Here is a 111,950-nt window from a genome sequence, read left to right as displayed (position 1 = left end):
TCGGACGCCCGAGCACTCACCCTGTGAACAGCTGCGTCGCCTTCTGCACGAGTTCGTACACCCCGTAGCCGAGGGGCACCCCCACCCACAGCCAGGCGAGGGCGATCAGGCCCCGCCGGCTAGGCGGGCTGCTGTCGCTGGGCATCTGGGGCCTCCCTCTGTGCGGGGATGTGGTGGCGGGTGTGGACGGGACGGACGAGTTCGTTGGCGACGAAGCCGACGACGAGCAGGCCGATCATGATGCCGAACGACAGCCCGTACAGCGCCGGGCCGTGCTTCCCGGCCTCCTTCTGCCGGTCCGCGATCCAGTTGACGATCAGCGGCCCGAGCACGCCCGCGGTGGACCAGGCGGTGAGCAGCCGGCCATGGATGGCGCCGACCTGACAGGTGCCGAAGAGGTCCTTCAGATAGGCGGGGACCGTCGCGAAGCCGCCGCCGTAGAAGGACAGGATCACGAGGGCGCACAGGACGAACAGGGGTTTCGCCGAGTCCCCGAACAGCGCGATGAGCAGGTACATCAGCGCGCCGACGCCGAGGTAGCAGCGGTAGATGTTCTTGCGGCCGATGCGGTCGGAGGCGGACGACCAGCCGATGCGGCCGGCCATGTTGGCCGCCGACAGCAGCGCGACGAAACCGGCCGCCGCGGAGGCCGACACCGGGGTGGAGCTGTCCGCGAAGAAGTCCGTGATCATCGGGGCGGCCTTCTCCAGGATGCCGATGCCGGCGGTCACGTTGGTGCAGAGCACGATCCACAGCAACCAGAACTGCGGGGTGCGCAGCGCACTGTTGGCGGACACCTGCACGCCGGCGACGGAGCTCGGTCCGCTCGCTTCCGCGCCTGGCGTGTCCCCGCGGGGCACACGCACGAGGAGTACGCCGAGCGTCATGAAGACCGCGTACGCCAGACCGTGCACCAGGAACGCGAGCGCGATCCCGGAGTGGCCGGTGCCGAAGGAGGAGAGCATCTGCGCCGACCAGGGCGAGGCGATCAGGGCGCCGCCGCCGAAGCCCATGATGGCGATGCCGGTGGCCATGCCGGGCCGGTCCGGGAACCACTTGATCAGGGTGGAGACGGGCGAGATGTAGCCGATGCCGAGGCCGATCCCGCCGACGAAGCCGTAGCCGAGGACGATCAGCCAGTACTGCTTCGTCTGGGCGCCGAGCGCGGAGATCAGGAAGCCGGAGGAGAAGCAGACGAGGGCCACGGTCATGGCCCAGCGCGGCCCGTTGCGTTCGACGAGCGTGCCGCCGAACGCGGCGGACAGACCGAGCATCACAATCGCCAGCTGGAACGGCAACGCGCTCTGGGTGCCGTCGAGATGGAGCGCGGATTCGAGCGGCGGCTTGAACACGCTCCAGGCGTAGGCCTGTCCGATCGACAGATGGACGGAGAGGGCGGCGGGCGGGACGAGCCAGCGGCTCCAGCCCGGGGGTGCGAGAGGGGGGCTCATGCCCGCGGACGGTAGGGCCGGGAGCGGGAGTTGGGAAGGACGCGGTCGACCGTATGCGGTGAACGGTATCCGGGAGGCGCTCAACGGTCGCCGCGCGAACCCTTGCCGAGGGCTATTCCATACTGTAGACAATATTTCGTCGACAGCAATCAGCCGCATTCAGGAGCCGACGAGCGTCCCGCGTCGGCCCTTCCCCCGACACCTCCGCGGTATCCCTCAAACCGAACGGAGTGATCCCGTGAAAGTGGCAGTTCTCGGCGCCGGCGCCATCGGTGCCTACGTCGGAGCCGCGCTCCACCGCGCCGGCGCCGATGTGCATCTGATCGCCCGTGGACCGCATCTGGCGGCCATGAGGCAGCACGGAGTACGTGTGCTCAGCCCGCGCGGGGACTTCACCGCGCACCCCCACGCGACCGACGATCCCGGCGAGGTCGGCCCGGCGGACTACGTCTTCCTCGGCCTGAAGGCCAACGCGTACGCGGCGTGCGGGCCGCCGATCGCACCACTGCTCACGAGCGCACCGCGGTGGTGGCCGCGCTGAACGGCATCCCCTGGTGGTACTTCCACCGGCACGGCGGCCCCTACGACGGCCACCGCCTCGAAAGCGTCGACCCGGACGGCGCGGTCAGCCGCGTCCTCGCCCCCGAGCGCGCCGTCGGCTGTGTCGTCTACGCCGCCACCGAACTCCAAGGTCCCGGTGTCGTAAGGCACTTGGAAGGCACCCGGTTCTCCGTCGGCGAGCCCGACCGCAGCATCTCCCCGCGCTGCCTCGACTTCAGCGAGGCCATGCGGACCGGCGGACTCAAGTGCCCGGTGGAGCCCGACCTGCGCGGGGACATCTGGGTGAAGCTGCTCGGGAACATCTCCTTCAACCCGATCAGCGCCCTGGCCGGCGCCACCATGCGGCAGATGTGTCTGCACGGCGGCACCCGCCGGGTCATCGAGACGATGATGCGCGAGACGCTCTCGGTCGCCGAGGCCCTCGGCTGCACAGTCGGCGTCTCCGTCGAACGCCGGCTCGCCGGCGCCGAACGCGTCGGCGACCACCGCGCCTCCACCCTCCAGGTCCTGGAGCGCGGCAAGCCGCTGGAACTGGACGTGCTGCTCGCGGCCGTCGTCGAACTCGCGGAGATCACCGGCGTCGAGGTGCCCACCCTGCGCACCGTGCACGCCATCTCGGACCTGCTCGCGCTGAGGAGCGCCGCATGAGGAAACGGCAACCGATGTGCCAGGAGGACGCCGAGCGGTACGGGGTCGTGGTCGGCGAGGAGGTGCGGGTCACCTCGCGGCGCGGGTCGGTGACGGCACCGGTGTGGGTCGACACCGCGCTGCGGCCGGGGCTGGCCTTCATGACCATGCACTTTCCCGACGAGGTGGACACCAACCAGCTGACGATCGAGGCGAACTGCCCGATCACGGGGACGGCGGAGTTCAAGGCGTCGGCGATCCGGATCGAGAAGCTCGCGTCGCGACCATCGTGAGGTGACCTGGTGGATCTGCACTTCGGCGACAGCAAGCCGACGGACGAGGAACGGGCCGCCGTGGACGCCCTGCTGGGCCCGCCGGAATCTTCCTGGGAGGGCGCCGACCGCAGCGACGCCGACCTGAGGTGGGCGCGTGGCGGCCGGGCGGCCCGCAACCGGCGCGATCTGCTGCTGCCGGGGCTGCACGCCCTGAACGACCGGGTCGGCTGGATCAGAGGGCGGCCTCGGCTATCTGTGCCGCCGGCTGACCGTGCCGCCGGCCGAGGCCTACGGGGTCGCCACGCTTCGACGCGATGTTCTCCGTACGGCCCCGCCCGGCGACCGTGCTGCACGTGTGCACCGACCTGGCCTGCACGGCCGCCGGAGCCGACGCGCTCCGCACCGGCCTGGAGGAACGTCTCGGCAGCGGGGTGAGCGTCGAACGCAGCCCCTGCCTGGGCCTGTGCTAGCGCGCTCCGGCCGCCCGCGCCGTGAGGGCGGGTGATCCGGTGCGTACCGCGGTGGCGGCGCCGGCGAGCGTGGACGAGGCCGTTCGTGCGGCCGGCGCGCCGGACTCGGCGCCGGAGGAGCCGCCGGCGGCGACGGCCGTACCCCAGGCGGGGCAGGAGGGCCTCGTCCTGCTGCGGCGGGTGGGTGTCGTACGGCAGAGGCGGACGTCCACGGTGTGCGCGTACTGCGGAGTGGGCTGCACCCTCACGCTCCATGTGCAGGACAATGAGATCGTGAAGGTCACCTCGCCGCACGACAACCCGGTGACCCACGGCAATCTCTGCATCAAGGGCCGTTTCGGCTGCCAGCACGTACAGAACCGGGGCTGATCAGGACATGGGACGAGTCACGGAACGACGCAAGGTCCTCCGCATCCGGGACGGGGCGCTGTCCACCCGGCCGGACACACTCGTCGCCGAGGAACCCCTGGAGATCCGGCTCAACGGAAAACCGCTCGCGATCACCATGCGCACACCGGGCGACGACTTCGCGCTGGCGGCGGGGTTCCTGGTCAGCGAGGGTGTGCTGGCGACCGCGGACGATCTGCAGAACATCGTCTACTGCGCGGGTGCGACGGCGGACGGCTCGAACACCTACAACGTGGTCGACGTGAAGACCACGCCCGGAGTCGCCCTGCCGGACTTCACCCTGGAGCGGAACGTCTACACGTCCTCCTCGTGCGGTCTGTGCGGCAAGGCCAGCCTGGACGCCGTACGGACGACGGCCCGCTTCCCGATCGCCGACACTCCCCCGGTCCGGCTCACCCCGGAGCTGCTGGCGAGCCTCCCCGACCGGCTGCGGGCGGCCCAGCGAGTGTTCGACCGGACCGGGGGCCTGCACGCGGCGGCGCTGTTCACCGAGGACGGCGAGCTGCTGGACGTACGGGAGGACGTGGGCCGGCACAACGCGGTCGACAAACTGGTCGGGCGGGCGCTGCAGAGCGGCGATCTGCCGCTGTCGAGGGCGATCCTGCTGGTCTCCGGGCGGGCCTCGTTCGAGCTGGCGCAGAAGGCGGTGATGGCGGGCATCCCGGTGCTGGCGGCCGTGTCGGCGCCGTCGTCACTGGCGGTGGACCTGGCCGCGGAGACGGGTCTGACCCTGGTGGGCTTCCTGCGGGGCAGCTCGATGAACGTGTACGCGGGCGAGGACCGCATCGCCCTGCGGGAGGCGGCCGCCCGGGGCTGAGGGTCCTCCTCGCGGCACGGCGGCGGGGCCCGGGCCGACGGGGAGCGCCCCCTGCGCCGCCGGGCCCCGCCTCAGCCGAGGGACTGCGCCGCTGCGACGAACGCCGTGATCAGGGGTGAGCGGCGGCCCGACGCCCAGGCCGATGGCCGGGAGCATCACCAGGCGGACTCGTGGTACAGGGCCGCAGCTCCAAGCCCTCCTCGCGCAGCGGGGTGCGTACATGGCTGGGTGGTGGTCGTGGACGGGGGCGGGACGCTGGTGTGAGGTCAGGCGGGGGTGAGGCGTACGCCGGCGGCGGTCACCACCGTGCCGAGCCGGGGGAAGTCGAGGCGTACGGACGCCTCGTGCTCGGCGGCGGTGAAGGCGGCCATGGCGTCCTCGACGAAGACGAGCTCGTAACCGAGGTCGGCGGCGGCGCGGGCGGTGGACTCGACGCCGAGGTTGGTGGCGATGCCGCCGAACACCAGGGTGGTGACGCCGCGTTCGCGCAAGTGCTCGTCCAGACCGGTGCCCTGGAAGGCGCCGATGGTCCGCTTGACCACCTCCAGGTCGCCGGGTCCGGCGAGACCGGGCACGAGTCCGCTGCCGGGCGGCTGTTCGGCGACGGAGGGGCGTTCGACCCGGACGAGGACGACGGGTGCTCCGGCGGTGCGGAAGGTGTGTGCCAACTCCTGTGCGCTGGCCAGCACTTCGGTGCCCTTGCGGGGTTCCAGGGGCAGCGCGACGATGCGTTCCATCAGGTCGACGAGGACCAGGGCGGTGCGCTGCGGGTCGAGGACGGGGGCTGCGGTCATGACGGAACGTTAGCCGCCGTCAGCCGTCCGTGCCGGAAATCCGGATCAACAGGCCCATGAACTGATCGCGTTCGGCGGCCGACAGCGGGGCGAGCAGCTCGTCGTTGGCCTCGCGGGCGGCCTTCTCGCAGCGCGCGAGGAGGCGGGCGCCGTCGTCGGTGAGGGACACGGCGTTCTTGCGCCGGTCCTTGGGGTCGGGGGCGCGCAGGACATGGCCGGCGGACTGCAGGTCGTTGAGCACGCCGACCAGGTCCTTGGGGTCCAGGCCCACGCTGCGGCCGAGGTCGGCCTGGGCGACGGGCTGGAGGTCGCGGACGGCGGAGAGGACCACGTGGTGCCACATCTTCTGCCCCTCGGCCGCGAGGGCGTCGGCGACCAGGTAACGGCCCCGGGCAGCGGCGCGGCCGAGGAGCCAGCTGGGCAGGGAGCGGATCGCGGGCAGGGGTGCTTCGGCCATGTCGGCAGCCTAACGGAGAAATCGTTGGAGCTCCCAATGAATCTTCGCTATCGTTGGGACTCCCAACGAGTTCGTAGATCCCCGACGATCGAGACGCCGGCGTGCCCGGTGTGTGGAGGTGTGTGCGATGCGTCGCGTCCGATATGAATCCACCGGCGGCCCGCTGTTCCTGGAGGAGGCGCCCGTCCCCGAGCCCGGCCCCGGGGAGCTGCTGGTGCGCTGCGCGGCCATCGGGGTCACCCTGCCCGTGGTCCGCAAGGTCACCGAGGCCGCCGAGCCGATCGCGCTCGGCGGCGAGATCGCCGGTGAGGTGGTGGGGGTCGGCGAGGGCGTGACCCGCTTCCGGCCGGGCGAGCAGGTGACCGGGCTGTGCTTCGGGCACGGGTACGCCGACTTCGCCCTGCTGCCCGAGGCCACGGCCTCCCCGATGCCGGACGGCGCCGACGCCGTGGACGCGGTCGCGCTGGTGCGCAGCGGCCTGGTGGCGCTCGGTGCGCTGGCGGCGGCGCGCCCGGTGCCGGGCGAGGCGGTGCTGGTCACCGCGGCGGCGAGCGGGGTCGGCCACCTGGCGGTGCAGCTGGCGCGGGCGCGGGGGGCGGGGCGCGTGGTGGGGGCAGTGTCGGACCCGGGCAAGGCGGAGTTCGTCCGCTCGCTCGGCGCCGACGACTGTGTTCGGTACGGCGACGACGACTGGGGAGACCCCGTCGACTGCGTCCTGGACGCCGTCGGCGGTGACCTGCTCACCCCCGCCCTCGCCGCCCTGGCCCCGCACGGCCGCCTCGTCGCCTACAGCTCGGGCGGCGGCACCATCCGGGCGTACGACCTGCTGGTGGGCGCCAAGTCGGTGATCGGATTCCAGATGGCCCTGATCGCCCGCGGCCGGCCGGATCTGTACGAGCAGTGGCGCCAGGAGCTGTGGCGGCTGTTCACCGAAGGCACCCTGAAGCCCGCCGTGCACGCCGGGTTCGCGCTGGAGGACGCGGCGAGGGCACATGACGTGATCGAGCGGCGGGCCAATCTGGGCAAGGTCGTGCTGTGCCCGTAGGCCCTCCGCGGGCTCCATGTGCTGCACGCTCCTTGTGAGGCGACCTGGCCCGAACTACCTTCGATGGGGTGCACGTTGGACGTGGGATGTCCGGATGTCCAGATGTCCGGCCGACGAAGGGCAAGGTCGCACCATGCCGTCAGGTCTACGCGCCCGCCTCAGAGCCGTATTCGCCACCGCCCTCACCACGGCGGCGCTGCTCCTGGTGCAGCTCGCACCCCCCCACCCCGCACATGCCCAATCCTCCGCAGGCGACCCCGAGTTCGAGCAGCAGATCCTCTTCAAGGCGTCCCAGGACCCCGGCTACGCCTGCTTCCGCATACCGGCGATCGTGAGGACGACCGACGGCACCCTGCTGGCGTTCGCCGAGGGCCGGGTCCTCAACTGCGGGGACGCCGCCGACATCGACATCGTGCTCAAGCGCTCCACCGACGGCGGCCGCACCTGGGGCCCGTTGCAGGGGGTCAACGAGGGCGCCGGTGACACACACGGCAACCCGGCGCCGATCGTGGACCGGGAGACGGGCCGGGTCTGGCTCGCGGAGACGTACAACACCGGCCGTACCGACAGCGCCAGTTGCTCGGTCCCCTGCGACCGCACCCCGCACCTCCAGTACAGCGACGACGACGGCCGGACCTGGTCCGTGCCGCGCGATCTGAGTCCGGAGATCCTGCCCGCCGGCTGGAACTCCTGGTACGCGACCGGGCCGGTGCACGGCATCCAGCTCACCAAGGGCCGGTACGCGGGCCGGCTGGTCTTCGGGGTCAACACCGAGACCTGGGACGGCAGCCGGGTCACCGCCAACCACGCGGCGCTGATCGTGAGCGACGACCACGGCGGCCACTGGCGGATCGGCGCCACCGACACCTGGTCCATCGCGGACGACGGCACCTTCCGGCAGAAGCCGTCCGAGCTGACCCTCGCCGAGCGCGGCGACGGCTCGATCCTGGTCAGCGGCCGGGAGCAGGACGGCACCGACCTCGGCCACCGCACCCAGGCGGTCAGCCGCGACGGCGGAGGCAGCTTCACCGCGCCCTTCCACGACCTGCCCGACCTGTACGCCCCACAGGTCCAGGGTTCGATGCTGCGCCTCGGCGACCGCATCCTGCTCGCCTGCCCCGCCGACCCCGACCGGCGGCGCACGATGATGATCCGCTCCTCCTACGACGGCGGCCGCACCTGGGACAGCGTGGACCGCGGCACGGTTGTCACGACGGACTGGTCCGGCTACTCCGACCTGGTCCGCGCCGACACGGACACGGTGGGCCTGATCTACGAGGGCGGCGCGGTCGACGCGCGCGAAGAGATCCGCTTCGCCCGCTTCACCGAGAACTGGCTCGTCCCGCGCCGCGGCCCCGACCCGCTCACCGCCGACCTGGCCCCGCACGCCCGCCCGGCCGCGGTGCTCGGCGGCGCCGAGGAGACGGACGGGGTCTTCGGCGGCGCGTTGCGGTTCGACGGCACCGACGACGCCGTACGCCTGCCCTTCCGCAGCGAGCTGCCGCTGGGGACGAAGGACTTCACGGCGTCCCTGTGGTTCCGGTACACGGCCACGACCGGGGAGCAGCCACTGCTGTGGATGGGCGGGATCGGCACCACCCAGCCGCAGGTGTGGGTGCGGGGGGAGCCGGCGAACAACCGGATCCAGGGCCTGATCACGGTCCGGAACGGGGCGGTCGCGCCGCAGACCACCTATGTGCGCACGGACACCGCGTACAACGACGGGCAGTGGCATCACCTGGTGCTGCGCCGGGGCGGGGGCCGGCTGTCGTTGTTCGTCGACGGTACCGAGAAGTCCGTCGCCGACATCCCGGGGTCGGTCAGCCGTAACTCCCCCTTCGGCGTGCACATCGGTCAGCGCATGGACAGCCGGGCCTTCTTCACCGGCGCCATCGACGAGGTGCACGTCTGGGACCGGGCGCTCACCGACGCGGAACTGGCGGACCCGAAGGCGCTCAGGTCATCGAAGGACACGGTCCTGTGGCTGCCCCTGGACCGGGTGAGGGGCTGACGCGTCGGCGCCGGCGCCCGGGGCCTCCTGCGGGTCCCGGGCCCGGCGCTTGGCGATGACCGCGCACACCATCAGCTGCATCTGGTGGAACAGCATCAGCGGCAGCACGGCGAGCGAGGCGTGGGCACCGAACAGGACACTGGCCATCGGGAGCCCGGAGGCGAGGGACTTCTTCGACCCGGCGAACTGGATGGCGATCCGGTCCTCCCGGCCGAAGCCGAGCGCCTTGCCGCCGTACCAGCTCAGCAGGAGCATCACGGCGAGCAGGGCGGCCTCGACGACGAGCAGCCCGCCGAGCCGGGCGGGGCTGACCTGGTGCCAGATGCCCCGGGTCATGCCCTCGCTGAAGGCGGTGTAGACGACCAGCAGGATCGAGCCGCGGTCGACCAGCCCGAGCACCTTTCTGTGCCGGGCGACGAAGCTCCCGATCCAGCGCCGCAGCACCTGCCCCGCGAGGAACGGCACCAGCAGCTGGAGCACGATCTTGACCAGCGAGTCGGCGGAGAACCCGCCGCCGCTGTTGCCCAGCAGGCCCGCCGCCAGCAGCGGGGTGACGACGATGCCGATGAGAGAGGAGAAGGAGCCCGCACAGATCGCCGCAGGCACGTTTCCGCGGGCGATCGAGGTGAACGCGATCGACGACTGGATCGTGGACGGCACCAGCGTCAGGAACAGCAGGCCCTGGTAGAGCGGCTGGGTCAGCAGCACCGGAACCAGACCGCGCGCCGCCAGCCCGAACACCGGGAACAGGACGAACGTGCAGACCAGCACGGTCACATGGAGCCGCCAGTGGCGCAGCCCGTCCAGCGCCTCCCGGGTGGAGAGCCGGGCGCCATAGAGGAAGAAGAGGAAGGCGATCGCGGCGGTCGACGCGCCCGAGGCCACGTCGGAGGCGGTGCCCCGGGCCGGCAGCAGCGCGGCCAGGCCGACGGTCCCGAGCAGCAGGACGATGTACGGGTCGATCGGCATCCAACTCGGCCAGCGCAGGCGTTTCACGGTGCTCCGATTCATGTGCGTTCGTTCGCGGGCCCGTAGGGCCCCCGTCCATCCTCCTCCTCGAACCGCTGATCGGGAATCCCATACACCACTTTGACTGTCATCATGATCCGCGATATCCGGCTAGGCTGCCTGTCGTGTACGACCCCACGCAGTTGCGCACCTTCCTCGCCGTGGCCCAGACGCTGAGCTTCACGCAGGCCGCGCGCCGGCTGGGGCTGCGCCAGTCCACGGTCAGCCAGCATGTGCGCCGGCTGGAGGACGCGACCGGGCGGCAGCTGTTCAGCCGGGACACCCATTCGGTGGAGCTGACCGAGGACGGCGAGGCGATGCTGGGCTTCGCTCGCCGGATCCTTCAGGTCCACGAGCAGGCGACGGCGTTCTTCACCGGCACCCGGGTGCGCGGCCGGCTGCGCTTCGGCGCGTCCGAGGACTTCGTGCTCACCCGGCTGCCGGAGATCCTGGAGGCCTTCCGCTACGACCATCCGGAGGTCGACCTGGAGCTGACCGTGGAGCTGTCCGGCACCCTGCACGAACGACTGGCCGCCGGGAAGCTGGACCTGGTGCTGGCCAAGCGGCGCCCGGAGGATCCGCGGGGCGAACTGGTCTGGCGCGACGACCTGGTGTGGATCGGCGCCGAGCGGCTGCGCCTGGACGCGGACCGGCCGGTCCCGCTGATCGTGTATCCGCCGCCCGGCATCACCCGGGCCCGCGCGCTGGAGGCGCTGGAGCGCGAGGGCCGCGACTGGCGGATCGTGTGCACCAGCGGCAGCCTCAACGGACTGATCGCGGCGGCCCGCGCCGGGCTCGGCGTGATGGCCCACTCCCGGCGCCTGATCCCGCCCGGCCTGTTCCGCCTGCCGGACCGGGCCGGGCTGCCCGGGCTGGGCAAGGTCGACTTCGTCCTCGTCCACGGCCGACGCCGGGGCGCGGCGGAGGAAGCGGCGAACGCGCTGGCCACCGCCGTCCTCGCGGGCGGGGAGCGGCTGCGGCGACGGGTCGGCTGAGGCCGGTCGCCCTTGCACCGGATCCGTCAGCTGCTCGACCCGGCGCGGAAACGGCGTGGCCGGCCCCCCGCCACCCTCCCGCTTCCGGCTCGGACCGTGCCTCGTATGCGCCGATCGTTACGGTGTGCGCCGTAATCCCCGCGTACAGATTCGGTGGAGATTACGGCACCGAAACTTACTGACCCGTCAGTATCATGTCCGGCCCTTCCCCATGTGCGGGCATTTTCCGGTCACCGCCGGGGGGAAACGTGAGGTTTGCTGGGTTTCCTACCCCCTCCCGCGCGGTGACGGCGTGGGGTAGCTTTCACCGCGCTGTGCCGAGCGTCACGGGCATGACCAAGCAGCGAGGATCGGGGAGCGAGGTTTGCGCGAGTTCACCAACCCGCCGCTCACGACGGCGCCGCCGGTGGGCGGTCTGGCCGACGTGGTCTTCGAGCATGCCCGGACGGACCCGACACACGTCGCTCTCGGCCGCAAGGACGCCGCCGGGCAGTGGCGGGACGTGACCTCCACCGAGTTCCGCGACGAGGTCATGGCCCTCGCCAAGGGCCTCCTCGCGCGCGGTATCCGCTTCGGCGACCGCGTCGCCATCATGTCCCGCACCCGCTACGAGTGGACCCTGTTCGACTTCGCCCTGTGGTCGATCGGCGCCCAGGTGGTGCCCGTCTACCCCACCTCCTCGGCCGAGCAGTGCTTCTGGATGCTGTACGACGCCGAGGTGTCCGCGGCGATCGTGGAGCACGAGGACCACGCGATGACCATCGCCACGGTCATCGACCGGCTCCCGCAGCTGCGCCAGCTCTGGCAGCTGGACTCGGGCTGTGTGCAGGAGCTGTACGACGCCGGGGCGCATCTGGACGACGAGCTGGTGCACCGGCACCGGCAGGCGGTCACCCCGGACTCGGTCGCCACGATCATCTACACCTCGGGCACCACCGGCCGCCCCAAGGGCTGTGTCCTCTCACACGCCAACTTCATGTACGAGGCGGACACGATGATCCAGCGGTGGCAGCCGGTGTTCCAGACCAAGAAGGACGACGAGGCCTCCACCCTGCTGTTCCTGCCGCTCGCGCACGTCTTCGGGCGGATGGTGGAGGTCGCCGCGATCCGCGGCGGGGTCCGCTTCGGGCACCAGCCGCAGCTGAACGCCGCCGCGCTGCTGCCCGATCTGCAGGCGTTCAAGCCGACGTTCATCCTCGCGGTGCCGTACATCTTCGAGAAGGTGTTCAACTCGGCCCGCCGGAAGGCGGAGAAGGAAGGCAAGTCCGGGCCGTTCGAGAAGGCGGTCGACATCGCGGTGAAGTACGCGGAGGCCGTGGAGGCCAAGGCGTGGGGCACCGGGCCCGGCCCGTCGGCGGGGCTGCGCATGCAGCACCAGTTCTTCGACAAGGTCGTGTACTCCAAGGTCCGAGCGGCGATGGGCGGCCGGATCCGCAACGCGATGTCCGGCGGTTCCGCGATGGACCGCCGGCTGGGCCTGTTCTTCGCGGGCGCCGGTGTGCAGATCTACGAGGGCTACGGCCTGACCGAGTCGACGGCCGCGGCGACCGCCAACCCGCCCGAGCGCACCCGCTACGGCACCGTCGGCCAGGCCATCCCCGGCGTGACCGTGCACATCGCCGACGACGGGGAGATCTGGCTCTACGGCGGAAACGTCTTCCAGGGCTATCTGAACAACCCGAAGGCCAGCGACCAGACCCTGCACGACGGCTGGCTGGCCACCGGCGACCTCGGTGCGCTCGACGACGACGGCTATCTGACCATCACCGGCCGCAAGAAGGAGATCCTGGTGACCTCCGGCGGCAAGAGCGTCTCCCCCGGGGTGCTGGAGGAGCGGGTCCGCGAGCATCCGCTGGTCAACCAGTGCATCGTCGTCGGCAACGACCGCCCCTACATCGCCGCCCTGGTCACCCTGGACCAGGAGGCCGTCGAGCACTGGCTGCAGATGCGCGGAAAGCCGCGGATGACCCCGGTCCAGTTGGTGCGCGACCCCGACCTGGAGACGGAGGTGCGGCGGGCGGTGGTCGCCGCCAACACCCTCGTCTCCCAGGCCGAGTCGATCCGTACCTTCCGCATACTGGCGCAGCCGTTCACCGAGGAACACGGCCTGCTGACACCGTCGTTGAAGCTGAAGCGGAAGGCGATCGAAAAGGCGTACGACAACGAGGTCGAGGCTCTCTACCGGACGTGATCCTCCTGATGGTGCGTCAGCCGATCGTCACCTTGAAGATCTTGTCCGAGCCGTCGGCGGCACCCCCGTTGTTGTCGCAGTTGGTGGTGGACAGCCACAGCTGGTCGGCGCCCGGGACCTTGGTGACCGTACGCAGGCGGCCGTAGGTGCCGACGTAGTAAGCGCTCGGGGTGCCCACACTCTCGGTGTCGCCGTTGATGGGGATCCGCCACAGGCGTTCGCCGCGCAGGGACGCCATGTAGATCACGTTGCGGACGATGGCGATGCCGCTCGGTGAGGCCTCGGAGACGTTCCAGGTGGCCTTGGGGTTGGTCATGCCGGCGACGTTGCAGCTGCCCTCGCAGGTGGGCCAGCCGTAGTTGGCGCCGGGATTGATGAGGTTGAGTTCGTCCTTGGAGCTGTTGCCGAACTCCGCCTCCCAGAGCCTGCCGTTGCGGTCGAAGGCGAGGCCCTGCGGGTTGCGGTGGCCCAAGGAGTAGACGTAGTTGCCGAAGGGGTTGCCGGGGGCCGGCTTGCCGTCGGTGGTCATGCGCAGGATCTTCCCGTTGAGGGAGTTCTTGTCCTGCGCGAGGTCGGGCTGCTGGGCCTCGCCGGTGGAGACGTACAGGTAGCCGTCGGGGCCGAAGGCGAGGCGTCCGCCGTTGTGGTAGCGGTTCTTCTTGATGCCCTGGAGCAGCACCTTGTAGTCGCTGAGCGTCGTGCCGTCGTAGGTCATGCGGACGACCCGGTTGCCCTCGGCGGCGGTGTGCATGAAGTACACGTAGTGGTCGGTCTCCCACTTGGGGTCGACGGCGACACCGAGCAGACCGCCCTCGCCGTTGGTGGTGACGGCGTTGGGGACCGTGCCCACCTGCGTCCTTGTGCCACTCTTGGTCAGCTTCCAGACCCGGAAGTCGTCCCGCTCGGTGACCAGGGCGGACTGTCCGTCGGGCAGCCAGTAGGTGCCCCAGGGGATGGTCCAGCCGGTGGAGAGGGTGGCGATGGAGGAGGGGACACCGCCGTCGGTGGCGCAGGCCCTGGTGGTGAAGGTGACCGTGTTGCTCGGCGCGGAGACATTGCCGGCGGCGTCCCGGGCGACGACGTTCAGGCTGTACGGGCTGTCGCAGGCGAGCCCGGTGAGGGTGGTGGACGTACCGCTGGTGACGGTCTTGTAGACGGTGGTGTCGCTGCGCACGTCGTAGGCGGTGACCGCGTGGTCGTCGGTCGAGGCGCCCCAGGTGAGGTCGACCGTGTTCGATGTGACATCGGCCGTGTGCAGGGTGCCGGGCGCGGTCGGCGGTGTGGTGTCGGAGCTGGGCTGGGTGGTGCAGTCGACGACCGGGCTGGCGGGCGAGGTGTTGCCGGCCGCGTCACGGGCGATGACCGTGAGGTCGTAGGTGGTGTTCGGGGCGAGTCCGGTCAGTGTCTTCGAGGTCGCGTCGCCCGCCGCCTCGCCGATCTTGTTGCCGTGCTCGTAGAGGTCGTACGCCGCGACGCCCACGTCGTCCGTCGACGCGCCCCAGGCCAGGGTCAGGCGGTCCTCGCCGATGTCCGAGCAGGAGGGCTGCCCGGGGCGGGTGGGCGCCTGGGTGTCGGACGGCGTGCCGAGGCTCATGCGGTCGAGGTTGGGGCCGCCGTTCACGGTGGTGGCCGTCGCCCGGATCTTGTTGCTGCCCGCCTTCAGGGTGACGTTGACGGATTCGGCCGCCCAGGTGTTCCAGTCGGCCGTGCCCGGGAAGGAGACGGCGGGCGCGACGACGGTGCCGTTGACGGACAGGTCCATCGGCCGGTCGGCGGTGGTGCCGTTGGCGTACCGCAGGGTGACCGACGCGGGCCCGGCGGCGGCCGCGCTGACCGTGAACTCCACGTAGGAGCCCTTGACGTTGGTGTAGTCGACGAATCCGGTGCCCGTGTAGCCGGTGTGGTTGGTGGCGACGGCACCCTGGGAGATCAGGGCGTCCTCGGCCTGGTAGTCGGTGGCGGCGAGGGCAGTGCCCTGGCTGAGCCCGGCGAGGGGCAGTGCGAGGGCCGCCGCGAGGCCGTACGGCAGAACTCTTCTGAGACGCATGGGTGTTTCCCCTTGTTTTCCCTCAGCCCGTGTACTGGGTGAAGACCTTGAGGTAGTCGTACGGCTGCTGCGACACGCCGCTGCAGGAGTCGCCGTCGGTACCGGCGCCGCAGGGGCGGTCGCGGTTGGCGGACCAGTAGGTGAGGCGTGCGATGTGGTGCTGCCGGGCGTAGGCGAGCATGGTCCGGAAGTCGGCGACGCGGACGCGCTCACCGGAGTCGTCCGTCCTGCCGTTCATCGACGACAGGCCGATGTGGGCGTAGGCGGTGGCGTCGTCGTAGCCGTAGGCCGCCTTGACCCGGGCCTCGAGGCCGTCCATGGCCTGGCTGGTGAAGGTGCCCATGGTCGTGGTGCCGCCGCCGAAGTCGAACGGCATGACGCACCAGACGTCGTTCGCCAGGCCGGACCTTGCCGCGCGCTTGATCATGTCGACGCCGGTCGCGTCGGGGCCGCTGGTGGTGGTGCCGAAGGTGATGACCGTCTTCAGGCCGGGGTTGTTCGCCTTCACGGTCTTCAGGGCGTCGACGACACGCTGGCGGACGGCGGCGTTCGACCATTCGGTGTTCTCGATGTCGATGTCGAGCGCCTTCAGCCGGTAGGCGTTGATCACCTTCTGATAGGCGCCGGCCAGTGCGGAGGCACTGGAGCACTTCTCCCCCAGCTTGGCGCCGCTCCAGCCGCCGACGGAGACGATCACATCGCCGCCGACGGATCGGATGCGGTCGATCGCCGACCGGTCGCTGCCGCCGGTCAGCGGCCGGCTGCCGTCCCACTTGGGGTTGCAGGTGCCGTCGGACAGCACGAAGGCGAGGGTGAACCACTTGACGCCGGTCGCCGCCATCACCTGTGTCGGGTCCGGCGGATCGCCCCAGCCGAGGTACTCGTACGGGGCGACGGCCATGCCGGGGGACGCCGCGAGCGTCTGCGCGGAGGCGGTGGGCCTGACCCGGATGAGCCGGGTCTCGCCGGGGCGGAGGGTCGCGCGGTAGGAGCCGGCGACCGTGCCCTTGTGGGAGCCGGACCACAGGTCGGTGACGTCACCGGAGCCGGTGAAGCCGACCTGGGACCAGTTCACGGTGACCGTGGCGCTGCCGGAGGTTCCGGTGTCGAACAGGGCCACCACATAGTCGCCGTCGCTCTCCCGCTTGCTCCAGACCTGCTGGACACCGCTGTTCACGATCCGTTTCGCCGCGACCCCGTCCTGGTCGACGCCGATCAGCCGGTCGTTGGTGAGCATCGCCTTGTCGACGGGATCAAGGTGGGTGAGGTCGGTGCCGAGCAGCAGCGGGGCCGCCGCCATCGACCACAGCGTGAGGTGCGAGCGGCGCTGGTCGGCCGTGAGACCCACCTGGTCGCCGTTGCCGATCTCCAGGGAGTCCAGGTCGTTCCAGCCGCCGGGGCCTGCGTACGGCTGCCAGGACGCGGCCGAGTCGAACCGCTTGGCGACATGGGACCAGTCGGTGATCGGATAGCCGCTGCCGTTGGAGCCGGGGCCGCAGTAGCACTCCACGTCGCCCTGGGTGCGCCAGCTGTTGGCGAGTGTGCGCCAGGTGGACGCGTCGGCGATCGGAAGGTTGTTGGACAGCGCGAAGTTGATGGGCCGTCCGGTGGCGCGGAGCGCCCTGTCCCAGGCCCGGACGTCGGGGACGTCCTGGCTGCCCACGCCGTCGATCTTCAGGTAGTCGACTCCCCAGGAGGCGAACTGCCTGGCCCAGGAGTTCACGAACTCCTGGGCGCCCGGCTTGGAGTAGTCGATGGAGTACATGTTCTTGCAGTTGTAGTTCTTCTCGGCCTTCGAGGTGTCCGCGATGTCCTTCGCGTGGTACGAGGTTCCCTCGATCGGCGTGTTCTTGAGGACGGCGTTCTTCGCGATGCCGGGCGTCACGTAGAAGCCGAACTCCAGGCCCTTGGCGTGGATGTGGTCGGCGAGGGCCTTGATGCCGTCCGGGAACTTGGCCGTATCGACGGCCCAGCGGCCGAAGTCGTCCACGACGAAGCCGTTGTCGTCGCACTTCTGCCAGAAGTCGTCGAGGTTGACGTAGACGAAGCCGTGCTTCCTCAGACCGCCGGAGACCAGCGCGTCGGCCTGTGCCTCGATCTTGGCCTCGGTCGGCTGCCGGCGTACGAAGCTCCAGCTGCTCCAGCCCATGGCGGGCCGCGGGGACTGGCCGTTGTCGGAGGCGGCCGCGGGGTGGGCGGCGCCGGTGAGGGGCACCGCGGCGGCGACGAGCAGTCCGGCCGCCGCCGTCGTCAGGGTTCTGAGCCGGGTCATGGACGTCCCTTCGGGGCGGGGGTGGCGTAGGAGGTGCCGATCCAGGCCTCGTCGATCCGCAGCCGCTGGTAGCGGGTGCTGTCGGTGGCGGCGGCCCAGGTGGTGTCGATCTCCAGGCGGACGTAGCGGGCCGTGGCGGCGGTCAGGTCGATGCCCTGGATCCCGCGTGCGCTGGGAAGTTGGCCGGTCTTCACCGGGCTGCCCCAGTTCTTGCCGTCGTCGCTGAGGTAGACCTTGTAGTCCTTGATCCGTGCGGACTGTTCGGTGGCGGAACGGGCGTAGGCGACGGAGTCCTCGCGCTGGTTGAGCCCGAGGTACTGCACCTTCTTCGCCGTGCCGAGGTCGAAGGTGAGGTTCACCGGGAGCGTCTTGTCGTTGTCCCAGTAGGTGAGGTGGTCGCCGTCGCCGGCGGCGGAGCCGGGATGGCCGCTCGCGGACGCGCCGGCGGTGACCTTGACGCCGGTCGCGATGCCCTGGCGACCCGCGGTGATCACCTTGAAGACGGTGTCGTACGGGTCCCAGCCGCCGAGGCCGCTGAGGGTGAGCACCCCGCCGGACTGCGACCACGAAACGGGCGCGCCGGTGCGGAGGTTGGTGACCGAGGCGATGCGGTAACCGTTGTCGCGGATGCGCAGGGTGCTGGTGCTCGGCGGGGTCAGGACGTGGATGTACTGCCGGTTCGGGTCGTCCTTGGCGATGGTGGTGACGCCGTGGGCCCCGTCGTTCCAGAAGCCGGGTTTGAGGCCGCCGTACATGTAGCCGCCGCCCTCGGTGCCGTGCAGGGACTCCCAGATCTTGTCGAGGTAGGAGTTCGCGAAGTTGTTGAAGTCCGCCTGGTTCGCCGGGAACTTCCCGTTGACCTCGGCGGTCTCCGCCATGAGCGCCTTCACCGAGGAGCCGGCGTTGGTGATCAGCCGGCCGAGCGTGAGCATCTTGTCGACGGTCGGGTTCGAGCCGTCGTACCACCAGGCGCCGGTCGAGGGCAGCTTGAAGTCCGCTTCCGTCAGGCGGGGTTGGGCGGTGTAGATGGCCTGCGGATAGTCGTAGGCGGGCGTCATCCCCGCCTTCTGCTCATTGCTGATCATGTCCATGATCGGCGTGTCTTCGTTGTTGTTGCTGAGCGTGTAGTTCGGGCGCTTCTGATAGATCTGCGCGTAGAGGTTGTGGCTCTCCCAGTACGCGTTGTCGTTGTCGATCCAGAAGCCGCCGAGGTCGGGGTAGCGGTCCATGACCTCGAAGAAGTTGTCGTAGGAGAACTGCCCGAAGCCGTCGCGGGTGGTCAGGTCGATGTTCTTGCCCGTGTATGCGGAGTAGGCGGCCGAGTCGAGCCACTCGTGGCCGCCGTCGTCGTGCCACTGGGGGTCGTCGGTCATGTAGAGGATGACCTTCATGCCCTTGGCCTTGGCGGCGTTGATCAGCTCACCGAGGAAGTCCCGCTTGGTGGAGCAGGAACCGGGGATCTTCGACGGCCAGGGGCGGGCGTAGCCGAGCCGGCTGTGGAAGGTGGCCAGCACGATGTACTGCGTGTGCAGTTTCCGCGCCTCGTTCACCCAGTAGTCCGGCGTCCAGCCGCCGCTGGTGACGTCCTTCTCCCAGGCGGTGCAGCTGGTGTGGGCGGGGGCGGTGCGCAGGCCCCAGTGCAGGAAGAGGCCGCCGACGGAGGCGCGGAGGAAGGCCTGGCGGGGGTTCTCGACGTCGCGCGGGCGGACCGGGGCGGCGCAGTTCTGGCTGGATCCGGTGGCCGAGACGCGGAGGGCGCCGCCGGTGGTGGTGCGGCTGTCGCTGACGCAGTAGCCTGTGACGGACTGGAACCCGAGGTCGTGCGGCGAGCTGCTGCCCTTCTGCGCGGCGAACCGGGTCAGCCGGATGCCGTTCGCCCCGTTGGCAACGAGGGCGGGGCGGCCGTCGTCCGCCGCGAACCTCACGGAGCTGTCGGTGAAGGTAACGCCGTCGGCATTGTGCAGATACCAGCCGTACGCCGGCCGGGTCCCGATGCTGTTCGGGTTGTAGTCCTTCGGGTCGTTGCCCGGCACACCGGTGGACACGGTGCCGTTGCCGCCGGGGACGGTGATGTCGACGTTGTTGAAGGTGACGTCGCTGATGCGGTGGCCGTCCTCGCCCCACAGGGTCGGGCTGAAGGACGGGCTGTTTCCGGTGGCCGTGATGTTGTCGTACGTGATGTCGCTGATCGATCCGACACCCGGACTGTTTCCGCACCGTTTGCGCGTGCCGATCTTCTCCATGATCGGCGAGTGCACGTTGGTCATGGTGATGTCGCGGTAGTGGACGTCGGAGATCTTCGCGCCGTCCATGGAGACCATGCCGAGCCCGGACTTGTCGGCGCCCTCGACACGGATCTTCTCGAACTGGTAGTCGCTGAAGTCGCCGCAGGTCTCGGAGCCGAACATCAGGGCGTTGCAGCAGCGTGCCGACAGCACCGAATCGCTCACGCGGACATGGCCGTTGGGGAGCTTGGCGCCGAGGGCGTAGTCGCTCTTGAAGACCAGGGCGTCGTCGTTGGCCGCGATGTGCGCGTTGGTGATCGTCGCGTTGGTCGTGGAGATGACGTTCCAGCCGTCGCGGTCGCTCGCGGTGTCGATGGTCAGATGGTCGGAGACGACGTTCGTGCAGCCGTTGATCAGGGCGGCGAAGTGGCCGCCGCGGCGCAGGGTGAGCCCGTCGCCGAGCCGGAGTCCGTCGCAGCGGGTCAGCGACAGGATCTTGTCGGCCTGGCCGGACTTGGGGTTGCCAGTGATCAGGTTGCCGGCGCCGTCGATGACCCCGCCGCCGGTGAAGCCGATGTCGGTCAGCCGGTCGCCGTAGATCATCGCGTTGTGGAAGTGGCTGTGCCCGTAGTCCTGGTACCTGTCGTTCGGGTTGGACTCGGGCGGGTCGTAGGTGCCGGCGGAGGAGCCCTGGAGGGTGGCGCCCTTGTCGAGCTGGAGCGTCACATGGCTTTTCATGTGGATGGTGTTCTTGGACTTGTAGGTGCCGGCCGGGAAGTGGACGGTGCCGCCGCCCGCCGCGTTGGCCGCGGTGATGGCCTTGTCGATGGCGGGGGTGTCATTGGTCGAGCCGTCGCCCTTGGCGCCGTAGTCGCGCACGTCGTACACGGTTGCCCGGGGTGGCGTGGCGGGGTGCGGGGCCGCGAGGGCGGCAGGCTGGGTGAGGCCGAGGACGACGGCGAGGACGAACAGCACGATCGCCGCCGCCCGTCTCGGGTCGGCGATGAGGGGTCTCATGAGACCGGCTCCTCTAGGCGAGTTGGTAGCCGCGCAGGTTGGTGAGCAGCAGGTAGGTGTCCTGCAGGGATCCGGAGGTGTCGCCGAGGGAGCGGTAGATGCCCCACTTCGGGCGCACCCGGTCGGCGAGGAAGGTGTCGACACCGGACTTCGACTTGTCGATGACGGTCGTGGAGCCGCTCTTGAGGATCCAGCGGACGGAACCGGCCGTGCCGTTGCCGACCTTGATCTGGAAGTCGACGTCGGTCCATGTGTCGTGCAGCGGGCCGAGATTCGTACGGCCGACGAGGATGTCGTCGATGGCGAGCCGCAGTTCGATGGTCTGCACTCCGTTCACCCGCCTCAGCGACTGCACGACGATCGGGGAGGTGCCGGTGCCGGGCTGCTTCATCTGCATGATGTGCGTGAAGGTCGTCGTCGCCTTCAGGGTGCTCGGGATGTACATCGAGTACGTGACCCGCCAGGTCTGGCCCTCGGTCCACTTCAGGTAGGTGGCGGCGCCCGTGCGCAGACCGGTGACCTCCTGGCGCTGGCGGTCGGTGGAGGTGTCCCGGTCGACCGTGTGGATGTTGAAGCGCCAGTTGTCGCCGGTGGCGTAGATGTGCGGATGGCCGGCGGGGTGGGAGTGCGCGCGGTCGTCCTCGACGGTCTCGAAGGCGCCGAGCCCGTCGGTGCGCGCGGACGGTGACCACTTCAGCTGCCAGGAGGCGGCGTGGGCCTCGGTGGCCGGCAGGCCGGTCACGGCCACGGCGGCGCCGCCGAGCGCGGCACCGAGTACGGCCCTTCTGGACGTGCTCATGACACTCAATCACCTCGCAGTTGCTCGTTCATGATCAGGAAGGCTCCGAGCCCGTGGAAGTCGTTGGTGGCCCGGGTGCGGCCGACGTAGTACGCGTAGTCGCCGACGTTGGTGCCGACGGAGATGTCGGCCAGGTTCGTACGGCCGTCCGCGCCGACCGACAGCCGGGCGAGCACGCCTTGGTGGCCACGCCGGGCGACCGCGTTGAAGTGCGGGTCCAGATAGCCCTGTTGGACGCCGCGGGAGAGGGCGTAGGTGAGCATGCTGGAGCAGGAGGTCTCGGTCCAGTTGTCCGGCCGGGAGCCCTTGTCCATCACCTGGAACCAGCGCCCGGACGCCGGGTCCTGGTACTTCTCCAGCGCGGTGGCCAACTTGCCCAATGTCTGGAGGAGTTGCGGACGCCGAGTCTGGTCGGCGGGGATCGCGTCGAGGACGTCGACCAGCGCCATTGCGTACCAGCCGACGGCACGGCACCAGTGCTCCGGGGCGAGTCCGGTGGCCGGGTCGGCCCAGCTCGCCGACCTGGACTCGTCGTAGGCGTGCCGCAACAGGCCGTTCGCCGCCTGGAGATGACCGCCGTAGACGGACAGCTGCCTGGCGGCCTCGTCGTTCGTGTACGCGCTGTCGCCGAACTCCCTGCCGTACTCGACCAGGAACGGGTTCACCATGTAGGCGCCGTCCGCCCACAGTTGGTGCGCCCGGCTGCTGGTGTCGGCGTGCCAGAAGCCGCCGTCGGAGGTGCGCGGATAGCTGTTCAGGCGGTCGCGGATCCGCTGCGCGGCCTTGCGGTAGCGGTCCTGGCCCGTCTCGTGGTGCAGGATCACCAGCAGCCGGCCCGCCTGCATGCTGTCGAGGCTGTTGAAGGACTGGTCGATCGTGCCGTCGCTGCGCACGAACCGGTCGACGTAGGCCTTGATGTACGACAGCAGGCGCGGGTCGTGGGTGCGCCGGTAGACGAGGTACTGGCCATAGAGGTACAGGCCCACGGGGTACGACCAGCCACCGATGGTGACCGGCGTGTAGCGCGCCATGGTGGAGTCGACGACGGCCGCGGACCAGTCACGGGCGGCGGCGGGGTCCGGACGGGTGAGGGCGGCAGACGGGACTGGACGGGTCAGGGCGGGCGCGCCGGTGGGAACCGGACGGGTAAGGGCGGGGTCGCTGGTGGGAACCGGATGGGTGGAGGCGGGGGCGGCGTTCGCCGGGGGTACGGCGGCGGGCAGCGCGGCCAGGGTGACGATGGTGAGTGCGGCGGCGGTCAGCGCCGCCCGCAGGCGTCGGCGTCTCACGGTGCTCCTTCTCGGTAGGCGTACGCGGGCGGATCCGGGGCGAGGGCGACGCCGCGCACCGCGGCATCGGCGAGGTGGCCGGCGGTTCCGTGCGTGCCGGCAGACTGAGTCCGTGCGGGTTACGTCGCCGGTCGGCGCGGCCCGCGGGCGTCGGCGTCTCAACGGCTTCCCCCTCGGCAGGCGTACGCAGGTGGGTGCGGGGGCGCGGGCGACGCCGAACACCGCCGCGTCCACGAGCTGGCTGTCCCGGGCGTGCCGACAGGCTGAGTCCGGGCGGGTGACGCCGCCGGACGGCGCCGCCCGCGGGCGTCGGCGTCCTCACCGTGGTCCTTCTCGGTAGGCGTACGCGGGCGAGTGCGAGGCGCGGGCGACGCCGAACACCGCCGCGTCCACGAGGTGACTGTCCCGGGCGTGCCGACAGGCTGAGTCCGGGCGGGTGACGCCGCCGGACGGCGCCGCCCGCGGGCGTCGGCGTCATCACGGTGCTCCTTCTCGGTAGGCGTACGCGGGCGAGTGCGAGGCGCGGGCGACGCCGCACACCGCCGCGTCGACGAGGTGGCGGTCCGGGGCGTGCCGGCAGGCGGGGTCGGTGCGGGTGGCGTCGCCGGTCAGGGCGTATGCCTGGCAGCGGCAGCCGCCGTGGTCGGCCGTGCGCAGGGCGCAGCCGCGGCACGGTTCGGGCATCCAGGACTCGCCCCGGAAGGCGTTGAAGGCTTTCGACTCCCGCCAGGCCCAGGCCAGTTCGCGGTTCGTCACGTTCGGCGGGTCCAGGCCGGGCAGGGTGCCGGCCGCGGGGCATGGCAGCACCGTGCCGTCCGGGGCCACGGTGAGCGAGACGGCGCCCCAGCCGCCCATGCAGGGTTTCGCGGTGGCGTCCAGCAGGTCGGCTGCCACCCACACCAACTCCAGCGACTGGCCCAGGCGTTCGCGCCAGTGGGCCACTCGGGCGCGGGCGCGTTCGATCTGGGCGGGTGTGGGCAGCAGCGCGGCGCGGTTGCGGGCCGCCCAGCCGTGGTACTGGGTGTTCGCCAGCTCGATCCGGTCGGCGCCCCAGTCGAGCGCGAGCCGGATCAGGCCGTCGAGGTCGTCCAGGTTGCCGCGGTGCAGCACGGCGTTCAGCCCCAGAGGCAGTCCGGCCTCGCGGATCAGCCGGGCGGCGCGCTCCTTCGCCGTGAACGACCTTGCTCCCGCGATGCGTTCGGCGGCAGCACGGTCCGCATGCTGCACCGACAGCTGCACACTGCGCAGCCCGGCCCCGGTCAGCTCGGCCAGCCGCCGCGCACCGAGACCCACCCCACTGGTGACGAGCTGGGTGTACAGACCCGCGCCGTCGGCGGCGGCCACCAGGTCGGGCAGGTCCCGCCGCAGCAGCGGCTCGCCGCCGGACAGATGGGTGTGGACGACGCCGAGGGCGCCCGCCTGCTGGAAGACCTCCGACCACTGGTCCGTGGACAACTCGGCTGACCGGCCGACCAGTTCGAGTGGGTTGGAGCAGTAGCCGCAGCGCAGTGGGCAGGCGTGGGTGAGTTCGGCGAGCAGGGCCCAGGGAGGATCGGGAGGCGCGGTCATCTGAGCCAGCCCTCCTTGCGTAACCGGCCGAGGAACTCCGCGACTTCGGCGGCGACGGGCGCGGCGGGATGTCGTACGGCCAGCTCGGCGACGACGGCGGCCACGTCCCGCACCCCGTCGCACAGCCGGAGCACACCGCCCGCACTGCCGTCGAGCACCACCACCCGCTCCGGCAGCAGCAACAGGTCGGCGTCCCGCACCGGGTCGCGGCGCAGCACCACCCCTCGGGCGAGGACGGGCCGCCATGACATGGCGAGTGAGGCCGACGGCGCCGCTGTCATGGCTCGCTCCGGTCCACCGCGTCCAGCAGGGCCCACAGCACCTCGCACTTGAACTCCAGTGCCGCGACAGCCCGTTCCTGCTCCTCACGGGTGCGGGCCCGGGCGAGGACCAGGGCCAGGGCCTGTTCGGCGTCCCGGGCGCCCTGGGTGACGCGGGTGCGGAAGTAGGCGAGGCCCGCCGGGTCGATCCACGGGTAGTGGCGTTCGAAGGCGGCGATGCGAGTGCGCATCAGATCCGGGGCGGACAGCTCGGTCAGCGAGGCCGCGACCGCGTCCAGCAGCGGGCGCCGCCGGCAGAAGGTGACGTACCCCTCCACCGCGAACCGCACCCCGGGCGGCACCCGGGCGGTGTCCCACAGCTCCTCGCGGGCGAGGCCGGCCGCCTCGCCCAGCCGCAGCCAGCGCTCGATACCGCCGCCCTCCAGGGAGTCGGTGTCGGTACCGTCCTGGTCGTGGATGCGGCGCAGCCAGGCGCGGCGCTCCTCGGGCCGGTCGAGCTTGGCGAGGATCAGCGCGTCCTTGACGGGGATATGCCGCTGGTAGTGGAAGCGGGCGGCGATCCAGCGGCGCAGTTCCGCGGGGGTCAGTTCGCCGCGGTGCATCCGCTGGTTGAAGGGGTGCCGGTCGTGGTAGCGCGTCGCGGTGACCGCGCGCAGCCGCTCGGTGAACTCGGCGGCCGGCCAGGCGGCGCGGCCGTCGAGCTCCGGTGGTGCCGCGGTCATGCGGCCGGGGGCGGCTCGGGCGGACGCCGGTCGGCCAGCGCGTACGCGGTCACCTCCAGCGCGGTCTCCACGATGTGGTAACCAGGGCTTTTCCAGACCTTTTCATCGGATGTCTGGGGGGCGGTGTGGTGCGTCGGGACAGACTGCGAAGGGGTCTCGTTCATGGGTGCGTACCCGCTTTCCTGAGGGTGGGGAGTCTCAGAAGGGAGCCGGAGTGAAGACAGGGCCTGGTCAGGGCGCGTTCACATGCATGCACCGGGTTCAGTGACACGTCCGGTGGCGCGATACAGAGTCGCGGGACGAAGGGCTCCGGTCAATGGTCCGGACCGAAAACGTCGGATGTGTTTCCGGCCAATCTCCGCTCCGGGAACTGACTGACCGGTCAGTCGAGGCGGTTCGTGCCGTCAGGAATGCGCCGCGGCGCGTGATCGTTGACCATGGAGTACCACTTGTCGACAACCTAAGGATCACGAGGCTCGTGAGCAGCAAGGTCCCCCCGATCATCCTCAACAACGGCGTCGAGATGCCCCAGCTGGGCTACGGCGTGTGGCAGGTGCCGGACGACGAGGCCGAGCGGGCCGTCGCCACGGCGCTGGAGGCCGGGTACCGCAGCATCGACACCGCGGCCATCTACGGCAACGAAGAGGGCACCGGCAAGGCGATCGCCGCCTCCGGACTGCCCCGCGAGGACATCTTCGTCACCACCAAGCTCTGGAACAGCGACCATGGGTACGACGCCACGCTGCGCGCCTTCGACGCGTCGCTACGGAAGCTGGGTCTCGACTACCTCGACCTGTACCTGATCCACTGGCCGCTGCCGGCCCGCGGCACGTCCACCGACAGCTACAAGGCGTTCGAGAAGCTGCTCGCCGACAAGCGGGTCCGCGCCATCGGCGTGTCCAACTTCCTTCCGGAGCACCTGGAGCGGCTGATCGCCGAGACCTCCGTCATCCCGGCGGTCAACCAGATCGAGCTGCATCCGCATCTGCAGCAGCACGCCGCCCGCGAGTTCCACGCCGAGCAGGGCATCGCGACCGAGGCCTGGTCGCCGCTCGGCCAGGGCAAGGGCCTGCTGGAGGTGCCGGCGATCGTCGCCATCGCGCAGAAGCACGGCCGCACTCCGGCCCAGGTGGTGCTGCGCTGGCACATCCAGCTCGGCAACATCGCGATCCCGAAGTCCGTGACCCCGTCCCGGATCAAGGAGAACATCGAGGTCTTCGGCTTCAGCCTGGACGACGAGGACCTCGCGGCGATCAGCGCGCTCAACGAGGACCGGCGCCTGGGCCCCGACCCGGCCACCTTCGGCATGGGCTGACACCCATCACTTCCGGCATGGGTTGACCCCCGTCGCCCTGGGTACGAGCTGCCCCCGTCACCTTGGGAAGGGACCGGCACGGCACCCACCGCGCACCACACGGCCGCGCGTCCCGTCCGGGCGGCGGGGCGGGCGGCCGTGCGCGGTCCGGGGGCGCCGCCCGGCGCGCCATGCGCGTGACCTGCGGCGCCTCAGCCCCAGTACGGCTCGCGACCCATGCGCGCCGACCCCAACCCGGCGCCTTGCGCCCACGCCGTTCCGGACTGCGGCCCCGCACAGATCCGACCGCACTCAACCCGACACTCGGGCCCCCTGTCGGCCATGCACCCGCACCACCGCACCCCGCACCCCGCACCCCGCACCCCGCACCCCGCACCCCGCACCCCGCACCCCGCACCAGCCCATACCCCGGCCCACGCAGAACCGCCCGCGCCCACCCCGGCGCCCCGGCCGGCTACGCGCCCACGCGTAGTCGGGCTCAGCCACCCCACGCACCGGCGCGCCCAGCCACCCCCCACCGGCCCGCTCAGTCGCCCCGCACGTCCGCGTGAAGGACCTCGAACTCCTCCAGGGCGACCACCGACACATGCGCCTTGGCCGCGCCCTCGCGCCGGATCGCCGCCTGTGCGGACCGGGACAGGGCGAGTGACGCGCGGTCGGCGAAGAGGACGCCCGCCATGCCGCGGCCGCGCTCGCGGTCCAGGAAGAGCGCCGCGCCGGCGAATCCGGGCAGGACCTCCAACCGGGGCAGCGCGCCGGCGTGAAAGGTGTCGGCGGCGAGGTCCGTGTCCGCCGGGTCGAACTCCAGCCGGGTGACCCGCAGCCTGCCGCCGGTGACGGGCCGGTGCGCGCGGTGGAAGACGGCGGCCTCGTAGTTCTCGACCGCGACGGTACCGGCGAAGGGCTGCAGCAGCTCCGGCCTCCGGGCGCTCATCACCTCGTCGCTGTTGCGGCGCGCCTCCGCGGACTCCCACCAGCTGACCGTGAGCAGTTTGCCGAGGTCACGGTCGACGAAGACACCCGCGCCCCGATAGCCGGGCCGTTCCTCCAGCAGGTCGTGCCCCCGCGTGTTCAGGGCCCCCACGGCCGTGCCCAGCTGCGCCGGATCGCCGGTCGCGTACACCGTGCGTACGAACATGCGCCTCGCCTCCCGGAGCGGCGACCCTGCCGACCAACGCGGCAGACATATCCGGAAAAGTCGTCCCCTTCAGTTTTGCCACGGTCTCAAATCACCGCAATACGCACAGCTTTCGGGAGCCCGCAACTGGAGACTTGACGAGGACATGCAGACGGGTCCACCGTGTACGGCACCTGGTAAGGAAACTTTCCTAACAGAAGGGCCCCACAGTGCGCCTTCGAACCCTGACCCTTGCCGCGGCCTCCGGGGCCGCCCTGCTCGCCGCCGGAGTGCTGCCCGCGCACGCGTCCGCCGGCTCGGCGACGCGGACCGCTCCGGCCTCCGCCCAGGAGGGCTCGGTCAGTGCGGCAGATCTGCTCGCCAAGGTGAAGTCCTGTTCGCAGATATCGAACGGCAAGTACAAGACCGACGACGAGACGTCGGCCACGGTCCCCGTGTGCGGCAAGAACGGCGCGGTGTTCTGGAAAGCCGACATGGACATCGACTGCGACGGCCAGCGCACCACCAACTGCAACGAGAACCGCGACCCCTGGTACCAGGACGACACCGCCTTCCACCAGTCCGACGGCAAGCCGCTGAAGGCGGAATCGCTCCCGTACATCGTCGTCCCCAGCTCCAGCGGCATCTGGAACTACTCCAGCGCCGGCATCAAGGGCGGTGGCGTGGTCGCCGTCATCTACAACAACAAGGTCGAGTACGCCGTCGTCGGCGACACCGGCCCCACGAAGATCATCGGCGAGGCGTCGTACGCCACCGCCAAGGCACTCGGCATCGATCCGGACCCGAAGACCGGCGGCGCCGACTCGGGCGTGACCTACATCCTGTTCAAGAACTCCAAGGTCTCCCCCATCGAGAGCCACAGCGCCGCGGTCTCTCTCGGGGACCAGTTGGCCAAGCAGTTCCTCGCGAACAACTGACCGGCGTGTTACGTCAGTTGGGCTGACCCAGCGGGCGTACGACCACGGTGTTGACGTCGACCCCGGCCGGCTGCCGGATCGCCCAGACCACCGAGTCGGCGATCTGGTCGGCGGTCAGCAGGTGTCCCGGCGGCAGGCTGCCGAGCCCGTCCCAGAACGGGGTCTCCACCCGGCCGGGGGCGACCAGCGTCACACCGATCCCGAACTCCGTGACCTGACGCCGGGTGTTCTCGGCGAGCCCGGTGACCGCCCACTTGGTGGCGCCGTAGATGTTGCCCGGGGTGTTCACGAACCCGGCGACGCTGCCGACGAGGACGATCCGGCCGCGCGACTCCTTCAGCGCCTCCACTGAGGCCCGGATGAGCAGGGCCGGACCGAGGACGTTGGTCAGCACCATCTCGGTCCAGCCGGCCGGGTCGCCCTCGGCGACGGTGTCATGGGTGGCGAAGCCGGCGTTGGCGACGACGGTGTCCAGTCGGCCGTATGCCTTGAGCGTACGGTCGACGGCATCCTGTATGTCGTCGAACACCGCCGCGTTACCAGCGACCGTCAGCAGCTCCTCGGGATTGCCGAGGCCCTCGGCGAAGTCCCGCAGCCGGGCCTCCGTACGGCCGGTGACCGTGACCCGGTGGCCGGCGGCCAGCAACTGCCGGGCGACGGCGGCGCCGATGCCGGTGGCGCCGCCGGTGACGAGTGCGACCGGAGAGTCGTTCATGTGCGGTCCCCCTGTGTGTCGGTGAGACCGGGATTCCATCACTTGGAGAACTCTCGAAGTCAAGCGCCGTCGGCCGCAGCGGCCCCGCGCCCGGTCACACCGGCCGTACCGCCCGGTGCACCGTATGGGCCGCCAGTACGAAGACGTCGGGGCGCCGGTGGAGGCTGCCGGGGTCGGTGGGGTCGAGGAGGCGGTCGAGGGTGGTCCGGTCCTCGGCGTCCAGGGCGTCGGCGTGGATGTCCCGGGTGCGGGTCAGCACGCCGACGACGAAGGCACGGACCTGGTCCGGTACCGGGGCGGGGATGTCGAGGAGGAAGCTGCGGGTGCCCGTGTGCTTCAGGCCGGCCGCGGCCAGGAGGGCGGGCCAGTCCTCGGTCTCGGCGACCGCGCCGGGCAGCTCGGCGCGCATCCGCGCGAAGCGGTCCTCCTGGGCCACGTCGAGACGGGCCTGCAGTCCAGGGCGGCCGAAGCCGATCTCGCGGGGCAGATAGCGGGCGTGCAGGCCGCCCTCCAGGATGGCCAGGGTGCCGCCGGGGGCGAGCCGGGCGCCCAACGCGGCGAGCGCGGCCCTCTGGTCGCCGAGGTGGTGCAGGCTGCGGCTGGCCCACAGCAGGTCCGCCGGATACTCCAACCCGGCCAGGGATTGCGGCAGTTCGCCGACGAGGGTGTCGAAGCGGTCGGCGAAGCCCAGGCGGGCGGCCCGGTCCCGGGCGCGCTCCAGAAGCGGTTCGGAGGCGTCGGCGGCGACCACCCGCGCGCCGGGGAACGTCTCCGCCATCAGGCAGGCGATCACTCCGGGCCCGCTGCCCGCGTCCACGATCAGTCCCGGCTCGGTCACTTCCTTGCCCAGCCAGGCCAGGGCACGCGCGTACCCGGGGGCGGACACCTCGGCCTCCGCCTCCAGCAGCGCCGCCAACGCGGCCCAGTCGACGTCGCCGCCGTGGGCGTGACCGTGGCCGTGCTGTGTGGGGTGCCCGTGGTGGTGGGCCTGGGGGTCGTGTGCCATGTCGCTCAGCCTCTCGCTCGGATGCGGCCAGAGTGCGACGGCGCACGAGGAGACGCCAGTTTCGTTGCCGGTGCCGCAAAAAGAAGACGATCCCGGCACCTGGAAGGATCCGGAGCGGCCCCCGGCTGAGGACTTGGACGGACCGCCGCCCGGGAGGCGGCGGTCCCACCGAGGTCAGTTCCAGATGCCGCTGATGTCGGAGGCGTTGGCCGCGGCTCCGGCATGGGTGGTCAGCCCGGCCAGGTCTTCGAGGGTGCGCAGCGTGTCGTAGTGGTTGTAGTGCGTCGAGGTGGAGCTGCCCGGCGCGACGTGCGCACCGTAGAACACGGTGGCGATGTGGTTGCTGTGCGAACTGTCGTCCTCGTCGAAGGTGACGGCGAGGATGCTGTTGTGTGTCTTGGCCCAGCTGGCATAGGCGCCGAGGTTGTTCTGCAGCCAGGTGTCACCTGTGTTGATGGAGCAGTCGTGCATGTCGTTGCACAGGTTCGGGACGACGAACGACTCCTTGGGCAGGGTCGTGTAGTCCGTCGGGAACTGCGTGAAGGTGTGCGCCGTGGTCAGCGGGACGTTGGTGAAGGCGAACCACGGGTTGTGCTTGCGGGCGTACTTGGTGGCGGAGTTGGTGCACACCGTGGAGCCCTGGGAGGGAAGACCCTCGTTGTAGCTGCCCCACGTCTTGCCGGCGGCGATGAGCTCGGAGCCGAGGTTCGCGGCGCTGCTGAACTGCGGGGTGTAGCAGTTGTCGTTGGTGATGCCCTGGTTGTTCCCGGAGAACAGGTCCAGGTAGTTCGGCTGGCTGGGGTGGGTGATGGCGAACGAGTTGGTGAGGTTGCCGCCGCCGGCCTTCAGGGTGTTGTTCAGGTACGGGGCGCTGGAACTACCGATGACCTGCTCGTAGGAGTGGTTCTCGAAGACCACGACGACCACGTGATCGGGGGCGGGGAGAGTGGCGGCCTGGGCGGCCGGGGCGGCGGCCCAGACTCCGAACAGGGCGGCGGGGAGGGCGGTGACGAGGGGGAGCGCCCGGCGCGAACGCTTGATGCGGGACAGCAAGGACATGGTGGACCTCCTGTGGGAGCGGTCAGGACAGCGCGGGGGGTTGTCTACTGCTCAGGCGGTCGTCTTTGCTCGGGCAGGTAGGAGCGTAGGGGGCCGCCCCGAGGTCTTCAGGTCCGCTGAAGTGAAGGGCCGTCAAACAGTCGTGAACCGCTCGGAGTTGCGGTCCTCAGTGGCCTGTGGGCTTGGTGAAGGCCCGCACCTGGAAGACGGGGTCCGGGCGGGGGCGGTCCTGGTCCGGGAGGCGGGACAGGCGCGCGGCGAACTCCTCGGTGTGCGGCTCGCCCGGTGGCAGCTGGGTGAACCAGCCGCGGCGCAGGTCGGCGATGGTGGCGCGGGGGCTGCGGCCCTGGCCGACGCCGGGGAACGTGGTCTCGCCGGCCGGCCGGAGCCCGTGCCGTACGGCGTGCGCGGTGACGGTGGCGGCGGCGTCCTGCGCGGGGCGGCGCGGACGGGCGGCGAGGACGGCGTCGATGTCGCTGCCGACGTCGTGCGCCGCGGCCTTGTCGACGGTGGTGACGAAGACCCCGCCGGGCCGCAGCACCCGGGCGCACTCGGCGACGATCGCACGGACGTCCGCGGCGTCCTGGAGCAGGTGCAGCAGCCAGATGCTGGTGACCGCCTGGAAGGTGCCGGTACGGAACGGCAGGCGGCGGCTGTCGGCCCGGACGACCGCACCCGGCAGCCGGCCCCCCGCCATGCGGACCATGGCGGGGGTGAGGTCCACGCCCGTCACCCGCAGCGCGGGACGGCCGGCGGCCAGCCGGCGGGTGACTATGCCGGTGCCGCAGGCGACGTCGAGGAGACGGCTCGGACCGTCGGGGATCAGGCCGAGGATCGCCTCGGTGGCCGCTGCGGCGCGGGCCTCGCCGCCCCGGGACGCGTCGTAGGCGTCCGCTTCTTTGTCGTAGTCGAGCACGCCCCTCAGTGTGTGCCGTGGCCTGGGGCGATGTCCTCCACCCTGCGGGCGAGATCGAAGTCCTTCTCGGTGACGGCGCCGCCCGCACTGTGGGTGTTCACGCTGAGGGAGACGGTGTTGTAGCCGAGGGTGAGGTCGGAGTGGTGGTCCAGTTCGTCCTGGACTGCGGCGATGTGCATGACCAGCGCCGCCGCCGCGACATGCGAGCCGAGGCGGTAGGAGCGGGTGAGCCGGCCGTCGTCGACCGACCAGCCGGGCAGCTCGGCGAGCCGGTCCTCGATCTCCTTCTGCGACAGCGGTTCGACGGCCATGGCCGGGTCTCCCTTCGAGGCGGCGGGAAGGCGGGGTACGTGTTCAGCCTGCCACGTCGGCCGGGCGCTCACTCCACCACAGGGCCGGGCGCGTCAGCCGTGTGCGCACTCCGCCGCGAGGTCGTCGGCCAGCGCGGCGATCCGGTCCCGGCCCTCCACCCGGGCCACCCAGACGTGCGGCAGGCCGGTGTCGCCGTACCGTGTGCCGAGCAGGTTGCCGCAGATCGAGCCTGTGGAGTCGCTGTCGCCCGAGTGGTTGACGGCCAGCAGCAGGGCCTGCTCGGCAGCGGGCTCGGCGAGCGCGCAGTAGACGCCGATGGCGAGGGCCTCCTCGGCGACCCAGCCGGCGCCGAGGGACTCCACCCGCTCGGCCGTCGGCGCCCCGTCGGCCGCGAGGTCCAGGGCGGCGCGCAGCGCGTCCGTGGTCTCCGCGTGGCCGGGGTGCCGCTCCAGCAGCCGCAGCGTGCGCAGTACGGCACCCTCCAGGGACTCCCCGGAGACCAGGTGCGCCACGATCGCGGCGAGCGCGCCGGCCGCGTAGTAGCCGGTGGGGTGGCCGTGGGTGATCTGCGCGCCGCGCGCGGCCATGGCGAAGGCCTCCTCGGCGGGGGCCACCAGGCCGAAGGGGGCCGAGCGCATGACGGTGCCGCAGCCCTTGGAGTCGGGGTTGACCTCGCCCGGTGTGCCGTCCAGCGGGAGCGCCGGGTCGGGCGCGTACATCTGGGCCACGCCGGACAGGCAGGCGTTGCCGGGGGCGCGGCGCGCGTACAGCCAGGCCTCGGTGACCAGGCCGCCGGCCGGTGCGCCGGGCTGCGGTTCCGGCTGCTCGGGGCCGGGCTTCGACTGGGTTTCCAGCCAGCGCTCGTACGCCTGACGCAGCAGCAGGGGCCAGGCGCCGCCGATGCCCTTCTCGCGCTGCCGCGCGTGCGCCTGAATCAGGGCCTCGACGGTGAACAGGGTCATCTGGGTGTCGTCGCTGATCAGACCGATCGCGCCGTACGCGCCGGGGACGAGACCGGTGACGCCGCGCGCGCCGTGGGCGGCGCGGATCCGGTCCAGGGAGGAGAACTCCACGGGGTAGCCGAGCGCGTCACCGAGCGCGCCGCCGAGGAGACAGCCGCGCACCCTGGCCCGGTACACGGCCGCGGTCTGAAGGGACGCCTGGGGGGACGAGATCCGTTGCCATGGCTTCGACCAGAGCTCGTTCATGCGCAACTGAAGCAACTCCTCGACTACGGTCGGACGTATGGCCATTGTCGCTTCCGGTCCCTCCGCGTCCGCCACCGCCCCCGCCGTCGACAAGGGCGTCGGCCCGCTGCTGCGCGCCTGGCGGGAGCGGCGCCGCACCTCCCAGCTGGAGCTGGCGCTGCGCGCCGACTCCTCGGCCCGGCACATCAGCTTCATCGAGACCGGCCGGTCCCGGCCGAGCGAGGAGATGGTGCTGCGGCTCGCCGAACATCTCGACGTGCCGGTGCGCGAGCGCAACGCGCTGCTGCTGGCCGCCGGTTACGCCCCGCGCTATCCGGAGACCCCGCTGGGCGACCCGGCGCTGGACGCGCTGCGCGACGGCATGGAGCGCCTCATCCAGGGCTACGAGCCCTATCCGGCGCTGGTGGTCGACGCCGCTTACACGGTCGTGGCCGCGAACCGGGGCATCAGGATGCTGCTGGACGGCGTGCCGGAGACACTGCTGTCGCCGCCGAACTCGATGCGGCTGACCCTGCATCCGGAGGGTCTCGCGCCGCGCATCCGCAATCTGCGCGAGTGGCGGGGGCATCTGCTGGCGCAGATGGAGCGGCAGATCGCCCTGCAGCGCTCGGACCAACTGCGCTCCCTGTACGAGGAGGTGGCCGCCTACCCGGTGCCCGAAGACGCGCCGGGTGACGATCCCGCCGAGCCCGTCCCGTACTTCGCGCTGCCGCTGCTCGTCGAGCACGACGGCCGGGTCCTGTCGTTCGTGTCGTCGATCTCCACGTTCAACACGCCGATGGACGTCACGGTCGCCGAGCTCGCCATCGAGACGTTCCTACCGGCGGACCCGGCGACCGCCAAGTACCTGCAGACTCTGGCGGTTTGACGGCTCCCGCCGCAGGAATCCCCTCGGACCCGTGTGCGAGAGGAGATCACGTGGCAGACTGCGCGGGTACTTCGGCGCGTAGGGGAGGGCGTGGCGTGAGTGAGCGGCGGGCTGCGCCCACCGTGGGCCAGGTGGTGCTCGGTAAACGGTTGCAGGAACTGCGCGAGGCGTCGGGCCTGAGCCGGGAGGAGGCCGCCAAGGTCCTCAGGGTGGCGTCGGCGACCGTACGGCGGATGGAGATGGCCGAGGTCGCCCTGAAGATCCCGTACGTGCAGGTGCTGCTGGACACCTACGGGGTGGCCGAGGAGGAGGCGGGCGCGTTCGTGCGGCTGGCCGAGGAGGCGAACCAGCCGGGCTGGTGGCAGCGCTTCCACGACGTGCTCCCGGACTGGTTCAGCCTCTACGTCAGCCTGGAGGGCGCCGCCCGGATCATCCGCTCCTACGAGCCGCACTTCATACCCGGTCTGCTGCAGACCGAGGACTACGCGCGCGCGGTGCTGGAGGCCGGGACGATCGGGCAGACCTCGCCCGAGAGCGTGGAACGGCATGTGTCGCTGCGCATGGAACGACAGCGGCTGCTGGAGGGCGACGACCCGCCCCACCTATGGGTGATCATGGACGAGACGGTGCTCAGGCGCCCGGTGAGCACGCGCGCCGAGGTGATGCGCGAACAGGTGGACCGGCTGCTGGAGTTCGCCGGGCGGGACCGGGTCACCCTCCAGCTCGCCGAGTTCGCGGCGGGCCCGCATCCGGGGACGTACGCGCCGTTCACGCTGTTCCGGTTCGCGGAGCCGGAGCTGCCGGACATGGTGTTCACCGAGTATCTGACCGGCGCCCTGTACCTGGACTCCCGCCGCGAGGTGGCCGCGCACCTGGAGGTGCTGGACCACATGACGGCCCGCGCCGCCTCGGCACAGCGCACACGGATCCTGCTGCGGGAACTCCGCACGACCTTGTGACGCCCTGACCGGACCGATCCCTGGGGGAACAGCCGTATGACCGCACGCGATGCCATGCCCATGCCCGTCGACACCAGCCGTCCGCATCCCGCCCGGGTGTACGACTGGTGGCTGGGCGGCAAGGACAACTACCCGGTGGACGAGGAACTGGCGCGGAAGATCCTCGCCGTGGACGGCACGGTCGTGCGCGGGGCGCGCGCCAACCGCCGGTTCATGCACCGGGCCGTCCGCACGGCGGCCGAGGCGGGGGTGCGGCAGTTCCTCGACATCGGGACCGGCATCCCGACCGAGCCCAATCTGCACCAGATCGCCCAGGGCGTGGCACCGGAGTCCAGGGTGGTGTACGCGGACAACGACCCGATCGTGCTGCGGCACGCGGAGGCCCTGCTGCGCGGCTCCGCCCAGGGCGGCACGGACTACATCCACGCCGACGTCCGTGACCCGGACACCATCCTGCGGCTGGCGGGTGAGTCCCTGGACTTCGGCCGCCCGGTCTCGCTGTCCCTGGTGGCACTCACCCACTACCTGGGTGACCAGGAGGACGGCGTGTTCGGGCTGGTCGAGCGGTACGTCGACGAGCTCGCCCCGGGCAGCTTCCTGATCCTGTCCCAGGTCACCCAGGACCTCAGCCCCGAGGGAGTGGCGAAAGCGGCCGAGCTGTTCCGCCGCAGCGGCACGCCGTTCCACCCCCGCACACTGCCCGAGTTCTCCCGCTTCTTCGACGGCCTGGAGCTGCTCGGCCCCGGCGTCATCCCGGTGTACGGCTGGCGCCCGGAGCCGGTGGACGTGGCGGCCCAGGCGGAGGGGGTCGTGCCGGTGTATGCGGGGGTGGCGGTCAAGCGCTGATCTTCGCAAGCCGCGCCGTCGGTCCGGGACGACCCGTACGGGCGGCCGGGCGGCTGCGGCGAGCCGTGGCCGGTCGGCCGGATGACCCGCACGGGTCCGTGGGCAGGTGCGTTCCCGAGTTCGCCATGGTCTGCGAGCAGACGCTCCCCCCGCCGCTCGGCCGTCCAGCACTGCGGGCCGGTCCTCCACACCTCGGTCGCGCCCGCGGGCGCGACCTGCCGGCAGGCGTCAGGCGGCTCCGTCCTTGCCGCCGGGTTCGTCGTCCACGATCTCCGCGTCGACCACGCCCTCGGTGTCGGCCGGGGTCTCGTTCTCCTGTGTGGCCCGGCCGCCCGCGGAGGCGGACGCGTACATGGCCTGCCCCATCTTCTGGCTGACGGTGGCGAGTTTCTCCACGCCGGTGCGCAGGGCGCTGGTGTCCGCGTTCTGTTCCAGCAGGGTCTTCAGTTCCGCGGCGGCCGTCTCCACCTCGCCGCGCGTGTCGGCGGGAACGCGGTCGTGGTTGTCGCGCAGGAACCTCTCGGTCTGGTAGACGAGTTGCTCGGCCTGGTTGCGGGTCTCGGCGGCCTCGCGGCGTTTGCGGTCCTCCTCGGCGTACTGTTCGGCCTCCCGCATCATGCGGTCGATGTCGTCCTTGGGGAGCGCCGAACCGCCGGTCACCGTCATCTTCTGCTCGCGGCCCGTCGCCAGGTCCTTCGCGGAGACGTGCATGATCCCGTTGGCGTCGATGTCGAACGCCACCTCGATCTGCGGGACGCCACGCGGCGCGGGCGGCAGCCCGGTGAGGTCGAAGACGCCGAGCTTCTTGTTGTAGGCGGCGATCTCGCGTTCGCCCTGGTAGACCTGGATACCGACCGAGGGCTGGTTGTCGGTGGCGGTGGTGAAGATCTCCGAACGGCGGGTCGGGATCGTGGTGTTGCGTTCGATCAGCTTGGTCATGATGCCGCCCTTGGTCTCGATGCCGAGGGACAGCGGGGTGACGTCGAGCAGCAGCACGTCCTTGACGTCGCCGCGCAGGACCCCGGCCTGGAGGGCGGCACCGACGGCGACGACCTCGTCGGGGTTGACGCCCTTGTGCGGGTCCTTGCCGGTGAGGTCGCGGACCAGGTCGGTGACGGCGGGCATCCGGGTGGAGCCGCCGACGAGGATGACGTGGTCGATCGCGGACAGCTGGATCCCGGCGTCCTGGACGGCCTGGTGGAAGGGCTTCTTGCAGCGGTCGAGCAGGTCGGCGGTCAGCTCCTGGAGCTGAGCACGCGTCAGCTTCTCCTCCAGGTGCAGCGGGCCCTCGGCGGAGGCGGTGATGTAGGGCAGGTTGATCGTCGTCTCCGAGGACGACGACAGCTCGATCTTGGCCTTCTCGGCGGCCTCGCGCAGCCGCTGCACCGCCATCTTGTCGGCGCCGAGATCGATGCCGTAACTCCCCTTGAACCGCTTCACCAGGTACTCGACGATCCGCTGGTCCCAGTCGTCGCCGCCGAGGTGGGTGTCGCCGTTGGTGGCCTTCACCTCGATGACGCCGTCGCCGATCTCCAGCAGGGACACGTCGAAGGTGCCGCCGCCGAGGTCGAACACCAGGACCGTCTGCTCCTCGCCCCGGTCCAGGCCGTAGGCGAGGGCGGCGGCGGTCGGCTCGTTGATGATCCTGAGCACCTTCAGGCCCGCGATCTCGCCGGCCTCCTTGGTGGCCTGCCGCTGGGCGTCGTCGAAGTACGCCGGTACGGTGATCACCGCGTCCGTGACGTCCTCGCCGAGGTAGGCCTCCGCGTCCCGCTTCAGCTTCTGCAGCACCCGCGCGGACAGCTCCTGCGCACGCAGGCGGCCGCCGTCGATGGAACCCTGCTCCGGAAAACGCCAGGAAGCGTCTCCCATGTGCCGTTTCACCGAGCGGGCGGTGCGCTCCACATTGGTCACGGCCTGCCGTTTGGCGACCTCGCCGACCAGCACCTCTCCGTTCTTCGCGAACGCCACCACGGACGGTGTGGTGCGCGCACCCTCCGCGTTGCTGACGACGGTGGGCTCGCCGCCCTCCAGGACGGCCACCACCGAGTTCGTCGTCCCGAGATCGATCCCGACCGCACGTGCCATGGTCCGTCCCCTTCCGCCCGGGCGCCTGCCGCACTCCCAGCACAGGACGTGCCCGCGACGCTGTCAATGGCCGGGTACCCGTACACGGCGATGCCGCGCCCCTGGGGCGGGACGCGGCATCCGGGGCCGTACGGGCCTCAGGCCAGCTCGGCCGTGAGGGTGATGGTCGTACCGGCCAGGGCCTGGCTGACCGGGCAGTTCTTCTTGGCCTCCTCGGCGGCCGAGGCGAAGCCCTCCGCGTCCAGGCCGGGTACCTGGCCGCGCACGGTGAGGTGGATGCCGGTGATGCCCTCACCGGGCTGGAAGGTCACGTCGGCCCTGGTGTCGAGCCGGGTGGGCGGGGTGCCGGCGCCGGCCAGGGCGTGCGAGAGGGCCATGGAGAAGCAGCTGGAGTGGGCGCCGGCGATCAGCTCCTCGGGGCTGGTCTTGCCGTTCGCGTCCTGGGAGCGCGAGGCCCACGTGACCGGCTGGTCGGCGATGCCGGAGGAATCGAAGGTGACGACGCCGTTGCCCTGGAGCAGGTTGCCTTCCCAGACGGTGTGCGCGGTGCGCGTGGTGGCCACGATGGTTCCTTTCGCGTCGGGTCCCGTGACGTGAGATCCCGTTACGGGGGTTTTCCGTTCTCCTATCCGATCACATCCGGGCCCGCCGCACTCTGAAGACCGGCCCACGCGGCGTGAACGGGAGGTGAGGCTCACGAAGGAACGGGAAGGAGTCGTCCCGGCTTCAGGCGGCCCGCTCGTCCTCCGTGTCGTCGGTCAGCGGGATCTGGGGGCCGTTCAGCTCGTCCAGCCAGCGGCGCAGCACCTGGTGCACCTGCTCGGCGCCGGTCAGTTCCGCCTCGCCGTCCACCGGTGCGGACAACTCCAGCGGCGAGAGCAGGAACGGGTGGGACTGGGCGCCGCCGAGGCCGCCGTGGGAGCCGATCTGCTCCTCGAAGGCGAGGACCTCGCCGCCGGCGGGGTCGAGGGCGGAGTTCACCATGATGTCGGCGGTGTGCGGGAAGGAGTGGGTACGGCGGACCGCCTCGGCTGCGCCGGGACCGAACCGGGCCAGCGGGCCGGGCTGGTCGTCGAGCTTGCTCAGCGGGATCTCGGCGCCGTGGGCCCCCAGCACCACGCCGTCGTGCTCCTCGCTGCGCACCAGGAGGAAGCCGATGCCGGGGTGGTTGGCGAGGGTGGTGAGCAGGGCGGGGTGGCGGGCGTCGATCTCCTCCTTGGTCATGCGGTGGGGCACGTCCGGGAAGGAGACCAGGCCGAGATTGCCGGAGGCCAGCACGATCGGTTCGGAACCGGGGGCGGGGCGGAGCTGCTCGCTCCTCTCCTCCACCGGCCGGCGCAGCGCCGCGCGTACCGCGGCGCGGGCCTCGGTTCCGCTGTGCGTGCTCCCCCGCTGCCGAACGCGTGGGGGGACCCCCGTCGCCCGGCGCGGCACGGGCAGCCCGCAGCCGACCCGGACCAGGCCCCCGAGCGTGCGGCCGTAGCGGGAGCGGAAGGTCTCGCCGGGGCTCTGCCCGTGGTCGGAGAGCACGATGACGCGGTACGGGCGGGGCGCGTGTTCGGCGACCCGCTGGAGGAGGGCGAGGGAGCGGTCGAGGCGCTGCAGGACCTTCTCGGCGTCCCGGCTGCGCGGACCCGAGTGGTGGGCGACCTCGTCGTAGGCGACGAGATCGGCGTAGACGGCGGTGCGCCCGGCGAGCATGTCGCCCATCACCGCCGCGACGACGACGTCCCGTTCGACGACGGTGGCGAAGGCGCGGACGAGCGGGTAGAGCCCGCCGCGGCTCACCCGGGGGCGCTGCCCGCACATCCGGGCGCGGGTGGACTGGCCGATCTCGCGGACCACCTCGGCGACGAAGGACAGGGCGGTGCGGACGGCGCCCGCGGGGTCGGAGAAGTAGGCGAAGTAGCCGGCGCGGGAACGGTTCTCCCGCCCCCGTCGGCGGGCCGCGATGGACAGCACGAGGGCCTGTTCACCGGCGCCGCCGCTGAAGAGGTTGCCCCTGCTGGCGCCGTCCACGGTGAGCAGTCCGCCGTCACCGGTGCGCAGTACGGCGCGGCGCTGCAACTCGGCGGCGCTCGTCGGGCGGTTGCACACCATCACCTCCCCGCGCTCCTTCTCGTACCAGCGGAAGGCCGGCACGTCGAAGGTGCTGCCGTGGAGGATGCCGAGCTGACTGGCACCGGTCTGGCTGGACCAGTCGGTGCGCCAGGGGGTGATGCGGTGGGTCGGGGGCGGGCCGTCGCCGGTCGACCGTGGGCCGTCGCCGGTCGGTGGTGCACCGTGGCCCGTGCCCAGCCAGCGTGCGACCGTGGGCATCAGCCCCGTCCGGACCGCGTCGACGAGGACGTCGTGGCCGACTCCGTCGAGCTGGACGAAGACCAGGCCGGGGGCGGTGGGGCAGGGCGGGTCCGTTCTGCGGCGGCGGGCGGCGAGGCGGTGCAGGCGGCGCCGGTAGGTCTCGTCGTCGCGGACGGCGAGGGCCGCGCCGGTGGCCGAGGCGACGGCGGACATCACCGCGGCCACGATGACGGCGGTCTCGGGAGCGGCCTCGCCGCGGCCGGAGGGGTTGATGCGCAGGGCGAGCAGCAGCAGCGAACCGTTGAGGAAGAAGACCAGCAGGCCGAGCACAAGGGCGGGTACGAGCAGCAGGAGCCGGACCAGGAGCGGCCAGACCACGGCCGAGAGCACACCGAAGGCGCCGGCGCCGCAGGCGGCGGTGACGGCGATGCGGGTGGCGCTGTCGCCGTCGGCGGACTGGAGTTGGAAGTCGGGCAGGAGCGCGGCGAGGACCAGCATGGTGAGGGTGGAGACCGCCCATACGGCGACACTCCGTCCGATTTGACTGGCGACCCGTCGCCACCGCACGCCACGCACGCCTCGCCCACCCCACGTCCCGGCCCGCTCGACGCGAGGGCCCCGCTCCACCTTGTCACACGGGTCGCCGGGCACGTGAGCGGCCGGACTCTCCGGCCGATCGGCAAGATGTGCGGCCCCCTTCACAAGGTGTCAGGCCGCCCGCGGAGTCGACCTGATCGCGTTGTCAGTCCCCCCTGCCATCATCCCGGCATGCTCTACGAAGCCTTGGCGACCGAATCCCGCAGGACCGACGCGCTGGACGACGTACGGTCCGCCGCGCTCGACCGCGTCCGCTGGCTCGTCGACCTGCTGGAGCGTCAGCGGACCGAGTTCCGGCAGGCCATGGGACACGAGCGCAGGCGGTCCAGGGCGGCGGGCGCGGCGACCCAGGCCGAGATCGACGCGCGGCTCGCGGCCTGCGCGGACGAGGAGGGCAGGGCCGCGGTCCTGTGTCTCATGCTGGCCGCCCGCTTCGACGACTTGAGCCTGTGGCAGTACGACACCGAGATCGGGTCCCTGATCGCGCGGGTGCGCGGCTGGACGCCCGAGGAGGTCGCGGTGATGCTGCTGCGCGCCACCGAGTACGGCATGGCCTTCTGGTTCGCCGATGCGCTGGGTCTGGTGCTGAACGCCGCCGAGCAGCTCGACGCCGACGGCCACCGCGCGGTCCTGCCCTGGCTGCGGCACGCGCACACGGAACTGATGGACGCCTCGGTGGACGCGGGCCGGCGCACCTCGCTCGGCCGCCGCCTGCGCGCGCTGCTCGCGAGCGCGGACGAGGCGTACATCCCCGAGGGACTGATCCCCGCCCACGCTCCCTGGGCCGCCCCGCTGAGCGACCGTGCGAAGACCTCGCCGAGTCGGGAACTGGCCGACCTCCTACGGCACTTGGCGAACCCGTCGGGGCCGCGTCCCACTGGGAAGTGGCGGCGCACATGCATCGAACTCGCCGACGCGGCGTCGGCGTGGGACCTCGTGGCCGACGTCCTGCACGCGCTGGCCGAGGGCGATCCGCTGTGCAGCAAGGGAAGCGGCCCGCACGCCGGCTGGCTCCCCGGCGGTTACCACTACCACTACCTCGTCCATCAGAACCACGGGGACCTGGCGCGCGGCGTCGTCTGGGCGGCCGCGCTGACCGCCGGCCCGGCCGCGGTGCCGTACCTCGCCGCGCTCGCCCTGCGCACCGGCGGCCCCGGCAGAGACGTGACCGAGGACGTCAAACTCGCGAGCGCCGCGATCAACGCGCTGGCCGAGGTCGACGATCCGGATGCCCTGGAGGCACTGTGGCGGCTGCACTCCCGGATCCGGCACCGGGCCCTGCGCAAGCAGCTCGACACCGCCCTGGTGACGGCCGCCGCGCGGCAGGGCATCACCCCGGCGCAGTTCGTCGAACGCAGCGTGCCCGCCCACGGCCTGGCGCCGGACGGCTCACTGGAACGGGAACTGGGCGGATACCGGGCGCGGGTCGCGATCGAGGACGCGCTGACGGTACGGCTCACCTTCACCGGTCCCGACGGGCGCACGTCCCGTACCGCCCCCGCTGCCGTGAAGGACACATTTCCGGACGCGCTCGTGGAGTTGAAGGCCCTGGCCAAGTCGGTGCGGGACACGCTGTCGGGTGAGCGGGCCCGCGTGGAAGCACTGATGTCGGCGGGGCGCGAGTGGCCGTACGACGCATGGCGCCGTCACTACCGCGACCATCCGGTCACCGGCCTCCTGGTCCGCGGGTTGATCTGGGAGTTCCAGGGAGCGGACGGTGTGTGGCGCGCGGCGGCGCCGGCGGCCGAACCCTCCGGTGCGCCCCGGCGCGTCCGGTTGTGGCATCCGGTCCGGGCGTCGCAGGACGAGGTCGGCGCCTGGCGGGCGCGGGTCCTAGCGGAGGGGCTGCGGCAGCCGTTCAAACAGGCCTTCCGCGAGATATACCTGCTCACCGCGGCGGAGGAGGAGACCGGCGTCTACTCCAACCGGTTCGCCGCCCACATCGTCCACTACCGGCGCCTGTACGCGCTGTTCAAGGAGCGCGGCTGGCAGGCCAACTTCCTCGGCCGCTACGACGGCGGCTACGACGGGCTGGCGCGCGCCGAGTTCGGCGACGGCGAGTGGCGGGCCTGCTTTCATCACGAGCCCGCCGAGGGCGACGACCGGCACTACGCGCCCGAGTACGCCGCGACCGACCAGGTCCGCTTCGAGCGGCGGGACGGTCGGCGCTGGCAGGAGGTCCGGCTGGACGAGGTGCCCCCGCTGGTGTTCAGCGAGGCGATGCGGGACGTGGACCTGTTCGTCGGCGTGACCTCGATCGCCGCCGACCCCGACTGGACGGACCGGGGCGAGGACCGCCACGCCGCGTACTGGCGCACGGCCACCTTCGGCGAACTCACGACGAGCGCGCAGATCCGCCGCGACGCCCTGGAACGGATCCTGCCCCGCCTGAAGATCGCCGACCGGTGCACGCTCGACGGCCGCTTCCTGGTCGTCCGCGGCGAACTGCGCACGTACCGGATCCACCTGGGCTCGGCCAACATCCTGATGGAACCGGACGACAGCTACCTGTGCATCGTCCCGGCACGCGGACGGGGCGACGGCAAGGTGTTCCTGCCGTTCGAGGACGACCGGCTCTCCCTCGTCCTCAGCAAGGCGTTCCTGCTCGCCGCCGACACGAAGATCACCGACGAGACCATCCTCATGCAGATCAAGCGAGGTGCCTGATGGCCACCGTGACGTTCCGGGACGAGACCGCGACGGGCAGGCCGGTCGCCGAGTGGGCGGTCGCCGGGCTGCCGGAACGGATGACCGTACGGGAGCTGATCGGACTCCGGGTCCAGGAGGAGGTCGCCCGGCACAACGCCTGTCCCGGCGACCGGTTCAACGGCCTCGTGCGCCCCGACGGCGCCGAGACGGAGCTGAACGGCTACCGGCTGCGCGAGCCCCGCCGCATCGACTGGGAACGCCAGGCCGAGATCGCCGAACGCGCCTTCCTGGCCAACGGGTTCTTCGTGCTGGCCGGTGACCGCCAGGCCGAGGACCTGGACGAGGTCGTGGATCTCACCGCTGATCCCGACCTGGTCTTCATCAAGCTCGTCGCCCTCGTCGGCGGCTGAAAGGCCGGCAGGGCGCGGAACCCAGGGGAACCTAGCGGCCGTCGTAGCCGGCCGTCGGCATGGACAGGCGGCGGTGGACACGCGCCTTCATCTGGGCGTCGTACGACGGCTCGGCCCGCCCGACCGTCTCCACGCGCACGCCCCGGCGCGCGCACTCGGCGGTGAACGCCTCGACCGAGGACAGGGCCCGCTGGAGCACGCGCAGGCTGGGCGCGACGAACACGTCCACTCCCGGCCGGACGCCGTCCCACAGCGCGCCGTGGTCGAAGCGCAGTCCGCCGACGAGGAGTTCCCGGGCGATGACGTATCCGCGTTCGGCGGCCCAGCGGGCGCACATGGCGTGCTGGCTGCGGGAGTCGACGAGGAAGGGGTCCGCCTCCAGTTCCTCCAGGGGGGTCAGGCTGGCGATCGCGATGACCCGCACCGGCGCGGGCGTGTCGGAGGTACCCCGCAACTGTCCCATGGCGTCCCCCTCACCTCCGGGTTTCGCCGCAGACCCTACTCCTGCCCGTAGGCTTCGGGGAGTCGCGTGAAGGAGGCGAAAAGGGTGCCGGTGGAGATCACCTGGTGGGGTCACGCCACCTGCACGGTCCAGGACGCGAACATACGGGTGCTCACCGATCCTCTGTTCGCCCGCCGGCTGGCGCACCTGCGGCGGCGCCGGGGCGCCCTGCCGCCGGCCGAGGCCCGTCGCGCGGACGTGGTGCTCGTCTCGCATCTGCACGCCGACCATCTGCATCCGCCCTCGCTGGCGGGCCTCGCCCCGGGCACGCGCCTGCTCGTGCCCCGGGGCGCACCACGGGCGGTGCCCGGTCTGCGCCGGCTGCGGGTGACGGAGGTGGTGCCCGGAGACGTGGTGCGGATCGGTGAGCTGCTGGTACGGGTGGTGCCGGCCCTGCACGACGGGCGGCGGCTGCCGGTGGGCCCGCATCGCTCGCCCGCGCTCGGATATGTCGTGGAGGGCGAGGCCCGGACGTACTTCGCCGGGGACACCGGACTGTTCGGCGCGATGGCCGAGCGGGTGGGGCCGGTGGACGTGGCGCTGCTGCCGGTGGGCGGCTGGGGGCCGTATCTCGGTGCTGGGCATCTGGACCCGGGACGGGCGGCGCGGGCGCTGGCGCGGCTGGCACCGCGGGCGGCGGTGCCGGTGCACTACGGGACGTACTGGCCGATCGGGATGGACGCGGTGCGCCCGCACGAGTTCCATGCGCCGGGGGACGAGTTCGTGCGGTTGGCGGCCCTGGCGGCGCCGGGGGTGGCGGTGCACAAGCTGGGGCACGGTGAGAGTGTGCGGCTGGTGGTCGCGCGGTGAGGTGGGCGGCCTCCGTGGCGGTGCTGGCCGCCGCGTCCACCACGTCGACCGTACCGCCGGAGTCGACGCAGCAGGCGATCGGCTATCCGTCGTTGTTTCTGCTGGTGCTGATCGGGGCGCTGGTGCCCGTGGTGCCGACCGGGGCGCTGGTGAGTTCGGCGGCGGTGGTGGCGTTCCATCAGACGGCGCCGTTCTCGCTGGCTCTGGTGTTCGTGACGGCGTCTCTGGCGGCGTTCCTGGGGGACGTGGCGCTGTACCGGCTGGGGCGGCGCGGGATGCGGTCGCGGAACGGGTCGCGGTGGCTGGAGGCGATACGGTCGCGGGCGCCGGACGCGCGGCTGGCGTCGGCGAGGGAGAGGCTGGCCGAACACGGGGTCGCCGTGCTGGTGTTGTCCCGGCTCGTCCCTGCGGGGCGGATACCGGTGATGCTGGCCTGCCTGATGGCGGAGTGGCCGCTCAGGCGGTTCGCTCGGGGGAACCTGCCCGCGTGTCTGGCCTGGGCGGCCACCTACCAGGTGATCGGGATTCTGGGGGGTTCGCTGTTCAAGGAGCCGTGGGAGGGGATTGTGGTGGCGGTCGCGCTGACCGTTGTGATCAGCGCGATGCCGAGTGTGGTGCGGCGGTTTCGGTAGCGTGGTGCGGCGGTTTCGGTAGCGCGGTGCGGCGGTTTCGGTAGCGCGGGTCGCCTTACTCAAGCACCTTTGAAGCGCCGACCGGTAGATCCCACAGGTCTTCCCTCTCCAGTCCCGCCTTCTCCCAGGCCGTCCGCACCCGTGTGAGCGGTTCCAGGACCGGCTCGGCCGAGAGGATGAACGTACCCCAGTGCATGGGGGCCATGCGGCGGGCGCCCAGATCCAAGGTGGCCTGTACGGCCTCCTCGGGGTTGCAGTGGACGTCGCTGAGCCACCAGCGGGGGTCGTAGGCGCCGATGGGCATGAGGGCGAGGTCGATGCCGGGGTAGCGGCGGCCGATGCGGGAGAACCAGTGGCCGTAGCCGGTGTCGCCGGCGAAGTAGAGGCGCTGTCCCTCGGCGTCGGTGAGCACCCAGCCGCCCCAGAGGCTGTGGCAGGTGTCGGTGAGGGTGCGCTTGGACCAGTGGTGGGCGGGGACGAAGTCGAAGCGGACGCCGGACAGTTCGGCACCCTCCCACCAGTCCAGCTCGGTGACGCGGGTGAAGCGGCGCCGGCGGAACCAGCGGCCGAGGCCGGCCGGTGCGAACACCGGGGTGTCCCGCGGAAGTTGGCGCAGGGTGGGGGCGTCGAGGTGGTCGTAGTGGTTGTGGCTGATGACGACGGCGTCGACGCGGGGCAGGGTGTCCCAGGGGACGCCGACGGGGGTGATGCGGGCCGGGGTGCCGAGGATGCGGCGGGACCAGACGGGGTCGGTGAGCACGGTGAGACCGCCGATCCGCACGACCCAGCTGGCGTGTCCGGCCCAGGTGACGGCGAGGGTGCGGGTGTCGACGCGGGGCAGCGGGGCGGGAGCGCAGGGGAGCCGGTGGATGTCCGCGAGGCCTTCGGCGCCGGGGCGCACGGCGCCTTCACGGGCGAAGCGGGCGAGGGCCTTGAGGCCCGGCAGCGGGGCGGTGAGCCGGTCGTGGAAGGTGCGTGGCCACACGCGGTGTTCGGCGAGAGGGCGGGGCTCGGCCAGCGGCGGGAAAGGGGGCGCCAGGGGGGTCGGAGTGCCGGTGGAGCGAGTCGGTGCGGTGGGTACGGTCGGTGCGGTCGCCATGGTCGTCGTACTCGTCGGGGCCGATGCGGGCTCGTGCGTCTCGGGCTCATGCGTCTGCTGCGTCATCGAGGAGGCTCCCATCGCTGAGCGTCGTCGCGGAGATCGTCGAGGACCGACGTCAAGAAGATCAACGCGCGTTGCACATGTGGCAGTTCCAACGGCAGGGGTGAGGTGAGGCATTCCGCGCGTTCCTCGTCGGTGCCGCCCAGGAGGGGGCCCGTGGCGAGCCTTACCCGCAGCGCCCCGAGGTCGTCGCCGAAACGGTGGCCGCCGGGCGCGGGCATGCCGAGCCGGGCGGTGAGCAGGTCCTCCAACTCCTGTGCGTCGCCGACGCCTCGTTCGGCGAGGGGTTCGCGCAGCGGGCCGAGGTCGGCGTACAGGTGACGGCCGGCCTGCGGGGGGCGGGCGAGCCCGCCGCCCGCGACGACCGCGGCGTGCGCGGCGGCGGCCACGCGCGCGTGCAGCCGTACGGCGGCCTCGCGGCGCTCGGTGACGGGTGGGGGTTCGTCGAGGGCGTAGCCGGCCGCGGCGGCGACGGGTGCGGCGATGCGGGCGCCGAGCCCGGTGAGGATGTCGAGCACGCGCGCGTGGAGCTCCCGGCCGGATTCGGTGGCCGGGAAGCGGGCGACGGCGGCGGGCCAGCCGGCCGGCAGCAGGGATCCGGCGAGGTCGGTCACGACGGTGACCCGGTCGGGCTGCATCTCGGCGGGGCTGAGCAGCACGGTGTCGTGGGGGTGGTGCAGGGTGTCGCGCCAGGTCTCGTCGCTGACCAGGTGCAGTCCTTCGGAGGTGGCGGCCTCGACGGTCTCGTGCAGCAGTTCCGGCGGGGCGACGGTGGCGGTCGGATCGTCGGCGACGGACAACACGAGCAGCCGTGGGTCACCGCCCTCGGCGCGGACCCGGCGGACGGTCTCCAGCAGGGCGTAGGGATCGGGGACGCCGCCGCTCTCGGCGGGGGTGGGCACATGGTAGGCGGGCCTGCCGAGCACCCGGGCGTACGGCGCCCACCAGGCCGCGCAGGGGCGCGGGACGAGGACGTCGGCGCCGTCGCCGGCGAGTGCGGCGGTCAGGGCGAGCAGCAGCGCCGGGGCGCCGGGGCCGGCGGCCGCCTGGTCGGGAAGGGTGGGCAGTCCGCGCCGGGTCCAGTAGCCGCAGGCCGCTTCGAGGAGGGCGGGGGCGCCGCCGACGGGCTGGGCGTCGGCGCGGCTCGCCGCCGCGGCGAGTACGGCGGTGAGTTCGGGGAGCACGGGGAGGCCGTCGCCGGGCAGGGGCGGGCCGTAGCGGACCGGGCCGTGGCCCTCGGGGTCCGTCCGCCGCATGTCCGCCTCCGCGCGGTCGTGGTGCCGTGTGCCGCCCGGTCCGGGCCGGGGCCGGACCGGGCGGGGGGTGTGTCCGTGGCCTGTGGTGTCCGTTGATGTGGGGGCCGCCCGCTGGTGCCCTCGGGAGGGTGTGTACCCGCCGGACGGCACTCCATGGGGGCGGGCGTCGCCCCGGTCATCCGTCCGTGGGCCGGGCTCCCGCGGTGCGCCATCTGCCGTACAGCCGGTAGCCGGCTCCGCCGCAGGCCGCGGCGATGAGGGCGGCGCCGGCGGCGAGGGCCGGGACCGAGTCGGTGTAGCTGCCTCCCGTCCCTGCCTCGGCTCCGTGCTGCACGGTGGGCGGGTCACAGCCGTCGGTGCCGTGAGCCCGCCGGCCGTCGGGGGCGCCGCAGGGGCGACCGTCCAGACAGGGCTCGTCGTGGCCCGGCGCGCACCGGTGGCCGTCGTCGGGGCACGCCTCGCCGGGCCTGCACCCCGAACCCGGACCGCTCGGGCACGCCTCTCCCGGCCTGCACCCCGCACCCGCACCGCCCGGGCACGCCTCCCCCGGCCTGCACCCCGCACCCGCACCGCCCGGGCACGCCTCCCCCGGCCTGCACCCCGCACCGTCCTGGCATGGCTCGCCGGGCCGGCACGTGGCGGCGGGGCCGACGCGGGAGTCGCCGCACTGCTGTGGCGCGGCGCACGGTTCCGGGACGGCCATCGGAGCGGTGGCGAGGGGCGGGGACGGAATGCCCGGGCCCGCGTCGGCGGAGGCGGCGGGTCCGGCCAGGGCGAGCACGGCCCCGGCGACGGAGGCGACGGACAGGGCACGAGCGGTGCGGCGCATGGGACGGGCTCCTCGGCGGACGCGGCGTCACGGTACGGGGCACGGGCGTGCCCTCGCTGCCATGACAGCCCGCGCGGCGCCGCGGCGCGCGCGGCCGGACCCCATTCGCGGGACGGGCACGCCCGGCCGGGTGACGGAACGGGCCCCGGTTTCGGCCCCGCCGGCCGCGGCGGCCACCTCGGCGGGTATCGCGTCCGCACCACCAGGGAGGTTTTCCGTCCCCGGTGCAGGTGACTCGGCAGGTGCTGACCGGATCGTCCGCTTCGCACCCCACCGGGGAGGTCCCTCCATGAGCACCAAGGTCTCCGACCACATCCTCGAGCGCCTGCGCGCCTGGGGCGTGGAACAGGTCTTCGGTTATCCGGGCGACGGCATCAACGGGCTGCTCGCCGCATGGGGCCGGGCCGAGGACCGGCCGCGGTTCATCCAGTCCCGGCACGAGGAGATGTCCGCGTTCGAGGCGGTCGGATACGCGAAGTTCAGCGGCCGTATCGGGGTGTGCGCGGCGACGTCGGGACCGGGCGCCATCCATCTGCTCAACGGCCTGTACGACGCCAAGCTCGACCATGTGCCGGTGCTGGCGATCGTCGGCCAGACCGACCGGTCCGCGATGGGCGGCTCCTACCAGCAGGAAGTCGATCTGCACACGCTGTTCAAGGACGTCGCCTCGGACTTCCTGGAGACGGTGACGGTGCCCGAGCAACTGCCGAACGTGCTGGACCGGGCCATGCGCACCGCCCACGCCCGGCGCTGCCCGACCGCCCTGATCATCCCCGGTGACGTGCAGGAACTGGACTACTCGCCGCCGACGCACGAGTTCAAGATGGTGCCCTCCAGCATGGGCATGAGCGACTACACGGCGACCCCGACGGACGAGGCGCTGCGCCGCGCGGCGGACGTGCTGAACGCGGGCGACAAGGTGGCGATCCTGGTGGGCCAGGGCGCGGCCGCTGCGGTCGCGGAGGTGCAGGAGATCGCCGAGCTGCTCGGCGCCGGGGTCGCCAAGGCGCTGCTCGGCAAGGACGTCCTCAGCGACGAACTGCCGTACGTGACCGGGCCGATCGGCCTGCTGGGCAGTCGGCCGTCGTACGAGCTGATGCGGGACTGCGACACCCTGCTGACGATCGGGTCGTCGTTCCCGTACACGCAGTTCATGCCGGACTTCGGCAAGGCGCGGGGGGTGCAGATCGACATCGACCCGCACATGATCGGGATGCGCTTCCCCTACGAGGTGAATCTCGTCGGTGATGCGAGGGCGACGCTGCGCCGGCTGATCCCGCTGCTGACCAGCGACCGGGGCGGGCGCGAGTGGTACGACACGGTGTGCGCGAACGTGCGGCGCTGGCACGAGACGATGGAGCGGCGGGCCGGTCTGTCGGCCGATCCGATCAATCCCGAGTACGTGGCCCGGGCGCTGGATCCGCTGCTGCCGGAGAACGCGATCCTGACCTCCGACTCCGGTTCGGTGGCCAACTGGTACGCGCGGCACATCACGATGCGGCCGGGCATGCGCGGTTCGCTGTCCGGGACGCTGGCCACGATGGGGCCGGGCGTGCCGTACGCGATCGGCGCGAAGTTCGCGCATCCGGACCGGCCGGTGTTCGCGCTGGTCGGCGATGGCGCGATGCAGATGAACGGCCTGGCGGAGATGATCACGGCGGCGAAGTACCGGGACCGCTGGTCGGATCCGCGGCTGGTGGTCGGCGTGTGGAACAACCAGGACCTGAACCAGGTGACCTGGGAGATGCGCGCCATGGAGGGCGCCCCGTCGTTCCTGCCGTCGCAGTCGATCCCGGACGTGCAGTACGCGGCGTTCGCCCGCTCGCTGGGTCTGACCGGCGTCCGGGTGGAGAAGCCGGAGGACGTGGAGGCGGGCTGGCGGGCGGCTCTTGAGGCCGACGGGCCGTGCGTGATCGAGTTCCTCACCGATCCCGCCGTGCCGCCGATCCCGCCGCACGCGACCTGGGAGCAGATGGAGGCGACAGCGGCGTCGATCCTGAAGGGGGACACCGACCGCAGGTCGGTGGTCAAGCAGGGCTTCAAGGCCAAGGTGCAGGAGTTCCTGCCCGGCAAGGACAAGGGCTAGCCCCCTGTGGAGGTTGACATGCAGCGAGGCAGTGACCGGCTGAACGTCCACCGGGACGATGAGATGAAACACGAGCTGAAGGGTCTGCTGAGGTCCGGCCACCCGACACGGGTGGAGGAGTGGCACGATCCGGAACCGGCCGCGGACGACGACCCCGAGGTGTGGAGCGGGCCCGTGGGCGGCCTGGGCTCACCGGCGTCGCTGGAGCGGGTGCGGTCTGAGCTGGCCCGCACCCTGAGCCGTGGCTCGTTCCCGGCGACCGCCCGTGACCTGGCCCGGATGCTGCGCCGGCACAACGCGCCGACCGCACTGGTCGACGCGGTGGCCGGGCTGCCCCACTCGGCGCGCTACGAGAACGTGCAGCAGCTGGCCGAGGCGCTGGCGAGCGGCGCATGAGCCGGGACCGGGTGAGCCGGGGCCGGGCGACCGATGTCGCGAGGGGTGCCGGCGAGAAGAACACGGAAGGAGAGTGAGCAGTCATGCGCATCGCGTTTCTCGTGGCGCCCCAGGGTGTGGAGCAGGTCGAGCTGACCGAGCCGTGGAAGGCGGTCTCCGACGCCGGGCACGAGCCGGTGCTGGTGTCCACGAAGCCGGGGAAGATCCAGGCGTTCGAACATCTCGACAAGGGCGACACGTTCGACGTGGACGAGGTGGTGGGCGAGTCCTCCGCGGGGTCGTTCGGCGGTCTCGTCCTGCCCGGCGGGGTGGCCAATCCCGACTTCCTGCGGATGGACGACAAGGCCGTGGCGTTCGTGAAGGACTTCTTCGAGCAGGGCCGCCCGGTCGCCGCGATCTGCCACGCGCCGTGGACGCTGGTGGAGGCGGACGTCGTACGGGGCCGGGTGCTGACGTCCTGGCCGAGTCTGCGGACGGACATCCGCAACGCGGGCGGCACCTGGGTGGACGAGCAGGTGAAGATCTGCGACCACGGCTCCAACCTGCTGGTGACCAGCCGCAAGCCGGATGATCTGAAGGCGTTCTGCGACGCGTTCCTGCATGTGTTCGCCGGTGAGGCCGGCTGAGCCGCCCGACCGTGAGGGCCGGCCCGCTGGGGCCGGCCCTCTTCGTGTGCCGGCCCCAGCGGGCCGGTCCGGCCGCTCAGGTGCCGGACGACTCCGGAGTCGCCGCCCCGCCGCACCGCCGTTCCCTGGCGCCCTCACGGGTGCGGCCCGCGCTGATCAGACGGCGCGGGTTGCGGCGCAGATACTCGCCCTCCAGCTGCGCCATACGCTCGTTGTGGGTCCGCAGCGCGTCGTTCGAGCCGTACAGGAGGGTGTCGTGGCGCGTGCGGTGGATCGTCTCCAGCTCCTTCATGAGCTGCTGGTCGTCCAGTCGGCTGGGCTCGACTCCGGTCATGTGGTGCCCCGCTCGTCGTATCCGTGTCCTTGGGTCCTGGCCCGGGTACCCGCCCGGCAGGCACTGCCCCCGAGGAGTCTCCGGGAGGAATCCATGGAGCTCGCGTTCCTGAATCCACTGTACGAACATCCGGGGTCCTGGGCCTCCGCATACATCGACACCTCTTTGCACGCCGAGGACCAGCAGCAACGGCGTCATCTGATCGCGGAAGCGGTCACCCGGGAGCTGGCCCGGCAGGGGCGGACGAGCCCACCTGCCGGGCGGTACACGACGCCCTGGAGGCTCTGCGGCACGCGCCGGAGCCGTACGGCCGGGCCGTGTTCGCCCGGGACGGCGAGGTGGTCCTGGAGGTGCCGCTGACGCGAGGTCCCCAGGACGGCGAGGCGTACTGGGGTGCGCTGCCGCGGGTGACACCGCTGCTCGACCTCGCCGGTGAGGACCCGCTGTCGCTGGTGGCCTACATCGACCGGACCGGAGCCCGCATCGAACTGCGCAGCGCGCTGCTGCACGAGGAGGCCGGGCAGGTGACGGGCAGGCGGCAGTGGCCGATGCACCGGTCGATGGCGTCCGACTGGTCCGAGCGGCACTTCCAGCTGAAGGTGGAGGACACCTGGGAACACAACGCGCGTGAAGTCGCCGAGGCGCTGGCCGCGTGCCAGGAGGAGACCGGCGCCGACCTGCTGATCCTGTGCGGGGACGACCGGGGGCGCAGGTCGGTGCACGAGCAGCTGCCGAAGGCACTGCGGGGCCGTGCGGTGGAGACGTCGCGCGGCAAGGACAGCGAGCTGCTGCCGCAGGAAGTGGAGGAGATACGCGCCGAGCACGTACGGCAGCGCATCCTGGCGGAGGTGGACCGGTTCCGTGCGGCGCGTTCGCCGGACGAGGAGCGGCGGTCGGCGGCCGTCGAGGGGGTGCCGCAGCTGATCGAGGCGGCGCGCGAGCACCGGCTCGCCGAGCTGCTGATCCGCCCGGACGCGCCCGACACCCGCCGCGAGGTGTGGATCGGCGAGGACCCGGACCAGCTGGCGGCCCGCCGCGACGAGCTGCGGACCGTCGGCGAGCAGCAGGCGTGGCCGGCCCGGGCCGACGACGCGCTGGTACGGGCGGCCGTGGTGACCGACGCACCGGTGGTGTCGCTGACCCCCGTGCTCCAGGAGACCGGGGAGGAGATCGCCCCGGGCGGCATGGGCGCACTGCTGCGCTGGAGGTGACGGCGAGAAGCCCTTGAGGGGCGCGGGCACACGCAGGACGACCCGGACCCCCACGGCGGGACGCGCCTGATCCGGCGCCCCTAGCGGACGCGCTCCACCCGGCGCTCGTCCCAGACCGGCGCCGGCGTCTCGCGGACGCGGCCGTCGGCGCCGAAGACCAGGTAGCGGTCGAAGGAACGGGCGAACCAGCGGTCGTGGGTGACCGCGAGGACCGTGCCCGCGAAGGCTTCCAGGCCCTCCTGCAGGGCCTCGGCCGACTCCAGGTCGAGGTTGTCGGTCGGCTCGTCCAGCAGCAGCGCGGTCGCGCCCGCCAGCTCCAGCAGCAGGATCTGGAAGCGGGCCTGCTGGCCGCCGGAGAGCCGGTCGAAGGACTGTTCGGCCTGCTGGGTCAGCTCGTAGCGGCGCAGCCGGGACATCGCGGCGCCGCGGTCCTGGGAGTGCTCCTTCCACAGGATGTCGAGGAGGGTACGGCCTTGGAGTTCGGGGTGCGCGTGGGTCTGTGCGAAGTGGCCGGGGACGACACGTGCGCCGAGCTTCCACTCCCCGGCGTGCGCGACGTCCTCGCCGGCCAGCAGGCGCAGGAAGTGCGACTTGCCGGAGCCGTTGGAGCCGAGGACGGCGACCCGTTCGCCGTAGAACACCTCCAGGTCGAACGGGCGCATGAGGCCGGTCAGTTCGAGTTGCTTGCAGGTGACGGCCCGTACGCCGGTACGACCGCCCTTCAGCCGCATGGTGATGTCCTGCTCGCGCGGCGGCTCCGGCGGCGGGCCGGCCTCCTCGAACTTGCGCAGCCGGGTCTGCGCGGCGCGGTAGCGGGAGGCCATGTCGGCGCTGTTCTCAGCTGCCTGACGCAGCGTCAGTACGAGCTTCTTCAGCTGGGCGTGCTTCTCGTCCCAGCGGCGGCGCAATTCCTCGAAGCGGGCGAAGCGTTCCCGGCGGGCCTCGTGGTAGGTGGCGAAGCCACCGCCGTGCACCCAGGCGTCGGCGCCCGCCGGGCCCGGCTCCACGGAGACGATCTTCTCGGCGGCGCGGGCGAGGAGTTCACGGTCGTGGGAGACGAACAGGACCGTCTTGCGGGTCTCCTTGAGCTGTTCCTCCAGCCAGCGTTTGCCGGGCACGTCGAGGTAGTTGTCCGGCTCGTCGAGCAGCAGCACCTCGTCGGTGCCGCGCAGCAGCGCCTCCAGCACGAGGCGTTTCTGCTCGCCGCCGGAGAGGGTGCGTACCTGGCGCCACTGGGCGCGCTCGTAGGGAGTGCCGAGGGCCGCGGTGGTGCAGATGTCCCACAGCGTCTCGGCCTCGTAGCCGCGCGCCTCGGCCCAGTCGGCGAGGGCCTGGGCGTAGGCCAGCTGGGCGGCCTCGTCGTCGACGGTCATGATGGCGTGCTCGGCCTCGTCGACCGCCCTGGCCGCCTCCCGGATGCGGGGCGGGGCGACGGACACGAGCAGGTCCCGTACGGTCGTCTCGTCCCGTACGGAGCCCACGAACTGGCGCATCACACCGAGGCCGCCGCTGACGGTGACGGTACCGGCGTGCGGCTTCAGCTCGCCGGAGATCAGCCGGAGGAGAGTCGTCTTGCCGGCGCCGTTCGGGCCGACCAGGGCGACGGCGGCGCCCTCGCCGACCCGGAAGGACACGTCCCCGAGCAGGGTCCTCCCGTCGGGGAGGTGGTACTCGAGGTGCGCGGCTTCCAGATGTCCCATGGGCAGGCATTCTCCGGGGCGGCCCACGGCGGCGGCAAACGCTTATCCGGGCACTACCCCGCCGTGTCCACCGGCTCCCCCGCCGGGCCCGCCTCTCCCGCCGGCTCCACCGTGGCGCCCTCCCAGGACAGCGCCTTCCAGCCGTCGGACGGGGAGCCCTCCAGGACGACCACGCCGGTGTTGCCCAGGGGGCGGGCGGCGGCGAACGCGACGTCGACGTTGTGGGCGCGGGCGGAGGTCCACAGGCGGATCGCGGCGCCGTGGCTGACCAGGGCGACCGTGCCGGCACCGCTCGCGGCGGCCTCGGCCACCACGGCGTCGTACCGGGCCAGGGCCTCCTCGCCGCTCTCCCCGCCGGGGATGCGCGGCGCGGTGTCGCCGGCCGCCCAGGCGAAGATCGTGCGCATGTACTCCCGGCCCTCGGCGGACTCGCCGGGCAGCATCTCCAGGTCGCCGGCGGACACCTCGCGGATGCCGTCGCGGACGATCACCTGAAGGCCCCGGGCGGCGGCCAGCGGGGCCGCGGTGAGCCGACTGCGCAGCAGTGTGGAGGCGTAGACGGCCTCGATGTCCTCGTCGGCGAGCGCCTCGGGCAGTGCGGCGGCCTGCGCCTCGCCGAGCGGCGTCAGCCCCGGTCCGGGCACGGCGGTGTCCAGCAGGTGGTCCATGTTGGACGGGGTCTCACCGTGACGGACGAGGAGCAGGCGCATCCGGGGGACTCCTTACGCGCGGGCCGGCGCCCGGCGCGGACCGGCACAAGAAACGGGCACTTCAGGGTAACCGGACCCCATGAGCCCAGACCTGGACCTGACCGACCTGGACCTGACCGACCTGGACCCGGCCGCCCGCTCGGCCGCCCGGAGCGTGCTGTGCCGGCTGCTGGATCTCGACGGCCGGCTGTTCGAGGCGGCGGCCGCCTGGCACTGGCCCGGCGCCGAGCGGGTGCTGCCGCGCCTCAGCCACAGCGCGAACCACGGGGTGCTGTGGTTCGCGACGGCCGCCGCGATGGCCGCGAGCCGCACCCCGAGGGCCCGCCGGGCGGCCGCCCGGGGCCTGGCCTCCCTCAGCGTGGCCTCCCTGACCATCAACACGATCGGCAAGCGCTCGGTGCGCCGGGCCCGCCCGGTACTGGACCCGGTGCCGCTGGTGCGGCAGCTCAAGCGGCAGCCGATCACCACGTCGTTCCCGTCCGGGCACTCCGCGTCGGCCGCCGCGTTCGCGACCGGGGTCGCGCTGGAGTCCCCGGCCTGGGGCGCGGCGCTGGCGCCGCTGGCGTTCTCGGTGGCGGCGTCCCGGGTGTACACGGGCGTGCACTTCCCGAGCGATGTGCTGGCCGGGGCGGCCCTCGGCGCGAGTGCGGCCTTCCTGGTACGGCGGCTGATGCCGACCCGCGCCCAGATGCGGCGGCGGCCCCGGCCGCGCGCGCAGGCGCCGGCGCTGCCGGAGGGCGAGGGTCTGGTGGTGGTCGCCAACCGGGGCTCGGGGACGGCCGACCGGGTCCGTGCGCTGCACGCCGCGCTGCCGCGGGCGGAGATCGTCGAGTGCACGCCGGCGGAGATCGGCGACGAACTGGAGAAGGCGGCGGCCCGTGCCCGGGCGCTCGGCGTGTGCGGCGGCGACGGCACCGTGAACGCGGCCGCGAGGATCGCGCTCGGCCACGGGCTGCCGCTCGCGGTGCTGCCGGGAGGCACCCTCAACCACTTCGCCCTCGACCTTGGCGTGGAGGACGAGCGCGACCTGGCCCGCGCGGTCCGGCACGGCGAGGCGGTGCGGGTGGACGCGGTCCGCTATGTCGCCGGCGAGCGCGAGGGCCTGTTCCTGAACACGCTGAGCCTGGGTGTCTACCCGGAGCTGGTGCGCGTGCGGGACCGCTGGGCGCCCCGGATCGGCGGGTGGCCGGCCGGGCTGCTGGGCGCGCTGCGGGTGTTGCGCGCGGACCGGCATCCGCTGGAGGTGGAGCTGGGCGGTGAACGGCGGCCGCTGTGGCTGCTGTTCGTCGGCAACGGCGTCTACCACCGCATGGGGCTCGCGCCCGGCCGCCGTACCGATCTCGCCGACGGGCTGCTGGACGTGCGCGTGGTGCACGGCAGCCGCCGGCCCGCCCTGCGCCTGCTGGCCGCTGCCGCCGCGGGCCCCCTCACCCGCTCCCCCGCCCACTCGGCGGTGCAGGTGAACCGGCTCCGGCTGACCGGTGTCACGCCGGGCACCCCGATGGCGTACGACGGCGAGGTGACAGCCGTGTCGGGCGAGGTGACCCTGCAGAAGCTGCCGGAGGCCCTGACTGTCTACCGCCCGCTGACCGCAGCTCCTTGACGAGCGGTCAGGACGGCATGCCCGGATCCCAGGTATCCAATATATGAAACGCCAGTCTCATCATTCGGCATGCGCGCGTATCGTGACGCGTACCAGCGGTGACGAGGGTGAAGGGGAACAGCCATGCCGAAAGCGCAGGAGACCGCTGTCTACACGCACGGGCACCACGAGTCGGTGCTGCGGTCGCACATCTGGCGGACCGCCGAGAACTCCGCGGCCTATCTGCTCGGTTCACTGAAGCCCCACATGAAGATCCTGGACATCGGCTGCGGGCCGGGCACCATCACGGCCGACCTGGCGGAACGGGTCCCCGACGGCCAGGTCACCGGCGTCGACCACGCACCGGGCATCCTGGAGCAGGCCCGGGCCACCGCCGCCGGGCGCGGCCTGACCAACGTGGACTTCGCGGTCGCCGACGTCCACGCCCTGGACTACCCGGACGACACCTTCTGCGTGGTCCACGCCCACCAGGTGCTGCAGCACGTCGGCGACCCGGTGCAGGCACTGCGCGAGATGCGGCGCGTGACGAGGCCGGGCGGGTTCATCGCCGTACGCGACGCGGACTACGCGGCGATGACCTGGTACCCGGCGGTGCCCGGCCTGGAGGACTGGCTGGACCTGTACGAGCGGGTGGCCCGCGCCAACGGCGGGGAGCCCGACGCCGGTCGCCGGCTGAAGACGTGGGCGCTGGCCGCCGGGCTGACCGACATCACCGCCACGTCCAGCACCTGGACCTTCGCCACACCCGAGGAGCGGGCCTGGTGGTGCGGCCTGTGGGCGGACCGCACCCTGGCCTCCGCCTACGCGGAACGGGCCACGCAGGGCGGCCACGCGACGGAGGACCAGCTGCGGGCGGTGTCCGAGGCCTGGCGGGAATGGGGCCGACGGGACGACGGCTGGTTCGCGGTCCTGCACGGGGAAATTCTGTGCCGTAAAGAAGCCTGATCCGCCGATTTCGAGAAGCCCGAATCCTCTGGCACTGATACTGTTCGGCGCCGGATTCGCGGTGAAAGTTCTCTGGTGGATTGCCCTGGCAGTTCTGGTCGTCTGGCTGCTGGGCTTTCTGGTGCGCAGCACGACTGCCGCCGGCGGCAGGGGGCGCTGGTACCGGTGGTGAGCTAATCCCGGGGGAGCAGCGGTCCGAGCGGCCCGAGGTCCAGATTGAGGTCCTCGGGCCGCAGTCCGTAGCGCTCGCGCAGCTCGGCCATGCGCTCCTCCAGGAGCATCAGGGTGAGCCCGATGCGCTCCTCCTGCTCCTCGGTGAGCTCACCGGTGTCGAAGCGGCGCACGGCCTGGCGTTCCATCAGCTGCCGGAGCAGTTCCACCACCGTGAGCACCAGTTTCACCAGGTCACGCTCGACCGTGTCGGGTTCCAGGTCGAGCCGGTTGCGCGGGGTCACAGGATCTCCTCGAAGGGCGAGGGAACCGACTCGTTCACGGAGCTGATCAGCGCGTTCAGATCGATGCGGACGAGGTCGACGTCCGCGATCCGCAGGGTGATGTCTCCGGTGACGACGACTCCGCCGGCCAGCAGTCGGTCGAGCAGATCGACGAGGGCGACCTCGCGCCGTTCGACGACGGTCACGGCGTCGCCTCCCCCGTGAACGAATAGGCGGCCCAGGGGCCGGTGAGTTCCACCCGGATTCCGGAAGTCTCGTCTTTCGTACGGTCCACTAGTTCCACGAATTCCTCGGAATGCGCACGGGGCACGAGATAAGCGGCGTTGAGAACGTTCCGGCCGGGTTCGGCGGAAAGTGCGGAAGTCTGCGGGGCATGCAGCCGGGAGTCCTCGGCGAGCCGGGAAAGACGCTCGTGCAGCGACCGGGCGAACGCCTCGGCCCGCTGCCACCGCTCCTCGCTCGCGTGGGTGCTCTCACGCCGCCGGCGCAGATAGTCCCTGCCACTCGCGGGCTGCGCGGCGGGGGCGGGCTCGGCGGGCTCGGCCTCGAGGTACACCTTCACTCCCCATTCCACCCGGCCCTCCAGCCGGTCCAGGACGCGCCCGAAGTCCTCCTCACGGGCCTCGATCATCACCCGCACCCCGGAGTCGTCCCGGAAGACGGTCGCGAGCCTCAGCGGCAGCGGGGTGGTGACCGTGGTGAGCGCGTCGATCACGCCCTGGTGCGCTCGGGCGGTAGCGGCCAGCCAGTCCAGGTCCTCCAGGTGCGCCTTGAGGGCCTCCTCGCTGAAGTCCGCCGCCGGGACCTGACTGACGACCGCGACCAGCCCGTGGTGGCGCAGCAGCGCCGGCGGGGCACCCCCGACGCCGGTGAGCTGCGATTGCAGGGGTGTCCCGAAGGGGCGGCAGACGGCGTAGACGTAGCGCAGTCCTGTCACGGTGCCTCCTTCGGCACGCGGCCCGGCTCCAGCTCCTCCAGCCGGGCCAGCCGCTCTCTGAGCTCGACGTTCTCCCGGGTCAGCGCGTCGCGACGGGCCCGGGAGGAGAGCGCCGGGTCGCTCTCCCACCAGTCGATGCCCATCTCCTTGGCCTTGTCGACCGAGGCGACGATGAGCCGCAGCTTGACGGTCAGCAGTTCGATGTCGAGCAGATTGATCCGGATGTCACCCGCGATCACCACACCCTTGTCGAGCACGCGCTCCAGGATGTCGGCGAGGTTGGCCCCACTGCCCGAACCGTAGGGCTCGGGGAACCGGCCGGGCGTCGTCATCGACGGCTCCCGCGCTCGGCGTAGTCGGGCTCCTCTTCCTCGTACTCCTCGTCACCCTCGGCTTCGTCCTCGTAACGCCCTTCCTCCTGGTCCTCGTACTCCTCCTCAGGCTCCTCCTCGCCTTCTTCCTCCTCCTCATCCTCGTACTCCTCCGGCTCCCCCTCGTCCTCCTCGGGCTTCTCGCCCTCGTCCTCGCCGCGGGGCTCTTCGGACTCCTCCTCCGCCACCGCATCCTCGTGGCTGCGGGCCACCTCGCCGTCGCGGATCTCGCCGCGCCAGCCGTCCTCGGCCTCTCCCTTCAGGGTGATGAACCGGACGTAGTTCTTCAGATCCAGCCTCACCCGCCGGCCCTGTGCGCGCCACAGATTGCCGGTCTTCTCGAACAGGCCGCTCGGGTAGTACTCGATGACCAGCAGGATCCGGGTGAGACTCTCGCCCAGGGGGTGGAAGGTCACGACCCCCTTCGTGGTGCCCTTGGCGCCCTCCGAGGTCCACTGGATGCGCTGGTCGGGAAGCTGCTCGGTGGTGTGCGCCTTCCAGCTGCGGTTGGACCAGAAGATCTTCGCCTGCCAGTCACTGTGGGTGTCGTCGGCGCGGTTCGCGCTCTTGACGCCCTTGGCGAAGGTGGAGAAGTCCTGGTACTGCGTCCACTGGTCGTAGGCGGTGCGCAGCGGCACGCCGACGTCGACCGACTCCATGATGACCGTGGGCTTGTTGCCGCCCTTGCTCTTCTTCCTGCCCTTGCCGCCTCCGAGGTTCTTGACCGCTTGCGTGACGTTGTCCTTGACTCGCGAGGCGCCCAGCTCCAGGGCGGAGCGCAGCGGTCCCTTACCCTCGGCGATCTTGCGGCCTGCGTCGAGCGCCAGCTTGGCGAAGCCGGGGCTGTTGCCCTCCGCGATGTCGTTGAGCTTGACGGTCGTCTCGCCGAGCTTGTGCCCGAGACCGCTGAGCAGCCGTTCGGCCTGGGCGGCCAGGTATTCCTGTGCCTCTGCCTTCAGCCGGTCGGCGGCCTCGCTGTGGGCGAGTTCGGTGAGCGGGTTGTCCTGCGCGGCCTTCGTGGCCCGGCCGGCCGTGGACGCTGCGGATCCGAGTGTGTCGGTCATCGGTCATCGCCGCCCTTCGACGGTCCGGCGCCACGGGCGTCGGCCGCCTTCTTCCCGGCCGTGCCGGGCTTCCTGGCCACCGCCTTCTTCGCGGGTGCCGTCTTCTTCGCCATGGTCTTCCGGCCGGCGGAGGCCTTCGTCGCGGCCTTCCCGGCTGCCTTCTTGCCGGAGGACTGCCGCCGGCGGGCCTGGCGGTCGTCGTCCTCCCGCTCCTTGCCGCCGCCCCGCCGCGCTTCGAGGTCCTGGTCGTCGTCCTCGGGCTCCTCGTCCGAGCCCACCGCGGGCAGCGCCCCGGACAGCTCGTCGCGGACGTGGGCGGTACGGTCGTGCAGCCGGTCGGCGAGCGCGCCCATCTGCCGCTCGACCATGGCCCCGGAAGCTGCCTTGCCGACGCCCCGCAGGTCCTCGCGCAGCTGGTCGCCGATCTCCTTGAACTGCGGGTTGTCACGCAGCTGCTGCCGCGCCATGGTGGCGAGCGCGCCGGGGCCGAGGTTCAGCTTCTTTCCCGCGACCAGGGAGCCGACCGCGACCGCCATCTTCAGCTTCTTCGTGCGCCCCAAGAGGTATCCGGCCCCTATAGCGAGGCCCAGTGCCGTTCGGTTCATCATCCCGTCCCCTCGCCTGTGGTACGGCCGGACTGCATTCCTGTCTCCAGCCGGTCGAGCAGCTCGTCCTCACACCGGTCGAACTCCTCCTCAGTGATCTCGCCCGCCTCCAGCCGCTCTTCCAGTCGCGCCAGTTCGGCCCGTACGGTGGCGGGGTCGTAGTAGATCCGCTCCGCCTCGCGGAGCACCTGGCCGATCGCCCACCCGGCACCACGCACCGGTGCGAACGGCAGCAGCAGCACCTCGCCGATCAGTCCCATGGCCTCCTCCTTCCGGGCCGCCCCGTCAGTGCGCCTCGCTGTCCGTGCCGGCCGGCTCGGCCGCCGGCTGGGCGGGACCGGGCTCGACGAAGCTGTACGGGGGCAGCGGGCCGTTGACGCGCAGTTCGAGGTGGGGGCGGTCGGCGCGGACCCGGTCGGCGGCCGCCAGGAAGTCGGTGGCAGCGTCCCGGGCGACCAGGAACGACACGTTGAGCAGCCAGCCCGTGGACTGCGGGCCGGCGCTGACCGCGGCGGCGACCGGCTCCAGCACGGCCTGCACCGAGGCGGCGTCCTCGGCCTCCTTGGCCTTGACGGCGCTGGCGACCAGCTCGCCGAGGCGCAGTTTGTCGTCGTAGCTGCCGCCGCCCGCGCGCCGGTTCGCCTCGGCGAGGCTGCGCAGATCCGGGTTCTCGGCCATGACGAGATGCAGCACGGCCTCTTCGGCATGGTTGGCCTTGACGTTGTACTCGATCTTGCCGTCGAGGGCCTTGAGCCGCTCCAGGTAGTGATCGGCGCGCTCGTCGAGCACATGGGCGACGGCATCGTCGTCGGAGGCCACGTTTCCGAACCGCATGGGGAGCACACAGCCGGCCGCGCCGACCTCGGCGAGGACGTTCTGGTGTGCGAGCAGGTCCCGGCGCTTGGCCCGCAGATCCTCAGGGGCGTCGCTGACCACGGCGGCCAGCTCGCCGACCGTGAGGACCCGCACCGGGCGCGGTGGCTCCCCCACACCGGTCATGCCCTCAGGCAGGGCCTGGTGCGTCCGGGCGGTGATCCCGTAGACGTAGGTGCTCACTCCCGCTCCTCCTTCCGGTGGGCCGTGGCCTTACGGGGCCGGGTCCGTTCCTCGCCCTCCTCGCGGGCCTGCTTGAAGGCTTCGGAGATGGTCTCCGCGGCGCCGGTCAGGGCGCCCTTGGACTTGCCGCGCGCGCCGGACTCGGTGACCTCGCCGACGAGGTCGGGCAGCCCCGGGGCCTTGTGGGGTCCTGCCTCCAGGTCGAGACGGTTGCACGCCTCGGCGAAGCGCAGGTATGTGTCGACGCTGGCCACGACGACCCGCACGTCGATCTTCAGAATCTCGATGCCGACCAGGGAGACCCGCACGAACGCGTCGATCACGAGCCCCCTGTCCAGAACGAGTTCGAGTACGTCGTAGAGGCCGCTGGTGCCGCCTCCGCTTCCGGTCTGTGCCGGGACAACGGTCATGCCGGCCGTTCCTCCTCGTGATGGGTCGGTGTCACGGTGGTTCCGCGAGCGCGGCAGTAAGGCGACCTAGCGGCCGCCGGGTCGGCGCGTGTCGGACCGCCCCCGTTCGTACCGGTGAACGCGCCGGTAGCCGGTGAGCCGGCCCTCCTGGTCGAGATCGACCTGGTAGCTCGCCATCAGGCTCATGGTGTCCGGGACCCGTGCGAGTTCAAGGACCTCCATCTCGAGCACCCATCCGTCCTCGGTCTGCTCGAAAGAGGTCACCGATTCGGGAGCGAGCCCCGTGAGTTCCGCGAGCTGGGCACGCGCCTCGCGCAGCACCTCCACGGGTGCCGGCCGACGCTCCTCCGCATTGCTCCGCTTCTCTTGGTCGTGCGACTCCTGTGAGTTCTGAGGTTTCTGTGAGCTCTGTGAACGGGATGTGTTGCTTGTGTTCGACATGGTCACCTCTTCCTGCGGGTGGCCGTTCATCTCATGGCCAAACCTTCAGGAGCGAATCTCCGCGAGACGCCGCCGGGCCGGCCCCAGGGCGCGGCCCCGGCCCGGCAGTCCGGACCAGGGGTCGGTGCCGGCCTGGTCGACCGCGTCCGCGATCGTCCAGCGGCGCGCGTCGAGCCCGGGGTCGTCCAGCTGCTCCCAGGCGAGGGGTACGGCGACCGGGGCGCCGGGGCGGGCGCGGACGGTGTAGGGGGCGACGGCGGTCTGCGCGTAGGCGTTGCGCTGCACATCGAGGTAGAGACGGTCGCCGCGGTCCTCCTTGCGGGCGGCGGTGGTGAGCCGGTCCGGATGCCGCAAGGCCAGCAACTCGGCCACGCCACGGGCGAATTCGCGGACCTCGTCGAAGTCGCTGCGGCCGTCGAGATGGACGACGAGATGGACTCCGCGCGATCCGGTGGTCATGGGGGCGGCGGGCAGCTCCAGTTCGTCCAGCAGCTCCCGCAGCAGGCCGGCCGCCTCGCGCACGGGGGCGAAGTCGTCGCCGGGAGGGTCGAGGTCGAAGACGAGCTGGTCGGGGTGGTCGGGGCCGCCGGAGCGGTCGGTGCGGGAGAGCCAGCGGTGCAGGGTGAGGCAGGCCTGGTCGGCGAGGTAGAGAAGGGTGGCGGTGTCGTCGCAGACGGCATGCGTGACCGTGCCGCCCTCCTTGGGGACCTCCACGCGGGTGATCCAGTCCGGATAGTGCTTCGGGACGTTCTTCTGCATGAACCGCTCCCCGTCGACGCCGTCCGGATACCGCTCCAGCATCAGCGGACGGCCCCGCAGGTGCGGCAGCATGTACGGCGCCACGGACCGGTAGTAGTCGGCGAGATCGCCCTTGGTGTACTCCTCGGCGCCGGTGCCGCCCGGAAAGAGCACCTTCCCGGGCCGCTGGATGTCCACCGTGCGGCGGCCCGCCCGTACGGTCCGGGCGTCCGTGTCGTTCATCGCACGACCGCCTCCTCCACCAGCAGCTTGGCCGCCGCCGCGATGCCCACGGCATCGATGCCGGCCGCGTTCAACTGCTCGTCGGGCGCGGCCGAGCCCGGCATGGTGCGCACCGCGAGCCGGACCAGCCGGGGCACGGGCCGGCCGTCGGCGAAGGCCTCCGCGACGGCGTCGCCGAGGCCGCCCTCGGCGTGGTGGTCCTCCACGGTGAGCAGACAGCCGGTCTCCTCGGCGGCCCGGTGCAGCGTCTGGGTGTCGACGGGCTTGACGGAGTACAGGTCGATCACCCGCACCCGGATGCCGTCCGCGGCGAGCCGGTCGGCCGCGGCGAGCGCCTCGGGCACGGTGACCCCGGCGGCGACGACCGTCAGCCGGTCCTCCTCGCTGGAGACGAGCGTCTTGCTGCCGCCCACCGGGAACTCCTCGTCGGGGCCGTAGATCACCGGCGTCTTGCCGCGCGAGGTGCGCAGATAGCGGATCCCTTCGAGGCCGGCCATGGCCGCCACCAGCCGGGCGGTCTGGTTGCCGTCGCACGGGTACAGCACGGTCGAGCCGTGCGCCGCGCGGAACATCGCGAGGTCCTCCAGGCCCATCTGCGAGGGCCCGTCCTGGCCGATGGCGACACCGGCGTGCGAGCCGACCAGGTTGATGCCGGAGCCGCTGATGGACGCCATCCGCACGAAATCGTGGGCACGGGTGAAGAACGCGGCGAACGTCGAGGCGTACGGCAGCCAGCCCCGCGCGGCCATGCCGACGGCCGCGGCGACCATCTGCTGCTCGGCGATGTAGCACTCGAAGAACCGGTCCGGGTGGGCCTTGGCGAACTCCTCGGTGCGGGTGGAGTCGCCGACCTCGCCGTCCAGGGCGACGACATCGCCCCGGGCGCTGCCGAGCGCGGCGAGGGCGGCGCCGAAGGCGTCCCGGGTCGCGACCTCGTCGCCCTCGTCGTAGCGCGGCAGTTGCAGCACCTCGGTCGTCAGGTTGCGCAGCGCGGCGGCGGCCGGCGGCTCGTGGACCCGGACGTGCAGCGAGCGCGGCCCGCCGAGCTCGGCGACGGCCTCCCTCGCGTCCGGCACCGGCTTTCCATGATGGCCCTCCAGGTCCTCGACGGCGGCGACGCCCTTGCCCTTGAGGGTGCGGGCGAGGATCGCCACGGGCTGCCCGGTCGTGGACAGCGCCTCGCCGTAGGCCCGGTCGATCTTGTCGACGTCGTGGCCGTCGATCTCGACCGTGTGCCAGTCGAAGGCCTGGAAGCGGCGGGCGTAGGCGTCCAGGTCGTGGCCATGCCGGGTGGGGCCGCGCTGGCCGAGCCGGTTGACGTCCACGATCACGATCAGGTTGTCCAGGTGCTCGTGTCCGGCGTGTTCGGCCGCCTCCCACACCGAGCCCTCCGCCAGCTCGCTGTCCCCGCACAGCACCCACACCCGGTAACCGGTGCGCTCAAGGCGCTTGCCGGCGAGGGCGATTCCGACCCCGACCGGCAGGCCCTGGCCGAGGGATCCGGTGGCCGTCTCCACCCAGGGCAGCCGCCGGGGCGTCGGATGTCCTTCGAGCCGGCTGCCGAGCTTGCGGAAGGTGAGCAGTTCGCCGTCCTCGATGGCACCGGCCGCCTTGTAGGCGGCGTACAGCAGGGGCGAGGCGTGTCCCTTGGACAGCACGAAGCGGTCGTTGGCGGGGTGCTCGGGACGTTCGAAGTCGTAGCGCAGATGGTTGGCGAGCAGCACGGCCATCAGATCGGCGGCGGACATCGAGGACGTGGGGTGCCCGGATCCCGCGGCGTCGGACGCCCGCACGCTGTCCACGCGCAACTGCTGTCCCAATTCGGCGAGTTCGGCGGTGTTCATGAGTCTCCTTGCAGTGAGTCGAGGGGTACGGCCCGCGGGGTCACCCGGCGGCGGGGTCCGGGGGGTCGGTGCGCCTGACCGGGCCGGGGGCGGGGTGGTCCGGGGCGTCGGTGCGCTTGACGGGGCCGGGGGCGGGGTGGTCCCCGCGCCCGCGGGCCGGCGGTGCGCCGCCGGGTTCCGCTGCTCCGGCCTGCTTGGCTGCTTCGGCCCGATCCGGCCCGCCCGCCCGTTCCGATCCAGGCGTCTGTTCCGGTCCGTCCGGCCGTTCCGGTGCACCCACCCGCTCCGGCCCGCCCGGTACGCGTGCCAGCTCCGGGGAGGCCGTGTCCAGGGGGACCGACCAGGACCGTACGAGGCCCAACTGGACGCCCTGGCGTGGCAGAACGGCGTCCAGCAGCCAGTCGGCGGCCACCCGCACGCGGTTGCCGGGCAGCGCCGCCAGGTGGTAGCCGCGGGTGACCGCACCGGCCGCCGGCCCGGACAGCGGGATGCCGAACGGGTTGGCGGCGGCCTGGATCCCGCCGAGGTCGACGGCGAAACCCAGGTCACGATGGCGGTAGGCCCGCCGGCGCCGACCGAGGCCGAGCGAGGCCGCCACGTTCTCCGCGGCCACCCGGCCCTGCCGCCACGCGTGCTGGGCCGTCATCGGCGTGAACTTCCCCGGTTGCTCCAGGTCCGGTACGGCGGCCGCGTCCCCGCAGCCGAACACCTCCGGCCGGCCCGGCACCTGCAGATACGGGTCGACGATCAGCCGGCCCTTCTCCAGCGGCTGCCCGACCGCCTCCACCAGCGGGTCGGGCCGTACCCCGACACACCACACCAGCGACCGGGACGCGACGAACTCGCCATCGGTGAGCAGCACCCCGTCATGGGTGGCCTCCTTCACCGACGTGCCCATCCGTACGTCGACACCGCGCGCCCGCAGCACCCGGTCGGCCGTGCGGGACAGCCGCTCGTCCATCTCCGGCAGCACGCGCGGCGCCACGTCCAGCAGCATCCAGCGCGGCCGGAACCCGGCGGGCAGCGGATGCCGGCGGGCCAGCCGGTCGGTGAGCAACTGCATCTGCGCGGCCACCTCGGTGCCGGTGTAGCCGGCGCCGACCACGACGAAGGTGCAGCGGGCCGCGCAGGCCTTCGGGTCGTCCTCGCCGGCGGCCAGCTCCACCTGCCGGGTCACGTGGTCGCGCAGGTACAGCGCCTCGGGCAGCCCGCGGAAGCCGTGCGCGTGCTCGGCGACCCCGGGGATGGGCAGCAGCTTGTTCACGCTGCCGACACACAGCACCAGCCGGTCGTAGTTGAGGGTGCCGATGCCGCCCTCGGGGTCGGAGTAGTGGACCGTACGGCCGTCGAGGTCGACATGGTCCGCCTCGCCGAGCACCATCCGGACCCCGTGCAGGGTGCCCGGCAGCGACACGGTGACCCTGCGGGCCTCAAGGATGCCTGCGGCGACCTGGGGCAGCAGCGGCAGATACAGGAAGTAGTCGGTCGGGTTCAGCAAGGTGACGTCGGCCCGGTTCCGGGTCAGCCGGGCCACTGTGCGGGCAGCCCGGTACCCGGCGAAACCGGCGCCGACGATCACTACGTGAGGTCGGCTCACGGTGCGCCTCCGGCGGTGTGGCTCGTCCGAGGTTTTCCGCGTAACCGGGGCGGCGGCACCCAAACGCAGGGCGGGTCACCCGTACGCCGGTCGGAGCACCCGAACGCCGCGCCGCGGGCCCGGCGTTTCGCGCGCCCGGCGCCGGTTAACCGGCCCCGGACCGGATCACACGGCATCAGCGCCGCCCGCGCGGAGGTTTCCCATGCCCGAGTACGGCTATTTCCTGGCGAGCGAGGAGCACAGCCCCGCCGACCTCGTCGAACAGGCCCGGATGGCCGAGCAGGCCGGGTTCCGGGCGCTGTGGATCTCCGACCACTTCCACCCGTGGAACGACGCGCAGGGGCAGAGCGCCTTCGTGTGGTCGGTGATCGGCGCCCTGTCGGAGGCGGTCTCGCTGCCCATCGAGACGGCGGTGACCTGTCCGACCGTGCGGATGCACCCGGCGGTGACGGCACAGGCCGCGGCGACGAGCGCGGTGATGACCGAGGGCCGTTTCCGGCTGGGCGTCGGCACGGGTGAGGCGCTCAACGAGCACATCCTGGGCGACCGCTGGCCGCCGGTGCATGTGCGCCTGGAGATGCTGGAGGAGGCCATCCAGGTGATGCGCCGGCTGTTCACCGGCGAGGAGGTCAACCACCGGGGCACGCACTACACCGTGGAGAACGCCCGCCTCTACACCGTGCCCGACGAGCCCGTCCCGATCGACATCTCCGGCTTCGGGCCGAAGGCCACGTCGCTCGCCGCCCGGGTGGGCGACGGGTACATCACGATGATGCCGGAGGAGGAGATGGTCACGCAGTTCCGCAAGGGCGGGGGTGGGACGAAGCTGGTCAGCGGCGGTACGAAGGTCTGTTACGGCACCGATCGCGAGGAGTGCGTCCGTACGGTGCGCCGGCTCTGGTACAACGAGCTGCTGCCCGGCGAGATGGGGCAGGTGCTGCCGTCGCCGCGGCACTTCGAACAGCTGCGGGAGCTGGTCACCGAGGACATGGTGCGGGAGAAGGTCGTGTGCGGGGACGATGCCGACCAGTATGTGTCCACGCTGAGGGCGTTCGCCGACGCCGGGTTCGACCGGGTGTACGTGAACCAGATCGGGACCGAGCAGAAGGGGTTCTTCGACTTCTACCGGACCAAGGTGCTGCCGCGGCTCGGCGGGTGGGGTCAGGGCTGGTTCGGTGGGTTGCCGGGTGCCTGGTGGCCGGTGCCCGGGGGCTCCTTCGGGACAGGGGGGTACGGCACGCCCAGGCCGCTCGGCGGGCCGGCCGGCGGGGTGCCGCCGATGACGCGGGACGGAGGCGCGGGGTGGCTGTGCCTCGGGTGGGCGGCGCCGCGCAGGGCGTAGGCCACCACGCCCAGGATCGCCGCCGTGATCAGGGCGGCGCCCCAGCCGGGCAGGGCGGTTGCCAGGGCCAGGCCCACCGCGAGGGCCAGCGCGGCCCCCGCGTACAGGGCGGCGGCGCCGGAAGCGGCGTAGAGCATGGCGGTGCGGCGCCGCTTGCGGGTCTGCTCCCGCAGTTCGTCGCGTACCGTCTCGCGTGCCACCTGTGCCAGCTCTTCGACCAGCTGTTTGTCCAGATGTTCCAGGTGATCCAAACGGTCCATACCCTCCGGGTACCCGTCGGACACGGCGGGTAACGCGGGCGCCCCTGCACGCCCCCGCCCGCCCCAACTAGGCTCGGACGCATGGAGATTCTGGGCGCCTCGCTGCGCATCTGCGTAGCCGACCTCGATACCGCGATCCCCTTCTACGAGCGGCTGGCCGGCGGCAGAGCCCTGCGTTTCGAGCGCGGCGGGGTCCAGGTCGCCGCGATCGGCTCCTTTCTGCTGATGAGCGGCCCGGAGGCGGAGCTGGACATCCTGCGCAAAGTGACGGCGACCATCGCCGTGGAGAACGTGGACGAGGCGCACCGGCTGCTGACCGACCTCGGCGCCCGGATCATCGCGGGTCCGGTGCCGACCCCGGTGGGCCGGAACCTGCTCGCGATGCATCCGGACGGGTCGGTGTTCGAGTACGTCGACCAGCGGGGCTGAGCCGGTCAGACCGCGTCGGGGCGCATCCGGAAGTCGTACCGGTCGGGCAGCGGCTCGTCGGTGAGCCGGGCCCAGAGGCGGCCCAGCGCCTCCTCTCCTTCCCGCAGGTCGGCGACCTCGAACCCCGCGTCGAAGACGGCCCGCGCCTCGGCGGTCCGTCCCTCGGCGAGCAGCAGTTCGGCCTCCAGCAGCCGGAAGCGTCCGCGCGCGCGGACGGCGGGCAGCAGCCGGTCCCAGACCGTCCGGGCGTCCGCCGTCCGCCGCACCGTCAGCAGTGCCCGCAGGGTCTCCCGGCCGAGCGCGGCCACGGCGGCGGTCCAGGTCTCGCCGTCGTCGCGCCGCTCGCGGCACAGGTCGTCGAAGGCGTCCGCGTACCGTTCGGCGGCCCGCTCGTGATGGCCGGACTCCTGGTCGGCGACGGCGAGGCAGCGCAGCAACGGCCAGAGCGACGGGGCGAGTTCGAGGCCGCGTTCCCAGCTGCGGACGGCCTGGGCGCGGTCGCCGGCGTGCCACTGGGCGACGCCGAGGTGGTACTCGGTGTGCGGGGAAGCGGGTGCGGTCTCCAGCATGTCCCGCCAGTGCGGGGCGACGAGAGTCTCGCCGGGCGGCCGTACCCGGCGCGCCTCGGGCAGGGAGCCGGTACGCAGCAGTTCCCGCCAGGGTGCCTGCTCCGCGCCGAGGGTGGACTCGGGGAACGGGGTGCCGGGGAGTTTCCAGTCGGCGCGCAGCACTTCGAGCGCGCCCCAGCCGGATCCGGCGGCCAGGATCTCGCCGGGGTCGGTGTCGGCGCAGGGCCGCCAGGCCGCGTAGGCCTCCTCGACGCGGGCGCGGGGCAGGGCGGACTCCAGCCGTTGCTCGGCGCCCTGCACGGCCCGGGTCCACTCCCCCTCGGGCGGTGCGTCGAGCGGTCCGTACGCCTCCAGCCAGGACACCTCGTTCTCGGGCTCCAGCCGGACGTGTTCCAGCTGGGTGCGGGCGAGGCCGGCCTGGATCTCGCAGTAGCCGCCGGTGCCGGGTTCGGTCAGCCACTCCTGCCAGCGCCGGCCGCCGGGCAGGTGGCCCCACACGAAGAGCTTGCGGCCGCGCAGGGCGTCGGTGGAGGTCTGCACCAGTCCGTGGCCGTCGGTGTCCAGCGCGGCGATCCAGCGGCGGCGGCCCTCCGGCACCTCGTAGAAGTAGTCGGCGGCGTACGGGCTGTTGAGGGGACAGGTGCGGTCGATGCCGTCGTAGGACGGGACGGGCACCCGGCGCAGCCGGCGCTCGTAGCTGAAATGCCAAACCTCCTCCGCGGGGGCCAGGATCCGGCACTCCTCCGGCACCGCGATGTTGGACCACCAGTAGGTGGGCACCGGGCGCTCGTGGGGGTTGCGGACGCGGACGCCGACGTAGAGGAAGTCGGAGCCGTCGGGCAGCCACAGGTCGACCTGGAAGGGCAGGTCGCGCAGCCGCTCCCACTCCCACAGACGCAGCATCTCCCCGCCGTCCGGGGCGGGGACGCGGGCGGCGTGCAGGGGGGCGCAGGAGAGGGTGGTGTGGCCGGTGGCGCCGACGTTCCACTCGATGCCGCCGGAGTACCAGGCGCCGTTGAGGGCGAAGTTGGCGGGCTGGAACACCGGGTTGCGGTAGAGGAGTTCGCGCCCGGTGGGCAGGTGGAGCAGGGAGGCGATGCGACCGCCGAGGCCGGGCAGGACGGTGGCGCGCAGCCGGTCGTTCTCGATCACCAGGGCGTCGAGGGCGCGGGGCTCGCGGGTTCTGTCGTAGCCGTCGCGGATGCGGACCGGGAGCAGGCTGCGCAGTGGCTCGTACCCGAGCTGGCGGGCCATGTCCCGGGGCATGCCGTCCCGGTCGCGGTCGTCGATGCGGTGGACCTCGTCGAGCGGGCGGAGTGGGGGCAGGGGGTTGTCCGGGCCCAACTGCCCGGCGGGCAGCGTCAGTACCTCACGTCGGATCCTCGTCACGATCACCATGGAACCCGGCGGCGCGGCACTCGGCCAGGGGACCTGCTGGTCAGGATTGCGCAAAGGCGGCCGCGGCGGTCAGCGGGCGGGGCGCATCTCGGCGGTGAGCGCCCAGCGTTCGTGGTCGCGCCAGGCGCCGTCGATGTAGAGCATGGCCGGGGAGAACCCCTCCAGCCGGAAGCCGGCGCCGCGGGCCAGCGCGATGGACGCGGTGTTCTCGGGCTGCACGTTGATCTCCAGCCGGTGCAGCCCGAGCGGGCCGAAGGCGTACCCGATGACCAGGTCGAGGCCCTCGCGCATCAGCCCGCGCCCGGCGGCGTGCGCGAAGGCCCCGTAGCCGAGGGCACCGCACTGGAAGCCGCCGCGCACGATGTTGTTGATGTTGATGTAGCCGGCGATGTCCCCGCTGTCCTTCTCGCACACCAGGAAGCCGGCCTTCGTCGGGTCCTCGATCAGTCGGCGCGCGTAGGCGGCGTAGGCCTCGTCGTTGTCCGGCGGGAACAGCCAGGGCCGGTGCAGGTCCTTGCTCTCGCGGGTCCGCGCGGTGAACTCGGGCCCGTCTTCGAGGGTGAAGTGACGGATGGCCACGCGGGGACCCTCGGCGAGGTAGTGGGGTGCGGTGTGCGGCATCGGGCCAGGTTACGGCGTCCCCGCCCCGGCCGCCTCCGAAAGTCCACCCGCGCCGACACCTCGCGCTCCCCGGCTCGGCTCGGCTCGGCTCGGCTCGGCTCGGCTCGGCTCGGCTCGGCTCGGCTCGGCTCGGCTCCAGCAGATCAGCCTGGACCGCCTCCAGCCAATCCGCCCGGGCCGACACCTCGAACTCGCCCGGACCAGCACCTGGCATCCGCCCGGCCCGCCCCCAGCCGATGCACCTGGGCCGCCTCCTCAAACCCGCCCGGACCACTCCCGAGATCCACCCGGCCCACCTCCCCGAAGCCGCCCGAACCACTCCCGGAATCCACCCGGCCCACCCCCTCGAAGCCGCCCGAACCACTCCCGGAATCCACCGAGCCCACCCCCTCGACGCCACCCCGACCGGCCCAGGAATCCGCAGCCCACCCTTTGGACACCACCCCGACCAGCCCCCGGAATCCACCCAGCCGGGCGGAGCCGCCCACGACCGGCGATCGCCGCACCCCGGTGTCCGCAGCGCGCTCGCCACGGTCACCGGCCAACTCCGCGGTTCCCGGAGGGATTCGGTGGGCGCGCTCAGCGCAGTGCCGGCTCGTCCAGCGTCAAGGTGCCCGCGTCCGCGTCGAGTTCGGCTGCCGCACCGAACGGGACGGTCAGCGCGCCCGCGCAGTGGCCGAACCCGAACTCCTCCACCACCGGTACGCCGAGCGCGCCGAGCCGGTCGGTCAGCAGTGGCCGTACCTCGGCGTAGTCCGGGCAGCGCTCCCAGGAGCCGAGCAGCACCCCGTGCACCCCCTCCAGCCAGCCCGCGCGCAGGAGTTGGGTGAGGTACCGGTCCAGCCGGTAGGTCTCCTCCCCCACGTCCTCCAGGCACAGCAGCCCGCCCGCCGCCGAGGCACGCGCGTGCGGCGTGCCGAGTTCCGCGGCGAGCAGGGACAGGCAGCCGCCGAGGGTGACTCCGCGGGCCCGGCCGGGCACCAGGGCACGGCCGCCGGAGGCGATGGTGCGGACGGTCTCCGGGGCGAACAGCGTGGTCCGCAGATGCTCCTGAGCCCGGGCGTTCTTGATGAAGTCGATGCCGGCCGCCATCGGCCCGTGCAGCGTGGCGAGCCCGAGGCGGGTGGCGAAGGCCTCGTGCAGGACCGTGATGTCGCTGAAGCCGACGAAGACCTTCGGCCCGGCCGCCCGCATGGCCTCCCAGTCCAGCAGGTCGACGATGCGTTGGGCGCCGTACCCGCCGCGGGCGCACAGCACCGCGGCGACGGACGGGTCGCACCAGGCGTTCTGCAGGTCGACCGCGCGGTCGGCGTCCCGGCCGGCCAGATAGCCGAACTCCCCGTGCCGGTCCAGCACATGGGGCGCCACGACGGGATCCAGGTCCCAGCCGCGCAGCACGTCGAGCCCCGCCTGGAGCCGCTCCTCGGGCACCGGCCCGCTCGGGGCGACGACGGCCACCCGGGCGCCCGGGGCCAGCCGCTCCGGGCGCGTCAGCTCCTTCACCTGTGCAGCTCCAGTCTCGGGACACCGGGCACGTCCAGCTTGAACACCTGGGCGTACAGTGAGAGTTCGGCCTCCAGGGCACGCACCATGGTCTCCGCCCGCCGGAACCCGTGCCCCTCTCCCTCAAAGGTGAGGTAGGCGTGGGGCACGTCTCGGCCGGCGATCCGGGCGAGGAAGCGTTCGCACTGGACGGGCGGGCAGATCACGTCGTCCAGGCCCTGGAGGAGCAGGAACGGCGCGGTGAGCCGGTCGGCATGGGTGGCCGGCGAGCGCTCGGCGTACCGGGCGGGCACCTCGGCGAGCGGGCCGATCAGCGACTCCAGGTAACGGGACTCGAAGTCGTGGGTCTCCCCCGGCCCCCAGGTGGCCAGATCCAGGACGGGATAGCTGATGGTGCCGCAGGCGTAGACGTCGGTCGTGGTCAGGGACGCGGCGGAGGTCCAGCCGCCCGCGCTGCCGCCCCGGATCGCGAGTCGGGCGGGATCGGCGGTGCCCTCGTCGGCGAGGGCGCGGGCGACGGCCGCGCAGTCCTCGACGTCGACCACGCCCCACTGTTCGCGCAGCCGCTCGCGGTAGGCCCGGCCGTATCCGGTGGAGCCGCCGTAGTTCACCTCGGCGACCCCGATGCCGCGCGAGGTGAAGTAGGCGATCTCCAGGTCCAGCACGAGCGGCACCCGGCCGGTGGGGCCGCCGTGCGCCCAGATGACGTAGGGCGGCAACTCGCCGTCGGGCGCGGTGTGCTGGGGGTGGTGCGGCGGGTAGACGTGGGCGTGCACCTCGCGGCCGTCGGGGCCGGTGAAGACGCGGATCTGCGGCTCCGGGTAGTACGCGGGGTCCACGGCGTCCCGGTGCCGGGCGCCGATCGCGCGGGCCCGGCCGGTGACGGTGTCCAGCTCGACCACCTCGCAGGCGGTGCGCGGGCTGGCCCCGACCGCGACCACCCGCGCGCCGTGGGCCGCGAGATGGGCCGAGAACTCGGTCCACGGTCCGGCGGCGTCGACGATCTCTCCGGATTCCGGATCCAGGATGCCGAGCACGGTCGGCCCCTTGCCGTGCACGACCGCGATCAGCCCGTTGTCCAGCGGCGCGAACCAGCGCAGGCCGAGCTGCCACAGGGGCCCGCCGAACTCCTCGTCGCGCGGGCACAGCGGGGCGCCGTCGCGGTAGAGGTTCCACCAGCCGCTGCGGTCGCTGCTGTACAGGAGCCTGCCGTCCGCGGCCCACTCCACCTGCGCGACGGCCTCGCCCGGTCCGCCGGCGACGGTACGCGCGTCCCGTAGCGTGCCGTCGTCGGCGACGTCGGCCACGAGCAGTTCTGTGCCGTCCCACGGCATGCGCGGATGGTCCCAGGCGAGCCAGGCGGCGCGGCGGCCGTCGGGGGCGAGGCGCGCCCCGGTGACGAACCGGTGCCGGCCGTCGCTGAGTTCCCGGACGGCGCCGCGGTCCTCGGCGGCCGAGCCGTCCAGCGGTACGGCGGCGATCACGCGCCGCACGTCACCGGGGCCGTCCCCGGTGAACTCCTCCAACACGCACCACACTTCACCGCGCTCCAGGTCCACGCGCGGTTCGGCCCACCGCAGCCCGCCGCCCACGGGCGACACCGGGGTCAGCGGGCGCGGCTCGCCGCCGGGTTCGTACCGGTAGAGCCGCTGGTCGGTGAAGTGCACGAAGACGACCAGGGGTAGCCCGTCGCGTACCACCCCGGCCCAGGGCCGGCCGCCGTACTCGATGACCCGGCTGCGCACGTTCCAGGGCGCGGGCAGCACGGACTCCTCGGTCCCGTCGGTGCGGCGCCGTATCAGGGCGCGACGGCCGCCCTCGGTCGGCCGGGGTTCGGTCCACCAGCTCTCGTCCCCGACAAAGCCCGGCCACTCCGGGCGGCCGTCGTGCGCGGCGGCCAGGGCCGCGTCGACGGGCGACGGCCAGGAGCCGTACGGCGTCTTCAGCATCTCGTCCCCCATCGTCTAGGCCGTCCGCAGGAACCGGTCGAGCACCCGGACGCCGAAGTGCAGCGCCTCGACCGGCACGCGTTCGTCCACGCCGTGGAACAGCGCCTGGTAGTCGAGGCCCTCGGGCAGCTTCAGCGGGGCGAAACCGTAGCCGGTGATGCCGAGCCGGGAGAACTGCTTGGCGTCCGTGCCGCCGGACATGCAGTAGGGCACCACGTGCCCTTCGGGCGCGAACTCCTCTACGGCGGCCCGCATCCTCGCGTAGGTCGGCGAGTCCACCGGCGCCTGAAGGGCCACCTCCCGGTGCGCGTACTCCCAGCTCACGTCCGGGCCGGTGAGATGGTCGAGGGTGGCGGCGAACTCCTCCTCGCCGCCCGGCAGATAGCGCCCGTCGACGTAGGCGACCGCCTCGCCGGGGATCACGTTCAGCTTGTAACCGGCCTCCAGCATGGTCGGGTTGGCGCTGTTGCGCAGGGTGGCCTCGACCAGCTTGGCCGCCGGGCCGAGTTTCTCCAGCAGCAGGTCCACGTCCGTGAAGTCGGGCTCGACGCCGTACAGTGCGGCGAGTTCGATGAGCGCGGCCCGTACGGTCGGGGTGAGTCTCAGGCGCCACTCGTGTTCGCCGATGCGGGTGACGGCAGCGGCCAGCCGGGTCACCGCGTTCTCCTTGTTCACCTTGGAGCCGTGCCCGGCCCGGCCGCGCGCGGTGAGCTTCAGCCAGCCGGTGCCCCGCTCCCCCGCCGCGATCGGGTAGAGCTGCCGGCCGGCGCCGTCGTGGAAGGTGAACGCGCCGGACTCGCTGATGCCCTCGGTGCAGCCCTCGAACAGCTCGGGATGCCGGTCGGCGAGGAACCCGGAGCCGTCCTCGGCGCTGGCCTCCTCGTCGGCGGTGAACGCGATGACGAGGTCCCGGCGCGGCCGTACGCCCTGCCGGGCCCAGGAACGGACGACCGCGAGGATCATCGCGTCCATGTTCTTCATGTCGACGGCGCCCCGCCCCCACACCACGCCGTCGCGGATCTCGCCGGAGAAGGGGTGCACGCTCCAGTCGGCGGCCTCCGCGGGTACGACGTCGAGGTGACCGTGGACCAGCAGGGCATCGGCGGAGGGGTCGGTGCCCTCGATCCGGGCGACCACATTGGTGCGGCCCGGCGTCCGCTCCAGCAGCAGGGGTTCCAGTCCGGCCCCGGCCAGCCGCTCGGCCGCGTACTCGGCGGCGGGGCGCTCCCGGCAGTCCCCGCCGCCCCGGTTGGTGGTGTCGATGCGGATCAGACCGGAGGTGAACTCCACTACCTCGTCCAGCGCCTGCTGGTCGGCCGGCCTCTCAGCCATACTGCTCCTCCACGGCGGCGGAGACGATCGTGGTGACCGCCTTGAACGTCCGGATCCCCTCGTACATCGTGGCGCTGGTGTACGCCACCTTCCGCTCCCCGATCCGGGCGACCCCGGGCACGATGGTCGCGGCCATCGCCAGGTGCTCGGCGTCGAACTCCACGGCGACCGTGAACGGCCCCGCGTCGACGGGCTCGTGGCGCACCGCCAGCCGGGCTGCCACCTTGGCGGCGGCCCGGATGTCGCCGGCCGTACGCGCGGGCGTCCGGCATACCGCTGCATACCGGGACACATGGTCCTTCACCGCTACCTTCAGCGCCTCCGGCGCGTACCCGAGCGCGTCCTCGCAGGCCACGTCGTCCCCGGTGACCAGGACGACGGGGACGCCGTACTCGGCCACGACCCGCGCGTTGAGCAGGCCCTCGCTGGCGCGGACGTCGTTCAGCCACACGCCGGTGATCTGGTTGGCGAGGTAGGTGTGGGCGAGGACGCCCTCCATGCCGGCGCCCGCGTGGTAGCCGACGAACGCGATGCCGTCGACGTCGCCGTGCTGCACCCCCTCCACCATCGACAGCGACTTGTGCCGCCCGGTGAGCATCTCGACCCGCTCGTCGAGCCGCTCCAGCAGCAGGTTGCGCATGCTCCAGTGGGCCTCGTTGACGAGCACCTGGTCGGCGCCGCCGTCGAAGAAGCCCTCGACCGCGGCGTTCACGTCCGAGGTGAACATCGACCGGCACCGCTCCCACTGCGGCGTCCCCGGCAGCACGTCGGCCGGCCAGGTGACGCCCGTGGCCCCCTCCATGTCGGCACTGATGAGGATCTTCATGGTGGGTCACGTTACGCGCCGCAGAGCGGCCGGGCTACGACTCGGAGCGGCCGGTCACTGAGTGCTCTGCTGCCGGACCCAGATCTCGAAGTGCCCGGCGCCCGTGGAGGTGCGGTACGGCAGCGAGCCGGTGAGGCGGTAGCGGCCGGTGATGCGCATCTCCTGGCGGACGGCCTCCTCGGCCGGGGCGAGGCCGCCGGAGTAGTCCAGCACCACGCCGTCGAAGTAGCCCTCGCGGACCGCCGCGCGATAGCCGGGGACGCCCGTCAGGTAGCGGCCGTCCCTGGTCCTGTAGTCGATGAAGAAGAAGGACAGCCAGTCCTGGTAGTGGGTCCTCCGCGCGCGGCTGAGGCAGTACACCGGGCCCTCCTTCGGATCGCCCAGCCAGTGCTGGCCGGGGCGCACGGTGTAGGAAAGCTGCGGGATCAGATAGCGGGTGTCGGGCCAGCTGCCGAAGGAGGAGGCGGACTGCGACAGACCCAGGGTGAGGGCGAGCACGCCGATCGCGATGGCCCACTGGGGGAACTTGAAGTGGGCGCCCATCAGCCGGGTCACGCCGACGCCCGCCATCGGCGCGGCGAAGAACAGGCCGAAGCCCACGTGCTTCTGCAGGGAGGTCTCGGTCTGCAGGTGGATCTGGTAGGCGGGCGCGAGCAGCGCGGTGCCGGTGAGCAACACGCCCAGGCAGGTACGCCAGCGGCGGCCCGGCACGGCCCGGCGCCAGCCGGGTATCTCGGCGAGGCGGGCGGTACGGGCGTAGGTGACCGTGCCGACCAGGGCGACGGCGACCAGCAGCCCCGCCCAGCGCGTGGAGTCCTGAAGGATCTGCCAGGCTGGGGTGTCCCCGTGGGCGCGGGCGGTGGTGGTGCTCTGGATCGCCGACAGATAGCCGCTGGCCACCAGTCCGCCGCCGAGCAGGGCGAAGGTGGCCGCGCCGAACAGGGCGCCGCGCAGCAGGGCCCGGCGCATGTAGTGGTCCCGGTAGGCGGCGAGCACGTACAGGAGTACCAGGGTGGGCAGGAACAGCGCGGAGGCGTACTTCACGCCGACGGCGAGCGCGGCGACCGGGGCGACGGCCGCGGCCCACGCCCAGTGCCGGGGTGCGATCACCACCAGCAGCCAGGCGGTCAGGGCCAGCAGACAGACCGCCATCGCGTCGTACGTGGCGAAGTGGCCGAGGAACAGCGTGGGCATGGAGACGGCGAACAGGGCGCTCGCGCACAGTCCCGCACGCTCGTTGAACAGCCGGCGGGTGAGCCCGTACAGACAGGCGGTGGCCGTCAGCATGAACAGCAGGCTGAGCGCGCGCACCCCGGCGAGGCCGAGCACGGAGTCCACGGCGGCGGCGAGCACCGGGTACAGCACGGGCGCGCCGGAGAAGTAGCTGCCGAAACCGCCGTAGTTCGGCGCTCCGTGGAAGAGGCTGCCGATCTCCACGTGCCCGGCCCAGATGTACAGGGCCTCGTCCTCGAAGGCGGAGTTGGCGAGCCGCAGCGACAGGGCGGCCTGGACGACCAGGACGGCGGCGAGCATGGCGAGGGCGACGGTGCGGCGGCGCCGGCCGGTGTCGGCGGCCCAGCCCATCAGTGCGGGCGGCGGCAGCGTCCAGCCCGGCAGCGGCTGTTCGACGAAGGAGAAGCCGGGGTCGGCCTGCGGCGGTGGCGGCGGCAGAACCCGCAGTTGCAGGGTCTCCTCGTGCACCGGGGGGTGCGTGTGGCTCATCGGCGTGTCTTGTCTACTTCAGGGCGGCGAGGTCGAGGTCGTAACGGGGGTTCCGGGCGGCCCGTCCGAACGCGGCGAGCGTCTCGGGGCTGCTGTCGACCCGCCAGTCCGTCTCCTTGTTCAGGTCGAACCAGATGAAGCCCACGACGTCCGTGCGGGAGGCGACGGTCCTCAGCAGCTCGGTGATCTGGGCGCTCTTGCGCGGGCCCGGCTGGGCACCGGTCTCGGCGAGCAGGAAGGGACGCCGGGTGAAGGTCCGGATCTGCCGGAAGGTGGGCCCGAACAGCGTCGCGAAGTCCTGGGCGCCGGTGCGGGCGTAGTAGCCCACCACGCCGACCCAGTCGACGTACCCGTCACCGGGCCAGTACGGCTTGAGGGCCACCCGGGGCACGGGGTTGACGATGTTCGGGCTCCACACCCAGATGACCGTCGAGACGCCCTCGTCCTGGAAGACATCGTGCACATGGCGCCAGGCCCTGACGAACTGGGCGGCGGTGGCCTTGTTGTGGCCCCACGGGTACCAGTTGCCGTTCATCTCGTGCGCGAGGCTGATCGCGACGGGCACGTTGAGGGCGCGCAGGGCGTGGGCGGTGTCCTTGATGTACGCGTCCTGGCTGCCGTCGGCGATCTGGGCGAGGGTGGCCTTGTGCGGCTCCCAGGCGATGTAGGGCAGCTGGCCGTTGTCCCACACCGCGCGGGTCTGGTCGGTCTGCAGCTCGTCGCCCCAGCCGAGGTAGTACTCCAGCATGGTCGGAGTGCGGCCGACCTGGGAGGCGTACCGCCGCACGGGGCCGAGGTCCTTGGGGACGCCGTCGAAGGTGGCGCCGAAGTACTTGTTCCTCGGGTGCAGCAGGGGGGTGACGTCGTAGGGCTGTTGGGGGATGTACGTCGTACCGCCGCCGGACGCGGACGCGGCGGGCTGGGCGCCGTTCCCGCCGGCGCCGATGGGGGCCGGGCCGGTGCTCGCGCAGCCGGCGAGACAGAGGACGGCGGCCGGCAGGACCGTCCACATCCTCATCAGGGCCTTCACGCGGTCACCTCCTTCGGCTGGAGCAGCACCCGGACGACCGCGACCGCGTAGAACAGGCCGGAGGCCAGCATCAGGGCGAAGTTCTCGGGGTGGGCACCGCTCATCCGCCACACGGCGAGGGCCGGCCACAGCACGGCCGTCGGCGCGCTCCACAGCCACATGCCGCCCCAGAAGCGGCGGGTCTTGTTCTTCTTCGCGCCGCTCGATCCGGTGGGCTGCCAGCCCATGGGGCGGCGGCGTACGACGTCCCAGATGGCGAAGACGTGCGCCCAGCCGTACAGCACGCGGGTCGCCCAGGCCTCCAGCCGGTACGGGTTGCGGTGCCACAGCGGGTAGACCACGGTCAGGTACAGCACGCTGGGCAGGACCATCCAGTAGTTGGTCGCCTGGAGCTGGTCGGGGTAGTGGATCAGCAGGGTCAGCGCGATCAGCGGGGTGGTGAAGGTGAGCAGGGCCGTCTCGATGTAGTAGACGAAGCCGGAGATGTAGCACAGGCGGCTGGCGAAGCGCATCTTCACCTGCCAGAAGTCCCCCAGGCTGCCGAGCATGCTCATCGAGGCCATGCACCAGCGGTACTGCTGGTTGTAGTAGGCGCCGATGGTGTCGGGGCAGATGCCGGTGGACAGCGCGAGGGGGACGTAGCGCAGGTCCCAGCCGCGGGCGCGCAGGTCGAAGCCGGTGTGCATGTCCTCGGAGTGCTCGATGAGGCTGGTGCCGCCGATCTCGTCCAGGGCCGCGCGCCGGTACACCGCGCAGGAGCCGACGCAGATCGAGCCGTCGCTGCGCTGCCGGGAGACCTGCACCGAGCGGTAGAACAGCTCCTGCACGGCACCGGCGCCGCGCTCGATCCAGTTCTGCTGGTCCAGGACGCGGAAGTACTGCGGGGACTGGACGATGGCGCAGCGCGGGTCGTCGTCCAGGTACGGCAGCAGCTCGTGCAGCAGGTCGGAGCGCGGCACGAAGTCGGCGTCGAGGATGAGGACGGCCTCGCCGGAGGAGTTCTCGAAGCCGTGCCGGAGGTTGCCGGCCTTCTTCATCCAGCCCCGGTTGGGGCGGACCAGATGCCGGAAGCCGAAGTCGGCGGCCATGGCCGCGGCTTCCGCGCTGTCGCCGTCGTCCAGCACGAGGACCGCTACCTCGCCCGGGTAGGTGTCGGCGAGGATGCCCACATACCGCCAGGTGTTGTGAAGCACCTCGATGGGCTCGCCGCAGACGGGCAGGAAGACGTCGACGCTCGGGTAGTGGTCCGGCTGCCAGCGGCGCACGACACGGCGATGCGCCTTCAGGTCGAAGCTGGGCGCGAACGCCTCCAGACGCATCGATATCAGAAAGCCGACCACGGCCAGCAGCAGGGTGGGCGCGAACACCCAGATCCAGGCACTGTGCCGGGCGGTGTCGGCCTGGCTGAGCAGCACACACACGAACCCGATGAAGGAGCTGGAGGTCAGCACCCAGGTGTGGCGCTTGACGTAGCTGTACTTCTCGCGTTCGTCGGGCGGAGTGGGGAGCAGCCCTTCGGGAACCGACTGCGGACGCCCCGAGCGCGGGGCACGCCGCCGCCCTCGGCTGCGTACTTCCGCCGTACGAACGGACACGGCTGAGGGCCCCCTTGCACACCTTCGGGTGATCGAGCGAGGGGAATGCTATAGGAAGGACGTTCACACAACGCACACACCTTCGCCATATCCGGACCGCCCTCCTCCGGTGACGCAGACGGGGTGCGCGGGACGGCGGTCCCACGCACCCCGGAAAGCCGCAAAGAGGCCCTTACTGCCCACCGGCGAGGACGAACCAGCGGGCCGGCAGGTCGATGCGGGTGCCGTCGGTCAGGTACTCGGTCTGCGGCAGGGTGGTCTCACCCTCGGCGAGGACCTTCAGACCGGCCTCGCCGAGCAGGCGCGGAATCTCGGCGTCGTCGGCGTCGGCCGGCTTGAGCCCGTGATGGAAGACGCGCTGGAGCTTGGGCCCAGGGCCGCCGTCCTGGGTCGCGGCGCGCCGGAGCACGTTCCGGGAACCGGAGGTGAGTTCGACGACGAACGCACGGCCCTCGGTGCCGATGAGAGCCGCGACGGCGGCGGCGATCGCCGGCCGCGCCTCGGGCTCGCTCTGGTGGATGACGGCCCGCATGTAGACGTTGACGTCGCCGAGGCGATCGCGCAGGGCGCCCACGGCGTCCGCGTCGGTGAGGTCGAGCTGCTGGAACTCCACGGCGTCGTCCTGCGTGGCACGGCGGGCGTGCTCGACGGCGGAGTGCGAGAGGTCGACGCCGACCGCGCGCGCGAACCGGGTGGCGAGGTAGCGGGTCTGGGTGCCGTTGCCGCAGCCGAGGTCGACGATGGTGCGCGCCGGGTCCGCGTGGGGCAGGAGAAGGGCGGTGTACGGTTCGGCGGACAGGGCGGGCTCGCAGTCCCAAATGGCGTCGCCCGCCTCGTCGGAGGTCTCGCTCCAGTAACTCTCCCAGTTGCTGCGGTACTTGTCCGAGACGTTCATGCGTTCTCCCCACGGTTCGGTTCCGTGATCGGGATATCGCGAGGGCCTGGAACGGGGCAAGGGGCAGGAGGCCACCTTCACCGGATGTACGGCCCCGGACAACCTGCAGGGGGCCCGCCGGCAGAGTGCCCGTCCCTTGTCAGCCCCGTCCGGCGAGAGCCTGTTCGAACCACACGGTCTTGCGGTGCCCGCTGCCGCAGGCGCCCCACTCCCGGGCCAGCCGACTGACCACGCGCAGACCGCGGCCCGACTCGTCGGACGGCTCGGCGGCGAGCATCTCGGGCAGCCCGGGTTCGTCGTCGGTGACCTCGAACAGCAGGGCGTCGGTGCGGACCACGCGCAGCCCGACCGGCTCGCTCACGGCATGCCGTACGGCATTGGTGACGACCTCGCTGACCAGCAATTCGGCGGTCTCCACGGCCTGCGGCAGGCCCCAGGCGAGGAGCCGCTCGCGGACCAGGCGCCGGGCCCGGGCGACCTCCCGCGGGTCGGCGTCCAGCCGCCATTCGGCGACGTGGTCTTCGGGGATGCCGTTCAGCCGGGCCATCAGCAGGGCGACGTCGTCCTTGCGGCCGCCGCGCGTGTTCAGGGCGCGGATGATGGTGTCGCAGGCGTCGTCCATGGAGGCCGCGGGATGTGCGGCGGACTCGCAGAGCGCGGCGAGTCCCTCGCCGATGTCGCAGCCGCGCACCTCGACCAGTCCGTCCGTGCACAGCACCAGCCGGTCGCCGGGCGAGACCTTGACCCGGGTGGCCTCGAAGGGCACGCCGCCGACGCCTATGGGGGCGCCGGTGGGCAGGTCGAGGAGTTCGCTGGAGCCGTCCTCGGCGCGGACCAGCACGGGCGGGATGTGTCCGGCGTTGGCGAGGTGCAGTTCGCCGCGGATCGGGTCGTAGACGGCGTACAGGCAGGTGGCCAGGTAGCTGTCGCCGAGTCGGCGGGCCAGGTCGTCGAGATTGCGCAGCAGCTGGGCGGGCGGGGTCTCCATGGTGGCCATGGTCTGCACGGCGGTGCGCAACTGGCCCATCATCGCCGCCGAGTTGAGGCCGTGGCCCATGACGTCGCCGACCACGAGGGCGGTGCGCGAGCCGGGCAGTTTGATGGTGTCGAACCAGTCGCCGCCGATGCGCCCGAGCCGGGTGCCCGGCAGATAGCGGGTGGCGATGTCGCAGCCGGCCATCCGCGGGGTGACCTGCGGGAGCATGCTGTCCTGCAGGGTGTCGGCGACGTTCTCCTGGTAGGTGTACATACGGGCGTTGTCCAGCACGAGGCCCGCACGGGCGGCGAGTTCGGCGCCGGTGGTGCGGTCCATGTCGTCGAAGGCCGGGCGGTCCGGGCGGCGCATCAGCACCATGAAGCCCAGCACGACGTTACGGGCCTTGAGCGGCACGATCAGCAGGGAGCGCCCGCCGATGAGAGGCCTGAGGTCCCGCTTCTCGAACTCGCCGGCGATGCGCTCGCTCAGCTCCTCGGTGACCCTGGGGACGAGGACCGGCTCGCCGGTGACCATGCACTTGTAGAACGGGGTGTGTTCGGGGAAGGCGAAGGCCTCGCCGACGGGCACGGTGTCGTCCCAGCGGCCCGGTTCGTCGTTGTGCTCGACCCACACCCGGAACATCACGGTCTGCGCGTCCGGCGGGCCGTCCGGGAAGCCCTCGCCCGCGAGGACGGCCGCGCGCAGATGGGTGCCGGCGAAGTCCGCGAACCGGGGTACGGCGGCGCTGGTGACCTCGCGGATGGTCTCGCCGAGGTCGAGGGAGGTGCCGATGGCGGAGCTGACCTCGTTGAGGAACTCCAGCCGCTCGCGCACGGCGGCGTACTCCAGGTCCTGCTCGGCGCCCTGCGGGACCACGACGGCCGACGTGGTCCGCTGCCGGGGCACGACGGCCTCGGTGCGCTTGCGTCCGGGACGGCGGGGCACGCCCCAGTACGGAGTGACCGGCACCCGGTCGAACTGGCTGAACTCCAGGACCGGATAGCCCAGTTCCAGCATCTGGGAGACGATTCGGCCGCTCAGGCCCGGGCCCATGTTGGGCAGGATCTCGGGCAGCCGGCGTTCGAGTTCGTCGGAGGCGGGCAGCTCTGTGTGGCGGGCGAAACCGGGCGAGATGCGTTCGGCGGTCTCGTCGTCGTAGCCGCGTTCGTCGCGCAGCCGGGTGGCGTCGGCGGCGAGCACCAGCAGCCGGGACGGGCCCGGGCCGACCAGCGGATAGGCCCACCACAGCACGTCGAGGCGCTCGCCGTCGCGGGCCGGCTCGTGCGGGAAGAGCCGGGCCCGGCCGGCGGTGGCGTAGGCGGTGTGCCCGCCGAGGGAGGTCTCCAGGTCGGGGCCGAGCCCGTCGTACTCCTCGTGGGCGTCCGACGGCGCGTCGCCGTGCAGGTCCTCGGGGAGGGCACCCGCGACGGGCAGCAGATCGGCGGCGGCGCGCCCGACGGCTTCCTCCCTGCCGACGCCGAACAGGCGTCGCGCGCCGCTGCTCCAGTGGGACACCATGCCGTCGCGGTCGACGACGACCACGGCCAGCGGAATCCGACCCGCCGCCGCGTCGCCGGCGCCGCGCCCGGGAGGTGTGTCCCGCTCGCTGCCACGGTCCATGGCCCAGGCCCTCTCTCCCCACGGCTGTCCGCAAACGATCTGTGCCGCCCGCCACTACGGTACGGCGGCGGCCGGTCGCGATGTGTGGCAATCCTGGAATTGGTTTCACCGGATCGCACCGGCGCGCAGCTCAGCGCCCTGCGGGCGTCCCGCCCCGCGCCCTCGCTCAGTCCTCGTGTCCCAACTGCAGGTCCCGCTCGGTACGGCCGCCGCCCGCGACCTGCAGCACGGTGGCGACCGGCGGGTAACCGGCGGCGATGACGGTGTACTCGCCGGAGGAGAGGTCGACGAACCGGAACGTTCCGTCCGCCCCGGTCGTGAGGGTGTCGACCACGTTCCCGGCGGCGTCGAGCAGCGTCACGCGCGCGTCCTCCACGGGCCGGCCGCCGCTCGCCCGGACCGTGCCCTTCAGCACGGCGCCGCCCGCGAGTTCGACGTCCTGCCGGGTCTCCCGGGCGGCCTGCACGGTGACCGGGAGCGCGGCCGGGCGGAAGGCGGGGGCGCTGGCGGCGAGGGTGTACTCGCCGGCGACCAGCTCGGTGATGACATAGCCGCCCTCGCGGCCGCTGCGGGTGGCGGCGACGACCTCGCCGCGCACGTTGGTGAGGGTGACGGTGGCGTCGCGCACGGGGCTGCCGTCGGCGGTGAGCACGCTGCCCGCGAGGCGTCCGGCGCCGCCGAGGACGACGTCGAGTTCGACGGGCCGTTCGCCGACGGTGACGGAGACGGCCTGCGGCTGGTGGCCGCCGGCGGCGGCGATCAGCACGTACGACCCGGAGCCGGGCGTGCTGAGCGCGTACCGTCCGTCCTCGCCGCTCGCGCCGCGCCCGATCTGCTGCCCGGCGACGTCGATGAGAGTGAGCGCCGCGCGGGGCACCACGGTGCCGTCGGGGTGCTGGACCGTGCCGCAGACGGGGATTCCGGCGGCGTAGGGCGAACGGGCCTGCGGGATCGGGGTGTTCATGGTCTCGGGTTCGGTTTCGGCGGTGGGCTGGGACACCAGGGGTTTCTCCTTGAGGAAGAAGGCGATGAGCAGGCCGAGGACGAGCACCGGGACGAGGTAGAGGAAGATCCGGGGCATCGCGTCGGCGTAGGCGCGGATGTAGGCGTCGCGCAGCGCCGGGGGCAGCGCGTGGACGAGCTGCGGGGTGATGGACTCGGGGTCGGGCAGCGCCGCGCCCACGCGCGGGGGCAGCTCCTTGTGCAGGGAGGAGGTGAGCCGGTTGGCGAAGAGGGTGCCGAAGACCGCTGCGCCGACGCTGCCGCCGATCTGCCGGAAGTAGTTGTTGGCGCTGGTGGCGGTGCCGAGGTCGGTGGGACGGACCGAGTTCTGCACGGCGAGGACGAGGACGGGCATCACCATGCCGATGCCGGCGCCGAGGACGGCCATCCAGATGCTGTAGTGGAGCCGGGGCGTGTCCGCTTCGAGGCGGGACAGCAGCCACATGCCGGCGGCGGAGACGGCTCCGCCGAGCACGGGGAAGATCTTGTAGCGGCCGGTGTGGCTGATGAGCTGCCCGCCGATGATGGAGGCGCCGACGATCCCGGCCATCATGGGCAGCATCAGCAGCCCGGACTCGGTGGCGCTGGCCCCGTCGACCATCTGCAGGAAGGTCGGCAGATAGCTGGCGGCGCCGAACAGGGCGACGCCGATCACGAGGCCCACCAGGCCGCTGATGTTGAAGACGGAGTCGCGGAACAGCCTGAGCGGGATGAGGGGTTCGGCGGCGAACCGCTCCGCGACGAGGAAGAGGACGACGGAGGCGAACGCTCCGGCGCCGAGGGCGAGGATCTGCCGGGAGCCCCAGCCGTACTCGGTGCCGCCCCAGCTGGTCAGCAGGACCAGACAGGTGGAGGCGGCGGCGAGCAGCAGTGCACCGAGGACGTCGAGGCGGCCGCGGCTCACCGGCCTGGGGAGTTTCAGGACGACGGTGACGACGGCGAGGGTGACCAGTCCGAAGGGCACGTTGACGTAGAAGCACCAGCGCCAGGAGAGGTGGTCGGTGAAGTAGCCGCCGAGCAGGGGTCCGGCCACGGAGGCGAGCCCGAAGGCGGCGCCGATCAGGCCCATGTAACGGCCGCGCTGCCGGGGCGGCACGACGTCGGCGATGATCGCCTGCACACCGATCATGAGCCCGCCCGCGCCGACGCCCTGGACCGCGCGGAAGGCGATCAGCTGGTCCATGGACTGCGCCCGGCCGGCGAGCGCGGAGCCGAGGACGAAGACGGCGATGGCGAACTGGAAGACGCCCTTGCGGCCGAAGAGGTCACCGAGCTTGCCGTACAGCGGCAGGCCGATGGTGGAGGTGAGCAGATAGGCGGTGATCGCCCAGGACATCCGGTCCAGGCCGCGCAGTTCGCCGACGATCCTGGGCAGAGCGGTCGCGACGATCATCTGGTCGAGCGCCGCGAGCAGCAGGGCGAGCATCAGCCCGAAGAACACCAACCGCACACGCTGTGCGCCGAGTTCGGCGGCCGGTGCGGGGGCCTGCGGCGCGGCGGCGGTCACTTTCCGGGCCGGTGTCACCACCGGCTCCTGCTCCACGAGTGTCGTGCCGCCCACGTACCGCTCCCCTCGTCACACCTGTCACAAATCCCGCGTCAAGCGTCAACTGTGAACAACTGCGGTGAGTTACGACATCGTTCCGGACGAGGGGGAGATCCACCCGAACCGGTGAAGGGGCACAACACCCCTTCACCGCTGGAGCCTTGGCCCTACTTCTCGACCTCGGCGGCGAGCCTGGCGAGCACGGCGTCGTAGATCCGGCCGAGGCCCTTGGGTGCGAACGTCTTCTCGAAGAAGCCACCGATGCCGCCGGCGCCCTTCCAGGTGGTGGTGACGACGACCCGGGACTTCCCCTCGCCGGCGGGGGTGACGCGCCAGGTGGTGACCATGGAGGAGTTGCGGTCCTTCTCGACCAGCTCGCCGTCGGTGGGCTCGCTGACCTCCAGAAAGCAGTCGCGCACCCGCTTGCTGGTGGCCTGCAGCTTCCAGTGGACGAGGGTGCCCTCGCCGTCGCCGCCCTCGCGGACCTCGTACTCGCTGAAGTGCTCGGGCAGCAGCTTCTGCCGCGTGCCGCGGTAGTCGGCGAGGGCGTCGAACACCTTCTCCGCGTCCGCCGCGACGACCCGCTCCGTAGTGGCCTCGACCTGCGCCATTGCGTTCCTCCACGACCTGGTTTCTCGGGGTTGGGGAAAGCCAATCACCCCGGTGCCCGGCCACCAAATCGGGGGGTGCCGTCAAGGCTTCTCACCAGGGGCCGCACGATCATGGGAACACATGTTCTATTGTGTGCGCAGTGCTAGCGAGGAGGCGTCATGCGCTGGGAGAACCTCACGGACGAGGGCCAACACGGCCGGGCCGAGACCGCGCTGTTCGGCGCCGACGCCGTCACGACCCGCACCTTCGACCTGCCCGAGTTCCGCGGGATCACCTTCCACGAGGTCCGCGCGCGCTCCGTGCTCAACCGGGTGCCGGGCGCCTCGCGCATGCCGTTCGAGTGGACCGTCAACCCGTACCGGGGCTGCACGCACGCATGCGTCTACTGTTTCGCGAGGAAGACGCACAGCTATCTGGACCTCGACACCGGCATCGGCTTCGACACCCAGATCGTCGTCAAGGTGAACGCGCCCGAGGTGCTGCGCCGCCAGCTCGCCTCCCGCCGCTGGCAGGGCGATCACGTGGCGATGGGCACGAACGTCGACTGCTACCAGCGCGCCGAGGGCCGCTACCGCCTGATGCCGGGCATCATCTCCGCCCTGACCGAACACGCCAACCCGTTCTCGATCCTCACCAAGGGCACCCTGATCCTGCGCGACCTGGACCTGCTGGTGCGCGCGGCCGAGGTGACGGACATCGGCATCTCGGTCTCCGTCGGCTTCCTCGACGCCGAGCTGTGGCGCACGGTGGAGCCGGGCACGCCCGCGCCGGAGCGCCGCCTGGACGTCGTGCGCACCTTGGGCGAACACGGCATCGGCTGCGGGGTGCTGATGGCGCCGGTCATCCCGTTCCTGAGCGACCATCCGGACCGGCTGCGAGCCACGGTACGGGCGATCGCGGCGGCCGGGGCCACCTCCGTCACCCCGTTGGTACTGCATCTGCGGCCCGGCGCCCGGGAGTGGTTCATGGCGTGGCTCGCGCAGCACCATCCGTATCTGGTGCGGCGCTACGAGCGGCTGTACGCGGAGGGCGCCTACGCGCCCAAGTGGTACCAGCGCCGGATCACCCGTCAGGTGCACGAGCTGGCGCAGGAGTACGGCATCGGGCCAAGCCGTCCGGGCCTGGCCCGCCGGATCCGCCCGGAGCAGCCGGCCGAGCCCGAGGCCGTGGCCGAACCGACCCAGCTCACCCTCATGTGAGGGCTCACCGGGGGGCGTTGCCCACCCTCGCGTGAGGGTGTTCGACGGCTTCGGTCGACCCAATCGGGTCATCTCTGCCCATAACGTGTTCTTCTGCGCGCCGATTCCGGGACGATACGGCGGAAGATGTGGACCTTCGCAGTCCGCCGACACCGCCGTCCCGGGAGGACGCATGAGAACACGCGCAGCCGTGCTGTGCGCGGCCGCCGCCGTGCTGGCTGGGTCGGTCACCGCCGTTCCCGCGCACGCCGCCCCCTCGGCACACCTCAGCTGGAAGGAGTGCGGCACCGGCAAATATCCGACACTCCAGTGCGCGTCCCTGAAGGTGCCGTTGGACCATGCGAACCCGTCCGGCCGGCAGATCACGCTCGCCCTCTCGCGCGTCCCGCACACCGCGCAGACCTCCCAGGGGCCGCTGCTGGTCAACCCCGGCGGGCCCGGCGGCAGCGGACTGACCCTCGCCGGCTTCGTCGCCTCGGCCCTCCCCCGGAGCGTGGCCGCGCAGTACGACATCGTCGGCTTCGACCCGCGCGGGGTGGGCCGCAGCAGCCCGGCCCTGAACTGCGCGCCGGGCCACTTCAGGCCGGTGCGCCCGGACACCGTGCCCGCCACGGCCGAGTTGGAGCGGACCAACCTCGCACGCGCCGGATCCTTCGCCGCCGCCTGCGGTCGCAAGTACGCCGACGTGCTGCCGTACATCGACACCGTCAGCGCCGCACGCGACATGGACTCCATCCGCCGGGCGCTCGGCGCGCCGAGGATCAGCTACTTCGGCTACTCCTACGGCACCTACCTCGGCGCGGTCTACGCGAGGCTGTACCCGGAGCGGGTCCGCCGCCTGGTGCTGGACTCGGTCGTCGGCCCGGTCGGCGTCTGGTACGAGGACAACCTCGCCCAGGACTACGCGTTCAACGACCGCCATCGCGCGCTGATGGCCTGGATCGCCCGGTACGACTCCACGTACCACCTAGGCAAGGATCCCGAGAAGGTCGAGGCCGAGTGGTACGCGATGCGGGCGGCCCTGGCGAAGAAGCCGGCCGGCGGCAAGGTGGGCGCCTCCGAGTTGGAGGACACCTTCATCCCCGGCGGCTACTTCGACGGTTACTGGCCCTACCTCGCCAGGGCGTTCGCGGCGTACACGCGCGCGAAGAACACCGGGCCGCTGGTGGAGGCCTACCAGAACTTCGCGGCCGTGGGCGGCTCGGGGGAGAACGGCTACAGCGTCTACTCGGCGGTGCAGTGCCATGACGCCCCCTGGCCGAACAGCTGGAACCGGTGGCGCGCGGAGACCTGGGACGTGTACGGCAAGGCGCCCTTCATGGCCTGGAACAACGCCTGGTACAACGCGCCGTGCGCGTTCTGGCCGACCGCGCGGCGCACGCGGCTGAACATCGCCAACGCCGAGCTGCCGCCGGTGCTGCTGTTCCAGGCGACGGACGACGCGGCAACGCCGTATCCCGGCGGTGTCACGGTCCACCAGTTGCTCGCCCGGTCCAGCCTGGTGGTCGAGGAAGGCGGCGGCAACCACGGCATCACGCTGAGCGGCAACGCCTGCCTGGACAAGTACCTGGTCGCGTATCTGACGAACGGCCAGGTGCCGCGCGGCGCGGGTGTCGCCGACGCGGTCTGCGCGAAGTCGCCCGACCCGAAACCCCTGGCGGCGAAGGCGGCGTCGACGTCGTCAGGCGGCTCGGCACTGCACGGCCTGCTGGGCTTCCGACGGTAGGGACGGCCCCCGCCGGCCGGGCGAATCCGCGACCGGTCGGGGCGTTGTCAGTGGCGTGCGCCACCATGGAGCCATGACCGAACCGACCCGCATCACCGCCCCCGACGGCGTGGCCCCCGCGACCCAGTACAGCCATGTCGTCTCGGCGACCGGCCGCTTCGTCGCCGTCTCCGGCCAGCTCGCCCTGGACGAGCACGGCAAGCTGGTCGGCGAGGGCGACCCCGCGGCCCAGGCCCGCCAGGTCTTCGAGAACCTCAGGCGCTGTCTGACCGCGGCGGGCGCCGGCTTCGAGCACGTGGTGAAACTGACCTACTTCATCACGGACACGGCCCACCTCCCGGCCATCCGCGCGGCCCGCGCCGCCCACATACCCGACGATCGCCTCCCGGCGTCCTCCGCGGTCCAGGTGGCCGGGCTGGTGGCACCGGAGTTCCTGATGGAGATCGAGGCGCTGGCAGTGGTGGGCGACCGGCCGGGGCGGGCCGACGGACCGGGCCAGGGCTCCTAGCCGGGCAGGGGCCGCGCTGTCAGGTGGCAGTCCTCGACGATCCGGCCGGGACGGTTCCGGCCGCGCCCCACCTGGAGACCCGCACCGGGCACATCACCGCGCACCTGAGCCGTCTGGCGGAGCTGTGCCGTCGCGACGCCCCGGTCCGGCTGGTCGGCCGCCGCATTAGGGTGCGGGCATGGATGATCAGCTGACTTCGGTACGCCCCATGAGCCTCGCCGACTGCGACCGCGTCTCCGAGATCCGCATCCACGGCTGGCAGCACGCCTATGAGGGGATCATGCCGCAGTCGTACCTCGACGGGCTCAGCATCGCGGCGGACGCCGAGCGGCGGCGGGCGTGGTTGGCGCAGGGGGACGGCTCGGTGGTGAACCTGGTCGCCGAGCGGGCGGGCAAGGTCCTCGGCTGGGCGGCGTACGGGCCGTACCGGGACGGTGAAGTGCGCACCGCCGACGCCGAGTTGTACGCGATCTACGTCGATCCGGCGCACCTCGGCGCGGGTGTCGGCCGGGCCCTGCTCGCCGAGGCGGTCGAGCGGTGCTCGTCGTACCCGCGCATGTATCTGTGGGTCGTGCGGGAGAACCTCTCGGCCCGCCGTTTCTACGAGCGCGCCGGGTTCCGGCCGGACGGTGTCGAGGAGCCCTTCGAGGCGGGCGGCGTGTCGGTGCCCGAGGTGCGGTACGTCAGAGAACTGTCCGGCTGACGGGGCGTCATCCGGCCTCGTCCTGCTGCGGGATGAGGGCCAGCGCCCGCACCGCCGCCTCCGCGAGGGCCGGATGGGCGAGGGCCTCCTTCAGGACGCGGCGGGCGCAGGGGTCGCCGAGGGTGCCGAGGCCGTCCACGCAGGCGAGGGCGACGCGGTGGTAGGGGTCGTGCGGGCGCAGCCGGCGTTCCAGGGTGGTGATCAGGGCGGGCACGGACTCCGGGGCGCGCAGGTCGGTCAGCAGCCGTACCGGGTGCAGGGCGTAGGCGACGCGGAGTTCGTTGGTGGCGAGGGCCGCCGCGGCGCGGGCGGTGCGGGGGTCGCCCAGGCGGGCGAGGGCATGGGCGGCGGAGGCGCAGCGCGGGGGGTCACGGTGGTTGAGGAGGAGCACCAGTGACTCGAAGGCGCGCCGGTCGCCGGCGCGGCCGAGCCGGAACGCAGCCAGTTCCCTGGCCCACAGCGGCTGTCCGGGGGCTGTGAGCACCTCCGCGAGTTCGTCGTGGTCCTCGGCGGCCAGCAGCCGGTCGAACGCCGCCGAACCGTGGGACTCCTGCCGTAAGCGTTCCGTGAGCGATCGCAACTCTTCGTCCACGAAGTCCAGCGTAGGCGGGTCGCGTGGCGTGCGGGAGCTACATCACAAAGTCGGGCCGGACTCAGATCTGGCGTGCTCGTTACTCACGGGTTAAGCTCAGACGAGCGAGTTACCCACTCGCGCTTCCGCTGACGACGGTTTGGTGACGCAGCCGTTGTGAGCGTTGTCGGTTCGGTACGACGTACCGCAGTACGACCCGGCTCCGGGACAGGGCCGGTCGGATTCGCCGCCGTTTGCCGTTCACGGGCGTGTGCAGCGCCCGTGGCATCCGGCAGCACCGGGCGTGTGCGCTCAGCAGCCCGGCAACACCCGCATCCCTTTCCGCTCCGCGGTGCGCCCCTCGGCGCACCCGGCGCGCTCCTCGTCGTCACCCTCATTCCTGGAGTCCCGCGATGGCCACTCCCCTTTCCGACTCAAGCCTGTCCCCGCTCAAGACGATCGCCGTCGTCGGCCTCGGCACCATGGGCACCGGCATCACCGAGGTCCTCGCCAAGGCGGGCCGCGAGGTGATCGGCATCGACATCAGCGAGGCCCAGGCGGCGAAGTGCGTCGCCGCCCTGGAGGCCCGAACCGCCGGCTGCGTGGATCGCGGCCGGCTCACCGAGCAGGAGCGCGCCGACGCCCTGGCCCGGGTGCGCACCGCCACCGACCTCGCGGCGGCGGCCGACGCCGACCTCGTCATCGAGGTGGTCCCGGAGTCGTACGAGGTCAAGCACCAGATCTTCCGTGAACTGGACGGCATCGTCCGCCCGGAGACGATCCTCGCGACCGGCACCAACGCCCTGTCCGTCACCCGCCTCGCCGCCGACTCGGCCCGCCCCGAGCGGGTGCTCGGCCTGCACTTCTTCAACCCGGCGCCGGCCATGAAGCTGGTCGAGATCGTCTCCTCGGTGCTGACCGCGCCGGGCGCCGTCGCCGCCGTCACCGACCTCGCGATCGAGCTGGGCAAGGAGCCGGTCGCGGTCGGCGACCGCCCCGGCTTCGTCGCCGACGGCCTGCTCTTCGGCTACCTCAACCAGGCCGCCGCGATGTACGAGGCCCGCTACGCCTCCCGCGAGGACATCGACGCGGCGATGCGGCTGGGCTGCGGCCTGCCGATGGGCCCGCTCGCGCTGCTGGACCTGATCGGCATCGACACGGCGCGCACGGTCCTGGAGGCCATGTACGCCGAGTCCCGCGACCGGCTGCACGCACCGGCCCCGATCCTGAAGCAGCTCAGCGAGGCGGGCCTGACCGGCCGCAAGTCCGGGCGCGGCTTCTACACCTACGAGGCTCCGGGCAGCGCCACGGTCGTGCCGGACGCGCTGACCCCGGCGGCGGACGCCGCGACCGCTCAGGGGCGGGAGGTCCGCTCCGTCGGCGTCGCCGGCTCCGGCACCATGGCCTCCGGCATCGCCGAGGTGTTCGCCAAGGCGGGCTACGACGTCGTGCTGGCCGCCCGCAGCGAGGAGAAGGCCCAGGCCGCCAGGGCCCGGATCGGCAAGTCGCTTTCGCGCTCTGTCGACAAGGGCCGGCTGACCGCCGAGGCCGCCGCGCAGATCCTGGACCGGATCACCCCGGCCGGGTCCTACGACTCCTTCGCCGAAGTCGACCTGGCCGTCGAGGCGATCGCCGAGGACCTGGAGGTCAAGCGGCAGCTGTTCGCCGCGCTGGACAAGGTCTGCAAGCCCGGCGCGGTCCTCGCCACCACCACCTCCTCGCTGCCCGTCGTGGCCTGCGCCCGCGCCACCTCGCGCCCGCAGGACGTGATCGGCATGCACTTCTTCAACCCGGCGCCGGCGATGAAACTGGTCGAGGTCGTGCGGACCGTGCTGACCGCCGACGACGTCCACGCGACCGTCCGGGAGGTCTGCGCGAAGATCAAGAAGCACGCGGTGGACTGCGGCGACCGGGCCGGCTTCATCGTGAACGCGCTGCTGTTCCCGTACCTGAACAACGCGATCAAGATGGTCGAGGAGCACTACGCGTCCCTGGACGACATCGACGCGGCGATGAAGCTCGGCGGCGGCTACCCGATGGGCCCGTTCGAGCTGCTGGACGTGGTCGGCCTGGACGTCTCGCTGGCCATCGAGAAGGTCCTGCACCGCGAGTTCCGCGACCCGGGCCTGGCCCCGGCCCCGCTGCTGGAGCACCTGGTGGCCGCGGGCTGCCTCGGCCGCAAGACGGGCCGCGGCTTCCGCGAGTATGCCCGCCGCTGAAGGCGCAGGCGACTGGTCGCGCGCGGAGACGGACTGGGGCGGACTGCTCGACCCGGTGGACGCTCCCCCGCCCTCCTGGGGCGGGGGCGGCTCCCAGGGCGGGGGAAACCCCTCACCCGCGCACCGAACTGCGCACATGCAGTACGTTCGGGTCATGTCCCAGCCCGCCAAGTCCTCACGTACACCAGCTACGCCCGACGCGCCGGAAAGTGCCGCAGGCAGTCGCGCCGCCGCCCAGCGGCTCAAGATGCGCCGAGAACTGGCGGCCGCAGCCATGGAGCTGTTCGCGACCAAGGGGTACGAGGCGACCACCGTCGACGAGATCGCGGCCGCCGCCGGAGTCGCCCGCCGCACCTTCTTCCGCCACTTCCGCTCCAAGGAAGAGGCGATCTTCCCGGACCACGACGACACCCTGATCCGCGCCGAGGCGGTGCTCAACGCCGCCCCCGCGCACGAGCACCCGCTCGACACCGTGTGCCGTGGCATCAAGGAAGTCATGAGGATGTACGCGGCGGCCCCGGAGATCTCGGTCGCCCGCTACAAGCTCACCCGCGAGGTGCCCACCCTCAGGGAGGCCGAGATCGCCTCGGTGGCCCGCTACGAGCGCCTGTTCACCCGCTATCTCCTGGGCCACTTCGACGAGCACGCGCACGCCGACGACGCCAACGACGACCCGCTGCTGGCCGAGGTGGCCGCCTCCGCCGTCGTCACCGCCCACAACCACGTCCTGCGGCGCTGGCTGCGGGCGGGCGGCCAGGGCGACGTGGAGGCGCAGCTCGACCACGCCTTCGCGATCGTCCGCAAGACCTTCGGCACCGGCATCGGCGCCGGGCGCGGCTCGGCCCCCAAGCCGGCCACCACCGCCCCGGCGACGGCCTCCACGCACGGCGAGGTGCTCGTCACGGTCGCCCGTACCGACGCGCCGCTGGACGAGGTCATGCGGACCATCGAGGAAGCGCTGAAGGAGCGCTGAGCGAGGCTCGGACGGAGCGCCGACCCCACTCCCCCGCTGTGACGACGGCCACCCGACCGGGTGGCCGTTTTGCCATGCCAGGGCCCGTTTTCGAGGAGATTTCAGGCCCCGTTCGATCGATCATCGCTCATTTGTTACGTAAAGATTTCACCTGAGCCCAACTTCTGGCACTCAGTGCCTTGCAGCCTGACACGCGGTGTCATACGTTGAAGATGTCCGGGCGGCCGGCGAGCAGAGACCGTTCGCTCGCCGGCTGTCCCCAAAGGCCCACGGCCCGCGCGCCCGGACGCCTGCGTCACAGGCAACCTCCTGCGCCACAAAGCGCTGCCGAAGCACCACCGAGCCGACCCGACGGCACCTTTCCCAAACCCTCAGCAGCACTCCCAGCAGCAGCACCGACGACCCCTCAGCGCCCCTCCCTCAGGGCGCTCACCGCCGGAGGCAACACCGTGACCGTGAAGGACATCCTGGACGCGATCCAGTCGAAGGACGCCACGTCCGCCGACTTCGCCGCCCTGCCGCTCCCCGAGTCGTACCGCGCGATCACCGTGCACAAGGACGAGACGGAGATGTTCGCGGGCCTGGAGACCCGCGACAAGGACCCCCGCAAGTCGATCCACCTGGACGACGTTCCCGTGCCCGAGCTGGGCCCGGGCGAGGCCCTGGTGGCCGTCATGGCCTCCTCGGTCAACTACAACTCGGTGTGGACCTCGATCTTCGAACCGCTGTCCACGTTCGGGTTCCTGGAGCGCTACGGCCGTACCAACGAGCTGGCCAAGCGTCACGACCTGCCGTACCACATCATCGGCTCCGACCTCGCGGGCGTGGTCCTGCGCACCGGCCCGGGCGTCAACGCCTGGAAGCCCGGTGACGAGGTCGTCGCCCACTGTCTGTCCGTCGAGCTGGAGTCCTCCGACGGCCACAACGACACCATGCTCGACCCCGAGCAGCGCATCTGGGGCTTCGAGACCAACTTCGGCGGCCTCGCCGAGATCGCGCTGGTCAAGTCCAACCAGCTGATGCCGAAGCCGGCGCACCTCAGCTGGGAGGAGGCCGCGGCCCCCGGCCTGGTCAACTCCACCGCCTACCGTCAGCTGGTCTCCCGCAACGGCGCCGGTATGAAGCAGGGCGACAACGTGCTCATCTGGGGCGCGAGCGGCGGCCTCGGCTCCTACGCGACGCAGTTCGCGCTCGCGGGCGGCGCCAACCCGATCTGTGTCGTCTCCTCGCCCCAGAAGGCGGAGATCTGCCGCTCCATGGGCGCCGAGGCGATCATCGACCGCAACGCCGAGGGCTACAAGTTCTGGAAGGACGAGCACACCCAGGACCCGAAGGAGTGGAAGCGCTTCGGCAAGCGCATCCGTGAGCTGACCGGGGGCGAGGACATCGACATCGTCTTCGAGCACCCCGGCCGCGAGACCTTCGGCGCGAGCGTCTACGTCACCCGCAAGGGCGGCACCATCACCACCTGCGCCTCGACCTCGGGCTACATGCACGAGTACGACAACCGCTACCTGTGGATGTCCCTGAAGCGGATCATCGGCTCCCACTTCGCCAACTACCGCGAGGCCTGGGAGGCCAACCGGCTCATCGCGAAGGGCAAGATCCACCCGACCCTGTCGAAGGTCTACTCCCTGGAGGACACCGGCCAGGCAGCGTACGACGTCCACCGCAACCTGCACCAGGGCAAGGTCGGCGTGCTCTGTCTCGCCCCCGAGGAAGGCCTCGGCGTGCGCGACGAGGAGATGCGCGCCCGGCACATCGACGCCATCAACCGCTTCCGGAACGTCTGAGGGCCATAGATGACAGAGCGCCAGAAGGACCGTCCGTGGCTCATGCGGACGTACGCCGGCCACTCCACGGCCGAGGCGTCCAACGAGCTGTACCGGCGCAACCTCGCCAAGGGCCAGACCGGTCTGTCGGTGGCATTCGACCTGCCGACGCAGACCGGCTACGACCCCGACCACATCCTCGCCCGCGGCGAGGTCGGCCGGGTGGGCGTGCCCGTCGCGCACCTCGGTGACATGCGCCGGCTGTTCCAGGACATCCCCCTGGAGCAGATGAACACCTCGATGACGATCAACGCCACCGCCATGTGGCTGCTGGCGCTCTACCAGGTCGTCGCCGAGGAGCAGGGCGCGGACATCACCAAGCTCCAGGGCACGACCCAGAACGACATCGTCAAGGAGTACCTGTCCCGCGGGACGCACGTCTTCCCGCCGGGGCCCTCGCTCCGCCTGACGACGGACATGATCGCGTACACGGTCTCCCACATCCCGAAGTGGAACCCGATCAACATCTGCAGCTACCACCTGCAGGAGGCCGGGGCCACGCCGGTGCAGGAGATCGCGTACGCGATGTCCACCGCGATCGCCGTCCTCGACGCCGTGCGCGACTCCGGCCAGGTGCCGCAGGAGCGCATGGGGGACGTGGTCGCCCGCATCTCCTTCTTCGTGAACGCGGGCGTCCGCTTCATCGAGGAGATGTGCAAGATGCGGGCGTTCGGCCGCATCTGGGACAAGGTCACCCGTGAGCGGTACGGCATCGAGGACCCCAAGCAGCGCCGGTTCCGCTACGGCGTCCAGGTCAACTCCCTCGGCCTGACGGAGGCTCAGCCGGAGAACAACGTCCAGCGGATCGTGCTGGAGATGCTGGCCGTGACCCTCTCCAAGGACGCACGCGCGCGTGCCGTTCAGCTGCCCGCCTGGAACGAGGCCCTCGGCCTGCCCCGCCCCTGGGACCAGCAGTGGTCGCTGCGCATCCAGCAGGTGCTGGCCTACGAGAGCGACCTGCTGGAGTACGAGGACATCTTCGAGGGCTCGAAGGTGATCGAGGCGAAGGTGGACCAGCTGGTCGCGGACTCCCTCGCGGAGATCGACCGCATCCAGGAGATGGGCGGCGCGATGGCCGCCGTGGAGTCCGGCTATCTGAAGTCCCAGCTGGTCTCCTCGCACGCCGAGCGCCGGGCCCGGATCGAGTCCGGCCAGGAGAAGATCGTCGGCGTCAACGCCTTCGAGGGCACCGAGCCCAACCCGCTCACGGCCGACCTGGACACCGCGATCATGACGGTCGACCCGGCGGTCGAGGCCCGGGTCATCGCCGGGCTCCAGAACTGGCGCGACACCCGCTACCAGCCGCCCTTCAACCACCCGCGCCCGTGCAAGGCGCTGGAGCGGCTGAAGGAGGCGGCCAAGGGCACGGACAACCTGATGGAGGCCACGCTGGAGTGCGCCCGCGCCGGGGTCACGACCGGCGAGTGGGCGGGCGCGCTGCGCGAGGTGTTCGGCGAGTACCGGGCGCCCACCGGGGTCTCCTCCGCGCCGGTGGCGGTCGCCGCCGAGCCGGGCTCCGCGCTCGCCGAGGTGCGCGCCAAGGTGGATGCCACCGCCCGCGACCTGGGCGTCGGCAAGCTGCGCTTCCTGGTCGGCAAGCCGGGCCTGGACGGGCACTCCAACGGCGCCGAGCAGATCGCCGTACGCGCGCGTGACGCCGGCTTCGAGGTGGTCTACCAGGGCATCCGGCTCACCCCCGAACAGATCGTGGACGCGGCCCTCGCCGAGGACGTGCACGCGGTGGGCCTGTCGATCCTGTCCGGCTCGCACGCCCAGCTGGTGCCGGACGTACTCCAGCGGCTGCGTGTGGCCGGTGCCACAGATATACCGGTGATCGCCGGTGGCATCATCCCGAATGGTGACGCCGAGCAGCTCAGGGCCGCCGGTGTCGCCGCGGTGTTCACCCCGAAGGACTTCGACATCACCGGAATCATCGGCCGCATCGTCGACGAGATCCGCAAAGCGAACAAGCTCGACCCCCTGGAGGTCCCCGCATGACCACGCCTGTCAACCGCCTTCGCCCGCGGCGCTCCTGCCTGGCCGTGCCGGGCTCGAACCCGCGCTTCCTGGAGAAGGCGCAGGGCCTCCCGGCGGACCAGGTCTTCCTCGACCTGGAGGACGCCTGCGCGCCGCTCGCCAAGCCCGAGGCGCGGCACACCATCGTCAAGTTCCTCAACGAGGGTGACTGGACGGGCAAGACGCGCGTCGTGCGCGTGAACGACTGGACGACCGAGTGGACGTACCGGGACGTCGTCACGGTCGTCGAGGGCGCCGGCCAGAACCTCGACTGCATCATGCTGCCGAAGGTCCAGAACGCCGAGCAGATCGTGGCCCTGGACCTCCTGCTGACGCAGATCGAGAAGACGATGGGCTTCGAGGTCGGCAAGATCGGCATCGAGGCGCAGATCGAGAACGCGCAGGGCCTGAACAACGTCAACGCGATCGCGCAGGCCTCGCCGCGCGTCGAGACCATCATCTTCGGCCCGGCCGACTTCATGGCGTCCATCAACATGAAGTCCCTCGTCGTGGGCGAGCAGCCGCCCGGCTACCCGGCGGACGCCTACCACTACATCCTGATGAAGATCCTGATGGCCGCCCGCGCCAACAACCTCCAGGCGATCGACGGCCCCTACCTGCAGATCCGCAACATCGACGGCTACCGCGAGGTCGCGCAGCGCGCCGCCGCGCTCGGCTTCGACGGCAAGTGGGTGCTGCACCCGGGCCAGGTCGAGGCGTCCAACGAGATCTTCTCGCCGTCCCAGGAGGACTACGACCACGCCGAGCTGATCCTGGACGCGTACGACTACTACACGTCCGAGGCGGGCGGCAAGAAGGGCTCCGCGATGCTCGGCGACGAGATGATCGACGAGGCCAGCCGCAAGATGGCCCTGGTCATCTCCGGCAAGGGCCGGGCCGCCGGCATGCAGCGCACGTCGAAGTTCGAGATTCCCGCCGGCTAAGGAGCCCTGAGCACGATGCAGTTCGGACGCACCTACGAGGAGTTCGAGGTCGGGGCGACGTACAAGCACTGGCCGGGCAAGACGGTCACGGAGTACGACGACCACCTGTTCTGTCTCCTCACCATGAACCACCACCCGCTCCACATGGACACGAACTATGCGGAGAAGACGACGGACTTCGGCAAGAACGTCGTCGTCGGCAACTACATCTACTCCCTGCTGCTCGGCATGTCCGTGCCGGACATCTCCGGCAAGGCGATCGCCAACCTGGAGATCGAGTCGCTCAAGCACGTGGCGCCGACCTTCCACGGCGACACGATCTACGGCGAGACGACCGTGCTGGACAAATGGCCGTCGAAGTCGAAGAACGACCGCGGGATCGTCTACGTCGAGACCAAGGGCTACAAGCAGGACGGCACGCTCGTGTGCGTATTCCGCCGCAAGGTGATGGTGCCGACCGAGACGTACATCAAGGAGCGCGGCGGCGAGCAGCCGGGCCGCCCGGAGCTGAAGCAGCAGGAGAAGTAATGGCCCGTCTCGCCCAGACCGCCGGTCTGACCGACGTCCAGCAGGAGATCCTCTCCACCGTGCGGGACTTTGTCGACAAGGAGATCATTCCTGTCGCGACCGAGCTGGAGCACCGCGACGAGTACCCGCAGCAGATCGTGGACGGCCTGAAGGAACTCGGCCTGTTCGGTCTGATGATCCCCGAGGAGTACGGGGGTCTGGGCGAGTCGCTCCTGACCTACGCCCTGTGCGTGGAGGAGATCGCCCGCGGCTGGATGTCGGTGTCCGGCATCATCAACACCCACTTCATCGTCGCGTACATGCTCAAGCAGCACGGCACACAGGAGCAGAAGGACCACTTCCTGCCGAGGATGGCGGCCGGCGACATCCGGGGCGCCTTCTCCATGTCGGAGCCGGGCCTGGGCTCCGATGTGTCGGCGATCACGTCGAAGGCGGTCAAGGACGGCGACGAGTACGTCCTGAACGGCCAGAAGATGTGGCTGACGAACGGCGGCACGTCCTCCCTCGTGGCCGTCCTCGTCCGGAGTGACGAAGGACACCCCGAGGGCACCGCGCCCCACAAGTCGATGACGACCTTCCTGGTCGAGAAGGAGCCGGGCTTCGGCGAGGTCCGCCCGGGGCTGACGATCCCCGGCAAGATCGACAAGATGGGCTACAAGGGCGTCGACACCACCGAGATGATCATGGACGGCCTGCGGGTACCGGCCGATCGGGTGCTCGGCGGCGTCACCGGCCGAGGTTTTTACCAAATGATGGACGGCGTCGAGGTCGGCCGGGTCAACGTGGCGGCGCGTGGCTGTGGCGTCGCCCAGCGCGCCTTCGAACTCGGCATCCAGTACGCCCAGCAGCGGCACACCTTCGGCAAGCCGATCGCCCAGCACCAGGCCATCCAGTTCAAGCTGGCGGAGATGGCCACCAAGGTCGAGGCCGCCCATGCGATGATGGTCAGCGCGGCCCGCAAAAAGGACTCCGGCCAGCGAAACGACCTTGAGGCCGGGATGGCGAAGTACCTGGCCTCGGAGTACTGCAAGGAGGTCGTGGAGGACGCCTTCCGCATCCACGGCGGCTACGGCTTCTCCAAGGAGTACGAGATCGAGCGCCTCTACCGGGAGGCTCCGATGCTGCTCATCGGTGAAGGTACCGCCGAGATCCAGAAAATGATCATCGGCCGCAGGCTGCTCGAAGAGTATCGACTCCAGGGCTGATTGTCCGTATACGGGGTGTTTTCTTCGAGAAGAAGATCACACCCCGTAGATGTAGTTCGGCCGTCGACTCGGCAGCCTGGCTTGCCCAGTTGTGGCCCGCGACCGGTACGATCCCGGGAAAGCCGCCGTCCCCCGTCTTGCGCGGCATCATCCGCTACGAAGGTCATCCATGCCCCACAGCCAAACCTCTGCACCTCGCGACAGCCGAGCCGGCGTACGCCTCGCGCGCGGAGCATCGCCGTGGCTTCTCCCGACCGTCGCCACCGCAGCACTCAGCCTGGCCCGCGCCCGCCGCTCCGGCGCGGCCAAGGCCGTGGCCGTGCCCGCCACCGCGCTCGCCGCGGGCATGCTGTGGTTCTTCCGCGACCCCGAGCGCGAGATCGGCTCCGGCCGGGTGATCTCGCCCGCCGACGGTGTGGTGCAGAGCATCATGCCGTGGAAGGACGGGCGCACCCGCGTCGCGATCTTCATGAGCCCGCTGAACGTCCACGTCAACCGCGCGCCCCTCGCGGGCACGGTGACATCCGTCGAGCACATCCCCGGCGGCTTTGTTCCGGCCTTCAACAAGGAGAGCGAGAACAACGAGCGCGTAGTCTGGCATTTCGACACCGAACTCGGCGACATCGAGATGATCCAGATCGCCGGCGCGGTGGCCCGCCGCATCGTGCCCTACATCCCCGCGGGCACGAAGGTCGAGCAGGGCGACCGTATCGGTCTGATCCGCTTCGGCTCGCGTGTCGACCTCTACCTGCCCGAGGGCGTGGAGGTCGCGGTCGAGGTCGGCCAGAAGACCGTGGCTGGGGTGACTCGCATTGACCGTGATTGATCCGGAGACCCAGGCCGGCTGGGTGCCCGAGGCCGACGAGGTGGACGACGAGGAGGAGATGCCCCTCTCTCTCCGTCTGTCGATAGCGGACACCCTCACCCTGGGCAACGCCACGTGCGGGTTCATGGCGGTGTACTTCACCACCACCGGCATCCTGATCCCGCACCTGACCGGGAACGACGAGTCCGCGGGCATGGCGCGGCACAGCGCCGCCACGGCCGTCATCCTGATGCTCTGCGCGGCCGTCTTCGACCTGTTCGACGGGCTGGTGGCCCGCAAGCTGCGCTCGTCGCCGATGGGCGCGGAGCTGGACAACCTCTCCGACCTGATCAGCTTCGGGCTCGCGCCCGCGTACTTCGTCCTCGTCTACGGCATGGTCGCGGACGACGCACACCAGAGAATGGCGGCGCTGGGGGCAATCGTGGTGCTCCTGGCGGTCGTCCTCCGGCTGGCGCGCTTCTCCTGCGTGACCATGAAGGACGGCATGTTCCAGGGCATGCCCAGCCCCTTCGGGGCGCTGACGGTGGTCTCCATCGTCCTGCTGGAGCTGCCCTTCGTGGCGACGCTGCTGGCGATTCTCGGTACGGCGTGGCTGATGGTGAGCCGGGTGGAGTACCCGAAGCCCAGGGGCCGCCTGGCGGGGGCCATGCTCGCATGGATCGTCCTGTCGATGGGCCTGCTGGCGGCCTGGGCCTTCGACGCGCCCAGCGGGCAGCTGCTGCTCCAGACGGGCTGCGCGCTCCAGCTGGTCATGGGCGCGGTGATTCCGTTGTTCGCCACGGCTCGGCGGGTGAACAACTTCCGCGACAACCGGCGCGAGGCGCGGGCGGCGCAGTTGCCGTAGCGGCGCTTTGGCAGGGGCCCCGGACCAGGCAACGGTTCGGGGCCCCTCGCTTGTGTGGCCCACCTGGGGGCTCCGCCCCCAGACCCTCGGCTTGTCCACCCGCCCACCTGACTCGGTTGGCTGAGAGGTGAAGCGACAAGACCACGTCCGCCCCGGAACAGTGGCTCTCCAGCCGCCTGAGACGGGTGGCCGGGTGGGCGGGTGAGCGGGTGAGCGGGTGGGAAACGGGGGTCTGGGGGCGGAGCGCCCAGGGGCCTCAGTCCAGGTGGTCCTCGGCGATCCGCATGGCGACCCGCTCGAGAATCGGCCCCGCGTCCGCGATGCACCTGGCCACGTCCGGCTCGACGGAGGTCAACGGGTACGCCCTCTCGATCCCCGCCCGCAGCAACGCCTCCGGCGACAGAGCGAGCCGCCCGCACACAGCCACCACGGTCCTTCCCGCGGAGCGAGCCGCGGCAGCAACACCCGCCGGCGCCTTCCCGTGCAGCGTCTGCTCGTCCAGCGAGCCCTCACCGGTGATCACCAGCGAGGCCCGCTGCAGCGCGGGCGCGAAGCCCAGGACGTCCAGCATGACCTCGATCCCGGGCCGGAAACGGGCGCCGAGGAGCAGCGCGCCGTACCCGATGCCGCCCGCCGCGCCCGCGCCCGGCGACGCCGCGTACTCCGCGGCCGGCGGCCCGACCTCGGCCTCCAGCACCTTGGCGAAGTGGACGAGGGCCGCGTCCAGGGTCTCCACGTCGTCCGGGGAGGCGCCCTTCTGCGGGCCGTACACCGCCGGCGCGCCCTTCGGCCCGGTCAGCGGATTGTCGACGTCGCTCGCCAGCACCAGCTCCACCGACGACAGCCGCGGGTCCAGGCCGGACAGATCGGTGCGGGCGAGCTCCGCCAGCCCGCCGCCGCCCGGCGCCACCGGCTCGCCGTCCTCGTTCAGGAAGCGCGCGCCCAGCGCGGACAGCATGCCCGCGCCGCCGTCCGTCGTGGCGCTGCCGCCGACGCCGAACACGATCGTCCGCGCGCCCGCGTCCAGCGCGGCCCGCAGCAGCTCGCCGGAGCCGTACGTGGAGGCGGTCAGGGGTGCGAAGACCCCGGCCGGGAGGCGCTGGAGGCCGCTCGCCTCGGCCATCTCCACGACCGCGGTCCCATCGCGCAGCGCGAACGCGGCGGTCACCTCCTGGCCCAGCGGGCCGGCGACCCGTACCTCTCGGCGCTCGAAACCGGCCGCGACCGCCGCGTCCACCGTCCCGTCGCCGCCGTCGGCCACGGGCAGCGCCTCGATGCGAAGATCCGGCACGACCCGGCGCAATCCGGCCGTCACCCGCTCGGCGACCTGCACGGCCGTCAGCGAGCCCTTGAACTTGTCCGCGGCGATGAGCACCCGACGGGTCTCGTTCACTGCAGCGTCCGCCACCTTGCTTTCCCCTTGCTCTCCGGGCCCCGCGCACGTCAGGGCCAGTCGCGCCGCTGCGACCTTAACCGGAGGAGTCCTCCCTCGTCATGCCCCGACCGAAGGCTGGGAAGCGGCTGGGAACACCCTGGGCAAAACGGGTAGACCCCAGCCATGACCAGCCAGCCCCCGCAGCCCGCCGGCCTGCCCGCCCTCGCCGACCGCATCCACGGCGGCTGGCTCGGCCGGATCGCGGGCAACATGCTCGGCAAGCCGGTGGAGCAGGGCGAGGTGTGGACCCGCGAGCGCATCGACCGCTATCTGCGCACCGCCGAGGCGCTGCCGCTCACCGACTACCTGCCCGAACCCGCCGACCCGGCCGAGACCGCCGTACTGCGCCCGGAGTGGCGGGACTGCGTGCGCGGCCGGATCCACGGCAGTGTGCGCGACGACGACGTCGACTACGCGATCCTCGGCCTGCACCTGCTGGAGACGTACGGCTTCGGCTTCAGCACCGAGCAGGTCGGCGACCTGTGGCTGCTGCGGCTGCCGTATCTGCAGACCTTCACCGCGGAACGGGCCGCGTACCGCAATCTCGCCAACGGGCTGAAGCCACCGCTGACGGCGACGTACGACAACCCGTACCAGGAGTGGATCGGCGCGCTGATCCGCGCCGACGTCCACGGCTGGACCCATCCCGGCGATCCCGTGGCCGCCGCCGGGCTCGCACGCCGGGACGCGGTGCTCTCGCACACCGGGAACGGCGTGTACGGCGCCATGTGGGCGGCCGCGCTGATCGCCGCCGCCTTCACCGCCCCCACGGTGCGGGACGCACTCGACACGGCGCTCGGCGTGATCCCGGCGAGCAGCAGGCTCGCCCGTACCGTACGGCGGGTCATGACCCTGCACGAGACACGGCTGCCCTGGGAGGAGACCCTGGCCACGCTGGCCGCGGAGACCGCCGGGCTGGGCTGGATCCACACCGTCCCGAACGCCGCCGTCCTCACCGCCGGACTGCTGTACGGCGACGGCGACTTCACCCGGACCATCGCCCTGACCGTGCGCGGCGGCCTGGACACCGACTCCAACGGGGCTACGGCGGGCTCGGTGACCGGGGTCCTCACCGGCGCGGACGCGATCCCGGCCCAGTGGAGGGACCCGCTTCAGGACACGGTACGGAGCGCGGTGTTCGGCTTCGACTCCGTACGGATCAGTGCGCTGGCGGAACGCACCCTGCGCCTGGCGACGGCGGCCCGGTAGCCGCTCCGCGCCTGGTTACCCTTCCCCAATGACGACTCCTGACTTCGCCACGTACATCGCGAGCCTGCCCCGAGTCCTCGCCGGCGCGGCCGTGCTCTTCCGGGACGCCGAAGGGCGCGTGCTGCTGGTCGAGCCCAACTACCGCGAGGGCTGGGCGCTGCCGGGCGGCACGATCGAGTCGGACGACGGGGAGACTCCGCGCCGGGGCGCGCGCCGGGAGACGCTGGAGGAGATCGGCCTCGACCGGGAGCCGGGCCGGCTGCTGGCCGTGGACTGGGTGCACGGCACGGGCCGGCCCCCGCTGGTGGCGTACCTGTACGACGGCGGAGTCCTCACCGAGGCCGAGCTGAAGGCGATCCGCCTCCAGGAGGAGGAGTTGCTGTCCTGGCGCCTGGTCCCGCGCGAGGAGATCACCGACCACCTCCCCGGCGCCCTCGGCCGCCGCGTCCTGACCGCTCTGGACGTCCTCGCGGACGGCTCCGGCACCGCGGAGCTGGAGAACGGCCACCGGGTGGCGTGACCGGCCTTTCACCGGCCGCGGTCGCGGCGGGGCGCCGGGCGTGGCTCGGCTGAAGGTGTTCAGGCCGCCATCAAGGCGTTCTCGGTGCTTTCCACGGCCGGGTGCTCGGATCGCAGTTCGAACCAGATGGTCTTGCCAGTGGCTGTCTCCGTGCTGCCCCAGGCATCGGCGAGCAGGTCGAGGAGTTCCGTGCCGCGCCCGCCTTCCGCGTCGGTGTCGACGACGCTGCGCAGCGGGCCGGCGGACTCGGTGTCCTCCACCTCGCACGCCAGTCGGGAGTCACGCACCCGCAGGTTGAGCCGGAGCGGCCCGCGGGTGTGCCGCAGGGCGTTGGTGACCACCTCGCTGACCAGGAGCTCAGCGGTGTCGGCCAGGTCGGCCAAGGACCAGTCGCTCAGCTGAGCGGTCACCAGGCGTCGTGCTCGGCCCGCCGAGGTCAGTTCCCGGGGCAGGGGCCAGGAGGCGTCCCAGACGGTGGCGCGACCCCGGGGAGCGTCCAGCGGCCGTATCGGTGCGAGCGTACGGGACCAAAGAGCCCACTGCCGGGTGGCCCAGGAGAGCGCGGCGTGTGTGGCCATGGGAATCAGTCCTTCGGAGGGAAGCCGTACATGTAGCAGTCGCTACACCTCAAATATAGACGTAGCGGGTGCTACGGTAAAGACATCGCCAAAGGTTCTTATAAGGGACATATAGCCCGAGCTTCCCTCACCGCATCCAGGAGCCCTCATGCCGCGGCCGCCCGACCCGGCCAAACGACGCGATCTGCTCGACCGGGTCCGCGCATACGTCCTCCGCAACGGGCTGACCGACCTCTCCCTGCGCCCCCTGGCCCGTGCGCTGGGCACCAGCGACCGCATGCTCCTGTACTACTTCGGCTCCAAGGAGCGGATGGTCGCCGAGGCCCTCGCCGACTACGAACGCCGGCCTCTTCTGCGCACCCGCGAGCTGCTGGAGGCCTTCGGCTCACCGAGGGACGCGGCGGGCCTGCGCCGCTTCATGGAGGAGGTGTGGCATCAGTTCAGCGACCCCGACGTACGTGCCTCGCTCCCCCTGTATCTCGAGGTCATGAGCGCCAGCCTGCTCCACCCGGACCGGTACGGGCCGGTCCTGCACGACATCGTCACCGAGTGGACGGACCTGCTCACCAGCGTCTTCCGCGACCTCGGCATGGACCAGGACCGGGCCCGCACCGAGGCCGCCCTGCTGGCGGACGCCTCCTTCGGCCTCGTGATCGCCCCGCTGGCGAACGGCCACTGGGACCGGGCGGACAAGGCCTTTCACGCCCTCCTCGACATCCTGGAACCCGGATGGCGGACCCAGACGTGACGCTCGGCCCCGATATCCGCTCGCCCCGATCACACGGGCGTCCTACTCTCGGCCCATGGACAAGCCTCTCCTTGCCCTTCTCAGCGGCGCGGGTATCTCCACGGACTCCGGAATCCCGGACTACCGCGGGCCGAACGGGCTGTGGCGGCGGGATCCGGCGGCGGAGAAGCTCGTGACGTACGAGTACTACATGGCGGACCCGGAGATCCGCCGCCGCTCGTGGCAGATGCGGCGCAAGAACCGCACCCTCGAGGCCGAGCCGAACGCCGCGCACCGTGCCGTCGCCGAGCTGGAGAAGTCCGGCATCCCGGTCCGGGTCATCACGCAGAACGTGGACGGACTGCACCAGCTCGCCGGCCTGCCCGCCCGCAAGGTGCTCGAACTGCACGGCAGCGCACGCAGTGTCGTGTGCACCCGATGCCACGCGCGCGGGCCGATGGAGGACACCCTCGCCCGCGTCGAGGCCGGCGAGGAGGACCCGGCCTGCCTGGAATGCGGTGGCATCCTCAAGTCCGCGACCGTGATGTTCGGCGAGCGACTGGACCCCGTCGTCCTCGGCGAGGCGATGTCCATCAGCAAGGCGTGCACCCTGTTCATAGCCGTCGGCAGCAGCCTGCAGGTACAGCCCGCGGCCGGCCTGGTCGGCATCGCCGCCGACCACGGCGCCCACCTGATCATCGTCAACGCCGAGCCGACCCCGTACGACGAACTCGCCCACGAGGTCGTACGCGAGCCGATCGGCACCGCCCTGCCCGCACTGCTGGACCGCATCCGGACCGAGAGCGGCACATAGGATCCGTGCGCCTCAGGAGGGCCTCCCCCACCGAGTGCCGTCGCTGGAGCGGGCTAGAACAGCGCGGTGTCCCGTTCGAAGTCCAGCAGGCGGCGCTTGCGGTCGAGGCCGCCGCCGTAGCCGGTGAGGTCGCCGGACGCGCCGATGA

Annotated in this window: 101 protein-coding genes and 6 pseudogenes (1 of these 107 running past the window's edge); 45 read left to right on the top strand and 62 right to left on the bottom strand. The window is 71.7% G+C overall.

Annotated elements, in window-relative coordinates; all coding sequences use genetic code 11:
* Positions 1-16: 16 nt before the first annotated feature.
* Positions 17-145 carry a hypothetical protein gene (locus ACFYOH_RS34325; RefSeq protein ID WP_388633924.1) on the bottom strand — a complete coding sequence of 43 codons (129 nt, stop codon included), beginning with the start codon at positions 143-145 and terminating at the stop codon, positions 17-19.
* A complete protein-coding gene (locus ACFYOH_RS34320) occupies positions 120-1,451 on the bottom strand; it encodes an OFA family MFS transporter (RefSeq protein WP_388633922.1) in 1,332 nt (443 codons plus the stop codon). Before ACFYOH_RS34320 ends, ACFYOH_RS34325 begins: the two co-directional genes overlap by 26 nt.
* A 238-nt stretch (positions 1,452-1,689) precedes the next feature.
* Between ACFYOH_RS34320 and ACFYOH_RS34315 the strand changes: the two are divergent.
* The 5 genes and pseudogenes from ACFYOH_RS34315 (at position 1,690) to fdhD (ending at position 4,609) form a co-directional block, all read left to right on the top strand.
* Positions 1,690-2,660: pseudogene (locus ACFYOH_RS34315) on the top strand (2-dehydropantoate 2-reductase).
* Between the two features lie 17 nt (positions 2,661-2,677).
* A pseudogene (locus ACFYOH_RS34310) lies at positions 2,678-2,932 on the top strand (molybdopterin dinucleotide binding domain-containing protein); the annotation flags it as partial.
* A 9-nt stretch (positions 2,933-2,941) separates the two neighbouring features.
* Positions 2,942-3,576: pseudogene (locus ACFYOH_RS34305) on the top strand (NAD(P)H-dependent oxidoreductase subunit E); the annotation flags it as partial.
* Positions 3,577-3,579: 3 nt separating this feature from the next.
* Positions 3,580-3,753 (top strand): annotated as a pseudogene (locus ACFYOH_RS34300) (Fe-S-binding domain-containing protein); the annotation flags it as partial.
* A gap of 7 nt (positions 3,754-3,760) precedes the next feature.
* Positions 3,761-4,609 carry a formate dehydrogenase accessory sulfurtransferase FdhD gene (gene fdhD, locus ACFYOH_RS34295; protein ID WP_388633920.1) on the top strand — a complete coding sequence of 283 codons (849 nt, stop codon included), beginning with the start codon at positions 3,761-3,763 and terminating at the stop codon, positions 4,607-4,609.
* A gap of 266 nt (positions 4,610-4,875) precedes the next feature.
* On the opposite strand, the gene ACFYOH_RS34290 is transcribed toward fdhD, so the two are convergent.
* Positions 4,876-5,403 carry an isochorismatase family protein gene (locus ACFYOH_RS34290; RefSeq protein ID WP_388633918.1) on the bottom strand — a complete coding sequence of 176 codons (528 nt, stop codon included), beginning with the start codon at positions 5,401-5,403 and terminating at the stop codon, positions 4,876-4,878.
* A 19-nt stretch (positions 5,404-5,422) separates the two neighbouring features.
* The gene (locus ACFYOH_RS34285; protein WP_388633916.1) at positions 5,423-5,860 is read right to left on the bottom strand and encodes a MarR family winged helix-turn-helix transcriptional regulator; all 438 of its coding nucleotides are present in this window, start codon (positions 5,858-5,860) and stop codon (positions 5,423-5,425) included.
* A gap of 127 nt (positions 5,861-5,987) precedes the next feature.
* Between ACFYOH_RS34285 and ACFYOH_RS34280 the strand changes: the two genes are divergently transcribed.
* Both ACFYOH_RS34280 and ACFYOH_RS34275 read left to right on the top strand, forming a co-directional pair.
* On the top strand, positions 5,988-6,905 hold the full coding sequence (locus ACFYOH_RS34280) for a zinc-binding alcohol dehydrogenase family protein (protein ID WP_388633913.1): 918 nt from the start codon (positions 5,988-5,990) through the stop codon (positions 6,903-6,905).
* A 133-nt stretch (positions 6,906-7,038) separates the two neighbouring features.
* Positions 7,039-8,916: an exo-alpha-sialidase gene (locus ACFYOH_RS34275; protein WP_388633911.1), complete on the top strand. Its 1,878-nt coding sequence runs from the start codon at positions 7,039-7,041 to the stop codon at positions 8,914-8,916.
* On the opposite strand, the gene ACFYOH_RS34270 is transcribed toward ACFYOH_RS34275, so the two are convergent.
* Positions 8,866-9,912 (bottom strand): bile acid:sodium symporter family protein, encoded by a 1,047-nt coding sequence (locus ACFYOH_RS34270; RefSeq protein ID WP_388633982.1) that lies wholly within the window; start codon positions 9,910-9,912, stop codon positions 8,866-8,868. The genes ACFYOH_RS34275 and ACFYOH_RS34270 overlap by 51 nt on opposite strands.
* Before the next feature lie 137 nt (positions 9,913-10,049).
* Here ACFYOH_RS34270 and ACFYOH_RS34265 point away from each other — a divergent pair, with 137 nt between their 5' ends.
* Both ACFYOH_RS34265 and ACFYOH_RS34260 read left to right on the top strand, forming a co-directional pair.
* On the top strand, positions 10,050-10,919 hold the full coding sequence (locus ACFYOH_RS34265; RefSeq protein ID WP_388633908.1) for a LysR substrate-binding domain-containing protein: 870 nt from the start codon (positions 10,050-10,052) through the stop codon (positions 10,917-10,919).
* A 364-nt stretch (positions 10,920-11,283) separates the two neighbouring features.
* A complete protein-coding gene (locus ACFYOH_RS34260; RefSeq protein ID WP_388633905.1) occupies positions 11,284-13,110 on the top strand; it encodes an AMP-dependent synthetase/ligase in 1,827 nt (608 codons plus the stop codon).
* A 16-nt stretch (positions 13,111-13,126) separates the two neighbouring features.
* Here ACFYOH_RS34260 and ACFYOH_RS34255 read toward each other — a convergent pair whose 3' ends face one another.
* From ACFYOH_RS34255 to pqqA, 9 genes are all read right to left on the bottom strand, one after another.
* A complete protein-coding gene (locus ACFYOH_RS34255; RefSeq protein ID WP_388633902.1) occupies positions 13,127-15,157 on the bottom strand; it encodes a PQQ-dependent sugar dehydrogenase in 2,031 nt (676 codons plus the stop codon).
* 22 nt (positions 15,158-15,179) lie between these two features.
* Positions 15,180-17,429, bottom strand: a complete 2,250-nt coding sequence (locus tag ACFYOH_RS34250; RefSeq protein ID WP_388633899.1) for an alpha-galactosidase — start codon at positions 17,427-17,429, stop codon at positions 15,180-15,182.
* Entirely contained in the window at positions 17,426-20,671 is a 3,246-nt protein-coding gene (locus ACFYOH_RS34245) for a glycosyl hydrolase family 28 protein (RefSeq protein ID WP_388633896.1), read from the bottom strand. Before ACFYOH_RS34245 ends, ACFYOH_RS34250 begins: the two co-directional genes overlap by 4 nt.
* 13 nt (positions 20,672-20,684) lie before the next feature.
* Positions 20,685-21,470, bottom strand: coding sequence for a Tat pathway signal sequence domain protein (locus ACFYOH_RS34240; protein WP_388633894.1), 786 nt, complete (start codon positions 21,468-21,470; stop codon positions 20,685-20,687).
* A 5-nt stretch (positions 21,471-21,475) separates the two neighbouring features.
* The gene (locus ACFYOH_RS34235) at positions 21,476-22,759 is read right to left on the bottom strand and encodes a glycoside hydrolase family 105 protein (RefSeq protein WP_388633891.1); all 1,284 of its coding nucleotides are present in this window, start codon (positions 22,757-22,759) and stop codon (positions 21,476-21,478) included.
* Positions 22,760-23,236: 477 nt separating this feature from the next.
* The gene (gene pqqE / locus ACFYOH_RS34230) at positions 23,237-24,328 is read right to left on the bottom strand and encodes a pyrroloquinoline quinone biosynthesis protein PqqE (protein ID WP_388633888.1); all 1,092 of its coding nucleotides are present in this window, start codon (positions 24,326-24,328) and stop codon (positions 23,237-23,239) included.
* A complete protein-coding gene (gene pqqD, locus ACFYOH_RS34225) occupies positions 24,325-24,609 on the bottom strand; it encodes a pyrroloquinoline quinone biosynthesis peptide chaperone PqqD (protein ID WP_388633885.1) in 285 nt (94 codons plus the stop codon). Before pqqD ends, pqqE begins: the two co-directional genes overlap by 4 nt.
* Positions 24,606-25,331 carry a pyrroloquinoline-quinone synthase PqqC gene (gene pqqC / locus ACFYOH_RS34220; RefSeq protein ID WP_388633882.1) on the bottom strand — a complete coding sequence of 242 codons (726 nt, stop codon included), beginning with the start codon at positions 25,329-25,331 and terminating at the stop codon, positions 24,606-24,608. The genes pqqD and pqqC overlap by 4 nt, the downstream gene beginning before the upstream one ends.
* Positions 25,328-25,495, bottom strand: a complete 168-nt coding sequence (pqqA, locus tag ACFYOH_RS34215; protein WP_388633879.1) for a pyrroloquinoline quinone precursor peptide PqqA — start codon at positions 25,493-25,495, stop codon at positions 25,328-25,330. The genes pqqC and pqqA overlap by 4 nt, the downstream gene beginning before the upstream one ends.
* 314 nt (positions 25,496-25,809) lie before the next feature.
* On the opposite strand from pqqA, the gene ACFYOH_RS34210 reads away from it, so the two are divergent.
* Positions 25,810-26,646 (top strand): aldo/keto reductase, encoded by an 837-nt coding sequence (locus tag ACFYOH_RS34210; RefSeq protein WP_388633876.1) that lies wholly within the window; start codon positions 25,810-25,812, stop codon positions 26,644-26,646.
* 526 nt (positions 26,647-27,172) lie between these two features.
* Here the strand turns inward: ACFYOH_RS34210 and ACFYOH_RS34205 are convergent.
* A complete protein-coding gene (locus tag ACFYOH_RS34205; RefSeq protein WP_388633873.1) occupies positions 27,173-27,784 on the bottom strand; it encodes a hypothetical protein in 612 nt (203 codons plus the stop codon).
* Positions 27,785-27,993: 209 nt separating this feature from the next.
* Here ACFYOH_RS34205 and ACFYOH_RS34200 point away from each other — a divergent pair, with 209 nt between their 5' ends.
* On the top strand, positions 27,994-28,701 hold the full coding sequence (locus ACFYOH_RS34200; protein ID WP_388633871.1) for a glycoside hydrolase family 75 protein: 708 nt from the start codon (positions 27,994-27,996) through the stop codon (positions 28,699-28,701).
* Positions 28,702-28,714: 13 nt separating this feature from the next.
* Here ACFYOH_RS34200 and ACFYOH_RS34195 read toward each other — a convergent pair whose 3' ends face one another.
* The 6 genes from ACFYOH_RS34195 to ACFYOH_RS34170 all read right to left on the bottom strand — a co-directional run bounded on the left by ACFYOH_RS34195 (position 28,715) and on the right by ACFYOH_RS34170 (position 33,917).
* Positions 28,715-29,416 (bottom strand): SDR family oxidoreductase, encoded by a 702-nt coding sequence (locus tag ACFYOH_RS34195; RefSeq protein ID WP_388633868.1) that lies wholly within the window; start codon positions 29,414-29,416, stop codon positions 28,715-28,717.
* 94 nt (positions 29,417-29,510) lie between these two features.
* Entirely contained in the window at positions 29,511-30,422 is a 912-nt protein-coding gene (locus tag ACFYOH_RS34190; RefSeq protein ID WP_388633866.1) for a class I SAM-dependent methyltransferase, read from the bottom strand.
* 174 nt (positions 30,423-30,596) lie between these two features.
* The gene (locus ACFYOH_RS34185; RefSeq protein ID WP_388633863.1) at positions 30,597-31,481 is read right to left on the bottom strand and encodes an alkaline phosphatase family protein; all 885 of its coding nucleotides are present in this window, start codon (positions 31,479-31,481) and stop codon (positions 30,597-30,599) included.
* Between the two features lie 166 nt (positions 31,482-31,647).
* On the bottom strand, positions 31,648-32,397 hold the full coding sequence (locus ACFYOH_RS34180) for a class I SAM-dependent methyltransferase (protein WP_388633861.1): 750 nt from the start codon (positions 32,395-32,397) through the stop codon (positions 31,648-31,650).
* 5 nt (positions 32,398-32,402) lie between these two features.
* The gene (locus ACFYOH_RS34175; RefSeq protein WP_388633859.1) at positions 32,403-32,708 is read right to left on the bottom strand and encodes a 4a-hydroxytetrahydrobiopterin dehydratase; all 306 of its coding nucleotides are present in this window, start codon (positions 32,706-32,708) and stop codon (positions 32,403-32,405) included.
* A 93-nt stretch (positions 32,709-32,801) separates the two neighbouring features.
* Complete coding sequence (locus tag ACFYOH_RS34170) at positions 32,802-33,917, bottom strand: ADP-ribosylglycohydrolase family protein (RefSeq protein WP_388633856.1); 1,116 nt, start codon at positions 33,915-33,917, stop codon at positions 32,802-32,804.
* Positions 33,918-33,954: 37 nt separating this feature from the next.
* Here ACFYOH_RS34170 and ACFYOH_RS34165 point away from each other — a divergent pair, with 37 nt between their 5' ends.
* From ACFYOH_RS34165 to ACFYOH_RS34155, 3 genes are all read left to right on the top strand, one after another.
* Positions 33,955-34,785, top strand: a complete 831-nt coding sequence (locus ACFYOH_RS34165; protein WP_388633854.1) for a helix-turn-helix domain-containing protein — start codon at positions 33,955-33,957, stop codon at positions 34,783-34,785.
* Between the two features lie 95 nt (positions 34,786-34,880).
* Positions 34,881-35,744: a helix-turn-helix domain-containing protein gene (locus ACFYOH_RS34160; protein WP_388633851.1), complete on the top strand. Its 864-nt coding sequence runs from the start codon at positions 34,881-34,883 to the stop codon at positions 35,742-35,744.
* 36 nt (positions 35,745-35,780) lie between these two features.
* Positions 35,781-36,590, top strand: coding sequence for an SAM-dependent methyltransferase (locus tag ACFYOH_RS34155; protein ID WP_388633849.1), 810 nt, complete (start codon positions 35,781-35,783; stop codon positions 36,588-36,590).
* A 228-nt stretch (positions 36,591-36,818) separates the two neighbouring features.
* Here the strand turns inward: ACFYOH_RS34155 and dnaK are convergent, their stop codons facing one another.
* The 3 genes from dnaK to ACFYOH_RS34140 form a co-directional block, all read right to left on the bottom strand.
* Complete coding sequence (gene dnaK / locus ACFYOH_RS34150; protein WP_388633847.1) at positions 36,819-38,678, bottom strand: molecular chaperone DnaK; 1,860 nt, start codon at positions 38,676-38,678, stop codon at positions 36,819-36,821.
* Between the two features lie 137 nt (positions 38,679-38,815).
* The gene (locus ACFYOH_RS34145; RefSeq protein WP_388633845.1) at positions 38,816-39,241 is read right to left on the bottom strand and encodes an OsmC family protein; all 426 of its coding nucleotides are present in this window, start codon (positions 39,239-39,241) and stop codon (positions 38,816-38,818) included.
* 163 nt (positions 39,242-39,404) lie between these two features.
* Positions 39,405-41,555: a phage holin family protein gene (locus tag ACFYOH_RS34140; RefSeq protein ID WP_388633842.1), complete on the bottom strand. Its 2,151-nt coding sequence runs from the start codon at positions 41,553-41,555 to the stop codon at positions 39,405-39,407.
* Between the two features lie 192 nt (positions 41,556-41,747).
* Here ACFYOH_RS34140 and ACFYOH_RS34135 point away from each other — a divergent pair, with 192 nt between their 5' ends.
* Both ACFYOH_RS34135 and ACFYOH_RS34130 read left to right on the top strand, forming a co-directional pair.
* Positions 41,748-44,243, top strand: a complete 2,496-nt coding sequence (locus ACFYOH_RS34135) for a DUF4132 domain-containing protein (protein ID WP_388633840.1) — start codon at positions 41,748-41,750, stop codon at positions 44,241-44,243.
* Complete coding sequence (locus ACFYOH_RS34130; protein WP_388633837.1) at positions 44,243-44,635, top strand: hypothetical protein; 393 nt, start codon at positions 44,243-44,245, stop codon at positions 44,633-44,635. The genes ACFYOH_RS34135 and ACFYOH_RS34130 overlap by 1 nt, the downstream gene beginning before the upstream one ends.
* Positions 44,636-44,666: 31 nt before the next feature.
* Here the strand turns inward: ACFYOH_RS34130 and ACFYOH_RS34125 are convergent, their stop codons facing one another.
* Positions 44,667-45,098, bottom strand: a complete 432-nt coding sequence (locus ACFYOH_RS34125; RefSeq protein ID WP_388633835.1) for a hypothetical protein — start codon at positions 45,096-45,098, stop codon at positions 44,667-44,669.
* 84 nt (positions 45,099-45,182) lie between these two features.
* Here ACFYOH_RS34125 and ACFYOH_RS34120 point away from each other — a divergent pair, with 84 nt between their 5' ends.
* Positions 45,183-45,947, top strand: a complete 765-nt coding sequence (locus tag ACFYOH_RS34120; protein ID WP_388633979.1) for an MBL fold metallo-hydrolase — start codon at positions 45,183-45,185, stop codon at positions 45,945-45,947.
* 14 nt (positions 45,948-45,961) lie between these two features.
* Positions 45,962-46,579 carry a DedA family protein gene (locus tag ACFYOH_RS34115; protein WP_388633832.1) on the top strand — a complete coding sequence of 206 codons (618 nt, stop codon included), beginning with the start codon at positions 45,962-45,964 and terminating at the stop codon, positions 46,577-46,579.
* A 55-nt stretch (positions 46,580-46,634) separates the two neighbouring features.
* Here the strand turns inward: ACFYOH_RS34115 and ACFYOH_RS34110 are convergent, their stop codons facing one another.
* The 3 genes from ACFYOH_RS34110 to ACFYOH_RS34100 all read right to left on the bottom strand — a co-directional run bounded on the left by ACFYOH_RS34110 (position 46,635) and on the right by ACFYOH_RS34100 (position 49,331).
* Positions 46,635-47,744, bottom strand: coding sequence for an MBL fold metallo-hydrolase (locus tag ACFYOH_RS34110; RefSeq protein WP_388633830.1), 1,110 nt, complete (start codon positions 47,742-47,744; stop codon positions 46,635-46,637).
* Positions 47,741-48,997 carry an aminotransferase class I/II-fold pyridoxal phosphate-dependent enzyme gene (locus ACFYOH_RS34105; protein ID WP_388633827.1) on the bottom strand — a complete coding sequence of 419 codons (1,257 nt, stop codon included), beginning with the start codon at positions 48,995-48,997 and terminating at the stop codon, positions 47,741-47,743. The genes ACFYOH_RS34110 and ACFYOH_RS34105 overlap by 4 nt, the downstream gene beginning before the upstream one ends.
* A 175-nt stretch (positions 48,998-49,172) precedes the next feature.
* On the bottom strand, positions 49,173-49,331 hold the full coding sequence (locus ACFYOH_RS34100; protein WP_388633824.1) for a hypothetical protein: 159 nt from the start codon (positions 49,329-49,331) through the stop codon (positions 49,173-49,175).
* A 784-nt stretch (positions 49,332-50,115) separates the two neighbouring features.
* On the opposite strand from ACFYOH_RS34100, the gene ACFYOH_RS34095 reads away from it, so the two are divergent.
* The 3 genes from ACFYOH_RS34095 to ACFYOH_RS34085 all read left to right on the top strand — a co-directional run bounded on the left by ACFYOH_RS34095 (position 50,116) and on the right by ACFYOH_RS34085 (position 52,934).
* Positions 50,116-51,912 carry a thiamine pyrophosphate-requiring protein gene (locus tag ACFYOH_RS34095; protein ID WP_388633821.1) on the top strand — a complete coding sequence of 599 codons (1,797 nt, stop codon included), beginning with the start codon at positions 50,116-50,118 and terminating at the stop codon, positions 51,910-51,912.
* Between the two features lie 18 nt (positions 51,913-51,930).
* The gene (locus tag ACFYOH_RS34090) at positions 51,931-52,308 is read left to right on the top strand and encodes a DUF2795 domain-containing protein (RefSeq protein WP_388633819.1); all 378 of its coding nucleotides are present in this window, start codon (positions 51,931-51,933) and stop codon (positions 52,306-52,308) included.
* An 83-nt stretch (positions 52,309-52,391) separates the two neighbouring features.
* Positions 52,392-52,934, top strand: a complete 543-nt coding sequence (locus ACFYOH_RS34085; RefSeq protein ID WP_388633816.1) for a type 1 glutamine amidotransferase domain-containing protein — start codon at positions 52,392-52,394, stop codon at positions 52,932-52,934.
* 76 nt (positions 52,935-53,010) lie between these two features.
* On the opposite strand, the gene ACFYOH_RS34080 is transcribed toward ACFYOH_RS34085, so the two are convergent.
* Positions 53,011-53,268, bottom strand: coding sequence for a DUF6158 family protein (locus ACFYOH_RS34080; RefSeq protein ID WP_388633813.1), 258 nt, complete (start codon positions 53,266-53,268; stop codon positions 53,011-53,013).
* Between the two features lie 93 nt (positions 53,269-53,361).
* Between ACFYOH_RS34080 and ACFYOH_RS34075 the strand changes: the two are divergent.
* A pseudogene (locus ACFYOH_RS34075) lies at positions 53,362-54,479 on the top strand (Vms1/Ankzf1 family peptidyl-tRNA hydrolase).
* A gap of 80 nt (positions 54,480-54,559) precedes the next feature.
* Here ACFYOH_RS34075 and ACFYOH_RS34070 read toward each other — a convergent pair.
* Together ACFYOH_RS34070 and ACFYOH_RS34065 are read right to left on the bottom strand one after the other, a co-directional pair.
* On the bottom strand, positions 54,560-56,179 hold the full coding sequence (locus ACFYOH_RS34070; protein ID WP_388633811.1) for an ABC-F family ATP-binding cassette domain-containing protein: 1,620 nt from the start codon (positions 56,177-56,179) through the stop codon (positions 54,560-54,562).
* A gap of 53 nt (positions 56,180-56,232) precedes the next feature.
* Positions 56,233-56,889, bottom strand: coding sequence for a histidine phosphatase family protein (locus ACFYOH_RS34065; RefSeq protein WP_388633808.1), 657 nt, complete (start codon positions 56,887-56,889; stop codon positions 56,233-56,235).
* Between the two features lie 79 nt (positions 56,890-56,968).
* Here ACFYOH_RS34065 and ACFYOH_RS34060 point away from each other — a divergent pair, with 79 nt between their 5' ends.
* The 3 genes from ACFYOH_RS34060 to ACFYOH_RS34050 all read left to right on the top strand — a co-directional run bounded on the left by ACFYOH_RS34060 (position 56,969) and on the right by ACFYOH_RS34050 (position 59,609).
* Positions 56,969-58,492 carry a bifunctional phosphatase PAP2/diacylglycerol kinase family protein gene (locus ACFYOH_RS34060; RefSeq protein ID WP_388633806.1) on the top strand — a complete coding sequence of 508 codons (1,524 nt, stop codon included), beginning with the start codon at positions 56,969-56,971 and terminating at the stop codon, positions 58,490-58,492.
* Positions 58,493-58,615: 123 nt separating this feature from the next.
* Entirely contained in the window at positions 58,616-59,437 is an 822-nt protein-coding gene (locus tag ACFYOH_RS34055) for a class I SAM-dependent methyltransferase (RefSeq protein WP_388633804.1), read from the top strand.
* Positions 59,438-59,444: 7 nt separating this feature from the next.
* Complete coding sequence (locus ACFYOH_RS34050; RefSeq protein ID WP_388633977.1) at positions 59,445-59,609, top strand: hydrophobic protein; 165 nt, start codon at positions 59,445-59,447, stop codon at positions 59,607-59,609.
* 1 nt (position 59,610) lies between these two features.
* On the opposite strand, the gene ACFYOH_RS34045 is transcribed toward ACFYOH_RS34050, so the two are convergent.
* The 13 genes from ACFYOH_RS34045 to ACFYOH_RS33985 all read right to left on the bottom strand — a co-directional run bounded on the left by ACFYOH_RS34045 (position 59,611) and on the right by ACFYOH_RS33985 (position 69,198).
* The gene (locus ACFYOH_RS34045) at positions 59,611-59,892 is read right to left on the bottom strand and encodes a gas vesicle protein K (protein WP_069777790.1); all 282 of its coding nucleotides are present in this window, start codon (positions 59,890-59,892) and stop codon (positions 59,611-59,613) included.
* The gene (locus tag ACFYOH_RS34040; RefSeq protein ID WP_356311891.1) at positions 59,889-60,077 is read right to left on the bottom strand and encodes a gas vesicle protein; all 189 of its coding nucleotides are present in this window, start codon (positions 60,075-60,077) and stop codon (positions 59,889-59,891) included. The genes ACFYOH_RS34045 and ACFYOH_RS34040 overlap by 4 nt, the downstream gene beginning before the upstream one ends.
* Positions 60,074-60,829 carry a GvpL/GvpF family gas vesicle protein gene (locus tag ACFYOH_RS34035; RefSeq protein ID WP_388633800.1) on the bottom strand — a complete coding sequence of 252 codons (756 nt, stop codon included), beginning with the start codon at positions 60,827-60,829 and terminating at the stop codon, positions 60,074-60,076. Before ACFYOH_RS34035 ends, ACFYOH_RS34040 begins: the two co-directional genes overlap by 4 nt.
* Entirely contained in the window at positions 60,826-61,161 is a 336-nt protein-coding gene (locus ACFYOH_RS34030; protein WP_388633797.1) for a gas vesicle protein, read from the bottom strand. The genes ACFYOH_RS34035 and ACFYOH_RS34030 overlap by 4 nt, the downstream gene beginning before the upstream one ends.
* The gene (locus tag ACFYOH_RS34025; protein ID WP_388633795.1) at positions 61,158-62,264 is read right to left on the bottom strand and encodes an SRPBCC family protein; all 1,107 of its coding nucleotides are present in this window, start codon (positions 62,262-62,264) and stop codon (positions 61,158-61,160) included. Before ACFYOH_RS34025 ends, ACFYOH_RS34030 begins: the two co-directional genes overlap by 4 nt.
* On the bottom strand, positions 62,261-62,869 hold the full coding sequence (locus tag ACFYOH_RS34020) for a DNA primase (protein WP_388633975.1): 609 nt from the start codon (positions 62,867-62,869) through the stop codon (positions 62,261-62,263). The genes ACFYOH_RS34025 and ACFYOH_RS34020 overlap by 4 nt, the downstream gene beginning before the upstream one ends.
* Entirely contained in the window at positions 62,869-63,129 is a 261-nt protein-coding gene (locus ACFYOH_RS34015) for a gas vesicle protein GvpG (protein ID WP_388633792.1), read from the bottom strand. The genes ACFYOH_RS34020 and ACFYOH_RS34015 overlap by 1 nt, the downstream gene beginning before the upstream one ends.
* A 25-nt stretch (positions 63,130-63,154) precedes the next feature.
* Entirely contained in the window at positions 63,155-63,925 is a 771-nt protein-coding gene (locus ACFYOH_RS34010; RefSeq protein ID WP_388633790.1) for a GvpL/GvpF family gas vesicle protein, read from the bottom strand.
* Positions 63,922-64,335 (bottom strand): gas vesicle structural protein GvpA, encoded by a 414-nt coding sequence (locus ACFYOH_RS34005; protein ID WP_388633789.1) that lies wholly within the window; start codon positions 64,333-64,335, stop codon positions 63,922-63,924. The genes ACFYOH_RS34010 and ACFYOH_RS34005 overlap by 4 nt, the downstream gene beginning before the upstream one ends.
* A gap of 66 nt (positions 64,336-64,401) precedes the next feature.
* Entirely contained in the window at positions 64,402-64,776 is a 375-nt protein-coding gene (locus ACFYOH_RS34000; RefSeq protein ID WP_388633787.1) for a gas vesicle protein, read from the bottom strand.
* A 45-nt stretch (positions 64,777-64,821) separates the two neighbouring features.
* On the bottom strand, positions 64,822-65,757 hold the full coding sequence (gene ligD, locus ACFYOH_RS33995) for a non-homologous end-joining DNA ligase (protein ID WP_388633785.1): 936 nt from the start codon (positions 65,755-65,757) through the stop codon (positions 64,822-64,824).
* Positions 65,754-67,601, bottom strand: a complete 1,848-nt coding sequence (locus ACFYOH_RS33990) for a transketolase (protein ID WP_388633783.1) — start codon at positions 67,599-67,601, stop codon at positions 65,754-65,756. Before ACFYOH_RS33990 ends, ligD begins: the two co-directional genes overlap by 4 nt.
* Positions 67,602-67,641: 40 nt before the next feature.
* On the bottom strand, positions 67,642-69,198 hold the full coding sequence (locus ACFYOH_RS33985; RefSeq protein ID WP_388633781.1) for an FAD-dependent oxidoreductase: 1,557 nt from the start codon (positions 69,196-69,198) through the stop codon (positions 67,642-67,644).
* Positions 69,199-69,400: 202 nt separating this feature from the next.
* Between ACFYOH_RS33985 and ACFYOH_RS33980 the strand changes: the two are divergent.
* A pseudogene (locus ACFYOH_RS33980) lies at positions 69,401-70,348 on the top strand (LLM class F420-dependent oxidoreductase); the annotation flags it as partial.
* 11 nt (positions 70,349-70,359) lie between these two features.
* Here the strand turns inward: ACFYOH_RS33980 and ACFYOH_RS33975 are convergent.
* Complete coding sequence (locus ACFYOH_RS33975) at positions 70,360-70,800, bottom strand: phage holin family protein (RefSeq protein ID WP_388633780.1); 441 nt, start codon at positions 70,798-70,800, stop codon at positions 70,360-70,362.
* 81 nt (positions 70,801-70,881) lie between these two features.
* On the opposite strand from ACFYOH_RS33975, the gene ACFYOH_RS33970 reads away from it, so the two are divergent.
* On the top strand, positions 70,882-71,229 hold the full coding sequence (locus tag ACFYOH_RS33970) for a VOC family protein (protein WP_388633777.1): 348 nt from the start codon (positions 70,882-70,884) through the stop codon (positions 71,227-71,229).
* A 5-nt stretch (positions 71,230-71,234) separates the two neighbouring features.
* Here ACFYOH_RS33970 and ACFYOH_RS33965 read toward each other — a convergent pair whose 3' ends face one another.
* From ACFYOH_RS33965 to ACFYOH_RS33905, 13 genes are all read right to left on the bottom strand, one after another.
* A complete protein-coding gene (locus tag ACFYOH_RS33965) occupies positions 71,235-73,196 on the bottom strand; it encodes a DUF5107 domain-containing protein (protein ID WP_388633775.1) in 1,962 nt (653 codons plus the stop codon).
* A gap of 69 nt (positions 73,197-73,265) precedes the next feature.
* Positions 73,266-73,817, bottom strand: a complete 552-nt coding sequence (locus ACFYOH_RS33960; protein ID WP_388633772.1) for a GNAT family N-acetyltransferase — start codon at positions 73,815-73,817, stop codon at positions 73,266-73,268.
* A gap of 579 nt (positions 73,818-74,396) precedes the next feature.
* Positions 74,397-75,320, bottom strand: coding sequence for an LD-carboxypeptidase (locus ACFYOH_RS33955; protein ID WP_388633769.1), 924 nt, complete (start codon positions 75,318-75,320; stop codon positions 74,397-74,399).
* Positions 75,317-77,281 (bottom strand): prolyl oligopeptidase family serine peptidase, encoded by a 1,965-nt coding sequence (locus ACFYOH_RS33950; protein ID WP_388633766.1) that lies wholly within the window; start codon positions 77,279-77,281, stop codon positions 75,317-75,319. The genes ACFYOH_RS33955 and ACFYOH_RS33950 overlap by 4 nt, the downstream gene beginning before the upstream one ends.
* 3 nt (positions 77,282-77,284) lie before the next feature.
* Positions 77,285-78,601 (bottom strand): M20/M25/M40 family metallo-hydrolase, encoded by a 1,317-nt coding sequence (locus ACFYOH_RS33945; RefSeq protein ID WP_388633764.1) that lies wholly within the window; start codon positions 78,599-78,601, stop codon positions 77,285-77,287.
* Positions 78,594-79,427, bottom strand: coding sequence for a M55 family metallopeptidase (locus tag ACFYOH_RS33940; protein ID WP_388633761.1), 834 nt, complete (start codon positions 79,425-79,427; stop codon positions 78,594-78,596). The genes ACFYOH_RS33945 and ACFYOH_RS33940 overlap by 8 nt, the downstream gene beginning before the upstream one ends.
* A gap of 54 nt (positions 79,428-79,481) precedes the next feature.
* On the bottom strand, positions 79,482-81,149 hold the full coding sequence (locus tag ACFYOH_RS33935) for an ArnT family glycosyltransferase (protein WP_388633758.1): 1,668 nt from the start codon (positions 81,147-81,149) through the stop codon (positions 79,482-79,484).
* Positions 81,150-81,162: 13 nt separating this feature from the next.
* The gene (locus tag ACFYOH_RS33930) at positions 81,163-82,179 is read right to left on the bottom strand and encodes a glycoside hydrolase family 26 protein (RefSeq protein ID WP_388633755.1); all 1,017 of its coding nucleotides are present in this window, start codon (positions 82,177-82,179) and stop codon (positions 81,163-81,165) included.
* The gene (locus ACFYOH_RS33925; RefSeq protein ID WP_388633752.1) at positions 82,176-83,774 is read right to left on the bottom strand and encodes a glycosyltransferase family 2 protein; all 1,599 of its coding nucleotides are present in this window, start codon (positions 83,772-83,774) and stop codon (positions 82,176-82,178) included. The genes ACFYOH_RS33930 and ACFYOH_RS33925 overlap by 4 nt, the downstream gene beginning before the upstream one ends.
* A gap of 172 nt (positions 83,775-83,946) precedes the next feature.
* Entirely contained in the window at positions 83,947-84,669 is a 723-nt protein-coding gene (locus ACFYOH_RS33920; protein WP_388633749.1) for a class I SAM-dependent methyltransferase, read from the bottom strand.
* A gap of 139 nt (positions 84,670-84,808) precedes the next feature.
* Entirely contained in the window at positions 84,809-87,265 is a 2,457-nt protein-coding gene (locus ACFYOH_RS33915) for a SpoIIE family protein phosphatase (protein ID WP_388633747.1), read from the bottom strand.
* Positions 87,266-87,431: 166 nt separating this feature from the next.
* Entirely contained in the window at positions 87,432-89,828 is a 2,397-nt protein-coding gene (locus ACFYOH_RS33910; RefSeq protein WP_388633745.1) for an MFS transporter, read from the bottom strand.
* A 152-nt stretch (positions 89,829-89,980) separates the two neighbouring features.
* Positions 89,981-90,424, bottom strand: a complete 444-nt coding sequence (locus ACFYOH_RS33905) for an SRPBCC family protein (protein ID WP_388633743.1) — start codon at positions 90,422-90,424, stop codon at positions 89,981-89,983.
* Positions 90,425-90,583: 159 nt separating this feature from the next.
* On the opposite strand from ACFYOH_RS33905, the gene ACFYOH_RS33900 reads away from it, so the two are divergent.
* The 5 genes from ACFYOH_RS33900 (at position 90,584) to ACFYOH_RS33880 (ending at position 94,561) form a co-directional block, all read left to right on the top strand.
* Positions 90,584-91,624, top strand: a complete 1,041-nt coding sequence (locus ACFYOH_RS33900; protein ID WP_388633742.1) for an Rv2578c family radical SAM protein — start codon at positions 90,584-90,586, stop codon at positions 91,622-91,624.
* A 172-nt stretch (positions 91,625-91,796) separates the two neighbouring features.
* Positions 91,797-93,350: an alpha/beta hydrolase gene (locus tag ACFYOH_RS33895; RefSeq protein WP_388633739.1), complete on the top strand. Its 1,554-nt coding sequence runs from the start codon at positions 91,797-91,799 to the stop codon at positions 93,348-93,350.
* Between the two features lie 73 nt (positions 93,351-93,423).
* Complete coding sequence (locus ACFYOH_RS33890; RefSeq protein WP_388633736.1) at positions 93,424-93,858, top strand: RidA family protein; 435 nt, start codon at positions 93,424-93,426, stop codon at positions 93,856-93,858.
* Positions 93,859-93,881: 23 nt separating this feature from the next.
* Positions 93,882-94,052, top strand: coding sequence for a hypothetical protein (locus ACFYOH_RS33885; protein WP_388633733.1), 171 nt, complete (start codon positions 93,882-93,884; stop codon positions 94,050-94,052).
* The gene (locus tag ACFYOH_RS33880; RefSeq protein ID WP_388633731.1) at positions 94,037-94,561 is read left to right on the top strand and encodes a GNAT family N-acetyltransferase; all 525 of its coding nucleotides are present in this window, start codon (positions 94,037-94,039) and stop codon (positions 94,559-94,561) included. Before ACFYOH_RS33885 ends, ACFYOH_RS33880 begins: the two co-directional genes overlap by 16 nt.
* A gap of 7 nt (positions 94,562-94,568) precedes the next feature.
* Here the strand turns inward: ACFYOH_RS33880 and ACFYOH_RS33875 are convergent, their stop codons facing one another.
* Complete coding sequence (locus ACFYOH_RS33875; protein WP_388633728.1) at positions 94,569-95,153, bottom strand: adenylosuccinate lyase; 585 nt, start codon at positions 95,151-95,153, stop codon at positions 94,569-94,571.
* Between the two features lie 392 nt (positions 95,154-95,545).
* Here ACFYOH_RS33875 and ACFYOH_RS33870 point away from each other — a divergent pair, with 392 nt between their 5' ends.
* The 9 genes from ACFYOH_RS33870 (at position 95,546) to pssA (ending at position 106,519) form a co-directional block, all read left to right on the top strand.
* The gene (locus ACFYOH_RS33870) at positions 95,546-97,351 is read left to right on the top strand and encodes a 3-hydroxyacyl-CoA dehydrogenase family protein (RefSeq protein ID WP_388633726.1); all 1,806 of its coding nucleotides are present in this window, start codon (positions 95,546-95,548) and stop codon (positions 97,349-97,351) included.
* Between the two features lie 154 nt (positions 97,352-97,505).
* Positions 97,506-98,324, top strand: a complete 819-nt coding sequence (locus ACFYOH_RS33865) for a TetR family transcriptional regulator (RefSeq protein WP_388633723.1) — start codon at positions 97,506-97,508, stop codon at positions 98,322-98,324.
* A 455-nt stretch (positions 98,325-98,779) separates the two neighbouring features.
* Positions 98,780-100,117 carry a crotonyl-CoA carboxylase/reductase gene (gene ccrA, locus ACFYOH_RS33860; protein WP_388633973.1) on the top strand — a complete coding sequence of 446 codons (1,338 nt, stop codon included), beginning with the start codon at positions 98,780-98,782 and terminating at the stop codon, positions 100,115-100,117.
* A 9-nt stretch (positions 100,118-100,126) separates the two neighbouring features.
* Positions 100,127-102,154 carry a protein meaA gene (locus ACFYOH_RS33855; protein WP_388633720.1) on the top strand — a complete coding sequence of 676 codons (2,028 nt, stop codon included), beginning with the start codon at positions 100,127-100,129 and terminating at the stop codon, positions 102,152-102,154.
* Positions 102,151-103,116, top strand: coding sequence for an HpcH/HpaI aldolase/citrate lyase family protein (locus ACFYOH_RS33850; RefSeq protein WP_388633718.1), 966 nt, complete (start codon positions 102,151-102,153; stop codon positions 103,114-103,116). Before ACFYOH_RS33855 ends, ACFYOH_RS33850 begins: the two co-directional genes overlap by 4 nt.
* 15 nt (positions 103,117-103,131) lie before the next feature.
* Positions 103,132-103,644, top strand: a complete 513-nt coding sequence (locus tag ACFYOH_RS33845) for a MaoC family dehydratase (protein ID WP_019757884.1) — start codon at positions 103,132-103,134, stop codon at positions 103,642-103,644.
* Positions 103,644-104,849 carry an acyl-CoA dehydrogenase family protein gene (locus ACFYOH_RS33840; protein WP_388633715.1) on the top strand — a complete coding sequence of 402 codons (1,206 nt, stop codon included), beginning with the start codon at positions 103,644-103,646 and terminating at the stop codon, positions 104,847-104,849. The genes ACFYOH_RS33845 and ACFYOH_RS33840 overlap by 1 nt, the downstream gene beginning before the upstream one ends.
* 169 nt (positions 104,850-105,018) lie before the next feature.
* Complete coding sequence (locus ACFYOH_RS33835; RefSeq protein WP_228620641.1) at positions 105,019-105,675, top strand: phosphatidylserine decarboxylase; 657 nt, start codon at positions 105,019-105,021, stop codon at positions 105,673-105,675.
* 22 nt (positions 105,676-105,697) lie between these two features.
* Positions 105,698-106,519 carry a CDP-diacylglycerol--serine O-phosphatidyltransferase gene (gene pssA / locus ACFYOH_RS33830; RefSeq protein WP_323377294.1) on the top strand — a complete coding sequence of 274 codons (822 nt, stop codon included), beginning with the start codon at positions 105,698-105,700 and terminating at the stop codon, positions 106,517-106,519.
* A 256-nt stretch (positions 106,520-106,775) separates the two neighbouring features.
* Here pssA and ACFYOH_RS33825 read toward each other — a convergent pair whose 3' ends face one another.
* Positions 106,776-107,912, bottom strand: coding sequence for a glycerate kinase (locus ACFYOH_RS33825; protein ID WP_388633713.1), 1,137 nt, complete (start codon positions 107,910-107,912; stop codon positions 106,776-106,778).
* Positions 107,913-108,077: 165 nt separating this feature from the next.
* Between ACFYOH_RS33825 and ACFYOH_RS33820 the strand changes: the two genes are divergently transcribed.
* On the top strand, positions 108,078-109,163 hold the full coding sequence (locus tag ACFYOH_RS33820) for an ADP-ribosylglycohydrolase family protein (RefSeq protein WP_388633711.1): 1,086 nt from the start codon (positions 108,078-108,080) through the stop codon (positions 109,161-109,163).
* 28 nt (positions 109,164-109,191) lie between these two features.
* Positions 109,192-109,683, top strand: a complete 492-nt coding sequence (locus ACFYOH_RS33815) for an NUDIX domain-containing protein (RefSeq protein WP_388633708.1) — start codon at positions 109,192-109,194, stop codon at positions 109,681-109,683.
* Positions 109,684-109,742: 59 nt separating this feature from the next.
* Here ACFYOH_RS33815 and ACFYOH_RS33810 read toward each other — a convergent pair whose 3' ends face one another.
* Positions 109,743-110,261 (bottom strand): ATP-binding protein, encoded by a 519-nt coding sequence (locus ACFYOH_RS33810; RefSeq protein WP_388633706.1) that lies wholly within the window; start codon positions 110,259-110,261, stop codon positions 109,743-109,745.
* Positions 110,262-110,409: 148 nt separating this feature from the next.
* On the opposite strand from ACFYOH_RS33810, the gene ACFYOH_RS33805 reads away from it, so the two are divergent.
* Positions 110,410-111,009, top strand: coding sequence for a TetR/AcrR family transcriptional regulator (locus ACFYOH_RS33805; RefSeq protein WP_388633703.1), 600 nt, complete (start codon positions 110,410-110,412; stop codon positions 111,007-111,009).
* A 55-nt stretch (positions 111,010-111,064) separates the two neighbouring features.
* Positions 111,065-111,802, top strand: a complete 738-nt coding sequence (locus tag ACFYOH_RS33800) for an NAD-dependent deacetylase (RefSeq protein ID WP_388633701.1) — start codon at positions 111,065-111,067, stop codon at positions 111,800-111,802.
* Positions 111,803-111,855: 53 nt separating this feature from the next.
* Here the strand turns inward: ACFYOH_RS33800 and ACFYOH_RS33795 are convergent, their stop codons facing one another.
* Positions 111,856-111,950 carry the 3' end of a methylated-DNA--[protein]-cysteine S-methyltransferase gene (locus ACFYOH_RS33795; RefSeq protein ID WP_388633698.1) on the bottom strand. It continues 394 nt past the right edge of the window, so the window shows 95 of its 489 coding nt (coding positions 395-489); the start codon falls outside the window, past its right edge; its stop codon occupies positions 111,856-111,858.

The organism is Streptomyces sp. NPDC007856 (assembly GCF_042868225.1).
Classification (GTDB): Bacteria; Actinomycetota; Actinomycetes; order Streptomycetales; family Streptomycetaceae; genus Streptomyces.
Note: the sequence above shows the minus strand (reverse complement) of the source record. Positions and strands in the feature narration are given on the sequence as shown.

Bases quoted from the DNA above. Each gene is read 5' to 3' on its own strand.
- ACFYOH_RS34325 (WP_388633924.1), bottom strand. From the start codon at position 145: ATGCCCAGCGACAGCAGCCCGCCTAGCCGGCGGGGCCTGATCGCCCTC.
- ACFYOH_RS34320 (WP_388633922.1), bottom strand. From the start codon at position 1,451: ATGAGCCCCCCTCTCGCACCCCCGGGCTGGAGCCGCTGGCTCGTCCCG.
- fdhD (WP_388633920.1), top strand. From the start codon at position 3,761: ATGGGACGAGTCACGGAACGACGCAAGGTCCTCCGCATCCGGGACGGG.
- ACFYOH_RS34290 (WP_388633918.1), bottom strand. From the start codon at position 5,403: ATGACCGCAGCCCCCGTCCTCGACCCGCAGCGCACCGCCCTGGTCCTC.
- ACFYOH_RS34285 (WP_388633916.1), bottom strand. From the start codon at position 5,860: ATGGCCGAAGCACCCCTGCCCGCGATCCGCTCCCTGCCCAGCTGGCTC.
- ACFYOH_RS34280 (WP_388633913.1), top strand. From the start codon at position 5,988: ATGCGTCGCGTCCGATATGAATCCACCGGCGGCCCGCTGTTCCTGGAG.
- ACFYOH_RS34275 (WP_388633911.1), top strand. From the start codon at position 7,039: ATGCCGTCAGGTCTACGCGCCCGCCTCAGAGCCGTATTCGCCACCGCC.
- ACFYOH_RS34255 (WP_388633902.1), bottom strand. From the start codon at position 15,157: ATGCGTCTCAGAAGAGTTCTGCCGTACGGCCTCGCGGCGGCCCTCGCA.
- ACFYOH_RS34250 (WP_388633899.1), bottom strand. From the start codon at position 17,429: ATGACCCGGCTCAGAACCCTGACGACGGCGGCGGCCGGACTGCTCGTC.
- ACFYOH_RS34245 (WP_388633896.1), bottom strand. From the start codon at position 20,671: ATGAGACCCCTCATCGCCGACCCGAGACGGGCGGCGGCGATCGTGCTG.
- ACFYOH_RS34240 (WP_388633894.1), bottom strand. From the start codon at position 21,470: ATGAGCACGTCCAGAAGGGCCGTACTCGGTGCCGCGCTCGGCGGCGCC.
- pqqE (WP_388633888.1), bottom strand. From the start codon at position 24,328: ATGACCGCGCCTCCCGATCCTCCCTGGGCCCTGCTCGCCGAACTCACC.
- pqqD (WP_388633885.1), bottom strand. From the start codon at position 24,609: ATGACAGCGGCGCCGTCGGCCTCACTCGCCATGTCATGGCGGCCCGTC.
- pqqC (WP_388633882.1), bottom strand. From the start codon at position 25,331: ATGACCGCGGCACCACCGGAGCTCGACGGCCGCGCCGCCTGGCCGGCC.
- pqqA (WP_388633879.1), bottom strand. From the start codon at position 25,495: ATGAACGAGACCCCTTCGCAGTCTGTCCCGACGCACCACACCGCCCCC.
- ACFYOH_RS34205 (WP_388633873.1), bottom strand. From the start codon at position 27,784: ATGTTCGTACGCACGGTGTACGCGACCGGCGATCCGGCGCAGCTGGGC.
- ACFYOH_RS34195 (WP_388633868.1), bottom strand. From the start codon at position 29,416: ATGAACGACTCTCCGGTCGCACTCGTCACCGGCGGCGCCACCGGCATC.
- ACFYOH_RS34190 (WP_388633866.1), bottom strand. From the start codon at position 30,422: ATGGCACACGACCCCCAGGCCCACCACCACGGGCACCCCACACAGCAC.
- ACFYOH_RS34185 (WP_388633863.1), bottom strand. From the start codon at position 31,481: ATGTCCTTGCTGTCCCGCATCAAGCGTTCGCGCCGGGCGCTCCCCCTC.
- ACFYOH_RS34175 (WP_388633859.1), bottom strand. From the start codon at position 32,708: ATGGCCGTCGAACCGCTGTCGCAGAAGGAGATCGAGGACCGGCTCGCC.
- ACFYOH_RS34170 (WP_388633856.1), bottom strand. From the start codon at position 33,917: ATGAACGAGCTCTGGTCGAAGCCATGGCAACGGATCTCGTCCCCCCAG.
- ACFYOH_RS34165 (WP_388633854.1), top strand. From the start codon at position 33,955: ATGGCCATTGTCGCTTCCGGTCCCTCCGCGTCCGCCACCGCCCCCGCC.
- ACFYOH_RS34155 (WP_388633849.1), top strand. From the start codon at position 35,781: ATGACCGCACGCGATGCCATGCCCATGCCCGTCGACACCAGCCGTCCG.
- dnaK (WP_388633847.1), bottom strand. From the start codon at position 38,678: ATGGCACGTGCGGTCGGGATCGATCTCGGGACGACGAACTCGGTGGTG.
- ACFYOH_RS34135 (WP_388633840.1), top strand. From the start codon at position 41,748: ATGCTCTACGAAGCCTTGGCGACCGAATCCCGCAGGACCGACGCGCTG.
- ACFYOH_RS34130 (WP_388633837.1), top strand. From the start codon at position 44,243: ATGGCCACCGTGACGTTCCGGGACGAGACCGCGACGGGCAGGCCGGTC.
- ACFYOH_RS34125 (WP_388633835.1), bottom strand. From the start codon at position 45,098: ATGGGACAGTTGCGGGGTACCTCCGACACGCCCGCGCCGGTGCGGGTC.
- ACFYOH_RS34110 (WP_388633830.1), bottom strand. From the start codon at position 47,744: ATGACGCAGCAGACGCATGAGCCCGAGACGCACGAGCCCGCATCGGCC.
- ACFYOH_RS34105 (WP_388633827.1), bottom strand. From the start codon at position 48,997: ATGCGGCGGACGGACCCCGAGGGCCACGGCCCGGTCCGCTACGGCCCG.
- ACFYOH_RS34095 (WP_388633821.1), top strand. From the start codon at position 50,116: ATGAGCACCAAGGTCTCCGACCACATCCTCGAGCGCCTGCGCGCCTGG.
- ACFYOH_RS34090 (WP_388633819.1), top strand. From the start codon at position 51,931: ATGCAGCGAGGCAGTGACCGGCTGAACGTCCACCGGGACGATGAGATG.
- ACFYOH_RS34085 (WP_388633816.1), top strand. From the start codon at position 52,392: ATGCGCATCGCGTTTCTCGTGGCGCCCCAGGGTGTGGAGCAGGTCGAG.
- ACFYOH_RS34080 (WP_388633813.1), bottom strand. From the start codon at position 53,268: ATGACCGGAGTCGAGCCCAGCCGACTGGACGACCAGCAGCTCATGAAG.
- ACFYOH_RS34070 (WP_388633811.1), bottom strand. From the start codon at position 56,179: ATGGGACATCTGGAAGCCGCGCACCTCGAGTACCACCTCCCCGACGGG.
- ACFYOH_RS34065 (WP_388633808.1), bottom strand. From the start codon at position 56,889: ATGCGCCTGCTCCTCGTCCGTCACGGTGAGACCCCGTCCAACATGGAC.
- ACFYOH_RS34060 (WP_388633806.1), top strand. From the start codon at position 56,969: ATGAGCCCAGACCTGGACCTGACCGACCTGGACCTGACCGACCTGGAC.
- ACFYOH_RS34055 (WP_388633804.1), top strand. From the start codon at position 58,616: ATGCCGAAAGCGCAGGAGACCGCTGTCTACACGCACGGGCACCACGAG.
- ACFYOH_RS34030 (WP_388633797.1), bottom strand. From the start codon at position 61,161: ATGACGACGCCCGGCCGGTTCCCCGAGCCCTACGGTTCGGGCAGTGGG.
- ACFYOH_RS34025 (WP_388633795.1), bottom strand. From the start codon at position 62,264: ATGACCGACACACTCGGATCCGCAGCGTCCACGGCCGGCCGGGCCACG.
- ACFYOH_RS34020 (WP_388633975.1), bottom strand. From the start codon at position 62,869: ATGAACCGAACGGCACTGGGCCTCGCTATAGGGGCCGGATACCTCTTG.
- ACFYOH_RS34015 (WP_388633792.1), bottom strand. From the start codon at position 63,129: ATGGGACTGATCGGCGAGGTGCTGCTGCTGCCGTTCGCACCGGTGCGT.
- ACFYOH_RS34005 (WP_388633789.1), bottom strand. From the start codon at position 64,335: ATGACCGTTGTCCCGGCACAGACCGGAAGCGGAGGCGGCACCAGCGGC.
- ACFYOH_RS34000 (WP_388633787.1), bottom strand. From the start codon at position 64,776: ATGTCGAACACAAGCAACACATCCCGTTCACAGAGCTCACAGAAACCT.
- ligD (WP_388633785.1), bottom strand. From the start codon at position 65,757: ATGAACGACACGGACGCCCGGACCGTACGGGCGGGCCGCCGCACGGTG.
- ACFYOH_RS33990 (WP_388633783.1), bottom strand. From the start codon at position 67,601: ATGAACACCGCCGAACTCGCCGAATTGGGACAGCAGTTGCGCGTGGAC.
- ACFYOH_RS33975 (WP_388633780.1), bottom strand. From the start codon at position 70,800: ATGGACCGTTTGGATCACCTGGAACATCTGGACAAACAGCTGGTCGAA.
- ACFYOH_RS33970 (WP_388633777.1), top strand. From the start codon at position 70,882: ATGGAGATTCTGGGCGCCTCGCTGCGCATCTGCGTAGCCGACCTCGAT.
- ACFYOH_RS33965 (WP_388633775.1), bottom strand. From the start codon at position 73,196: ATGGTGATCGTGACGAGGATCCGACGTGAGGTACTGACGCTGCCCGCC.
- ACFYOH_RS33960 (WP_388633772.1), bottom strand. From the start codon at position 73,817: ATGCCGCACACCGCACCCCACTACCTCGCCGAGGGTCCCCGCGTGGCC.
- ACFYOH_RS33950 (WP_388633766.1), bottom strand. From the start codon at position 77,281: ATGGGGGACGAGATGCTGAAGACGCCGTACGGCTCCTGGCCGTCGCCC.
- ACFYOH_RS33945 (WP_388633764.1), bottom strand. From the start codon at position 78,601: ATGGCTGAGAGGCCGGCCGACCAGCAGGCGCTGGACGAGGTAGTGGAG.
- ACFYOH_RS33940 (WP_388633761.1), bottom strand. From the start codon at position 79,427: ATGAAGATCCTCATCAGTGCCGACATGGAGGGGGCCACGGGCGTCACC.
- ACFYOH_RS33935 (WP_388633758.1), bottom strand. From the start codon at position 81,149: ATGAGCCACACGCACCCCCCGGTGCACGAGGAGACCCTGCAACTGCGG.
- ACFYOH_RS33920 (WP_388633749.1), bottom strand. From the start codon at position 84,669: ATGAACGTCTCGGACAAGTACCGCAGCAACTGGGAGAGTTACTGGAGC.
- ACFYOH_RS33915 (WP_388633747.1), bottom strand. From the start codon at position 87,265: ATGGACCGTGGCAGCGAGCGGGACACACCTCCCGGGCGCGGCGCCGGC.
- ACFYOH_RS33905 (WP_388633743.1), bottom strand. From the start codon at position 90,424: ATGGCGCAGGTCGAGGCCACTACGGAGCGGGTCGTCGCGGCGGACGCG.
- ACFYOH_RS33900 (WP_388633742.1), top strand. From the start codon at position 90,584: ATGCGCTGGGAGAACCTCACGGACGAGGGCCAACACGGCCGGGCCGAG.
- ACFYOH_RS33895 (WP_388633739.1), top strand. From the start codon at position 91,797: ATGAGAACACGCGCAGCCGTGCTGTGCGCGGCCGCCGCCGTGCTGGCT.
- ACFYOH_RS33890 (WP_388633736.1), top strand. From the start codon at position 93,424: ATGACCGAACCGACCCGCATCACCGCCCCCGACGGCGTGGCCCCCGCG.
- ACFYOH_RS33880 (WP_388633731.1), top strand. From the start codon at position 94,037: ATGGATGATCAGCTGACTTCGGTACGCCCCATGAGCCTCGCCGACTGC.
- ACFYOH_RS33870 (WP_388633726.1), top strand. From the start codon at position 95,546: ATGGCCACTCCCCTTTCCGACTCAAGCCTGTCCCCGCTCAAGACGATC.
- ACFYOH_RS33865 (WP_388633723.1), top strand. From the start codon at position 97,506: ATGTCCCAGCCCGCCAAGTCCTCACGTACACCAGCTACGCCCGACGCG.
- ACFYOH_RS33855 (WP_388633720.1), top strand. From the start codon at position 100,127: ATGACAGAGCGCCAGAAGGACCGTCCGTGGCTCATGCGGACGTACGCC.
- ACFYOH_RS33850 (WP_388633718.1), top strand. From the start codon at position 102,151: ATGACCACGCCTGTCAACCGCCTTCGCCCGCGGCGCTCCTGCCTGGCC.
- ACFYOH_RS33845 (WP_019757884.1), top strand. From the start codon at position 103,132: ATGCAGTTCGGACGCACCTACGAGGAGTTCGAGGTCGGGGCGACGTAC.
- ACFYOH_RS33840 (WP_388633715.1), top strand. From the start codon at position 103,644: ATGGCCCGTCTCGCCCAGACCGCCGGTCTGACCGACGTCCAGCAGGAG.
- ACFYOH_RS33835 (WP_228620641.1), top strand. From the start codon at position 105,019: ATGCCCCACAGCCAAACCTCTGCACCTCGCGACAGCCGAGCCGGCGTA.
- ACFYOH_RS33820 (WP_388633711.1), top strand. From the start codon at position 108,078: ATGACCAGCCAGCCCCCGCAGCCCGCCGGCCTGCCCGCCCTCGCCGAC.
- ACFYOH_RS33815 (WP_388633708.1), top strand. From the start codon at position 109,192: ATGACGACTCCTGACTTCGCCACGTACATCGCGAGCCTGCCCCGAGTC.
- ACFYOH_RS33810 (WP_388633706.1), bottom strand. From the start codon at position 110,261: ATGGCCACACACGCCGCGCTCTCCTGGGCCACCCGGCAGTGGGCTCTT.
- ACFYOH_RS33805 (WP_388633703.1), top strand. From the start codon at position 110,410: ATGCCGCGGCCGCCCGACCCGGCCAAACGACGCGATCTGCTCGACCGG.
- ACFYOH_RS33800 (WP_388633701.1), top strand. From the start codon at position 111,065: ATGGACAAGCCTCTCCTTGCCCTTCTCAGCGGCGCGGGTATCTCCACG.